General features: G+C 66.0%; 112 protein-coding genes and 3 pseudogenes. 69 read left to right on the top strand and 46 right to left on the bottom strand.

Going from position 1 to position 110,711, the window contains the following annotated elements; genetic code table 11:
* Positions 1 to 36: 36 nt before the first annotated feature.
* From BLQ10_RS07105 to BLQ10_RS07095, 3 genes are all read right to left on the bottom strand, one after another.
* Entirely contained in the window at positions 37 to 660 is a 624-nt protein-coding gene (locus tag BLQ10_RS07105) for a hypothetical protein (protein WP_139164191.1), read from the bottom strand.
* Positions 661 to 1,081: 421 nt separating this feature from the next.
* The gene (locus BLQ10_RS07100; protein ID WP_302847300.1) at positions 1,082 to 1,357 is read right to left on the bottom strand and encodes a cysteine hydrolase family protein; all 276 of its coding nucleotides are present in this window, start codon (positions 1,355 to 1,357) and stop codon (positions 1,082 to 1,084) included.
* Between the two features lie 406 nt (positions 1,358 to 1,763).
* Entirely contained in the window at positions 1,764 to 2,378 is a 615-nt protein-coding gene (locus BLQ10_RS07095) for a TetR family transcriptional regulator (protein WP_217635794.1), read from the bottom strand.
* 155 nt (positions 2,379 to 2,533) lie between these two features.
* On the opposite strand from BLQ10_RS07095, the gene BLQ10_RS07090 reads away from it, so the two are divergent.
* Positions 2,534 to 2,899, top strand: coding sequence for an antibiotic biosynthesis monooxygenase family protein (locus BLQ10_RS07090; RefSeq protein ID WP_091560039.1), 366 nt, complete (start codon positions 2,534 to 2,536; stop codon positions 2,897 to 2,899).
* Positions 2,900 to 2,913: 14 nt separating this feature from the next.
* On the top strand, positions 2,914 to 3,876 hold the full coding sequence (locus BLQ10_RS07085) for an aldo/keto reductase (RefSeq protein ID WP_091560036.1): 963 nt from the start codon (positions 2,914 to 2,916) through the stop codon (positions 3,874 to 3,876).
* 194 nt (positions 3,877 to 4,070) lie between these two features.
* On the opposite strand, the gene BLQ10_RS07080 is transcribed toward BLQ10_RS07085, so the two are convergent.
* On the bottom strand, positions 4,071 to 4,646 hold the full coding sequence (locus tag BLQ10_RS07080) for a TetR/AcrR family transcriptional regulator (RefSeq protein ID WP_217635793.1): 576 nt from the start codon (positions 4,644 to 4,646) through the stop codon (positions 4,071 to 4,073).
* A 90-nt stretch (positions 4,647 to 4,736) separates the two neighbouring features.
* Between BLQ10_RS07080 and BLQ10_RS07075 the strand changes: the two genes are divergently transcribed.
* The 6 genes and pseudogenes from BLQ10_RS07075 (at position 4,737) to BLQ10_RS21975 (ending at position 7,575) form a co-directional block, all read left to right on the top strand.
* Complete coding sequence (locus BLQ10_RS07075) at positions 4,737 to 5,123, top strand: MmcQ/YjbR family DNA-binding protein (protein WP_091560033.1); 387 nt, start codon at positions 4,737 to 4,739, stop codon at positions 5,121 to 5,123.
* Complete coding sequence (locus BLQ10_RS07070) at positions 5,120 to 5,479, top strand: MmcQ/YjbR family DNA-binding protein (RefSeq protein WP_091560031.1); 360 nt, start codon at positions 5,120 to 5,122, stop codon at positions 5,477 to 5,479. Before BLQ10_RS07075 ends, BLQ10_RS07070 begins: the two co-directional genes overlap by 4 nt.
* A 128-nt stretch (positions 5,480 to 5,607) precedes the next feature.
* A pseudogene (locus BLQ10_RS23040) lies at positions 5,608 to 5,721 on the top strand (AAA family ATPase); the annotation flags it as partial.
* A gap of 80 nt (positions 5,722 to 5,801) precedes the next feature.
* Positions 5,802 to 6,830: a replication-associated recombination protein A gene (locus BLQ10_RS07065; protein WP_254785443.1), complete on the top strand. Its 1,029-nt coding sequence runs from the start codon at positions 5,802 to 5,804 to the stop codon at positions 6,828 to 6,830.
* Positions 6,827 to 7,102 carry a carboxylesterase family protein gene (locus BLQ10_RS07060; RefSeq protein WP_139164190.1) on the top strand — a complete coding sequence of 92 codons (276 nt, stop codon included), beginning with the start codon at positions 6,827 to 6,829 and terminating at the stop codon, positions 7,100 to 7,102. Before BLQ10_RS07065 ends, BLQ10_RS07060 begins: the two co-directional genes overlap by 4 nt.
* Before the next feature lie 320 nt (positions 7,103 to 7,422).
* Positions 7,423 to 7,575, top strand: a complete 153-nt coding sequence (locus tag BLQ10_RS21975) for an LPXTG cell wall anchor domain-containing protein (RefSeq protein ID WP_028276278.1) — start codon at positions 7,423 to 7,425, stop codon at positions 7,573 to 7,575.
* A 598-nt stretch (positions 7,576 to 8,173) separates the two neighbouring features.
* Here the strand turns inward: BLQ10_RS21975 and BLQ10_RS07055 are convergent.
* The 8 genes and pseudogenes from BLQ10_RS07055 to BLQ10_RS07025 all read right to left on the bottom strand — a co-directional run bounded on the left by BLQ10_RS07055 (position 8,174) and on the right by BLQ10_RS07025 (position 14,903).
* Complete coding sequence (locus BLQ10_RS07055) at positions 8,174 to 8,644, bottom strand: group II truncated hemoglobin (protein ID WP_091560030.1); 471 nt, start codon at positions 8,642 to 8,644, stop codon at positions 8,174 to 8,176.
* A 43-nt stretch (positions 8,645 to 8,687) separates the two neighbouring features.
* Positions 8,688 to 9,269, bottom strand: a complete 582-nt coding sequence (locus tag BLQ10_RS07050) for a dihydrofolate reductase family protein (RefSeq protein WP_091560028.1) — start codon at positions 9,267 to 9,269, stop codon at positions 8,688 to 8,690.
* A 162-nt stretch (positions 9,270 to 9,431) separates the two neighbouring features.
* Complete coding sequence (locus BLQ10_RS07045; protein ID WP_091560026.1) at positions 9,432 to 10,043, bottom strand: VOC family protein; 612 nt, start codon at positions 10,041 to 10,043, stop codon at positions 9,432 to 9,434.
* 104 nt (positions 10,044 to 10,147) lie between these two features.
* Positions 10,148 to 10,783 (bottom strand): LysE family translocator, encoded by a 636-nt coding sequence (locus BLQ10_RS07040; RefSeq protein ID WP_091560024.1) that lies wholly within the window; start codon positions 10,781 to 10,783, stop codon positions 10,148 to 10,150.
* Positions 10,784 to 10,876: 93 nt separating this feature from the next.
* The gene (locus tag BLQ10_RS22670) at positions 10,877 to 11,386 is read right to left on the bottom strand and encodes a PEP-utilizing enzyme (RefSeq protein ID WP_254785464.1); all 510 of its coding nucleotides are present in this window, start codon (positions 11,384 to 11,386) and stop codon (positions 10,877 to 10,879) included.
* Between the two features lie 1,152 nt (positions 11,387 to 12,538).
* Positions 12,539 to 13,425, bottom strand: a pseudogene (locus BLQ10_RS22525) (PEP/pyruvate-binding domain-containing protein); the annotation flags it as partial.
* A 9-nt stretch (positions 13,426 to 13,434) separates the two neighbouring features.
* A complete protein-coding gene (gene ppk2, locus BLQ10_RS07030; RefSeq protein WP_091560022.1) occupies positions 13,435 to 14,370 on the bottom strand; it encodes a polyphosphate kinase 2 in 936 nt (311 codons plus the stop codon).
* Positions 14,371 to 14,540: 170 nt separating this feature from the next.
* Complete coding sequence (locus tag BLQ10_RS07025; protein WP_091560020.1) at positions 14,541 to 14,903, bottom strand: ArsR/SmtB family transcription factor; 363 nt, start codon at positions 14,901 to 14,903, stop codon at positions 14,541 to 14,543.
* A gap of 344 nt (positions 14,904 to 15,247) precedes the next feature.
* Here BLQ10_RS07025 and BLQ10_RS22665 point away from each other — a divergent pair, with 344 nt between their 5' ends.
* The 6 genes from BLQ10_RS22665 to BLQ10_RS06995 all read left to right on the top strand — a co-directional run bounded on the left by BLQ10_RS22665 (position 15,248) and on the right by BLQ10_RS06995 (position 19,247).
* Positions 15,248 to 15,712 carry a YegP family protein gene (locus BLQ10_RS22665; protein ID WP_254785442.1) on the top strand — a complete coding sequence of 155 codons (465 nt, stop codon included), beginning with the start codon at positions 15,248 to 15,250 and terminating at the stop codon, positions 15,710 to 15,712.
* A gap of 82 nt (positions 15,713 to 15,794) precedes the next feature.
* Positions 15,795 to 16,472 (top strand): PAS and ANTAR domain-containing protein, encoded by a 678-nt coding sequence (locus BLQ10_RS07015; protein ID WP_091560444.1) that lies wholly within the window; start codon positions 15,795 to 15,797, stop codon positions 16,470 to 16,472.
* A 209-nt stretch (positions 16,473 to 16,681) separates the two neighbouring features.
* Entirely contained in the window at positions 16,682 to 17,251 is a 570-nt protein-coding gene (locus BLQ10_RS07010; RefSeq protein ID WP_091560440.1) for a TetR/AcrR family transcriptional regulator, read from the top strand.
* Positions 17,252 to 17,475: 224 nt separating this feature from the next.
* The gene (locus tag BLQ10_RS07005; protein ID WP_254785441.1) at positions 17,476 to 17,883 is read left to right on the top strand and encodes an ArsR/SmtB family transcription factor; all 408 of its coding nucleotides are present in this window, start codon (positions 17,476 to 17,478) and stop codon (positions 17,881 to 17,883) included.
* The gene (locus tag BLQ10_RS07000) at positions 17,880 to 18,860 is read left to right on the top strand and encodes a TIGR03086 family metal-binding protein (protein ID WP_091560018.1); all 981 of its coding nucleotides are present in this window, start codon (positions 17,880 to 17,882) and stop codon (positions 18,858 to 18,860) included. Before BLQ10_RS07005 ends, BLQ10_RS07000 begins: the two co-directional genes overlap by 4 nt.
* Before the next feature lie 48 nt (positions 18,861 to 18,908).
* On the top strand, positions 18,909 to 19,247 hold the full coding sequence (locus BLQ10_RS06995; protein ID WP_091560016.1) for a YciI family protein: 339 nt from the start codon (positions 18,909 to 18,911) through the stop codon (positions 19,245 to 19,247).
* Between the two features lie 93 nt (positions 19,248 to 19,340).
* Here the strand turns inward: BLQ10_RS06995 and BLQ10_RS06990 are convergent, their stop codons facing one another.
* Complete coding sequence (locus BLQ10_RS06990; RefSeq protein ID WP_091560015.1) at positions 19,341 to 19,526, bottom strand: hypothetical protein; 186 nt, start codon at positions 19,524 to 19,526, stop codon at positions 19,341 to 19,343.
* A gap of 607 nt (positions 19,527 to 20,133) precedes the next feature.
* Between BLQ10_RS06990 and BLQ10_RS06985 the strand changes: the two genes are divergently transcribed.
* The 8 genes from BLQ10_RS06985 to BLQ10_RS06950 all read left to right on the top strand — a co-directional run bounded on the left by BLQ10_RS06985 (position 20,134) and on the right by BLQ10_RS06950 (position 27,432).
* Complete coding sequence (locus BLQ10_RS06985; protein WP_091560012.1) at positions 20,134 to 21,189, top strand: ABC transporter substrate-binding protein; 1,056 nt, start codon at positions 20,134 to 20,136, stop codon at positions 21,187 to 21,189.
* A complete protein-coding gene (locus BLQ10_RS06980) occupies positions 21,186 to 22,094 on the top strand; it encodes an ABC transporter ATP-binding protein (RefSeq protein ID WP_091560011.1) in 909 nt (302 codons plus the stop codon). Before BLQ10_RS06985 ends, BLQ10_RS06980 begins: the two co-directional genes overlap by 4 nt.
* Positions 22,094 to 22,996, top strand: coding sequence for an ABC transporter permease (locus BLQ10_RS06975; RefSeq protein ID WP_254785440.1), 903 nt, complete (start codon positions 22,094 to 22,096; stop codon positions 22,994 to 22,996). Before BLQ10_RS06980 ends, BLQ10_RS06975 begins: the two co-directional genes overlap by 1 nt.
* Positions 22,997 to 23,042: 46 nt before the next feature.
* Positions 23,043 to 23,990 carry a TauD/TfdA dioxygenase family protein gene (locus BLQ10_RS06970; protein WP_091560008.1) on the top strand — a complete coding sequence of 316 codons (948 nt, stop codon included), beginning with the start codon at positions 23,043 to 23,045 and terminating at the stop codon, positions 23,988 to 23,990.
* Entirely contained in the window at positions 23,987 to 25,408 is a 1,422-nt protein-coding gene (locus BLQ10_RS06965; RefSeq protein WP_302847296.1) for an LLM class flavin-dependent oxidoreductase, read from the top strand. Before BLQ10_RS06970 ends, BLQ10_RS06965 begins: the two co-directional genes overlap by 4 nt.
* A gap of 234 nt (positions 25,409 to 25,642) precedes the next feature.
* The gene (locus BLQ10_RS06960; protein ID WP_091560005.1) at positions 25,643 to 25,945 is read left to right on the top strand and encodes a DUF4193 domain-containing protein; all 303 of its coding nucleotides are present in this window, start codon (positions 25,643 to 25,645) and stop codon (positions 25,943 to 25,945) included.
* A gap of 94 nt (positions 25,946 to 26,039) precedes the next feature.
* Positions 26,040 to 26,792, top strand: a complete 753-nt coding sequence (locus BLQ10_RS06955; RefSeq protein ID WP_091560004.1) for a lytic transglycosylase domain-containing protein — start codon at positions 26,040 to 26,042, stop codon at positions 26,790 to 26,792.
* 61 nt (positions 26,793 to 26,853) lie between these two features.
* Positions 26,854 to 27,432 carry a histidine phosphatase family protein gene (locus tag BLQ10_RS06950; RefSeq protein ID WP_091560001.1) on the top strand — a complete coding sequence of 193 codons (579 nt, stop codon included), beginning with the start codon at positions 26,854 to 26,856 and terminating at the stop codon, positions 27,430 to 27,432.
* A 137-nt stretch (positions 27,433 to 27,569) separates the two neighbouring features.
* On the opposite strand, the gene BLQ10_RS06945 is transcribed toward BLQ10_RS06950, so the two are convergent.
* Both BLQ10_RS06945 and BLQ10_RS06940 read right to left on the bottom strand, forming a co-directional pair.
* Positions 27,570 to 27,977, bottom strand: coding sequence for a hypothetical protein (locus BLQ10_RS06945; RefSeq protein WP_091559998.1), 408 nt, complete (start codon positions 27,975 to 27,977; stop codon positions 27,570 to 27,572).
* 382 nt (positions 27,978 to 28,359) lie between these two features.
* The gene (locus tag BLQ10_RS06940; protein ID WP_091559997.1) at positions 28,360 to 29,268 is read right to left on the bottom strand and encodes an SRPBCC family protein; all 909 of its coding nucleotides are present in this window, start codon (positions 29,266 to 29,268) and stop codon (positions 28,360 to 28,362) included.
* Between the two features lie 391 nt (positions 29,269 to 29,659).
* On the opposite strand from BLQ10_RS06940, the gene BLQ10_RS06935 reads away from it, so the two are divergent.
* Entirely contained in the window at positions 29,660 to 30,451 is a 792-nt protein-coding gene (locus BLQ10_RS06935; RefSeq protein WP_091559994.1) for a sigma-70 family RNA polymerase sigma factor, read from the top strand.
* On the opposite strand, the gene BLQ10_RS06930 is transcribed toward BLQ10_RS06935, so the two are convergent.
* Complete coding sequence (locus BLQ10_RS06930) at positions 30,409 to 31,374, bottom strand: glycosyltransferase family 9 protein (protein ID WP_091559993.1); 966 nt, start codon at positions 31,372 to 31,374, stop codon at positions 30,409 to 30,411. The genes BLQ10_RS06935 and BLQ10_RS06930 overlap by 43 nt on opposite strands.
* Positions 31,375 to 31,471: 97 nt before the next feature.
* Here BLQ10_RS06930 and BLQ10_RS06925 point away from each other — a divergent pair, with 97 nt between their 5' ends.
* The 7 genes from BLQ10_RS06925 to BLQ10_RS06895 all read left to right on the top strand — a co-directional run bounded on the left by BLQ10_RS06925 (position 31,472) and on the right by BLQ10_RS06895 (position 38,199).
* A complete protein-coding gene (locus BLQ10_RS06925; RefSeq protein ID WP_091559990.1) occupies positions 31,472 to 32,026 on the top strand; it encodes a D-glycero-alpha-D-manno-heptose-1,7-bisphosphate 7-phosphatase in 555 nt (184 codons plus the stop codon).
* Positions 32,023 to 33,096, top strand: coding sequence for a glycosyltransferase family 9 protein (locus tag BLQ10_RS06920; protein ID WP_091559988.1), 1,074 nt, complete (start codon positions 32,023 to 32,025; stop codon positions 33,094 to 33,096). Before BLQ10_RS06925 ends, BLQ10_RS06920 begins: the two co-directional genes overlap by 4 nt.
* On the top strand, positions 33,093 to 34,109 hold the full coding sequence (locus tag BLQ10_RS06915) for a glycosyltransferase (protein ID WP_091559985.1): 1,017 nt from the start codon (positions 33,093 to 33,095) through the stop codon (positions 34,107 to 34,109). Before BLQ10_RS06920 ends, BLQ10_RS06915 begins: the two co-directional genes overlap by 4 nt.
* Positions 34,106 to 35,362: a glycosyltransferase gene (locus BLQ10_RS06910; protein WP_091559982.1), complete on the top strand. Its 1,257-nt coding sequence runs from the start codon at positions 34,106 to 34,108 to the stop codon at positions 35,360 to 35,362. The genes BLQ10_RS06915 and BLQ10_RS06910 overlap by 4 nt, the downstream gene beginning before the upstream one ends.
* Entirely contained in the window at positions 35,359 to 36,060 is a 702-nt protein-coding gene (locus BLQ10_RS06905) for a D-sedoheptulose-7-phosphate isomerase (RefSeq protein WP_091559980.1), read from the top strand. Before BLQ10_RS06910 ends, BLQ10_RS06905 begins: the two co-directional genes overlap by 4 nt.
* Entirely contained in the window at positions 36,057 to 37,436 is a 1,380-nt protein-coding gene (locus tag BLQ10_RS06900; protein WP_091559978.1) for a PfkB family carbohydrate kinase, read from the top strand. The genes BLQ10_RS06905 and BLQ10_RS06900 overlap by 4 nt, the downstream gene beginning before the upstream one ends.
* 64 nt (positions 37,437 to 37,500) lie before the next feature.
* A complete protein-coding gene (locus BLQ10_RS06895) occupies positions 37,501 to 38,199 on the top strand; it encodes an SDR family oxidoreductase (protein WP_091559975.1) in 699 nt (232 codons plus the stop codon).
* Here BLQ10_RS06895 and BLQ10_RS06890 read toward each other — a convergent pair.
* Positions 38,165 to 39,310: a glycosyltransferase family 9 protein gene (locus tag BLQ10_RS06890; protein WP_091559973.1), complete on the bottom strand. Its 1,146-nt coding sequence runs from the start codon at positions 39,308 to 39,310 to the stop codon at positions 38,165 to 38,167. The two genes, BLQ10_RS06895 and BLQ10_RS06890, sit on opposite strands and share 35 nt — an antisense overlap.
* A gap of 431 nt (positions 39,311 to 39,741) precedes the next feature.
* Between BLQ10_RS06890 and rfaE2 the strand changes: the two genes are divergently transcribed.
* A complete protein-coding gene (gene rfaE2 / locus BLQ10_RS06885) occupies positions 39,742 to 41,289 on the top strand; it encodes a D-glycero-beta-D-manno-heptose 1-phosphate adenylyltransferase (protein WP_254785439.1) in 1,548 nt (515 codons plus the stop codon).
* A gap of 115 nt (positions 41,290 to 41,404) precedes the next feature.
* Here the strand turns inward: rfaE2 and BLQ10_RS06880 are convergent, their stop codons facing one another.
* Positions 41,405 to 41,716 (bottom strand): hypothetical protein, encoded by a 312-nt coding sequence (locus BLQ10_RS06880; protein WP_175558509.1) that lies wholly within the window; start codon positions 41,714 to 41,716, stop codon positions 41,405 to 41,407.
* Between the two features lie 278 nt (positions 41,717 to 41,994).
* Between BLQ10_RS06880 and BLQ10_RS06875 the strand changes: the two genes are divergently transcribed.
* Complete coding sequence (locus tag BLQ10_RS06875; protein WP_091559967.1) at positions 41,995 to 42,522, top strand: hypothetical protein; 528 nt, start codon at positions 41,995 to 41,997, stop codon at positions 42,520 to 42,522.
* Between the two features lie 135 nt (positions 42,523 to 42,657).
* On the opposite strand, the gene BLQ10_RS06870 is transcribed toward BLQ10_RS06875, so the two are convergent.
* The gene (locus BLQ10_RS06870; protein WP_091559965.1) at positions 42,658 to 43,119 is read right to left on the bottom strand and encodes a hypothetical protein; all 462 of its coding nucleotides are present in this window, start codon (positions 43,117 to 43,119) and stop codon (positions 42,658 to 42,660) included.
* Positions 43,116 to 45,620: a molybdopterin oxidoreductase family protein gene (locus BLQ10_RS06865; RefSeq protein ID WP_091559962.1), complete on the bottom strand. Its 2,505-nt coding sequence runs from the start codon at positions 45,618 to 45,620 to the stop codon at positions 43,116 to 43,118. Before BLQ10_RS06865 ends, BLQ10_RS06870 begins: the two co-directional genes overlap by 4 nt.
* A 274-nt stretch (positions 45,621 to 45,894) precedes the next feature.
* Between BLQ10_RS06865 and BLQ10_RS06860 the strand changes: the two genes are divergently transcribed.
* Complete coding sequence (locus BLQ10_RS06860; protein WP_091559959.1) at positions 45,895 to 46,146, top strand: DUF6480 family protein; 252 nt, start codon at positions 45,895 to 45,897, stop codon at positions 46,144 to 46,146.
* A gap of 45 nt (positions 46,147 to 46,191) precedes the next feature.
* On the opposite strand, the gene BLQ10_RS06855 is transcribed toward BLQ10_RS06860, so the two are convergent.
* A complete protein-coding gene (locus BLQ10_RS06855; protein ID WP_091559958.1) occupies positions 46,192 to 47,091 on the bottom strand; it encodes a C2 family cysteine protease in 900 nt (299 codons plus the stop codon).
* A 412-nt stretch (positions 47,092 to 47,503) separates the two neighbouring features.
* On the opposite strand from BLQ10_RS06855, the gene BLQ10_RS06850 reads away from it, so the two are divergent.
* The 3 genes from BLQ10_RS06850 (at position 47,504) to BLQ10_RS06840 (ending at position 48,639) form a co-directional block, all read left to right on the top strand.
* On the top strand, positions 47,504 to 47,806 hold the full coding sequence (locus BLQ10_RS06850) for a DUF4193 domain-containing protein (protein ID WP_091560431.1): 303 nt from the start codon (positions 47,504 to 47,506) through the stop codon (positions 47,804 to 47,806).
* A gap of 125 nt (positions 47,807 to 47,931) precedes the next feature.
* Positions 47,932 to 48,216 carry a DUF5956 family protein gene (locus BLQ10_RS06845; RefSeq protein ID WP_091559955.1) on the top strand — a complete coding sequence of 95 codons (285 nt, stop codon included), beginning with the start codon at positions 47,932 to 47,934 and terminating at the stop codon, positions 48,214 to 48,216.
* A gap of 165 nt (positions 48,217 to 48,381) precedes the next feature.
* Positions 48,382 to 48,639, top strand: coding sequence for a dihydrofolate reductase family protein (locus tag BLQ10_RS06840; protein ID WP_254785438.1), 258 nt, complete (start codon positions 48,382 to 48,384; stop codon positions 48,637 to 48,639).
* 138 nt (positions 48,640 to 48,777) lie between these two features.
* On the opposite strand, the gene BLQ10_RS06835 is transcribed toward BLQ10_RS06840, so the two are convergent.
* Positions 48,778 to 49,155: a VOC family protein gene (locus BLQ10_RS06835; RefSeq protein WP_091559952.1), complete on the bottom strand. Its 378-nt coding sequence runs from the start codon at positions 49,153 to 49,155 to the stop codon at positions 48,778 to 48,780.
* 186 nt (positions 49,156 to 49,341) lie between these two features.
* Here BLQ10_RS06835 and BLQ10_RS06830 point away from each other — a divergent pair, with 186 nt between their 5' ends.
* From BLQ10_RS06830 to BLQ10_RS06810, 5 genes are all read left to right on the top strand, one after another.
* Entirely contained in the window at positions 49,342 to 50,448 is a 1,107-nt protein-coding gene (locus BLQ10_RS06830; protein WP_091559949.1) for an FAD-dependent monooxygenase, read from the top strand.
* 208 nt (positions 50,449 to 50,656) lie between these two features.
* A complete protein-coding gene (locus BLQ10_RS06825) occupies positions 50,657 to 52,819 on the top strand; it encodes an acyltransferase family protein (RefSeq protein ID WP_091559946.1) in 2,163 nt (720 codons plus the stop codon).
* 316 nt (positions 52,820 to 53,135) lie between these two features.
* Complete coding sequence (locus tag BLQ10_RS06820) at positions 53,136 to 54,305, top strand: NAD(P)/FAD-dependent oxidoreductase (protein WP_254785437.1); 1,170 nt, start codon at positions 53,136 to 53,138, stop codon at positions 54,303 to 54,305.
* Positions 54,306 to 54,309: 4 nt separating this feature from the next.
* A complete protein-coding gene (locus tag BLQ10_RS06815; protein WP_091559944.1) occupies positions 54,310 to 55,185 on the top strand; it encodes an RNA polymerase sigma-70 factor in 876 nt (291 codons plus the stop codon).
* Positions 55,186 to 55,278: 93 nt separating this feature from the next.
* The gene (locus BLQ10_RS06810) at positions 55,279 to 55,950 is read left to right on the top strand and encodes a DNA alkylation repair protein (RefSeq protein ID WP_254785436.1); all 672 of its coding nucleotides are present in this window, start codon (positions 55,279 to 55,281) and stop codon (positions 55,948 to 55,950) included.
* Positions 55,951 to 56,091: 141 nt separating this feature from the next.
* Here the strand turns inward: BLQ10_RS06810 and BLQ10_RS06805 are convergent, their stop codons facing one another.
* From BLQ10_RS06805 to BLQ10_RS06795, 3 genes are all read right to left on the bottom strand, one after another.
* A complete protein-coding gene (locus tag BLQ10_RS06805; RefSeq protein WP_091559941.1) occupies positions 56,092 to 56,460 on the bottom strand; it encodes a hypothetical protein in 369 nt (122 codons plus the stop codon).
* Positions 56,461 to 56,673: 213 nt separating this feature from the next.
* Positions 56,674 to 58,680, bottom strand: coding sequence for a vWA domain-containing protein (locus BLQ10_RS06800; protein ID WP_091559940.1), 2,007 nt, complete (start codon positions 58,678 to 58,680; stop codon positions 56,674 to 56,676).
* 42 nt (positions 58,681 to 58,722) lie between these two features.
* Complete coding sequence (locus tag BLQ10_RS06795; RefSeq protein WP_091559938.1) at positions 58,723 to 60,111, bottom strand: sigma 54-interacting transcriptional regulator; 1,389 nt, start codon at positions 60,109 to 60,111, stop codon at positions 58,723 to 58,725.
* Positions 60,112 to 60,198: 87 nt separating this feature from the next.
* Between BLQ10_RS06795 and BLQ10_RS06790 the strand changes: the two genes are divergently transcribed.
* Together BLQ10_RS06790 and BLQ10_RS06785 are read left to right on the top strand one after the other, a co-directional pair.
* On the top strand, positions 60,199 to 60,864 hold the full coding sequence (locus BLQ10_RS06790; RefSeq protein WP_091560425.1) for an MSMEG_4193 family putative phosphomutase: 666 nt from the start codon (positions 60,199 to 60,201) through the stop codon (positions 60,862 to 60,864).
* 13 nt (positions 60,865 to 60,877) lie between these two features.
* Positions 60,878 to 61,579: an SCO1664 family protein gene (locus BLQ10_RS06785; RefSeq protein ID WP_091559935.1), complete on the top strand. Its 702-nt coding sequence runs from the start codon at positions 60,878 to 60,880 to the stop codon at positions 61,577 to 61,579.
* A 136-nt stretch (positions 61,580 to 61,715) separates the two neighbouring features.
* On the opposite strand, the gene BLQ10_RS06780 is transcribed toward BLQ10_RS06785, so the two are convergent.
* On the bottom strand, positions 61,716 to 62,972 hold the full coding sequence (locus BLQ10_RS06780) for an FAD-dependent oxidoreductase (protein ID WP_091559933.1): 1,257 nt from the start codon (positions 62,970 to 62,972) through the stop codon (positions 61,716 to 61,718).
* Positions 62,965 to 64,326 carry an MFS transporter gene (locus tag BLQ10_RS06775; protein WP_091560422.1) on the bottom strand — a complete coding sequence of 454 codons (1,362 nt, stop codon included), beginning with the start codon at positions 64,324 to 64,326 and terminating at the stop codon, positions 62,965 to 62,967. The genes BLQ10_RS06780 and BLQ10_RS06775 overlap by 8 nt, the downstream gene beginning before the upstream one ends.
* A 48-nt stretch (positions 64,327 to 64,374) precedes the next feature.
* Between BLQ10_RS06775 and BLQ10_RS06770 the strand changes: the two genes are divergently transcribed.
* The 5 genes from BLQ10_RS06770 (at position 64,375) to BLQ10_RS06750 (ending at position 68,940) form a co-directional block, all read left to right on the top strand.
* Positions 64,375 to 65,196: an IclR family transcriptional regulator gene (locus BLQ10_RS06770; protein ID WP_091559931.1), complete on the top strand. Its 822-nt coding sequence runs from the start codon at positions 64,375 to 64,377 to the stop codon at positions 65,194 to 65,196.
* 119 nt (positions 65,197 to 65,315) lie between these two features.
* On the top strand, positions 65,316 to 66,461 hold the full coding sequence (locus BLQ10_RS06765; protein ID WP_091559928.1) for a cupin domain-containing protein: 1,146 nt from the start codon (positions 65,316 to 65,318) through the stop codon (positions 66,459 to 66,461).
* A complete protein-coding gene (locus tag BLQ10_RS06760) occupies positions 66,458 to 67,282 on the top strand; it encodes a fumarylacetoacetate hydrolase family protein (protein ID WP_091559926.1) in 825 nt (274 codons plus the stop codon). The genes BLQ10_RS06765 and BLQ10_RS06760 overlap by 4 nt, the downstream gene beginning before the upstream one ends.
* Positions 67,282 to 68,040 (top strand): maleylpyruvate isomerase family mycothiol-dependent enzyme, encoded by a 759-nt coding sequence (locus BLQ10_RS06755; protein WP_091559923.1) that lies wholly within the window; start codon positions 67,282 to 67,284, stop codon positions 68,038 to 68,040. The genes BLQ10_RS06760 and BLQ10_RS06755 overlap by 1 nt, the downstream gene beginning before the upstream one ends.
* 96 nt (positions 68,041 to 68,136) lie before the next feature.
* Positions 68,137 to 68,940, top strand: a complete 804-nt coding sequence (locus BLQ10_RS06750) for an alpha/beta fold hydrolase (protein WP_175558507.1) — start codon at positions 68,137 to 68,139, stop codon at positions 68,938 to 68,940.
* Between the two features lie 52 nt (positions 68,941 to 68,992).
* On the opposite strand, the gene BLQ10_RS06745 is transcribed toward BLQ10_RS06750, so the two are convergent.
* Positions 68,993 to 69,469 (bottom strand): VOC family protein, encoded by a 477-nt coding sequence (locus BLQ10_RS06745; RefSeq protein WP_175558506.1) that lies wholly within the window; start codon positions 69,467 to 69,469, stop codon positions 68,993 to 68,995.
* 182 nt (positions 69,470 to 69,651) lie between these two features.
* Here BLQ10_RS06745 and BLQ10_RS06740 point away from each other — a divergent pair, with 182 nt between their 5' ends.
* The 5 genes and pseudogenes from BLQ10_RS06740 (at position 69,652) to BLQ10_RS23035 (ending at position 72,236) form a co-directional block, all read left to right on the top strand.
* Positions 69,652 to 69,957 (top strand): PadR family transcriptional regulator, encoded by a 306-nt coding sequence (locus tag BLQ10_RS06740; protein WP_175558505.1) that lies wholly within the window; start codon positions 69,652 to 69,654, stop codon positions 69,955 to 69,957.
* Positions 69,958 to 70,220: 263 nt separating this feature from the next.
* Positions 70,221 to 70,514, top strand: coding sequence for a hypothetical protein (locus BLQ10_RS06735; RefSeq protein ID WP_139164189.1), 294 nt, complete (start codon positions 70,221 to 70,223; stop codon positions 70,512 to 70,514).
* 270 nt (positions 70,515 to 70,784) lie between these two features.
* Entirely contained in the window at positions 70,785 to 71,258 is a 474-nt protein-coding gene (locus BLQ10_RS06730; protein WP_091559915.1) for a MarR family winged helix-turn-helix transcriptional regulator, read from the top strand.
* An 11-nt stretch (positions 71,259 to 71,269) separates the two neighbouring features.
* Positions 71,270 to 71,893, top strand: a pseudogene (locus BLQ10_RS06725) (alcohol dehydrogenase catalytic domain-containing protein); the annotation flags it as partial.
* A 91-nt stretch (positions 71,894 to 71,984) separates the two neighbouring features.
* Positions 71,985 to 72,236 carry a zinc-binding dehydrogenase gene (locus BLQ10_RS23035; protein ID WP_368086499.1) on the top strand — a complete coding sequence of 84 codons (252 nt, stop codon included), beginning with the start codon at positions 71,985 to 71,987 and terminating at the stop codon, positions 72,234 to 72,236.
* A gap of 39 nt (positions 72,237 to 72,275) precedes the next feature.
* Here BLQ10_RS23035 and BLQ10_RS22655 read toward each other — a convergent pair whose 3' ends face one another.
* Positions 72,276 to 72,467 (bottom strand): hypothetical protein, encoded by a 192-nt coding sequence (locus tag BLQ10_RS22655; protein WP_254785434.1) that lies wholly within the window; start codon positions 72,465 to 72,467, stop codon positions 72,276 to 72,278.
* A gap of 694 nt (positions 72,468 to 73,161) precedes the next feature.
* Between BLQ10_RS22655 and BLQ10_RS06715 the strand changes: the two genes are divergently transcribed.
* On the top strand, positions 73,162 to 73,980 hold the full coding sequence (locus tag BLQ10_RS06715) for a CPBP family intramembrane glutamic endopeptidase (RefSeq protein ID WP_091559912.1): 819 nt from the start codon (positions 73,162 to 73,164) through the stop codon (positions 73,978 to 73,980).
* Positions 73,981 to 74,023: 43 nt separating this feature from the next.
* On the opposite strand, the gene BLQ10_RS06710 is transcribed toward BLQ10_RS06715, so the two are convergent.
* The 7 genes from BLQ10_RS06710 to BLQ10_RS06680 form a co-directional block, all read right to left on the bottom strand.
* Positions 74,024 to 75,460: an MFS transporter gene (locus tag BLQ10_RS06710; RefSeq protein WP_091559910.1), complete on the bottom strand. Its 1,437-nt coding sequence runs from the start codon at positions 75,458 to 75,460 to the stop codon at positions 74,024 to 74,026.
* Positions 75,461 to 75,549: 89 nt separating this feature from the next.
* On the bottom strand, positions 75,550 to 76,023 hold the full coding sequence (locus tag BLQ10_RS06705; RefSeq protein WP_091559908.1) for a MarR family winged helix-turn-helix transcriptional regulator: 474 nt from the start codon (positions 76,021 to 76,023) through the stop codon (positions 75,550 to 75,552).
* Positions 76,024 to 76,061: 38 nt separating this feature from the next.
* Positions 76,062 to 76,676 (bottom strand): TetR/AcrR family transcriptional regulator, encoded by a 615-nt coding sequence (locus BLQ10_RS06700; RefSeq protein WP_091559906.1) that lies wholly within the window; start codon positions 76,674 to 76,676, stop codon positions 76,062 to 76,064.
* 26 nt (positions 76,677 to 76,702) lie between these two features.
* Positions 76,703 to 77,962: an NAD(P)/FAD-dependent oxidoreductase gene (locus BLQ10_RS06695; RefSeq protein WP_091559903.1), complete on the bottom strand. Its 1,260-nt coding sequence runs from the start codon at positions 77,960 to 77,962 to the stop codon at positions 76,703 to 76,705.
* Positions 77,959 to 78,153, bottom strand: coding sequence for a ferredoxin (locus tag BLQ10_RS06690; RefSeq protein ID WP_091559902.1), 195 nt, complete (start codon positions 78,151 to 78,153; stop codon positions 77,959 to 77,961). Before BLQ10_RS06690 ends, BLQ10_RS06695 begins: the two co-directional genes overlap by 4 nt.
* A complete protein-coding gene (locus BLQ10_RS06685) occupies positions 78,150 to 79,322 on the bottom strand; it encodes a cytochrome P450 (RefSeq protein WP_091559899.1) in 1,173 nt (390 codons plus the stop codon). The genes BLQ10_RS06690 and BLQ10_RS06685 overlap by 4 nt, the downstream gene beginning before the upstream one ends.
* A 79-nt stretch (positions 79,323 to 79,401) precedes the next feature.
* The gene (locus BLQ10_RS06680) at positions 79,402 to 81,147 is read right to left on the bottom strand and encodes an MFS transporter (protein ID WP_091559897.1); all 1,746 of its coding nucleotides are present in this window, start codon (positions 81,145 to 81,147) and stop codon (positions 79,402 to 79,404) included.
* A gap of 305 nt (positions 81,148 to 81,452) precedes the next feature.
* Here BLQ10_RS06680 and BLQ10_RS06675 point away from each other — a divergent pair, with 305 nt between their 5' ends.
* The 6 genes from BLQ10_RS06675 (at position 81,453) to BLQ10_RS06650 (ending at position 88,362) form a co-directional block, all read left to right on the top strand.
* Positions 81,453 to 82,463 (top strand): phosphotriesterase family protein, encoded by a 1,011-nt coding sequence (locus BLQ10_RS06675; protein WP_091559895.1) that lies wholly within the window; start codon positions 81,453 to 81,455, stop codon positions 82,461 to 82,463.
* A gap of 51 nt (positions 82,464 to 82,514) precedes the next feature.
* Positions 82,515 to 83,468 carry a phosphotriesterase family protein gene (locus BLQ10_RS06670; RefSeq protein WP_091559893.1) on the top strand — a complete coding sequence of 318 codons (954 nt, stop codon included), beginning with the start codon at positions 82,515 to 82,517 and terminating at the stop codon, positions 83,466 to 83,468.
* 78 nt (positions 83,469 to 83,546) lie between these two features.
* Positions 83,547 to 84,689 carry an FAD-dependent monooxygenase gene (locus BLQ10_RS06665; protein WP_091559891.1) on the top strand — a complete coding sequence of 381 codons (1,143 nt, stop codon included), beginning with the start codon at positions 83,547 to 83,549 and terminating at the stop codon, positions 84,687 to 84,689.
* 4 nt (positions 84,690 to 84,693) lie between these two features.
* A complete protein-coding gene (locus tag BLQ10_RS06660; RefSeq protein WP_091559889.1) occupies positions 84,694 to 85,662 on the top strand; it encodes an alpha/beta hydrolase in 969 nt (322 codons plus the stop codon).
* A complete protein-coding gene (locus BLQ10_RS06655) occupies positions 85,659 to 86,627 on the top strand; it encodes an MBL fold metallo-hydrolase (protein ID WP_091559887.1) in 969 nt (322 codons plus the stop codon). The genes BLQ10_RS06660 and BLQ10_RS06655 overlap by 4 nt, the downstream gene beginning before the upstream one ends.
* Complete coding sequence (locus tag BLQ10_RS06650) at positions 86,620 to 88,362, top strand: CocE/NonD family hydrolase (RefSeq protein WP_091559884.1); 1,743 nt, start codon at positions 86,620 to 86,622, stop codon at positions 88,360 to 88,362. The genes BLQ10_RS06655 and BLQ10_RS06650 overlap by 8 nt, the downstream gene beginning before the upstream one ends.
* Here the strand turns inward: BLQ10_RS06650 and BLQ10_RS06645 are convergent.
* The 3 genes from BLQ10_RS06645 to BLQ10_RS06635 all read right to left on the bottom strand — a co-directional run bounded on the left by BLQ10_RS06645 (position 88,347) and on the right by BLQ10_RS06635 (position 91,745).
* Entirely contained in the window at positions 88,347 to 90,737 is a 2,391-nt protein-coding gene (locus BLQ10_RS06645) for an ATP-binding cassette domain-containing protein (RefSeq protein ID WP_091559882.1), read from the bottom strand. The genes BLQ10_RS06650 and BLQ10_RS06645 overlap by 16 nt on opposite strands.
* Before the next feature lie 142 nt (positions 90,738 to 90,879).
* A complete protein-coding gene (locus BLQ10_RS06640) occupies positions 90,880 to 91,299 on the bottom strand; it encodes a VOC family protein (protein WP_217635790.1) in 420 nt (139 codons plus the stop codon).
* Positions 91,296 to 91,745 (bottom strand): helix-turn-helix transcriptional regulator, encoded by a 450-nt coding sequence (locus tag BLQ10_RS06635; protein WP_091559880.1) that lies wholly within the window; start codon positions 91,743 to 91,745, stop codon positions 91,296 to 91,298. The genes BLQ10_RS06640 and BLQ10_RS06635 overlap by 4 nt, the downstream gene beginning before the upstream one ends.
* A 104-nt stretch (positions 91,746 to 91,849) precedes the next feature.
* Between BLQ10_RS06635 and BLQ10_RS06630 the strand changes: the two genes are divergently transcribed.
* The 3 genes from BLQ10_RS06630 (at position 91,850) to BLQ10_RS06620 (ending at position 95,014) form a co-directional block, all read left to right on the top strand.
* Positions 91,850 to 93,085, top strand: a complete 1,236-nt coding sequence (locus BLQ10_RS06630) for a type III polyketide synthase (RefSeq protein ID WP_091559878.1) — start codon at positions 91,850 to 91,852, stop codon at positions 93,083 to 93,085.
* Between the two features lie 62 nt (positions 93,086 to 93,147).
* Positions 93,148 to 93,858: a class I SAM-dependent methyltransferase gene (locus tag BLQ10_RS06625; protein ID WP_091559877.1), complete on the top strand. Its 711-nt coding sequence runs from the start codon at positions 93,148 to 93,150 to the stop codon at positions 93,856 to 93,858.
* Positions 93,851 to 95,014: an FAD-dependent oxidoreductase gene (locus BLQ10_RS06620; protein ID WP_091559874.1), complete on the top strand. Its 1,164-nt coding sequence runs from the start codon at positions 93,851 to 93,853 to the stop codon at positions 95,012 to 95,014. The genes BLQ10_RS06625 and BLQ10_RS06620 overlap by 8 nt, the downstream gene beginning before the upstream one ends.
* A 47-nt stretch (positions 95,015 to 95,061) precedes the next feature.
* Here BLQ10_RS06620 and BLQ10_RS06615 read toward each other — a convergent pair whose 3' ends face one another.
* Positions 95,062 to 95,838 (bottom strand): ion transporter, encoded by a 777-nt coding sequence (locus tag BLQ10_RS06615; protein WP_091559871.1) that lies wholly within the window; start codon positions 95,836 to 95,838, stop codon positions 95,062 to 95,064.
* Positions 95,839 to 96,098: 260 nt separating this feature from the next.
* On the opposite strand from BLQ10_RS06615, the gene BLQ10_RS06610 reads away from it, so the two are divergent.
* Together BLQ10_RS06610 and BLQ10_RS06605 are read left to right on the top strand one after the other, a co-directional pair.
* Entirely contained in the window at positions 96,099 to 97,121 is a 1,023-nt protein-coding gene (locus BLQ10_RS06610) for a hypothetical protein (RefSeq protein WP_091559869.1), read from the top strand.
* A gap of 9 nt (positions 97,122 to 97,130) precedes the next feature.
* Positions 97,131 to 97,802: a peptide deformylase gene (locus tag BLQ10_RS06605; RefSeq protein ID WP_091559867.1), complete on the top strand. Its 672-nt coding sequence runs from the start codon at positions 97,131 to 97,133 to the stop codon at positions 97,800 to 97,802.
* Here BLQ10_RS06605 and BLQ10_RS06600 read toward each other — a convergent pair.
* Complete coding sequence (locus BLQ10_RS06600) at positions 97,799 to 99,868, bottom strand: S9 family peptidase (protein ID WP_091559865.1); 2,070 nt, start codon at positions 99,866 to 99,868, stop codon at positions 97,799 to 97,801. The two genes, BLQ10_RS06605 and BLQ10_RS06600, sit on opposite strands and share 4 nt — an antisense overlap.
* Positions 99,869 to 100,053: 185 nt before the next feature.
* Between BLQ10_RS06600 and BLQ10_RS06595 the strand changes: the two genes are divergently transcribed.
* The 4 genes from BLQ10_RS06595 to BLQ10_RS06580 all read left to right on the top strand — a co-directional run bounded on the left by BLQ10_RS06595 (position 100,054) and on the right by BLQ10_RS06580 (position 103,491).
* Complete coding sequence (locus BLQ10_RS06595; RefSeq protein ID WP_091559863.1) at positions 100,054 to 101,001, top strand: putative RNA methyltransferase; 948 nt, start codon at positions 100,054 to 100,056, stop codon at positions 100,999 to 101,001.
* A gap of 223 nt (positions 101,002 to 101,224) precedes the next feature.
* Positions 101,225 to 101,686, top strand: coding sequence for an NfeD family protein (locus BLQ10_RS06590; protein WP_091559860.1), 462 nt, complete (start codon positions 101,225 to 101,227; stop codon positions 101,684 to 101,686).
* Positions 101,687 to 101,768: 82 nt separating this feature from the next.
* Entirely contained in the window at positions 101,769 to 102,725 is a 957-nt protein-coding gene (locus BLQ10_RS06585) for an SPFH domain-containing protein (RefSeq protein ID WP_091559858.1), read from the top strand.
* 418 nt (positions 102,726 to 103,143) lie between these two features.
* Positions 103,144 to 103,491: an RNA polymerase-binding protein RbpA gene (locus tag BLQ10_RS06580; protein ID WP_026266329.1), complete on the top strand. Its 348-nt coding sequence runs from the start codon at positions 103,144 to 103,146 to the stop codon at positions 103,489 to 103,491.
* A gap of 109 nt (positions 103,492 to 103,600) precedes the next feature.
* On the opposite strand, the gene BLQ10_RS06575 is transcribed toward BLQ10_RS06580, so the two are convergent.
* The 5 genes from BLQ10_RS06575 to tatA all read right to left on the bottom strand — a co-directional run bounded on the left by BLQ10_RS06575 (position 103,601) and on the right by tatA (position 110,677).
* A complete protein-coding gene (locus BLQ10_RS06575; RefSeq protein ID WP_091559856.1) occupies positions 103,601 to 104,347 on the bottom strand; it encodes a polyprenol monophosphomannose synthase in 747 nt (248 codons plus the stop codon).
* 442 nt (positions 104,348 to 104,789) lie between these two features.
* Positions 104,790 to 106,463 carry an amidohydrolase gene (locus BLQ10_RS06570; protein ID WP_091559854.1) on the bottom strand — a complete coding sequence of 558 codons (1,674 nt, stop codon included), beginning with the start codon at positions 106,461 to 106,463 and terminating at the stop codon, positions 104,790 to 104,792.
* Between the two features lie 116 nt (positions 106,464 to 106,579).
* Entirely contained in the window at positions 106,580 to 109,540 is a 2,961-nt protein-coding gene (locus BLQ10_RS06565) for a DEAD/DEAH box helicase (RefSeq protein WP_091559851.1), read from the bottom strand.
* A 24-nt stretch (positions 109,541 to 109,564) separates the two neighbouring features.
* Positions 109,565 to 110,359 carry a twin-arginine translocase subunit TatC gene (gene tatC, locus BLQ10_RS06560; RefSeq protein WP_175558523.1) on the bottom strand — a complete coding sequence of 265 codons (795 nt, stop codon included), beginning with the start codon at positions 110,357 to 110,359 and terminating at the stop codon, positions 109,565 to 109,567.
* Between the two features lie 48 nt (positions 110,360 to 110,407).
* Positions 110,408 to 110,677, bottom strand: coding sequence for a Sec-independent protein translocase subunit TatA (gene tatA, locus BLQ10_RS06555; protein ID WP_091559847.1), 270 nt, complete (start codon positions 110,675 to 110,677; stop codon positions 110,408 to 110,410).
* Positions 110,678 to 110,711 lie beyond the last annotated feature (34 nt).

The raw sequence follows: 110,711 nt of genomic DNA, 5'->3' as shown, positions 1-110,711 counted from the left end.
TGGAAGTCGCCGTCGACGCGTCTGGATAGTGAGAGGCTACCTGGGCGGAACGAGCCTGAAAGCGTATCGGGTCTCCGCGCCATCGCCGGGCTTCATCGTGAAATCCACTCTGTCAGTGCCCGCTTCCAGCTGCACTGTCCTTTTGAAGACGTTCCCATTGCAATGGACTTGCACCGGGGCGACGACTTCGGCACCGGACCAGCTGGCCACCGACAGTTCGGTCCCGGAGGGTCCTTCACACAAGAACTGCAGTTCGTAGGTGCCGGGTTTGGCGGACATTCCGAAGCTGGTGGGGGAATTCGAAGCAGCGGAGCCGGCCTGCTCTCCCGGCACTGCGGGTTTCAGCCGCGTTGATGACCATTCGGCCATGTCCTCTTGCGCTGAAGCCAAGGGGTCAGTGTTGGGCCCTACGGCAACCCCGGCGGCTGCGGGCCTGCCGGTCGACGGGATCGCGCTGATCGTGATGGGACCGCCCGCGTGCCTTAGGAACCGCTGGAATGTGGTCGCATCGCAGTCAACGTCTGTTGACAGCGGAAGCCCATCGCCCTCGACGATCGTCAGCTTGGCGAAGTAGCCGCCGGCACACGCGGCCCTGACGACATAGTCCCCGGGAGCAAGTACAGTGGCCAGTTTCCCGGCAGGCTCTGCTTCCGTTGGCATGCCAGCGTCCGTTACGGATGCATCAAGCAAGCGGGCCACTTCACCAACGTTTTCCTCAAAGGACCGGGGAGGCGCCGTGGCCCCTTCAGGCAATGAGCTAACTGGTTGCTCAGGCGGATCACTGTACGCACAACCCGCCAGCGCAAGCACGAGTCCGGCCAAAACAAGCAGTGCTCTTCCGCGCTGAGTCTGCATCCCCCAATGAGCTGACATGCTCTGAGCCTACAACCCCCGCATTCGCGTAACTGGGAGGACGGGCCCATCGGAAGCTGCCGCGATCGTACTCGTCGTCGGTGACTAGCGACAGAGAGCGGTCACAGAACGCCGCCGCAAAGCGCGCAAGTCCACATTGAAAGCCGACGTCGGGGCAGTCTCATGAACGGTCGTCTACAAGATTCAGGTTGAGTTCAGGCGACGGTCTCTACCAGGCAACAGTCGAGGTGACAACCGCTTGTCTCGGGAAGACCTCATCCATAAGGACACGGTGAACCTCGGTATCAGGGTCGGCACAGGCATCCTCGAGGACGGTGATGCGATAGTCCATATCGGCGGCCTGGCGGACGGTGGAGACTACGACGCCGCTGGTGGTGATACCGGCAAGAACGATGTGCTCGGCGGCGGCGCTGCGGAGCAATACCTCGAGATCGCTGCCCGTGAAGGCGCTGACGCGTCGCTGAGACCTCCGCCGCGTATACAGCGGCAGCGGGTGCCGGGTTCAAAATGGGCGCCCGCCACGGGTCGGGCGCGTTGCGTGGCGAGGTCCTCGGCACGGGGTAGGTGCTTGGTCCAGGATGCGAAGTCTCGTGTCGCGCTGGTCGCCGCTGTGGGTCAGCGGCGGTGCCATCCGGAGAATGATGCTGCTGTGATGGATTGCACGATGTTCGGGCGCAGACCGATTTCGAACCAAACGCCGATGACTTCGCTGCCGAACTGGTTCGAGGGTTCTTCGTCTCGGGATCAGTGACGAACTCGACTCCCTGTAGAAGTCCTCAGCCGGGGACGTCGTCGATGTTGGGGTGGCGTGTTTGGAGGTCGAGTGGGCCGTGCGGAGGCGGTCGCCGAGGTGGCACTGTCGGACACGTGGGCCCGCTTGGCCAAGGTGGCTATTCGGTCAGGATTGCGGGTTTGAGCATCCGGAAGGCGTCATCGAGCAGCACCCGTGATGGCACGTCGCCGCCGCGGTGTACCCACTCAGCGGAGTAGGCGTCGAGGCAGGTCAGGGCGCACAGGGTGACGGCCCGCGCCTGATAGTGGCGATCTGCTTCGGGGCCAGTCATGGCGCCGGCGACCAGCGGCTCGAGAACAGTCATCCACGCTAAGTGCTTTTCCGTGTTCCGAGCGCGCAGAGAAGGAGTACTAATCATCACCCTGGCCGCACGCAGCGCCCACTCAGGGTCTGATTCAACGGTCTCGATGACCGCCTCGAATCCCCACCTCAGGGCCTCCCATACCGGCATGGATTCCAGGCCCTGGGCAAGACGCTGGCGAACGGGCTCGCCGTAGATCATCGGGTCACCCAGGACGACATCTTCCTTGGAAGCGAAGTACCGGAAGAAGCTTCGGGGGGAGATGTCGACGGCTGATGTGATCTGGTCGACCGTGGTCTCGTCGAAGCCTTGCTCGTCGAACATCACGAGAGCGACGTCAGCGATCTGCGCTCGGACGGCGTCTCGTGTCCGTTGTCTCAGTCCGCGCCCTGCACTCGTTTTCTGGCTCACTCAATGAGCATACAGCGTTCTTTGTGGCAGTGACTGCCAAACTGTGCATATACTGTCTATATCCGCTAAAGGCGTTGAGGACGTGCTGCCAGCCAACATGCTCGGGCACACCCCGACCACCGAAGCGGTCCAATCTATGGACGTAAGGAATAGCAATGCCCACCACTGATCAGATCGACGTCTTCTTCACCTACCGTGTCCTCGATCAGGACCTCTTCGAGCAGTACGTCGCGACGGTGCTTCCCGTCACCGAGAAGGAGGAGCCGTACGTCCTCGAATACACGCTGGCTCGCAGCGCTGACGGGACGACGATCCTGCAACACGAGCGCTACGAGAACGAGGAAGCGATCGCCCGCCACCTCGACAGGACCGCCGACGGCCAGAAGATGTGGGGCGGGTCCACCGAATTGACCGACATTCGTTTCGTGGGGCCCCTCAGCGAGAAGTTCCGCGCTGAGAACAACGCCGCGCTCGGGTCCATCGCTTCCTGGTGGGACCGCTACCAGGCCATCGCCCGCTGATAGAAGGACATCTCATGCAGACACGCACACTGGGCCAGCAGGGCCTCACATCCTCCGCCATCGGCTACGGCTCGATGGGTATCTCGATCGCGTACGGCGCAGCCGACGCTGAGGGCGGCACCGCCGCCATCCAGCGCGCCTACGACCTCGGCGTTACGCACTTCGACACCGCCGAGCTCTACGGGTGGGGCGAGAACGAGAAGATCGTCGGCGCCGCCGTGAAGAGCTTCCGCGCCGACGTCGTGATTGCCACGAAATTCGGTTGGACCCGTGACTACGGGTACGACAGCCGGCCCGACCACATCCGTGAGGTCACCGAGAACAGCCTCCGCTACCTCGGCACCGACCACATCGACGTCCTCTACCAGCACCGCCCTGACCCCAACGTCCCCATCGAGGACGTCGCCGGGACCGTGAAGGAACTCATCGACGCCGGCAAAGTCAAGTACTTCGGCCTCAGCGAAGCCGGCGCCGACACCATCCGCCGCGCGCACGCAGTGCAGCCAGTCTCAGTCCTGCAGACCGAGTACTCCCTCTTCGAGCGTCAGGTCGAAGCCCTCTTCCCGGTCCTGAATGAACTGGGCATCGGATTCGTCCCGTACTCGCCCCTCGGACGCGGATTCCTGACCGGCACCGCGAAACCGGCATCCGAATACGATGAGACCGACATGCGCAGCCGCGATGCCCGCTGGCAGCCCGGCAACTTCGAGAAGAATCTCGAAGCCACCCGTCAGCTGACCGAGCTGGCCGCGTCCAAGGATGCCACGGTGTCGCAGCTTGCTCTCGCCTGGCTTCTCGCGCAGGGCGAGCACATCGTCCCGATCCCCGGCACCCGCAGCGCCAAGCGGGTCGAGGAGAACATCGGCGCCGCCGACCTCACCCTCACCCCAGCGGACCTCGACCGCATCAAGGAGATCCTCCCCACCGGAGGCTTCGGCGCCCGCTACCCCGAGGGCATGCGATCCGAGTGGGAGTAATCACCCGCACATGAACGAAGGGCGAGACGGTCAAGGCCGTCTCGCCCTTCGCTGTTCTGTACAGAGCATCCACCAGAAGAACGAAAACAATTGCGATGCATGGGGTCGCAGCGAAAGGCCTGACCATTTCGGCAGCGTAGCCAGGTGCGACGGGGCCGGTGGGTCGGATCGCGCGGGTGTCAGACACGGTGATGCTACTTCTGCGGTACTAGTTCGGTGGCTGCCATAGTGACGAGGGCCCGGTACGCGTCGTGCACCATGCCCGTGTCGAGCCGATCATGCTCGTTGAGGGCGCGGTAGCTCCACCACCCCCACATGAGCGCGTCGACAGCTCGGGCTGCGCCGTCCGACAGGGAGCGGCGGAGGATCACGAGGGACGCCTCCTGGAAGTCGCGGAGAAGACCAGCGACCTGTGGGCTGCGCGCGCCGTAGCGGTGCATCTCCTCGTACAAGCGGATGTCGTCGAGCGTCGGGGCCGTCGCACCGCACGTGGCGGCCACGAGCGCGTCAACGACGTCGCCATCGGTTCGCGCGTCCCTCAACGGGGCCGCGTATCGCGGTTCCAGTCCGTCTCGCAGGGTCTTGAACGCGCTGACGATCAATGTTTCCAGGTCGGAGAAGTAGTACGTCGTCGACCCGAGGGGCACGCCGGCCTGCGCGGCGATGCGCCGATACGATGCCGCGTGCACGCCTTCCATCGCGATGACCTCCAGCGCCGCACGGAGGATCCGGGTTCTGCGTTCCGGGTCATTCGGCTTGCCCTTCCGCACGCACTCCTCCTTCGATGTCAGCCCAAGTATGTACCATCGTACGCATATTCGGATAGGCTTGTTCCTGCCAGCGACCTCAGGAGGACGAATATGCAGGGTGACACGCTGCAGCAGTACGCCCGGAGCCGCGTCGAGGAGCTTCCGGGTGCTGGGTTGGAGCATCCTTTCGGGCCCGAGTGGGAGGTGTTCAAGGTCCGCGGGAAGGTCTTCATGCTGGTCACCGAGGTCACTGGTGAGCCGATCGTGATCGTCAAGGCGGATCCGGAGGACGGCAAAGCGCTCCGCGAGGAGCACGAGGACATCACGCCGGGGTACCACATGAACAAGCAGCACTGGATCACCCTGCATCCCGGCGGGGACCTGCAGAAGCGGCTTGTCGATGACCTGGTCACCGAGTCTTACCTGCTCGTGGTCGAGAACCTGCCGCACGCGAAGCGTCCGGTCGACCCTGAAACGTTCGGCCGGAGGGACCAGTGATTCTCTCGGGCGAGCAACTGCAGCAGCACGCCCGCGACGTCGCGGCATCGCTCGCAGACGTCACGAATGGGCGCCCGTTCACGCCGCACCTTGATGTGTGGAAAGTGCACGACAAGGTGTTCCTCATCATCACCGACGGTGACCCGGACCTGCAGATCGTCACCGTGAAGGTCGACCCGCACCACGGGGATGCGTTCCGCCGCGACTTCGACACGATCACGATCGGGCACTACCTCAACAAGCAACACTGGATCTCCATCGGGCCCGGCGCCGGGATCACGAAGCAGCTCATCGGAGACCTGGTGCACGATTCCTACGACCTCGCCGGCGACCGCCACCGGCAGCAGCACCCGTGAGCGAGACGCCGTCGCTGTTCGACGTCGATGACGCCTCGCGGCCTCTGGCTGACCGGCTCCGTCCGCGCACCTTGCGGGACGTCATCGGGCAGGACCATCTGCTGGCCGCGGACGCGCCGGTCGGGCGGATGGTCAACACGCAGCGGCTGGTGTCGATGGTGCTGTGGGGGCCGCCAGGGTGCGGGAAGACCACGATCGCACGGCTGCTCGCCGAACAGACCGACCTCGCGTTCGAACCGCTTTCCGCCACCTTCTCCGGCGTCGCCGACCTCCGAAAAGTGTTCCAAGCAGCCAGCGCCGCCGCGAGGTCGGGCAGGGCACGTTGCTGTTCGTCGACGAGATCCACCGCTTCAACCGCGCCCAGCAGGACTCATTCCTGCCTTACGTCGAAGACGGCACCGTCGTCCTCGTCGGCGCGACCACAGAGAACCCCAGCTTCGAACTCAACGGCGCGCTGCTGTCCCGCAGCCAGGTCCTCGTCTTGAAGCGCCTGGACGACGCCGCGCTCAGCACCCTCATCACCCGCGCCGAAGCGCTCCTCGGTCGGCCGCTGCCACTGACTGATGAGGCCCGGCAGGCGCTGATCGCGATGGCGGATGGTGACGGCCGGTACTTGCTAAACATGATTGAGCAGGTGCAAGCCCTGGCCGCACCCGTCGGCCCGGCCGTCCTCGCCGCCGCCGTGCAGAAACGGGCACCGCTGTACGACAAATCGCAGGAAGGCCACTACAACCCCATCTCCGCGCTCCACAAGTCGATGCGCGGCTCCGACCCGGACGCAGCCCTGTACTGGTTGGCGCGGATGCTCGACGGCGGCGAAGACCCGCTTTTCATCGCCCGCCGCATCACCCGATTCGCCACCGAAGACATCGGCATGGCCGACCCGAACGCCGTCCAACAGGCACTCGCCGCCTGGGACGTCTACGAACGCCTGGGCTCCCCCGAAGGAGAACTCGCCATCGCACAAGCGGTCGTCTACCTCGCAACCGCGCCGAAGTCGATCGGCGTGTACCGCGGGTTCAATAAGGCGCGCGCCGCGGCGAAACGCACCGGCTCGCTAATGCCGCCGGCGAACATCCTCAACGCGCCGACCCGCCTCATGAAGGACCTGGGCTACGGCGACGGATACCAGTACGACCCCGACACCGACACCGAGACCGGGTTCTCCGGCGCGAACTACTTCCCGGACGGCATGCCCCGGGAGACCTTCTACGAACCCACCACCGGCGGTTACGAGCGAGCCATTACCGCACGGCTACGTCACTGGGCGCAGCTCCGGAACGGCGACAGCGCGACCCCACCCCCAAATCCGACGCACACTGACCCTTCTCCGAACGGACCCCTCACATGACCGAGACCCCCGCACCGCACGCAGTGCGGTCCTGGCTCGGGATCCCCTACGCCACCGCGGAACGGTTCCGCCGCCCCACCCTGCTGCCGTTCAATCCCGACCTGCCCTACGACCAGAAAGGTCCCGCACCGTTCCAAGCCGGGAACACCAGCTGGTTCGAAGCCGATAACGAATTCAGCGAGGACTGCCTGAACCTCAACGTGTGGGTACGCGAAGATGTTGGCGACGAACCCCTCCCCGTGGGTGTGCTCCCTCGGTGGGGCCGACGGTGAGCAGGTGAGCGTTCCCGCCGGCGGCGGCGTGCGCGAGTGCTCCGCGGACGGAGCTCCTCGTGGGTCCACCGATTCAAAGGTTGAAGTCTCTAAACACGATGGCCCCACCGCGCCCCACATCAGGATGGTCTTGCGTGCAGCGGGGTGACATTTAGCGCTGCGAGAAAGCCGCCATTTACCGCTGCAATTCACAGAACGGGAACCATGCACGAGTAAAGACAGTCCACCGTGTTCGTCCCGAGCTGATCTCTATTCGAACAGGCGCGCCGTCAGATCTCTGACAGTGCCACGCGATCACTGGGGTGGCATAAGCTTCCGGTATGGGACTAATAATCACACTACTTATCATTTGGCTTATTCTTTCGATCCTTGGCTTCGCCGTGAAGGGACTGCTTTGGTTGGCCATCATCGGCCTGGTGCTGCTGGTGGCGACGGCTGTCTGGGGCTGGGTGAAGCGAAAGGCTAAGGCCTGACGCACAATCTGATCCCTATTCGCGGCGGCCGGTCCTAGACAGGACTGGCCGCCGCTTTTTTGCGCCCTGACTCCTCAACCTTGGGAACACTTTTCAGCCGTGACTTCCAAAAGCAGAGAGGCGCGGGTCGCTAAAGGGTTCTATTCGTTCGTGGAGGCGCCCTGGTAACGCCCTCGTTAGGCTCATGGCATGGGTATCCGTTCGCGGGACCAGAAGCGTACTGCTGGGGTCGCCGCCGTGTGGGACGCCACCGTTGTTGTGGTCGCGCTCCTTCGAGACGACGTAATACTCAACCGGCGTCTGGTTCTTTGCAGCGGATGTCCGCAGACGACGTCGGAGACCGACTCGTGGCCAAAGCCTTCGGCGGCGGAAACCAGTTATCCCTGCTGAGGGTCCGCCGTGAGGTGTCGATTGCGTGTCTCAATGAGCGTCTGGAGATAGCGGGCCAGGACCAGCTTCTCGACCGCACGAGTCCTTGTGGGCGTCGATGCTGCGTGCAAGATCAAACAACTCCGGCTTGGGCATGCTTGTCCGCGTTGTGCATTCGACGTTGACGGCCGTGGTCAGAGTATGACAGCCCCCGCGGCGAGCTGAGCGATCAGATGTCTTCTGAACCCATCCCTCCGACGGGCCCGTCCCAGGACCAGTGTTGGATGGGCAGTCCGTCTGGAACGTCATCTGAGGAGCGGTGGTACCGGGACATCGTGGTGGAGGCTGCCCAGGCAAAGTAGTCGTGCAGCACCTTGCGGAGACGGTTGTCGTCGGTGAGTCCGACGTCGGTCAGTGCCTGATCGAAGCAGACGATCGCCCTACGATCCATGTCCTCGTGCGGCCCGTTGCCGCTATGCATCCGGACCACTGATGTCTCGTCGCCGTAGGAGTCTGTATAGGTCGTCGGCCCACCTAAGGCCTCCGCCCAGTAGGCGGCGAGCCGCCGCCTATGCTCGGGATGGAAGCCATGGCTGAACGCGTGCCCGACCACCTCGTCCGCCATTGCCCTGGTATGCCATGCGTCCGCCAGCGTCAGGAAAAAGTCGGCACCGCCGGCAGCTTCGTACACTGTCTGCATTCTGTAACGATGGCATGCCGAACCCCTGTGCGGAAGGGACCGCTCAGCGACGGACGCGGTAGCGGATGTGGGTGGCTTCCGGAGTGTCGATCACCCGAACGATTTCCAACTCGACCTGCGCCGGCAAGACGTCGAACAACCGGCGGCCGCGACCGAACAGCACCGGGACCTGATGGATCTGCAGCTCGTCCAGCACCCCTGCCTCGAGCGCCCGCTGCGCAGTGTACGCACCGTGCACCATCACGTCCTTGCCTCGGGCCGCGGCCTTCGCCTGCGCCATCGCGCTCTCGATCCCGTCAGCCACATAGGTCACCAGCGGATAGTTCGCCACCGAGGGACCCGGGGGCCGGTGGCTGGGCACCACGATCGGCACTCCGTGATGATCACCTTTCCAATGATCGACCTGCTCCACGGTGCGTCGACCGGCCAGCACGGCGCCGGTCGCGTTCCATTCGTCCCACAATTTCCCGGCTGGCCCGGCCGGCCTGCCGAACTCCCCGTCCGGAGTTGCGATCCACTCGTGCAGCCGGTCGAATCCGTCGCCGCCGGGGTTGGACGGTCCGTCGTTCGGACCTGCGATGTACCCGTCGAGGGACATCGACATGTACAGCACCGATGAGGACATGTGACTTCTCCTTGTTTTCAGCGGCGCGGCTCCTCAGCCGCGCCTCCTGGTCTGTTGCGACGCAGAGACGGAGAATCCCGACAACATCTCCTGCTCTTCCCATACCGCCGCAATCCGACCACCTACTGGACACGACCGGCTAAACGACCGCCGCCGCCCGGCTCACACTGAGGCGGCCTCCCACGCGAACCCGTCCGGATCGGTGAACGGGCCGGCGTCGCTGCCGACCGTGAGTCGGTGCGAGCCGGTGCCGTCGGGAGAGACGCCGGCGTCCTTGGCGAGGGCGCGGCGCCCGTAGAGCCCCAGCCTGATGGGACTCGCCGGCATGGCGAACTCGACGTACTTACCGAAGCTCTTCCCTACGGAGAGGCCGTGGTCGACGTAGAACCGTTTGCTCGCAGCAACGTCGGTTGCCGCCACCAGGAGCACGATCTGGTCGATCTGCCGGGTGGCCGGGCCCGTGTCTTTCCTCGCCGACGTCGCTACCTTCCAGATCGCACCATCCGGGGCTTGTACGACGCCGCCGTAGCCCCACAGTGACTTTTGGACCGGCTTCAGCGTCGTGGCGCCAGCAGCCAGAGCGCTGTCGATCAGGCTGCTGACGGTGGACGGCTGCGACACTATGAGCGACACCGTGAACCCACGGAACCCGGCCGTCGGGGCATCCGCGGCTCGCACGCGCACCTGCGTGCCCAATCCGAAGGCGCCGGTGTAGAAGGCGGTGGCGGCTGTGGGATCAGGTACTTCGAGGGTGATTGATTCGATGGAGGTCATGGCAGATCCTTCGGTGAGGTGGGCAGGTCGTGTTGTTGACTTTATGCTGTGGCCTCCCTGATCGCTTCTCCGATCCTGATCGATACGTTCCGCGCCGGTACGGGCTAAGAACTGGTGCTGGATGCCAGCACGCCCAGGCCGAGTGCAGCGATGATGCCGCTGCTGCCGCGTTCGAGCCAGCTGCTCACACGGGGGCGCTGCAGCCAGGCCATTGCCTTCGCTGCCGCGATGGATACGGCCGCGAGATAAATGAATCCGATGCCGCTTTCGATGGCGCCAAGCACCATGGCGGTGTCCAGCGTGTTGCCGCCGTGCGGAATGAATTGCGGCACGACGGCGAGGTAGAACAGGCCGACTTTGGGGTTGAGCAGTGTGGAGAGCGCGCCGGCACCGAACCCGGTCCTTCGGCGGTAGCTTCGCCGGGGAGCGTGTCCGGCTGTTGCTGACGGTGCAGCGCGGCGGGCCCGGATCAGCGAAGAGATTCCTAAGTACAGCAGGTACAACCCGCCTGCAATCTTTAGCCAGCGGAACACTTCCGCGGAGTCCTCCAGCACTGCGGCGAGCCCCACTCCCACCAGCGCGGCCCAGATCAGGGATGCCAGTGCCGAGCCGAGGGCCGCTGCAAGGCCGGCCCCGGCGCTCTGCAGCGAGATGCGCAGCACCAGGAACGTATCCGGGCCGGGGGTGACGGAAAGCAGCAGGCACAGCCCGGCAAAAGCCAGCAGGGTTACAGCGGTCATGCGCACCATTGTCCGGGTGCTGGCTGCCCGGTTGCAATTGTGGCGATACCCGGCCCGGTTCGCCGTGTAGGTCTCCCAGTTGCAGCGGTGGGGTCATTGATCGAGGGGATGCAGATGACCGGTTATGTCAGGGCTCGTCACGGCGGGAATGACCAGCCCGCTGCCTCCGTCCACGGTGACGCGTTGTCCGTCCCTGAGGGTGCTGGTGCCGTTGCAGGTTCCCATTACGGCGGGTATGCCATACTCGCGGGCGACGATGGCCGCGTGCGAGCCTATCCCTCCGGTGTCGACGACGACTGCGGCGGCCCTCTGGAACAGAGGTGTCCAGGACGGGTTGGTGTAGGGGCAGACGAGGATTTCGCCGCTGCGCAGGGCCCCGAATTCGGCGGGCTGGCGGATGATGCGCACCGCACCGGTGGCGGTACCCCTGCTGGCGCCCGATCCGTTCACGAGCGTTTCCGCACTCCGGGCGGTTTCCCCGAACAGGGCGGTGAGGTCCAGGAGCGGGACGGCTGCCAGTTCTTGGCGTTTGGCGGCTCGCGCGGTCACGAGGCTGCGCCAGCGGTCCCGTTCACCGGCTGTGAACCGGGCGGGGTCGACCATCGTGCCGAGTTCTTCAAACCTCAGGTGGAAGACCTCGTCGGGGCGGTCGATGATGTCTGCTGCCTGCAGCCGTTGGCCGAGGTTCAGCAGGGACCTGCGCAGCGGGGGGAGCAGCGCCGTCGCGTGGAAGTGGGTGTCCTCCCGGAAGGCCATTCCTGCCTTGGCCTGCTCCACGGCGTTCAGGACGAGGCGCCGGAGCCGGGGGATGTTCATGGCCGGGTGGGCGAGGAGTTCCCGAAGCGCGTTACCGGTCTGGTCTGTTTTCGGGGGCGGGGCACCGACCAGGACTTTGACCAGTCCCAGGACAACTTCGGGCGCCTCGGACCATGTCGGTGAACTGCTCAGCACGACGCTGGAAGTCTCCCGGTGGCCGTAGCTAGCGAGGAACGCAGCGAACCTGCGTGCGAAGTCCGCATACCGCGGGTTGGCCAGGAGAGGTGTCAGGTCCGAAGGTTCAAGGTGCTCGAACGAGGCCCGCAGGCTGGGTTCTGCGCGCACCAGTCCGGCAAGGTTTTCCAGTTCCTCGTTCGCGGCGCTGGTTTGCGTGGGTGCGCCGGCGTTCAGGGCCGGCGCCAGGCGCGGTCTGCCGAGCAAAAGCAGCAGCGATCGCAGCTTCAATTGGGAAAGCAGCAGGCCGGGCAGGTACGAGACGCGCAGATCGGTGATCGGTGTCAGCCCGGCAAAAATCCGACGCACGTGTTCCAGGACCTGTGGCCAGCCCAGTAGCCCGGGGTCCTGTTGGTCCAGCTTGTCCACCTCCGCCAGGAAGGCCGCGAGCCGCTGGTCACCGGTCCACTGCGACAGCCGGTAGCGGTGCCCTCTGGCCACGATGGATGCGGGCGCGCCCAGTATTTTGATCGTCGGCCGGGGGACAGGCGGCACCAGCCGCACCACGACGCCGTCCTCTTGGGGAAGGATCTGGGCTACGGACGGGAAGACAACACCGATGCTGCCGGCCATCTGCCCCAGCATGTCGAACAGCCCGAGCCGAAGCCACCCGGAAACATCAAGTGGGAAGGGCCGCTCGTGGAACATTTCGACGTACGTGGGGCCGATTCTTTTCTGGAAGAAGTTCAGATTCGCAGGCTCAGGCGGCAAAGCCGTAATCGGACGGGCCTGAAGCAGGTACACCCTCCCACCCGCTACTGCCCATTCCATGTCCTGCGGTGCCCCGAAGAGATTGACCGCGCGGGCCGAGAGTTCGGCAAGCCGGGCGAGGTGGTCCTTCGTTAGCGCAGGTTTGGCGCTCTCTTCCATTGCGGGACCACGGCCAGCAGCGGATCCGGCACGGATAAGCACTGCAGAGCCCCCGGGATGCCAGCTCATCGGTTGGCCGCGGTGGTCCAAGACATAGTGTTCGGGGGTCACGAGCCCAGAGACGACATCCTCGCCCGGCCCCCTGCCGGCGTCCAGGACGATCCGGTCCCTTCGCCCCGTGACCGGATCCGCGCTGAACATCACTCCGGCGACATCTGCGTCAACCATGCTCTGGACGACGACGGCGATCGCCAGGCCTTCAGTGTTATGCCCTGCCGCCTCCGGTAGGAAATCGCCCGGTCGGCCCATAGGGACGTCCAGCAGCCAGCAACCGCTGTGACAAGCGCGTCCTCTCCCACGACGTTCAGGAAGGTGTCCTGCTGACCGGCGAAGGCGGCTCCGGGGAGATCCTCGGCGGTGGCGCTGGAACGGACGGCCACCGCGCCGGATCCCATTTGCCGGTACGCATCGGTGATTGAGTCGCGCACGCCCGGCGGCATGGGCACGCAGCTGAAGGCTGCCCGGATCTTTTCCCCGTCCGCATCCTCCTGCAGCAAGGCGCTGAGGGTCTGGGCCAAACCTGTTTCTTCGAGCATCAATCGATAGGCAGCGGTGGTGATGACGAACCCCGGAGGCACCGGGAAACCGGCCCGTATCAGTTCGCCCAGGTTCGCCCCTTTCCCCCCGGCGATGGCTCTGTCGCGGGCCCCGAAGTCCGCCAGGCCGGCGACGGTGCGATCCGGCGGCTGCGCCGGGCCGGCTGCGCGGCGTCCGCCGGTCATGACGGACCGCTAGTCGCCGGCGGCGTCGCGGCCGCGACGCACGATCAGCGGGTCGGGGCCGTGGACCACTGACGTGTCCTTGTCCTCGTAGTCGAACTGGTTGAGGAAGAAGCGCATGGCGTTGATCCGTCCCCGCTTCTTGTCGTTAAACTTGATGGTGATCCACGGCGCATGGTCCGTGTCGGTCCGCAGGAACGTCTCCTCCTTGGCTGCCGTGTACTCCTCCCACCGGTCCAGGGAGGCCAGGTCTATGGGTGAGAGTTTCCAGCGCCGCACCGGGTCAATCTGCCGGATCGCAAAGCGGGTGCGCTGCTCGTGGCGGGTCACCGAGAACCAGAACTTGGTCAGGTGGATCCCGGAGTCCACCAGCATCCTCTCGAAGAGCGGCGCCTGAACCATAAAGGTGTCGAACTCCTGCTCCGTGCAGAAGCCCATGACCCGCTCCACATTTGCCCGGTTGTACCAGGAGCGGTCGAACATCACGATCTCCCCGGCCGTGGGCAGATGCTGGATGTAGCGCTGGAAATACCACTGGCCCAGTTCACGGTCGGAGGGTTTGCTCAATGCCACGGCCCGGGCCGAGCGCGGATTCAGGTGCTCGGTGAAGCGCTTGATCGTACCGCCCTTGCCGGCCGCATCCCGGCCCTCGAAAACGACCACGTGCCTGAGGTCCTGGTCCTGGCCCCAGTACTGGAACTTCAGCAGTTCAACCTGCAGCTGGTATTTCTCCAGCTCGTACTCCTCGCGCGACATCCGCTCGTCGTAGGGGTAGTCTTCCCGCCACGTCTGCACGGCCGAACCGCCGGGGTGGATCAGTTCCGGATCCTCGCCTTGGCCCCCGCGCACCGTGTATCCCATCTCCACCAGATGGTCGATGGCCTCCCTGAGGTTTTCCCGGAGCCAACTTCGATCCTCGGGTGTCCACGTCCTGTCCGCCTGCGTCATCCCCAGCCTCCTTCCTGCCCCGCTGAACCGTCGCCGGCCTTCTAGGATGCCGGCAGCGTTCGATGCTCAACTGAGTTCATAGAATGCGACCAGCCTAAGCCGACAAGTGGAGCGGACGATAGGGAGGGGCAGAGGACCCGTTCTTGCAGCGGTCCACCACGCGCCGGCAGCTAGCGGATTGCGTCTTCCCGCTCTTCACCCATGGGACTCAGGGTCAAGCGGGTGCTGTGGAGGAGGGTGCCGATCAGAGATCGGGCGGCCGCGAGCAGGACGTTCACCTCAGGGCTGGCCAATTCATAGAACAGCCGCCCCTCGCGTCGTGAGGGGACAATCAGGCGCTGGCGGCGGAGCAGGCTCAAATGCTGGGAGAGGTTCGACGGCTCCAGACCGGTGTTGTCGCGCAGTCTGCTCACGGCAACTGGCCCGTCCGCGAGCATCTCCAGCAGCTGGATTCGCGCAGGGTGGCCCATGGACTTGAAAAGTTCGGCCTTCACATCGGTCAGGACCAGGGCTGCGGGAAGATCATCCGGCATCGGGACCTCCCTCCTTCACTTTCAAATATTCTGAGCAGCGCGTCTGGGCAGAACCCGCCGACAGGAAAAACTAACACGTGCGAGACAGAAAAGTCTGTCTCCCAACCCCCACGATTGGTCCGCCCGCACATACATCGTAGCGCCGGACCGCTGCCGTGTCGCCGCCGCCGGCAGACAAGGTGGTACCTCTTGCGCAGACAAGAACCGTAGTTCAGACTTTCATGAATTCATCAATTCGATTCGGCTCACCACGAGTGGCTGGCATCGTTCGGGTGGATTCAGGCTGTTCCCGGTGACAACGGCGTCACCGGGAACAACCGGGTCCCGGCTACCAGGAGGGTTCTATGACAGGCATGTTCGAACTGTTCACCGATTCCGATACTTCCTACCGATTTCGACTGACCGCCCCGGACGGGACCGTCATGGCCCTCTCCAGGCCCTTTCCTGACCTGCCATCGGCGGTGGCCGGAATCGCCGCAGTACGGGAGTACGCCGGCATGGGGCTGGTGACCGAAATTATGGCACCGCAAAATGACGGGCTGCGCCAGTCCATGGCAGACAGCATTCCGGTGGAGCCCAACATGCAGAACCGTGCTGCCCATGACACGCACACCAACGAGCCGCGGTCACGGGCGAGATCGGCCCCTGTCGGAGCGCCCAGATCCCCGGGACGGCCGCCGCGCGTCGGCATCCCGTCCGCCGCGCGCTTCCTGGGCGGCCGCGCCGTCATCCGGAACCAGCAGCTGATCGTACGGTGGCGGCAGGCGCTGCAAGCGCGGACCGCCCAGGCCGGGCTCAGCTCGTGCTGACTGTCGCGGTGTCCCGTGTTAGCCGCCCGGGGCGCTCTCGGGGCGGGGCGCCTGGCGGCAGGCCGGGCAGGCAGGCATGGCCATGACCCAGTTGAAGGCGTTGCAGGCATACTCCAGCGCGCTGGCCGCCGAGGACTGCCTGGCCGGGACCTTTCGCTACGATGTCGTCTCGGGGGAGCTGCAGTGGTCCGAGCAGATCTACCAAATCCATGGCTATCACCGGGGCGAGGTGGTGCCGACGGTGGGCGTCCTGATGTCGCACCTGCACCCTGACGACCGGAAGCGGTGCAGGGAAATTTTCGAGGACGTGTGCCGTGGCGGAGGTTTTTTTGCCAGCTACCACCGTCTATTCGACGCGCGCACGCGGGAACGCCGCGTCCTGACAGCTGGGGAGGGCGCGCCGGACTGTGACGGGAAACTGCTGTTCATCGACGGATTCATGCTCGATCTCACCCGGACAGTTCAGCTGGAAACGGACCGGTCCGCCCGCGAGGCGGTTGCTGGAGCCATCGGCACGCGAGGCCTCATTGAACAGGCCAAGGGCATCCTGATGGGAATCCTCCACATCGGTGCCGACGCCGCCTTCGATCGACTTTCCGCCTACAGCCAGCACCACAACATCAAGCTAGCCCACACGGCCTCGGCCATCGTCCGGCTGGCCAGCAACACGCACGAATCCGCCACCCTCCGCAGCTTCGTCCACGCACTGGACGGCCGTTTCTCGGCACGCCGCGATGGGGACCATGTTCTTCATCCCTAGGGAACTCAAGGCGCCGGGCGGGTCCCTGGACGGCCCGCCCAGCGCCGTGCCGGGCGAATGCTCCGGGCGAATGCGCCGGGCGAATCCAGCGGACACTAATAGCACACTCCGAGGCAGACCGGTCTGTACGCCCCAGCCCGGTGTAAAATTTTTTTATCATGACTGTCTACGACGACACTGCAGGCCCTACGCTGTTGCCTGCCACGGCCATGGCCGGACGCGAAGAGCCGGTGGACCGTATTCTCGCCACCGCCTACGAGTTGTTCTCCCGCCGCGGCATCCGCGGAGTTGGGGTCAACGAGCTGATCAGCGATTCCGGGGTCTCCAAAGCAACGTTCTACCGGCACTTTCCGTCCAAGGACGCCCTGGTGCTGGCCTTTCTGGAACTCCGCGACCAAGTGTGGACGGTGGAGCTCATCGTGGCCGAGGCCAGCCGGCGGGGCAACACCGCCGAGGAGCGGTTGCTCGCCGTATTTGACGTGTTCGGCGACTGGTTCCAGCGTGAGGATTTCGAGGCGTGCTCGTTCATCAACGTCCTGCTGGAGATGGGGCCCGGGCACCCGCTGGGGAAGGCGAGCATCGACTACCTCAGCCGCATCCGGGGCCACATCCAGGCCTTGGCCGAGGAAGCCGGGTTGGACCGGCCCGAGGAATTTTCGCGGTCCTGGCACATCCTGATGAAGGGCTCCATCATCTCGGCCACCGAAGGGGACACGCAGGCCTCCAAGCGCGCCCAGCAGATGGCGCGATGGCTCATCGAACACCACCGGGGCTTATAGCCGCCGCGCCGGGGGAGTGCCCCGCACTTGATGCTGGCTCCTCCCTGCCCCTGCCCCTGCGCAACGCCGCAGCTTCCTAATCGCAAAAGACACCTCTAACGGCGCGGGCGCGCCGTCGTCGACACACCGCCATGCCCCGACGCCGTGCAGACGTCGAAGCCGGCTCTGATCCCGCTCACAGAAGTGCCGCACTCCCCTCACCTGACACTCCGACTAGTTTGCTCTTGCAGAATGCGTTAGCGGATACTAACGTATTCTTTGTGTTGGATGCCTTGGAGATTGCTGCGGAGCCAAATCGGCGACGCCTGCTGCATCTTCTCGCCAGCCACGAACAGGCGGTCGGGGAACTGGCCGCCCATTTCACGGTGAGCCGCTCCGCGGTGTCCCAGCACCTTCTGTTACTGGAGCAGGCCGGCCTGGTGTCTGCCCGCAAAGAGGGACGGAACAGGTTTTACAGGCTCGACCCAGTGGGAATGGGCCGGCTCCGTGAACTTGTCGAACAGTTCTGGACCTACGAACTGGATCTGCTGGCATCAGATGCGGCCGCCCTTGCGACGCAGCGTCATGGGCCACTGCAACATCACACGACCAATTCAGACACTTCTCCTCAAGAAAAAGGACCACTCTCATGACGTTCGATAAGACCATTCACCTGCCCGTCGGCGCCGACGAGGCCTTTGCACTCATCACCGAGCCGGAACGTCTGCGCCGCTGGCAGACGGTGGCGGCCCGGGTTGACCTTCGGATTGGCGGCGAATACCGCTGGACTGTCACTCCCGGCCACCACGCCGCCGGCACTTTCCAGGAGATCGAGCCGGGCAAGCGCATCGTTTTCACCTGGGGCTGGGAGTCCGGCATGGATCTGGCTCCGGGCGCTTCGACCGTGACGATCACGCTGGAGCCCGACGCCGACGGCACCACGCTCCGCCTGGTCCACGACGGCCTCAACGCCGAACAGGCCGCAGCACATGCAGAGGGCTGGAACCACTACCTGGATCGCCTGATCGCCGAGACCTCCTCCGCGGACGGTGCCGGTCCGGACGAATGGTCGGCTGCCCCGGACCCGGTCGATCACCTCAGCTCGGCCGAGGCTTCGCTCGCCGTGCTCCTGGGCGTGCTGCGCAAGCTCACCCCGGAGGACCGTGAGAAAGCCACTCCCTGCGAAAATTTCACGGCCCACGAATTGCTGGAGCACCTGGCCGGTTCGCTGAAGCATGTCGGCGGCGCGCTGGGCGCGGACGTAAGCGACGACGCCGGGGCAGGCCCGGAAGTTCGGATCGCAGGACTCGCGCAGGCCACCCTGGAGGCGCTCAGCCGCCGCGGCTTCGAAGGCACCATCGACATGGGCTTCGCCGAGCTGCCCGCGACCGTCGTCGCCGGGATCGTCAACCTGGAGCTGCTCGTCCACGCGTGGGACTTCGCGAAGGCCATCGGCCAGGAACTAGTAGTCTCCGACGTCGTCACGGATCACGTTGAGGCCCTGGCCTTGGTGACCATCTCGGACCAGGTCCGCGCCAGCGGCAGCTTCGCCGCTGTCCAGCCGGTCGCGGAGACTGCGAGCAGCCTGGAGCGCCTGATCGCGTTCACCGGCCGGACCGTCACCGTCTGAAGTTTTCCAACCCAAGCCCGTCAAGACCTCCAGGAAAGCAGGATCAATATGTCCAAGTTCGTCTTCATCTACCACGCCCCGATGACCCCCGCCGAGGCCGCGCCGCCCGCGCCGGAGGACATGGCAGCCGCCATGGAACAGTGGAACAACTGGGCCGCCAAGGTCGGCAACGGCCTGATCGACTTCGGAACGCCCTTGGCCAACGGTGTCCGCGTCTCCGCCGGCGGAGCCACGGCGCCAAGCCAGCGTGAAGTCGCCGGATACAGCATCATCGAGGCCGACAGCCTTGAGGCGGCCGTGGAACTGGCCAAGGTGCACCCGCACCTGAACATGCCCGGCGGCTGCGAAATCGAGGTTCACGAGGCGCAGCAGATCCCCGGAATGTAAGCAGCGTTTCGACCCAATCCCCAAGGGTGTTCGCCGCTGCGCCAAGGCAGCGGCGAACACCCTTGAGCGGCCCGGGCCAGTTCCCAAGTGTTCCTACTCGGGACCCGGATCAGGGTCCTGGCCTCGATTCCACTGCCGGTATCGAAGCACCAAGAGGACCGTGAGCACGGCGGGCACGACCGGCACGAGAAGTTCCTGCCTGAAGGTCATGAGTGCTGCCGCTCCGGCCCAAAGCAGTGCCGTCAGCATGGTCAGCAGGAATAAGGACTTCCTGGTCACCGGCGGGGTCTCGCGTTGATAGCCGTGTGCTTTTAGTTCTTCGCGCTCCTGGCGCTCGGCGCGGATTAGTGGCAGGAAAGCGACGGCTGAGGCTATCCGATGATGCTCCTAACAGAGGTTCGATGAGTGGCCCCAAGTCGCAGTACGGTGCCGCGATGTCTTGATCTTCTTGGTCAGCCTAACCGCCGGACCCGCGGGCAGCTCGGGCCGTGTCCAATAGCCGGCCCTGACCATCTGCGCCGCGCCGGGAGCGCAACATTCGGCCGCATTCCCAGGAATTCTTTCGTGCCATGCACGACGGCGGCGCGACGCCGGCCCCGTCACGCGCGGTCGCCGGGCGTCACCATGACTTCACAGTGCCGGTCCGGTGGGGCGCGGATGTGTCCCGGAATGGCCGCAGATGACCGCGTGAGTCTGCCCTGTTACGGACTGCGTACCCATGTGTCCGCTTGGGTAGCGGTTGCCGTCCGTGGCTGTTTTCGTCGCCGGATTACGCGCGGTTTCTTCGGGTGTCGCGGCGCCTGCCGGCATGGATTGAACTCTGTTCTGATGGTGGACACGGTCCGGTAGCCCCGGTCCGCACCGTCGAATCCAGAAAGTATCCGCTATGAAAAACCGACTCTTACCCGCAGGACTTTTCTCCACCTTGGGCGTTGCTGCCGCCGTGGCGGTCTCGCTGGTGGTCTCCGGTTGCGGCGGCCCTGCGAGCGCCCAGTCCCCGGCCGGAAATACTCCCGGGACGCCCGAAGTTACCGAACTCCGCTACGAGGGGTGGGCCAACAGCGTCACGTTGCCGGAGCTGGCCGAGGACCTCGGCTACCTGGGCGACGTGAAGCTGAACTGGGTGGGTAACACCATCAGCGGGCCTGCGAGCATCCAATCAGCCGCGACGGGAGCCACCGACTTTGGCGGCGCCTTCTCGGGCGCGGTGGTGAAGCTCATCGAAGCCGGCGCACCGGTCGCGGCAGTGATCAACTACTACGGCGAGGACGAAAAGACGTTCAACGGCTTCTATGTCACCCAGGACAGCCCGATCCGGTCGCCACGGGATCTGATCGGCAAGAAGATCGCGGTCAACACCTTGGGCGCCCATTCGGACGCCGTGATCAACAGCTACCTGAAGAAGAACGGTCTGTCGCAGGAGGAGATCAAGCAGGTACAGCTCGTCGTCGTTCCGCCCAATGACACCGAGGAGGCCATCCGCCGCGGACAGGTCGACGTCGGGGCGCTAGGCGGAGTGCTGCAGGATAACGCTGTCGCCAAGGGCGGCCTGCGGTCCCTGTTCAACGACTTCGAACTCTTTGGAACCTTCGCCGGAGGCCAATACGTGCTGCGCAAGGACTTCATCGAGAAAAACCCGGAAACCACGAGGATCTTTACCACCGGGGTGGCCAAGGCCATCGAATGGGAACGTAGTACGCCCCGCGACGAGGTGATCGCACGGTTTACGAGCATCATCAACAAGCGCCAGCGCTCCGAAAGCACCGCGGCCCTGAAGTACTGGAAGAGTGTCGGTGTCCCGTCCAAGGGCGCCATCAGCGACCAGGACTTCACCCGCTGGTCAGCCTGGCTGAAAGACACCGGCATCGTCACCGGCGACATCACCCCCTCCAAGTACTACACCAACGACTTCAACGACCTGCTGAAGGGGGCGGCCTCATGACCCGCGGCACCGGTCCGACGCCAAAAATCAGCCTCCGGAACGTCGGGAAACAGTTCACCGTCCGGCCCAGCAAGGACCAGCCGGAGGGCACCACCCTGACGGCGCTGGAGGGCATCACCCTGGATGTCGCCGCGGGCGAGTTCATCACCCTGGTCGGTCCGAGCGGATCCGGCAAGACCACCCTCCTGGACCTCCTTGCCGGGCTCACCGGGCCGGACACCGGCCAGGTGCTGGTGGACGGCAAGGAGGTGACCGGACCCGGCCGCGACCGCGCCGTCGTCTTTCAGCAGTACGCGCTCTTCCCGTGGCGCACCGCGGCCGCCAACGTCGCCTTCGGCCTCGAAGGACCGGGCAGCGACGGACGCCGCCTGGGCCGCAAGGAACGTGCGGACAAGGCCCGCCACTATCTGGAACTCGTTGGCCTGTCCGGCTTCGAGGACCGGTATCCCCATGAGCTCTCCGGCGGCATGAAGCAGCGTGTTGCCATCGCGCGGAGCCTCGCGTACGAACCCGACGTCCTGCTCATGGATGAACCGTTCGCGGCGCTGGATGCCCAGACCCGGGAACAGCTCCAGGAGGAACTCCTCCGTATCTGGCGGTCCACGGGCAAGACCATCATCTTCATCACCCACGGCATCGACGAAGCCGTGTACCTGGGCCAGCGGGTGGCCGTGCTCAGCTCCCGCCCCGGCCGGCTCAAGCAGATTGTTGACATTGACCTGGGGGAGCGGAGCGGTGACGGGGACATCCGCTCCGACGCCGTCTTCGTCGAACACCGCCACAAAGTCTGGTCGCTGCTGCACGACGAGGTCCGGAAGGCCCAGGAAGCCGGGCACGCCAAAATCCGGCCCGACGGGTCCGCACCTGACGAGGCGCCGCAGCTCAGCCAGGGAAGGGCAGCCTGATGACCGCACCAACACTGACCAAAGACGCCGCCGCGTCTGCCGCACCCGTGGCCGACGCCGACGTCGGGCGGACCGCGCAGCCCGCGGCCACCAGACACCTTTCCTCCCTGGTCCGGCCCGGAGTGCGCAGGGTCGGGCGCGTGATCTGGGCTTCGGGCGCCATCGTGCTGTTCCTCCTGCTCTGGGAACTGGGGCCCACCTACCTCGCCTCGGCCTCGACCAGGGTGTTCCTCCCGCCGCTGCACGAGGTCCTTCGGGCACTGGGATCCCTCATCGCCAAGGGCCAACTGCAGAACCATCTGGCGGCCAGCGTGACCCGCTCCGCCAGCGGTTTCGGCATCGCCGTCGTGGCCGCCGTCGCCCTTGGCCTGCTGGTCGCCTGGTACCGGTCCCTTGACCGGTTCCTCAACCCGCTGCTGGAGGTCTTTAGAAACACGGCCGCGCTGGCCCTGCTCCCGGTCTTCACCCTCCTGCTGGGGATCGGGGAGACGTCCAAGATCAGCATCGTGGCGTACGCGGCGTTCTTCCCCGTGTTGCTGAACACCATCGCCGGCGTCAGGACCGTTGATCCGCTGCTCATCCGTGCCGCCCGCTCCCTGGGGCTCTCGAACTTCCGGCTGTTCCAGAAGGTCATCCTTCCCTCGGCCGTGCCCACCATTTTCACGGGTATCCGGATGGCGGGAACGTCCTCGATCCTGGTGCTCATCGCCGCGGAAATGGTCGGGGCCAAAGCGGGACTCGGGTACCTGATCGTCAACGCACAGTCCAGTTTCCTGATCCCGGACATGTACGCCGGGATCCTGACCGTCTCGCTGCTTGGCCTGCTGGTCAACTACCTGCTGGTCGCCGTCGAACGGCGCTTCTCCCGGTGGCGGACCGCCGTCGGATCCCAATCAAACTAAGCCAGCCAAGCTAACTTCACCCCGACAGATCAAGGACACACATACCATGTCGACAACTACCGAAACCCGTCTCGAATTCCGGAAACTCAGCGCGCGCGTCGGCGCCGAGATCCGCGGCCTGGACCTCAGCAGCGACCTCAGCGACGCCACCATCGCCCAGATCCGGGAAGCCCTGAACACCCACAAGGCCCTGGTCTTCCGGGAAGCCAACGTCCACGACGACGAAACCCAGGTGCGCTTCGCCAGCCGTTTCGGCCCGCTTACCCAGGCACACCCCACCGTGGCCTCCGTCGAAGGCAAGCCGGCGGTCCTGCCGGTAGACAGCGAAAACGGCAGCGCGAACAACTGGCACACCGACGTCACGTTTGTCGTGAACCCGCCGCAGGCCTCCACCCTGCGCAGCGTCACCCTACCGGCCTACGGCGGGGAGACCCTGATCGCTTCCTCGGCAGGTGCCTACCAGGACCTGCCGGAGGAACTGCGGGACTTCGCCGACACGTTGTGGGCCGTCCACACCAATGACTACGACTACTCCGTGCCGAAAAACCTCGAGCACGCCAACGCCGATGAGCGACGGAAGGAATTCACCCGGATCCACTTCGAGACCGCCCACCCCGTGGTCCGGGTCCATCCACTGACCGGCGAGCGCGGCCTCTTCATCGGCGGCTTCGCCCAACGGCTGCGCATCGTGGGACTGTCCAACACCGAATCGAAGGACATTCTGCGGCTGCTGCAGGCCTACGTCACCCGCCCGGAGAACGTGGTCCGCGTCAACTGGGAACCGGACCAGCTGGTGCTCTTCGACAACCGCATCACCCAGCATTACGCCCCGGACAACTACGACGGCCAGCCCCGCCAGCTGAACCGGGTCACGGTCGCCGGCGATGTTCCCCTAGGCATCGACGGCCGCAGCAGCACGTCCATCCAGGGCGACTCCTCCGTCTATTCCGAGACGGTCGAACTTCGCGCAGATGTCTCCGGAGCGCCGCTGTGAGCGGCGCACGGCAGCTGCACCTGAACGCATTCCTCATGAGCACCGGGCACCACGAAGCCTCGTGGCGGCTGCCGGAAAGCGACAGCTTCGCCGGGACAGACGTTGCCCATTTCCAGCGGCTGGCCCAGACCGCCGAACGCGGAACGTTCGACTCCATCTTCTTCGCGGATTCACCGGTGCTGCACGGCGACGTCGGCCAGCGACCCTACGGCACGCTCGAGCCGACCGTCCTGCTCGCCGCCATCGCCGCCGTCACCGAACGGATCGGGCTGATAGCGACGGCGTCCACCACCTACAACGACCCCTATAACCTGGCCCGGCGGTTTGCCTCCGTGGACCACATCAGCTGCGGCCGGACCGGCTGGAACGTCGTCACCACCGCGGGGGACGCCGCCGCGAGAAACTTCTCGCTGCGGGACCAGCCAGCCCACGCGCTGCGGTACGGGCGGGCCGCGGAATTCCTCGACGTCGCGCGCAAACTCTGGGACAGCTGGGAAGAGGACGCCGCCCTCGGGGACAAAGACGCCGGGACCTGGGGAGACAACACCCGCGTCCACGCGATCAACCACACCGGCAAGTATTTCAGCGTCCAGGGGCCCCTGGATGTGCCCCGCTCCGTCCAGGGCCACCCGGTGATTGTCCAGGCCGGTTCCTCGGAAGACGGCAAAGACTTCGCCGCCCGCTACGCCGAAGCGGTCTTCACCGCCCAGCAGACGCTGCCCGACGCACAGCGCTTCTATACGGACCTGAAACAGCGAACCGCCGCCGCCGGCCGGAACCCGGAAACGATCAAGGTCCTTCCGGGCATTGTTCCGGTCATCGGGAACACCGAGGCCGAGGCCCGGCGGCTGGAGAAGGAACTCGACGGGCTCATCCAAGCCGAATACGCCAAACGGCAGCTCGCCGGGGTGCTCAGAGTGTCCCCGGAATCGCTGGCCCTGGACGCCGAGCTACCGGAAGACCTGCCTTCCGAGGACGAGATCGAGGGCGCCAAGAGCAGGTACACGTTGATCGTGGACCTCGCCCGGCGCGAACGCCTGACGGTGCGCCAGCTCATCGGAAGGCTCGGGGGCGGCCGCGGACACCGCACCTTCTCCGGCACTCCGGAGCAGGTGGCCGACGCCATCCAGGAATGGTTCGTGGCCGGGGCAGCGGACGGCTTCAACATCATGCCACCCGTGCTCCCGTCCGGCCTTGACGCCTTTGTGGACCACGTCATTCCGATCCTGCGGGACCGCGGACTCTTCCGGCGTGAATACACCGGACGGACCCTCCGTGAACACTACGGGCTGCCCCGGCCGGCCAACACCTTCGCCACGGCTGCCCTTTCCAGCCCGGAGGGCTCCACTCCGGCGGCCGCCATTCTGGCGGACGACCTCGCTGCGCAAAGAGGGGAGCTCCTGGTCTCCGACCGGTGATGCCGGCGAGGCTCCGGACAGACCAGGGCGACGGCAGGTGCTGTCTGGAGTCAAACGTCAGGTTCGTCCCTCGGGGCCTGTGCGGCGTGCTTCGCGCCGCGCAGGTCTCCGAGCCAGCGCCTGTTGAAAGCGGCGCCTGCCGAGCCCGTCCTTAGTTCAGATGACGCAGGGAAGCGTGTAATGGTGTACGTTGGCTTCCCGTCAGAACTAAACATAGGAATGAGAATCACCCCCGTGGCAACCGATTACGACGAAGTCCGATCCGACGTCAAGGAGTCGCAGGATAGTTCCCTGCAGGCGCTGCAATCCGCCAACGCCCCGGATGCCCGCAGCGTTGTCCGCGAGATGGATGAGACTGACGCATTTGACGATGCGATCAGCCCCGGCGGGGAATTCGTCGCCGAGGAGCTCGTCGTACAGGTCATCCCGCAGGCGCAGGACGAATTCACCTGCCACTCCTGTTTCCTGGTCCGGCACCGGTCCCAGGTGGCACGCGAAAAGAACAGCCACACTTACTGCGTCGACTGTGAAGGCTAGGACAATGGCCCCGCGTGGGTGCGGGACCGGGGCGATTTTCCGCACCGCTCCGGACCAGCGGATCGGCATCGTCCACGGCGGGTCCAGCTAGTCCATGCTCCAGCTGAAACGCTTGGCAGTGCTCGGCCTGTTCGCGTTTTGCGTCATCACCGGGTTCTTGTTTTGGGCACTCCGGTTCTCCGGCGCGGAGACCCGCACGGCCATGCCACCACCGCCCCGGGCGGCGGCGAAACTCGAAACGCTGTCCACCGGCATCACCTCCGCAGTGAACATAACCCGGAGCGCGGACGCCCAGTGGCTCAGCCATGCCGCCGCGGAGACAGGCATCCCCGCCCGCGCGCTCCAGGCCTACGTGGCCGCGGCCGGCGCGGCCAACGAATCCGCTCCGGCATGCGGGATCGGCTGGAATACGGTGGCGGCCGTCGGCTTCGTCGAGTCCGGTCACGGAACCTACGGCGGCGGAAGGCTGACCACCGCCGGACAGGCGAGCGGGCCAATTGTCGGTCCGAGCCTTAACGGCGACGGTTTTGCGGCGATCCCTGATACGGACGCCGGCGCACTGGACGGCGACGCCCAGTGGGACCACGCCGTCGGACCCATGCAGTTCATTCCCTCCACCTGGCAGCTCGCGGGGCGGGACGGGAACGGTGACGGTAAAGCCGACCCATTCAACATCGACGACGCCGCGCTAAGTGCCGCCTCGTACCTATGCGCCCACGGCGGTGACCTCACGACCGCCGCGGGCTGGACGGACGCCATCTACTCCTACAACCAGTCGGATTCCTACGTGGCCCACGTCCGCGACCGGGCCACTGCCTACGCCGCACAGTCGGGCCCTACCGGATAAGTTCAACGGTAGTGACTCGCTGATGCCGGAGCCTGTCCGCCCTCAAGACAGAATGGAAGGCATGAACTTTACGACGTTTGCCCTTGTCCGCCACGGCCAGACGGATTGGAATGCGGAGCGCCGGCTGCAGGGATCCAGCGATATTCCGCTAAACGACGTCGGCCGCGGCCAGGCGCGCGACGCCGTCGCCGTCCTGTCCGGCTACGAGTGGGACACAATCGTGTCCTCGCCGCTGAGCCGTGCGGCCGAAACTGCAGACCTCATTGCCGCCGGGTTGGGCCTCAGGGTGGCCCGGCGCGTGCCGGAGCTCGCCGAGCGTAGCTTCGGACCCGCCGAGGGTCTGCAGGACGGCCCGGAACTAGATGCATTGCGCATCCCCGGTGGTTTCCGCGGGGCAGAAAGCGAGGACGAGGCAGCCAGCCGCGGGTTGGCGGCCCTGGAAGCGCTGGCCGAGGAGTTCCGCGGCCGACGCGTCCTCGCCGTCGCCCACGGCACGCTCCTCCGCGTGAGTCTCAGCCGCGCGATCGGCCGCACCCTGGAAAGTATCGACAACGCCGTGCTCAACCTGGCCCACCACCACGACGTCGACGGCTGGCAGCTCGAATACTTCAACGGCGAGCGCGTAGTGGCTGCCGTTTAGGCTGACCGCAAGCACCCGGACAGGGCCGTGGACAGCGACGCGGGACCAGTCGGCATCGGGGGCGGCTGGGTGCGCGCGCCGCGGCTTGGTCCTCGCTGATGCGGGCGTCGAGGAGGCCGATGGGGTCGCTCACGCCCTTATCCTGCCAGAGCCTCCGGGGGCAGAGGGGAGCCCGCTTGAGGCTGGTGCTCGGATGCGCGGCTTGTGATCGCGGTTGCGGTTGCATCGCCTTCGAGCTCACTCACCGCGGGGCCCAACGCGGCACGGATGCTCCTGGCAGCTTCCCGGTACCCGTCACCCAGACCCGCAGCCCTGATCGTGTGGATCGTGCCGGTGCCTCCAAACTGCTCTTCGATCCGATGGCCCCGCTCCGCAAAGTCGGATGCCACGGCGGCCACTTTCTCGAGCCGCGCTAATTGTTTCTGCACCAGGGAGAGGAGGTAGCGCCGGTCCCGGACGTTCTGGTCGAGGACCCCATCCGCGTATTCGTCCTCGTCCGCGGCGAGCCGCGCGTGGATGGCGGCCAGTTCATCCGAGGCGCTCATTTGGTCCTCCTCTGTGAAGATCTTGCCAACAGAATAGTCCCAATGCAGACGAATGGAACCGGCGCTGAACGTCTTCCTGTCGGGCCACCGCGCCGGCCGCCGCGCAGGACAAGTATGTCCAGGCCCGCGGGTATTTTGGACGCCCAAGAGCCGCCGGCAGTACGGTCGGCTGCGGTCAGAAGCGTCGCGACGGCACCGTCCAAGGCCCAGCGTCAGCCGGGCCTCGGACAGCGCCGTCTAGGGCCGGTGCTTTGTTGCAGGCGCGCCTGCGCGGCCACTCCATCCGCGTGAACTGGTCCCGGATGGCAAGCGCCGCTTGATTAGGCCCCGTGACTGGCCCTCGGCAGCGTGACGGCCGGGACACCACCCTCCGCGGCCGTGGTCAGTGCTGTCCCAGGCTTCCTCCTGTCGGCGGGACAAGGCCTGGCCCGCGTTTCGGGTCCGTCTCGCGGTCGGCCGCGCTGGAGGTGTCGGCCACGGCTGTCCCGTCCGAATCGCCTTCGAAGTCAACAAGGCCATTGGTCTGGTCGAAAGGCTTCGCTTCGGACCGGCCAACAGTTCCGTCCCCGGGACGAGTCGCGTCCCGGGGCAACTCCTCACCGGGGAAAACACTGCCCGATGTCCCGGTAGGCGGAACGGCTTTAACCTCCGGGTATGGCGTGGACTGAGCCAGCGCGTCTCCGCCGGACTCCTTGTTGCTTGCCGCGGCCGCGACGCCCGCAGCGGCAGCCGCGGCGAGCCCAGCGCCGGCAATGACCTTGCCCGATACACCGGCTTTGCCGCTGTCCCCCCGCGACCCTGCCGCCTCATCAATGCCGGGCGTGCCGGCGGACGCGCCTTCGCTGACGGATCCGCGCCAGGCGCCGGTCGCGTAGCCCTCGTCTTCAATGAAGGCCTTGAACCGGTTGAGGTCACTCTCGGCTTGCCTCTCTACGATGTTCAGCTTGTCGCCGACCTTTTCCACGATCCCTTCGGGTTCATATTCCAAGGACAGCTGTACGGATGTCTGCCCGCCGCCGAGGTCTTCGAACGCCACGGACCCCGCGTTCGTTGCGCCCTCTGTGGCGGCCCATGCGACTTTTCGGTCGGGTACCTGCTCGAGGATTCTGGCCTGCCACTGCCTGCGCACCCCGCCGATTTCCGCAACCCACTCGAGCCGGTTGTCACTGAGCTGTTTGACGCTCTTCACCCCGCCCATGAAGTGCGGAAATTCTTCGAACTGGGTCCATTGGTTGTAGGCCACGCTCACGGGAACGTTGACCAGAACTCGCTTTTCAACCCTGGTGCTCACGGTGTCTCCTTTGACGGGATTGGGGGGAACTGACGAGAGCGGAATCAATCATCAGCATGCTTACTATAACTTCTCCGGTGCATCCCGGCCAGAGTGCATTTGCGCCACTCCACCGGCGGGCGTGGAGATAGGCTCCCACCGAGCCGTCCGGGGTCTTCGGTTCAAACGTGACCTCGCCGGTGTGTTCACAAGAGAATCCAGCAGGGGCCCGGGCCGGCAATTCATTCTCTATTGCCTCTTTCAGGCCCGGGGACGGGGCCCCATCCCCTCACCCATTGTTTAATAAGCAGGCTTATGGTTTTCTACTGCTTAGGTCTTGCCGCAGGCTTTGAACGACTCCGGTTCAGAGGAATGAACAACTATGGCAGAACCCCAGCGCCCGCCATCTTGGATGCCGTACGTCCCGGCCGAGTCCGGGCAGCCCGCGGCGACGGGGCGGGCTTCAACAGGTCAGATCCGGGAGGCATTTGAAACCCGGCTGGTCCTTGACCATCTGGAACTGGCGGAAGCCTTGGCCTTTCGCTTCACAGGGCGTGGTCGGGAACACGATGATCTGAACCAGGTTGCGTATCTGGGACTGGTCAAAGCCGCGCGGCGTTTTGACGCGGCCAGGGGAGAAAGCTTCGCGGCCTACGCTGCCCCTACGGTGACGGGCGAGCTCAAGCGTTATCTGCGCGACCGTTGCTGGGTGGTCAGGCCGCCGCGGAGGATCCAGGACCTGCGAACGGAAATTCTGCGGTCCGAACCGGAGCTGACCCAGGCCCTGGGACATCGGCCGAGTGCAGGTGAACTGGCGGAGCAACTCGGGGTCCCCGTCTCAGCCGTACAGGAGGCGTTGGCAGCGGCGTCGAGCATGCGTCCGGATTCACTCGACGTCGTGGACGATCACGATGGCGGTCACAGGGCGGAGGCACTGGCCTCGCGGGAACTGCCGCTGGAACGGCTGGAGGAACTCCTGTGCCTTAACCAGGCCATCGGCGAGTTGTCCGGGCAGGAACGCGAACTGCTGTACCACCGCTATTTCTGTGAGGAAAGCCAGGCCGAACTTGGAAGGCGCTTCGGCGTCTCACAAATGCAGGTCTCGCGACGGCTGTCCAAGGTGCTGATGCGACTGCAGCAACTGCTCGCCGAAGCCGACTCTCAGAGCAATCCCAGAACTCGGACGGCGTCCAAGACCTCTTGAACCCGGACACCAAGTAGGGCCGGATCCGGGTCCCCGGCAAACGCGTCGCCTCGGCGCAATTCCGCCTTGGTCAGGACTGCATGCGGCCCCGGCGGAGGGTCCCAATGCTCGGGGCGGGCCGGCCCGAAGAGCACCACGGAAGGGCGGCGGTAGGCTGTGGCCAGGTGCGCGGCCCCGGTATCGGCCGAGACCACCAGCCGGGCCTCCGCCACGAGGGCAATAAATGCGCCAAGGGAGAGCCCTCCGGCTAAAACAGCTTCCTCCGGGAGGCCGGCCTGTGCGGCCACGGACAGGGAGCGTGCCCGTTCAGCCGCGCTGCCGGTCACGACGACGCGATGCCCGGATTGCGCCAGGCGGTCCGCCACCTCGGCGAACCGGTTCTCCGGCCAAAGCCTGCTGGGAAACGCTGCGCCGACATGGACGACGGTGGCGTCCGGCCACTGTGTGCGGACGGGAGGTGATGTCAGCTGGACGTCATCGGGATCCGCGGCGATTCCGTGCCATTGGAGGAGACGTGTCCAGCGCCGACGCTCGTGAATGTCCTCGACCCACCCCGGACCTTCCCAATGGTTCGAGGCATGCGAGATCACCTGCCGGGCACCGACTGCCTCAATCAGCAACTGGCTCTCCGGACCGCGGCCGTGCAGGTTCACCGCAACATCCACACTGCCTTGTTCCACTGGCAAGGGCTCTGACAGGCCCGCGGCCGGCAGGAGGCCATACCCGCCCACGAGGGCAACGGCGTCCCGCAGCCAGGCCGGGCCCGCGTACAGAAGGTGATGATCCGGATAGGCGCGCCGCAACGCGTGCAACGCGGGCACAGCGACGAGCAGATCGCCGAGCTGGAGCGCACGCAACACCAGCAGCAACGGCCGGCCGTCACGCCCGGACACCGACGGCGCCTCGTCCTGGTTTCCGAACATCGATTGATCTCCTTTTCCAGGAGTCTAGCCTCGGGCAGGGCCGGGCCGGGAAGGGGACGGGCGTTTAGCCCGGGTCCGAATGGGGAACAGGGTGGGTATGGGAACTTCTGGCACAGCGCCGCCGCGGGCCGTCTTCTTTGACCGGGACGGAACGCTGATCCATGACGTCCCGTACAACGCGGATCCCGCCCGGGTCCGGCCGATGCCCCACGCTCGTGAGCAACTGCAGCGGCTGCGCAGCCGCGGAATCCCGATAGGGGTCCTCAGCAACCAGTCGGGGATAGGCCGGGGAATCCTCACAGCTGCTGAGGTGGGCGCCGTCAACGGCCGGATCGATCAGCTGTTGGGCCCCCTCGACCTCTGGATCATCTGCCCGCACGTTCCCGCTGACCGCTGCCCGTGCCGGAAACCTGCACCGGGGATGGTCCTGAAAGCCTGCAGCACTTTGGGGGTTTCTCCGTCGGAGGCCGCACTCATCGGCGACATCGGAAGTGACATGGAAGCGGCGCGACTCTCGGGCGCCCGGGGCATTCTGGTACCCACTCCGGTGACCCGGGCGGCAGAAGTGGAAGCGGCCCTCGAAGTGGCGGCGGACCTGGGAGCTGCTGTGGATCTGCTTTTGAAGGCGGCAGCCGGGAGGACGGAGCCATGACGCGGGTCCTGGTGGCCCGGCTGGACAGCGTCGGCGACGTTCTGCTGGCGGGTCCGGCCATCCGTGCCGTTGCCCATGGCGGCCGGTCTGACGGGGGTGATCCCAATGACGTCGTCGTGCTGTGCGGCCCGCAGGGTGAGCCGGCTGCGTCGCTCCTCCCGGGGGTTTCCGAGGCCTATAGCTGGAGCTGTCCCTGGATCGCGAACCCGGCCCCGCGGGTGGAGAAGGGTCACGTGGACGCGTTAAAAGCGTTCGTCGCCGACTCGCGGATCACGGAAGCGGTCATCCTGACGTCGTTCCACCAGTCACCGCTGCCCCTTGCTCTCCTGCTGCGGCTGGCCGGCGTCGGCCGCATTGCCGGCGCGTCCACAGACTATGCGGGCAGCCTCCTGGACATCCGACTGCGACCTGGCGAGGACTTTCCTGAAGACCAGCCAGAATCCGAACGGGCCCTCGGTATCGCACGGGCGGCCGGCTTCACCCTTCCTGCCGGGGATGACGGCAGGCTCCGCGTTGAAGGGTATCCGGACGTGCGGGACCTGGTGGGGGAGGAACCCTACATCGTGGTCCATCCCGGGGCCTCCGCGCCCGCCCGCGCGTGGCCCGCGCTGCATCATGCGGCGGCGGTGGAACTACTCGAGGGTGCCGGGTACCGGGTTGTGGTGACCGGTGGCCCCGCTGAAACGAAGCTCACGGCCACGGTCGCGGGGCCTTCCGCCGTGGATTTGGGCGGGCAGACCGATCTGAAAACCCTGGCAGGTGTCCTTGCCCGGGCCAGCGTGCTGGTCACGGGCAACACGGGCCCGGCGCATCTGGCAGCGGCGCTCGGCACGCCGGTAGCGTGCCTGTTCTCTCCGGTGGTTCCTGCCATCCGCTGGGCCCCCTACGGCGTCCCGCTGGAGATCCTGGGCGACCAGGACGCGCCGTGCAAGTTGAGCCGCGCCACCGAGTGCCCGGTCCCGGGTCATCCCTGTCTGGCCTCGGTTGCACCTGAGCAGCTCCTGGAGGCCGTGGAACGGCTACTCGGCGGAGTGTCGTCATTGTCTACACGGAGGGTGCGGCACCAATGAGAGTCCTTCTCTGGCATGTGCATGGAGGCTGGACGGACGCTTTCGTCCGGGGGCCGCATGAGTATCTCCTGCCGGTGCTTCCCGAGCGCGGGGCGTGGGGGCTGGGCCGGGGAGGCCGGGATTGGCCCGCATCAGTCCGGGAGGTTGCCCTGGATGCACTCGATCCGGGCAGCGTGGACGCTGTCGTCCTGCAACGGGCGGAGGAGTTGACAGAAGTCGGACGCGCGCTGGGCCGGGTCCCTGGCAAGGACCTGCCCGGGGTGTTTCTGGAGCACAACACGCCCAAGGGCGATGTTCCCCACTCGGTGCATCCGTTCGCAGACCAACACATCATCCCGCTGGTCCACGTCACGCACTTCAATCAGCTGATGTGGGACAACGGCTCGGCCCCGACGGTCGTCATCGAGCACGGTGTCCCGGACCCGGGGCATCTTTACAGCGGTGAAGTCGCTGAGCTCGGCGCCGTGGTGAATGAGCCCGTTCGGCGCGGCCGGGTCACCGGCACTGACCTGCTGGCCCGGTTCGCGGCTGTGGCGCCGCTGCGGGTCTTCGGCATGGGTGGAGCAGGGCTGTCGGAGGCTACCGGGCTGCCTGCGGGGAAATTGACGGTCTGCGGAGACCTGCAAACCGCACGCCTGCACCGCGAACTCGCACGCTGCAGGGTCTATCTCCACCCGGTTCGGTGGACGTCCCTGGGCCTGGCACTTCTGGAGGCGATGCACCTCGGGATGCCGGTCGTGGTGCTGGGAACCACCGAAGCGGCACGCGCCGTTCCACCCGAGGCCGGAGCAATCTCCACGAATGTCGACGACCTCGTGCGCGCCGCCGCCCAGCTGGTCCGGGACCCCGCGGAAGCCCGGCAGCGGGGAAACATGGCCCGGGAAGCGGTGCTGGAACGCTACGGACTCGAGGCCTTCCTCCGCGCCTGGAACGAGCTGCTCGACGACGTGACCTCGCCGCGCTTCCGGACGGGGCGGATTCTGATTCCAACGCAAGAAGGGAAGGGCCAGTGAAAATCTCCATGGTTTCGGAACACGCCAGTCCGCTGGCAGCACTGGGCGGGGTAGATGCCGGTGGCCAAAATGTGCATGTGGCCGCGCTGTCGGAGGCCCTGGCCCGCCGCGGGCACCACGTCACGGTGTATACCCGACGGGACTCGGCCGATCTGCCCGAGCGGGTCCGGATCCTGCCGGATCTGGAGGTCGTCCACGTCGACGCCGGGCCCGCTCAGCGCCTGCCCAAAGACGAACTCCTACCATTCATGGGCAAGCTCGCGGACGGTATTTCCCGCGACTGGGGCAACCGCCCCCCGGACGTGGTCCACGGGCATTTCTGGATGTCCGGTCTGGCCGCGCTCGACGCGGCACGGCGCGGATCCATCCGCATACACGTCCCGGTAGTCCAGACTTTCCACGCGCTGGGCCCCGTCAAACGCCGGCATCAGGGCGCCCAGGACACGAGTCCGCTCGAAAGGCAATGGCTTGAGCCGTCAGTGGCACGGTCCGTGGACCGCATTATTGCCACCTGCTCCGACGAGGTCTTCGAACTCAAGGCCATGGGAATCGACACCACCAGAATCTCCATCGCGCCGTGCGGCGTGGATGTTCATCTGTTCGCAGGCGACGGGGCCGTCGAGCCCCGCAGCAGCGCCCACCGTATCCTCTCCGTAGGACGGCTGGTTCCCCGCAAAGGCGTCGATTTGGCCATCAGGGCCTTGTCCCTGCTTCGGAATGCCGGCTTCGCCGACGTCGAACTCCTCATAGTCGGCGGCGGTGACGCTGCCGCACTTGGGGACGACGCCGAAGCATCCAGGCTCTCCGCCGTCGCCACGGAACTCGGAGTCCGGGACCAGGTCACGTTCCGCGGGCAGGTGCCCCGCGGCGCGATGCCTGGCATCTTCCGCAGCGCGGACGCGGTGGTGTGCACCCCCTGGTACGAACCCTTTGGGATCGTGCCGCTGGAGGCAATGGCGTGCGGAATCCCGGTCGTGGCGGCAGCCGTCGGCGGACTGCGGGACACCGTGGTGGATCACGGCACTGGACTGCACGTGCCTCCGAAGGACCCGGCCGCCCTAGCCGCAGCCCTCGCCAGATTGCTGGGTGACGCCAGGCTGCGCCGAGACCTGGGGCGCGCCGGGCAGGAGCGTGTGCGGGTCCGCTATTCGTGGGACCGCGTCGCCGGTGAAACGGAAAGGGCCTATCTGCATACGCTGGCCGCCTGTGCTGACTCACGGCGGCTGGACCCTGTGGAAGGAGCGGCGCTATGACCGCGGAGTGGTCTCTGAACCGGCCGAATCCCCTTCTACTGCTGCCCGAAGACGGTGACCGCGCGAGCCGCCCTGGTTCTACCTTCGCCCGGCCCGGGTCGGTGGCAGCCGTCCGATCGCACCTGGACAACGTCCTCCCGGCGCTCGAGTCGCTGCGCAGCCAGTCGTTTCGGTTGGCGGCGTGGGGGGAGGATCTGGCGCGCCGGTTGGCGTGCGGAGCGAGGCTGCTCGCGGCGGGCAACGGCGGGTCTGCCGCAGAGGCCCAGCATCTGACGGCGGAGTTGGTGGGACGGTTCGACGGCGAACGGGTGCCGTTCTCGGCAATCTCGCTTCACGCCGAGACCTCAGCCGTGACCGCCATCGCCAATGACTACGGGTTTGAGGAGCTTTTCGCCCGCCAGGTGCGGGCGCACGGCCGCGCCGGGGACGTCCTGCTGTTGCTCTCCACCAGCGGCAGGAGCGTGAACCTGCTCCGGGCGGTGGAAACCGCAAGGGGACTGGGCGTCACGACCTGGGCGCTGACCGGCGTCGGCCCGAATCCGCTGGCCCTGAACTGCGATGAAGCTGTCACGATCGACAGTCCCGCGGCCAGTGCCCAGGAGTGTCATCTAATTGCCCTGCATGCCGTCTGCCGCGCCTTTGACGCCGAGATTCTGCGGCAAGGACCCGTGGAAACCTCGCCCGGGGCCGGGTCATGAACATCGTTGTGGTCGGCGATATCCTGCTTGACGTTGACGTTGACGGGGTGGCCACGCGGCTGTGCCCGGATGCACCCGTGCCAGTGGTTGACGTATCCGGCGCCCGTTACCGTGCAGGCGGGGCCGGCCTGGTCGCCACAATGCTGGCTGAGGACGGGCACCACGTGATTCTGGTGACAGTCCTCGGAGCGGACGAGGCCTCCACCCGGCTCGAAGGGCAACTGGCCGGCCTCACCGTTGTCGCTGGTCCATCAGGGGCCCCGACCCCGGTCAAAACCAGGGTTCGCGCCGACGGCAACATGGTTGTCCGGTTCGATGAAGGCTGTCAACACGCACCTGTCCCCGCCGTGACGCCGGCAATGCTGCGGGCACTGGACGGCGCGGCCGCCATTGTGGTGGCCGATTACGGCAGGGGCCTGACGACCAACCCGTCCCTTCGTGCGGCGCTGACCCGACTGGCAGGTCTCATTCCCATCATCTGGGATCCGCATCGGGGCGGGGCCCCGCCAGTCGCGGGAGTCGCCGTCGTGACGCCGAATTGGGCCGAGGCCCGCGCCGCTGCCGCGGTCCTGTCCCCTGCAGCACCATCCGCGGACGGCCCGGGAGAGCTGGCCAGGACACTGATGAGTCTCTGGCGTAGCAACGCCGTGCTCGTGACCCAGGGCCAGCACGGGGCGACCCTGGCGCGTGCCACCGCGCCGACCGTTCACATCGCGGCGCCGAAAGCCCGAGTCGTCGACCCCTGTGGCGCCGGCGACAGGCTGGCCGCCAGTCTCGCTGCCCAGCTCGCGGCAGGCCACGACCTCACGGAATCGGCACGCGTCGCAGTCCGTGAAGCGGCGTCGTTCCTGGCTGGCGGCGGCGTGGAGGCGCTGAATGGCCCACCCCGGCCGGTATCCGGGCACAGCACCGGCCGGAGGGGCGGTGACGCGGCGGCGCTGGCCCGCCGGGTGCGACGCACCGGCGGAACCGTGGTGGCGACCGGGGGTTGCTTCGATCTGCTCCATGCCGGTCACGCGCGGTCGCTCGCAGCCGCCAGGGCCCTTGGCGATTGCCTGATCGTGTGCCTGAATTCGGATTCGTCCGTCCGGCGGATCAAGGGGGCGTCCCGTCCCATCATCAATCAGCTGGACCGGGTGGAACTGTTGCTGGCCCTTGGGTGCGTCGACGCCGTGCTCGTTTTCGACGAAGACACCCCGGAGAGATGCCTGAACATGCTGCGACCGGACATCTGGGTGAAGGGAGGGGACTATGACGTGCGGGAATTGCCTGAAACCCCGCTCGTGGAGAGCTGGGGCGGCCGCTGCCTCACCGTCCCGTACCATCCGGCGCGCTCCACGACTCACCTCGCCGATGCCTTGGCCCGTGTCGGCTGACCCACCTCCCCACCTCCCGACCCAGGCCGGCGCCCCCGACCGGCCGCAAAGCGAAAGGAATATCATGACCTACGAGATGCAAACCGGTAGGGTGCTGGTCACCGGAGGCGCCTCCGGACTCGGTGCCGCCGTTGTCGATGCCGTGCTGCAGGCCGGCGGGACGCCTATAGTGTTGGACCGCGACATCCGCACCGTGTCCGCGGCGAAGGCTATCGAGGTGGACGTCGCGAACCGGACGGCGGTCAGTGAGGCGGTCAACCAGGCCGCCGAAACCCTGGGTGGCCTGGACGCAGTGGTCACCGCCGCAGGCATTGATCGCTGCAGAAAACTGGCGGACGTCCCGGCCGAAGACTGGGAGCAGGTCATCTTCGTCAATCTCCTGGGCACAGTGTCCGTGGTCCGAGCGGCGCTGCCACACCTGAAAGCATCACGTGGGCGTGTGGTCACGGTAGCGTCGACCCTGGGGAAGAGGGCGCTGCCGGAGGCCTCCGCATACTGCGCTTCAAAGTTCGGCGTGGTGGGCTTCAGCCACGCCCTGGCGGCGGAAACCAGCGGGGAAATCGGTGTGACCACGCTGATTCCAGGCGGGATGAAGACCAGGTTCTTCGACGACCGGCCCGAGCAGTACAGGCCGCAGGATGATTCCAAACTCAATGATCCCGCCAATGTGGCCCAGGCTGTCCTCTTTGTGCTCTCCCAGCCTCCGGGATGCGTGGTCCGCGAGTTGCTTATCTGCCCCGAGGAAGAGGGCTCTTGGCCGTGAACATCCGCACGTCCTGATAGACGGCCCCGACGCTGATGCCGGCCACGAGCGGGCTCTCATGTGGGCAACGCGGAGCCGTCCAGCCAATCTGGGTGATGTCGGCGCCGCACTCGGGGCAATGTGTCAGCCATGACAGGTGTACCCGATGCCGGCTCCGGCCCAGCGGGCCCGCGTTGATGACGTTCCCGGCCCAGTACAGGCCCACTGTCGGGGTGCCCAGCGCTTGTGCCAGGTGTCGCGGACCGCTGTCGTTGCCGACCAGGACCGACGCCGCGGCCAGTAACGCCGCCAGAGCGCCCAGCTCCAGCTCACCGGCCAGCGAAGTGACCCGTGCCGAGGCGGCCGTCTCCACTACAGTTGCGGCCAGGTCTTCTTCGTCCCGGGTGCCCACTACGAGCACCCGGGCACCGTCCGCCGCGCAGGCCGCCGCCACCTCGCCGAAGCTTCGCGCCGGCCAGCGTCGACGCGGGTCCGTCGCGCCCGGGTGGATAACCACGACGGCGGACTCGCCTGCCAAGAAAGGATCCAGCCCCCCGGCATAGCGGTCTAAGGGCCGCAGCCGAGCCTCCAGGCCGGCCGGGGGAGCGCCGGCAAGTCCGGCAACTTCGAGGGCTCGGAGCGGTTCGTGCTGGTAGTAGGCGTAGGGAAGGTTGCGCTCCAGCCGGGCGGCATCAGGGGTCCGGGAGCCCACAGAATGCCGGGCGCCCAAGCGCAGCAGAAACGGATTGGAGAAGCGCCCTCCGCCGTGCAGCTGGACAGCGAGGTCGAGCGTTTCCCGGTTCATCTGGGTGAAAAAGGCCTCCAGGGCAGCAGGGTCTTCCGGGCCCGGCCGGATGCCTTCCGCGAAGGGCAGGATCCGGACGTCGTAGGCCGGTCCTGCGATGCTGGCCGCCAGTTCCTGGTGGACGGGTGTTCCCAGGACAGTGACCGAGGCATCAGGGTAGGCCGCCTGGAGGGCAGCGACGGCAGGCAGTGCAAACAGGAGATCGCCCAGCCCGCCCCCGCGCAGCACTGCAATTCGCCTGACGCGTTCGAACCGCTCCAGGACCGGTCCCACGCCCCATCCGACAACGTCAGGGTTGCCTGGCTCTTCCGGTTCGAACCCCTGCATCTAGTCCTCCCGCGTCTGTACTTGGCCCGGTACTTGGCCCGGCGTCCCTACCGAGGGCCCCGTTTTGGCGGGCCCTCGGCCGACTGTGCCGCAACCCTAGTTCCCCTCGGGGCCGCTGGCTACACCGTCCGCCGTTAACCAACACTTCGGCTGCCGGCGAAGGGTGTAAACCTGCCCCCAATGGGGTAAATGATGGGTCATAGGAGGACCCACGAAAAGCCCGTGAGCACGCCGGCAGCCGCTCAGGACCTCTCCAGGAGCTAGGGAAGGATTCCCGTGTTTGTGACCGTCAACTGTGCGCGCAACAGATCCAGGGAGCGGATCTCCATCCGCGATCCGCAAACGGCGAAACCCGTTGGCAGTCTCCCGGCAGCTCCGCCGACGACGCCCGAAGTCATGGGACGCGCCGCCGTCGCCGGAAACCGGCAACCGTGACAACGCTCTCGGCCGGGGAGAACACTCCCAACGGCGAGGATCTGGCGGGGCAGCGTGGTTTGGAAGAGTGGCTTCCCAGACGGTTGGCCGCGATCGGTCCAGCGGTCACGGTCGTCGGCGACGCAATGCTGGACGGCTGGTGGAGCGGCACGATCGAAAGACTCTGCCGGGAAGCGCCGGCGCCGGTAGTCGACATCGGCCAGCGCAGTTTCGCCCCGGGCGGCGCCGCGAACACCGCCGTGAACCTGGCTGCGCTCGGGGCCAAGGTGCGCCTCGTAGGGGTCGTGGGCTGCGACCGGGCAGGTGCGGAACTGCTGCGACAGCTGGAGGAAGCCGGAGTGGACACCGCGTATGTCTGCCGGGTCCCGGACCTGACCACCACGACGAAGACGCGGATCAGCAGCGGCGGCCAGCTGCTGCTGCGCTTCGATGAGTCTGCCGGCAGGATTCCGACGGCGGCCCTCGCCGCCTCGGCCGTGTCCCTGCCGGAAGTTCTCCAGAACCAGGACGCCGTCGTCATCTGCGACTATGGTGCCGGATTCCTTAGCGGGCCGGTGAAAAGCACCCTCGTCACAGCTCTCGCGGGGCGTCCGGCGTCCCTGCTGGCGGTCGTTGACGCCCACGATCCCCGGTCCTGGGCCGCTCTCAGGCCAGACCTGGCCACGCCGAATGCAAAGGAGGCAGCCGAATTGCTCGGGCTCAAATTGTCGGCGAGCGCCGGGCGTCCCGCCGTCGTCGTCGAGCACCGCCAGGAGCTGCTGCGCGCAACCGGGGCAGCTGCCGTGGTGGTGACACTGGACCGTGAAGGTGCGATCCTGTTACCCGCGTCCGGCGATGTCCACCGAACATGGGCCAAGCCCGTCGCGGAGAAACAGGCTTCCGGGGCCGGGGATACCTTCGTGGCTGCGCTGACCCTGGGCCGGGCCGCCTCGTTGCCGCTGACCACGAGCGTGGACCTCGCCCAGGCGGCAGCCGACATTGTGGTCCGCCGGCCGGGAACGTCGGTGTGCAGCACGGATGATCTCGGCCAGCACCTGGCCAGCTTCGCTGATACCGCCCTCGACGCCGGGGAGCTCGCCCGGCGGATTGGCCGTCACCGGGCCGCCGGGCAGAGGATTGTGCTGACCAACGGCTGCTTCGATGTCCTGCACCGGGGCCACACCCGGTATCTCAACCAAGCCAAGCAGCTGGGCGACATCCTGGTGGTGGCCTTGAACAGCGATGATTCCGTCCGGGCGCTCAAAGGGCGGGATCGGCCGATCAACACCGTCACGGACCGGGCCGCAGTGGTCGGCGCGCTAAGTTGCGTGGACTATGTCACGGTGTTCGACACACCCACCCCGGTGCCACTGATCGAGCAACTCCGGCCGGAGATCTACGCAAAGGGCGGTGACTACTCCCCGGAGATGCTTACGGAAGCCCGAGCTGTGGAACGGTACGGCGGCACGGTGGCAATTCTGGACTACGTGGCCGATGTGTCCACGACAGCCGTCGTGAAGCGCATCCGCCACGGCGGGGGCGCCGTTCCGGTCGAATCAACGTGAGCATCGGATACTCGGAAACCACCGTCCCCGGATGAATCGAGGGGCCCGGGCTCTGGGCAGCCGGGGCCGGCACGGGGCCGTCTCCTTCCGCCGGTTCCCGGCCGATCGGGGCGGTTCAGTCGTCGCCGGCAACATTCTTTTGGATCTCTTGGGGGAGCGGCGCGAGGGGGAGCTCCCGGTGGACGATGTAGTCGCAGGCAGCGGGGCCCGTCATCGCCAGCCCTGTGCATCGGCCACCACGGTGTTCGGGCTGGATGTTCGCCGCGCGCAGCCCTGCTCTGAAAGTTCTGGCTGGGGCGGGCATGGATCCCCGGAGGGAGCACCAACTGACGTACAGACCGTACAACTCTTCCTGGGTGAGCCCGTCAGCGTCCTGATTCCGGGCGATGCAGTCATTGACGAACTCGTGTAGCGGTGACTTCAACATCATAGCCTCCTGCGTCCGGCGGCGTAGCCGCTCAACTGGCACAGCTATCAAGGGGTGAAGCGAGACCGTCCCGGGCTTCGCCGGGCACATAAAAAATTTAAAATGTCGGGCTGCACCTGTCAACCGGGACACGCCTTGATTCACTGCCCACCATGGACCAGCCCCGGGCCCTTACGCTCACGGCACTCAATTGTTAGCGTGAGGGGGAAGTTGTCCGCCGAAGGAGCTGGAGAACCGTCTGGCCCCGCGCAAGGGGACAGCACAGCTAGGAAAGGTGCATGAGCATGAACGCCGGACAGCACGGCAAGGACACGACCGGGGAGAGCTCCTTGGCCGCGTACCTGCACAGTCACCTGATAGCCGCGGCGGCGGGCGAGCGTCTCTTTGGGCAGGCGGCCAAGACGTGGAAGGACTCGCCACGCGGCGAAACGATCGGACGGCTCGCGATGGAAGTCAGTGCCGACAAGGCAGCCCTTGAGGGCATCACCGAGGGGATCGACCTGGGTATGCCGGCCTACAAAAAGCCCTTTGCCTGGATCGGGGCGCACCTGGCGTCCCTTGGCCCGCTCAATCCGCTGCACTCCAGGACTGGCGCCGCCGAACAGTTGGAAATCGAAGCCCTGATCAGTGCCGTCACGGGCAAGTCGCTGCTCTGGAAGACGCTGAATGTCCTGTCCCGCACCGACCCGCGCATCGGGCAGGAGCGGGTGGCGAATCTGCTGGACAGGGCCACGGCACAGCTCCGCGAACTCGAGGGTCTCCTCCTGGAAACCGCGGCGGAACGGTTCACCGCCACCGGTCAGTGAGGTTCCGCGCTTCGCCGACGGATCCTTCGAACGCAGGACCAGGGTGCTGCGAGGTCATCCGTGTGCCTGCCCGCGGGGTGTGAGCCTGTTCAGGACACGTTGCCGGGCGCTGCTGTGTGATCTCTTTCGAGGGTCTCAGCGTGCCGCGACGAGGGCCTGGGGTGCGGCCTGTTTCATCCGGGTTTGCAGCCAGCGCAGCTGGGTGGCCGTTTCCGCGTCGCATTGATCAACGACGGCGAGCAGGTCCTTATCGCGCAGCGCGGACCCGGCCTGTTTGACCATCGTCCAGGTGACGTCGACGAGGCTGGCGAGCAGGTAAAGGTCCTGCAGGTCGCGCAGGAGACCGACGGGACCGTTCCGGGTCGTGGCCAGGCCCTGGGCGTGAAGCCGTTCGGGCTCGTTGTCGGAGCTGTTGTCGCCGTAGCGCTGCACGACGGGGTGGAGGAGTTCCCCGTGCCGGTCACACTGGGCTGCAAGGGTGCGGCAGAGGAAGTGGACGTCCGGCTCGGCCCCGTGGCCCTCCGCCACTTGGCGGAAGGATTCGGCGAGAGTGTTTTCGGCCTGGCGGAGCATGCCCAGATAGATGTTCAGGTTCATGGCCGGCCACCGTCCAGGGCGTTTTTGCTCGCGTCGGGGAACCGGGGTGCAGGTTCGGTGTCCGTTGTTTCCGTGGCCTGGGCCCCGTCGCCGCCGGCCGTGGCCGGGACCGGCGTGGTGCCAGGGGCCGCCGTGGGCCGGGACGCTGTCGTGGTCGGCGCCGGCGCCGGTCCGGTGGCATCGCCGATCTTCTCCACGGTCACCGCCGCGTTCTTGAACAGCGGCTGTTTGGATACTGGGTCCCATTCGGTCAGGGTCAGTTCATTCGCGGCCGTCGGGTGGACCCCCGGGCGGCCGCCTGTGTCCCAGTAGCCGTAGTGGAACGGAGCGAACACCGTGCCGGGCGCGATGCCGCTGACCCGTGCGGGGACCTCTATCCGGCCCCGGCGGGAGGTGACCCGGACCAGATCGCCTTCGGAAATGCCCAGCCGGTCCGCGTCCTCCCTGGCCACTTCCACCCAGGCCCGCGGTGCCGCGTCAGTCAGGGGCCGGGAGCGGCCCGTTTTGGTGCGGGTGTGGAAGTGGTACGCCGTGCGCCCGGTCGTATACCGGAGCGGGTAGTCCTCGTCGGGTTCCTCGTGCGGCGGGTGGAACGGGGCGGTCTTGAACAGTGCCCGCCCGCCCGCGTCCTGGGCGCGGAAGGCCTGGGCTCCCACCGTTGCGCCGGTGAGCAGGTCATGGCCGTAACTCTCGCAGTAATCCGGGTCGGTGGGGAAAACGCCGTCCCCGTACAGGCGGTCCGTTCCGTTCGGGTTGTCCTCGTTGCACGGCCAGGGGATGCCGCTGCCGCCGCGCAGCCTGTCGTAGGTAATTCCGGTGTAGTCGCACGGGCGTCCGCGGGAGCAGCTTTTCCAGGCCTCGAACGCGTCCTCGGGTCCGGTCCAGTCCAGCAGCGGCCCGCCATTGAGCGTCGTGAATTCCATTCTGCGCGCGTAGTCGAGGAAAATGTCCAGGTCGCTGCGGGCCTCACCTGGAGGGTCAACCGCTTTGTCGGAGAGGTGCACGATGCGGTTGACGTTGGTGAACGTTCCGGTCTTTTCGCCCCATCCGGCTGCCGGAAGCACCACGTCCGCGTACTGTGCTGTTTCTGTGAGGTAGAGGTCCTGGACGACAAGGAAGAGATCGGGTTTGGCGAGGATGTCCCGGATCCGGGGAAGTTCGGGCATGGACACCGCCGGGTTCGTCGCCGAGATCCACAGAAAGTCGATCGAGCCCTGTTCGGCGTAACGGAAGATCTGCATGGCATGGGTCGGCGGTGCCCAGTGCGGGATGGTCATCGGATCCACGTTCCAGAGCCCGGCCAGTTCCTGGATGTGGTCCGGGTTTTCCCAGTTGCGGAATCCGGGCAGGTCCCCGTCCGCGCCGCATTCCCTGTTGTTCTGCGCCGTGGGCTGACCGTTCATTTGGAGGACACCGCGCCCTGGGGCGCCGAGCATCCCGCGCAGCAGGTGCAGGTTGTTGACCTGGCACGACGCCGCCGTCGCCTGCGAGGACTGGTAGAAACCCTGCAGCACGGTGGACACGATCCGGTCGGAGGTGCCGAAGATCCGGGCCGCGTCCCTGATGTCCGCCGCCGGGACACCGCATACGGCGGCGGCCGCCTCGGCCGTCCACGGCTCGACCGCCTTCCGGAGACCGTCCAGGCCGACGGTGTGGTCGCGGACATAGCCGGCATCTTCCCAGCCCTGGGCCAGCACCTCTCTGACCAGGGCGTGCATGAGGGCAAGGTTCGTGCCGGGCCGGATGGCCAGGTGGACGTCGGCGTGCCGTGCGACCTCCGTGTTGCGCGGATCTACGCAGACGATCCGGGGCCGGTCGGGGCCAGCGATCCGGTCCAGGACACGGGACCAGAGCACCGTTTGTGTCTCGGCCATGTTGTGGCCAAAGAGGAAGAGCGCGTCGCAGCTGTCGATGTCGGTGTAGGACCCGGGCTGGCCGTCGGCGCCGAACGATTCCTTCATGGCCGCCGCTGCCGTGGCGGTGCACAGCCGGGTGTTTCCGTCCATGTGCGGGGTGCCGATGCCGGCCTTCCCGATCACGGCCAGGGCGTAGTACTCCTCCAGGAACAGCTGCCCGCTGGTGTAGAAGCCGTGGCTGAGCGGGCCGCGTTCCGCCAGCAGGTCCCGGCTCCGGTCCACGATCCGGCGCATCGCCGTGTCCCAGTCGCATTCGACCAGTTGCCCGTTCTCGCGGACCAGCGGACTCCTCAGGCGGTCCTTGTGGGACACGCCCTGTCGGCTCGCGAAGAGCCCCTTCGGTCCCAGCCTGCCATGATTGACCAGATCCTGCGCCCGGCCGCGGATCCCGACCATCGCGCCGTCCTTGACGGCGATGTCGCAGGCACATCCGTTACTGCAGAGGACACAGGCGGACTGCACCCACCGGTCAACATCGCCCTCCGCGATGCCGTCGTCCAGGACCTGGTCCACCCGGACCGGCCACAGACCGTCCCGCGAGTACGGGGTCCGGGTTCCCCAAATGTTGGCTATCCGGTCGACCATGTCACTCCTTCTCTAAATTCAGGCCGACACTTTCAGGCCGACGCGGCCGCTTTGCTGCTTGGTGTCCGGGTGCCGGAGGCGCGAGCCGTCCTCCGTGCCCGTGGCGGGGGCGGGATGGTGACCGTTCAGCTCCGGCGGGGTTCCTCGTCGGTGTCGTCCATCGCTTTGCTCCCTCACGTCGTGTCACCGTCTCGGATTCCCGGTCTTGACGGTTACAGAATTATCAGCATGCTTACAAATAGTCCAGAGTCGCCACACGAGGGAAGGCACAACCATGAGCACCTCTCATCCCGAAAATGACCCGGCCAACCCGGATCCTCCTCAGGAGGCGGAGAGCGCGGAGAGCGTGGAGCGCCCGGTGCATCCGGACACCCGCGGTGACGGGGCCACCGACCACGCCTCCTCGGCCAACCCGGATCCGCTCAGCGGCAAGATCACAGGACTGGAGCCAGGCGGGGGAGTGCCTCCGGGAGAGACGCCTCCGGCCGAGGACCAGATGAGCGGGGACCAGGGCCACGACGAATAGCTGGCCAGCCAGCTATGGGCGCGGCAGCTGTTCAAAAGTCCGTTTCTAGGGATATGCCGGTATCGCGATGTATTGGTTAATATTCGTGGACTGGAAGGTCTCAAACGACAGCGTCTCTTGGCCGCCCTCCGGATTTCCCACCACGACGGTTTGGTCGGAAGAACTCACGCCCAGCAATGCGTAGGAATGGTCGGACACCAGCTTCCCGCGGGAGTTAGAGGTTCCAAGTGTTATCAGGCCGCTCGTGAAATCCTGCTCGAGCTGCGCAAAGCTCACCTCTGTCATGGGGCCACCGGGGTTGCGGTCGACGCCCGCCTCGCCGGTGATGGCATACAGGCCATTATGCACATCGTGGTCCTGGGCGTTACTGAGGTCGGTGCCATCGATGCCCTTATAACTGTTGCCGTTTGCCGCCGCCCAACCTTTCTCGATAATCGCCGCCCATGAAACGTTTTTGCCGTCGATAGTTTCGATGCCATTTTCGAAGGGTTTGTCGCGGCGATACGGAAGATCGCCGTTGACGGTCACCGTCACCGGATTGGGTACGCCGTCATACCTGCTGTGGAACGAAATAGTGTAGGTCCCGTTGCCGTCATCGTGAACCATGTGCAGAACGGTCTCAGGCGATCGCGCGGCCACTGTCATTAGAGCTGCCAGGAAATAGCAATCGCCCGCGTCACCTTGCTCGATATTCGTCAGGTCTCCGGAGATATTCGGGTTACCGGCGCTATCAAGTGCAAACAGGACCTGATTCGGGACTCTCTGGTAAGTAGCGCGCCCAGACACTGAAGGATTACCCCCGGCAGGCCCGGATGCTCCAATAAACGGCGCAACTGTCGACCGGGAAGTGAAAATGAACGTAATTCCAAGACTTACCACTGCGGCAATCAACGAGTAAATGACGATGGCGCGAAGTTTGGCCGGCCCGGATACTGCACGTTGCATATTGCGTGCCCTCCCGTTCTGCGGGTTCGTGCCCGGGCGGCGGCATCGCCGCGGCGGGGTCGGACAGCATCCTCGCCGTCGGTTTCCTTGTACTTGATCAATTCACCAAGTGAGCAACAGCTTGCCGAAGGCAACCATATCCGCGCAAGGACCCGCGGATGATTCACAGGCAAAACCAAGGAAGTCACAGTTTTGACGCGGTTTTCCATGGCGCTACAAGGGATGGGTGCGCCGGGACACGGCCAAGGAAGTTTCCGCTGGTCCAGCGGCCACGGCTTGGGACCAATTTCCGGCTGCTAGAAGCCGCCTGCCACTCCCTGTCGAGCGGGGAATACGGGCGCCCTGGTTTGTGTTGGACTGGAGTCAGACAAGATCGTCAGACATGATCGTCACGGAAGAGAGAAGCACCAAAGTGGCAACCGATTACGACGAAGTCCGTTCCGACGTCAAGGAATCACAGGACAGGTCTCTGGAGGCCTTGCAATCCGCGAACGCCCCGGATGCCCGCAGCGTCGTCCGCGAGCTCGACGAATCCGACGCGCTGGATGATGCCATCACCCCCGGCGGAGAGTTCGTCGCCGAGGAACTTATCGTCCAAGTGGTTCCGCAGGCCGAGGACGAGTTCACCTGCAATTCCTGCTTTCTGGTCCGGCACCGGTCCCAGCTCGCGCGCGAAAGCAATGGCCGCTCATACTGCATCGAGTGCGAAGGCTAAGGCGCTGCTCCTTCAGGGCGCCGGAACCATAAGCTTGACGTAGTCTTGGCCGGCGCTCTGCATCCAACAGGAACTCAAGCGCGAGTCTCTCCTTGCACGCGCACCAGAACCAATATGGAGCAACCATGTGGAGTGAGGTACAGGAAGCCGGGCCCTCAGCATCCTGGGTGGAGCTGCCCGAGAATGGCTGGGGTGCGCTCATTGGGTGGGCAGCCGGCCGGGAAAACCTGCGCCGCCACCCGTCCTCTGACGCGGACAGGGTGGTCACTGGCTACATCGAGCATGATGGTGTTCGGCACCACTTCGAGGGTCCATTCACCGCCGCGGACCGGCAAGGAGTCGATGACGACATCGATTCCTACCTCCGGGACGCCGACGTCCCGCCGCGGCCCGGGGGTACGTCTGGATGATCCGCGTTCCGGATGGGCATGTGTCCCCTGATGTCTTTCTGGCTGACGTTGACACAGCAATCCTTCGAGATGCAGGCTCCGTGACACGTCCAAAGCAGCTGCGGCCGATATTCGCTGCCGTTCTCCGCGACTTCTACGCCCAAGGTCGCTGAGCGACAGGGAGCCATGGCGCTTTGTCCGCCGTCCTGCAGCAGCGGCGCCCTCGTCCGATGGCTGCTCGCCAACGAGTTGGTCGACCAGCTCGACCTGCTCACTTATCCCGTCGTCGTCGGCCAAGGCACACGGCTCTTCCCCGATTCCGGTCCGGACATCGCGCTCGATCTGGTCAACTCGCGGACCACATCTCGTGGCATAACCATCCAGACTTATCGGCCTCGTGGGCGCCCGGAGTACGCAACGTCCACGGCCGACCCGAATACATGACCTAGCGGCGCCCCGACCTAAGATCTCGTCGCGCAGGACACCCAAATCCGTCCGAGCCTCTTCGCGGAGCAGCCCCCGATGCCCGTCCGTGAGAGCGATCCGGTGCGACTCGCTGGGGCCTACTGGCACATCTTCGGATCAGGGCTCCAGCCGCTTGCGCAGGAGGCAGAACTCGTTGCCCTCAGGGTCGGCCAGGACGTGCCATTGCTCGTCGCCAGTCTGCCCGACGTCGGCGGGACGGGCGCCGAGGGCGAGCAACCGTTCCAGCTCGGCGTCCTGGTCCCGGTCGACGGGGTTGACGTCGATGTGCAGGGGGAGCTTTCCGGTCCGTGGGTCGCTGGTGGGGCTCAGGATGATGGTGGGCTGCAGGCCGCCGAACCCGGCGTCGGGCGGGCCGATCTCGATCGCACCATCCTCCCGGTCGAGCTCGACGTAGCCGAGGACCTCGCTCCAGAACCGTGCGAGCCGTTCGGGGTCGGCGCAGTTGAGGACCAGTTCGCTGATACGGGATGTCATGAAACACAGTGTACGGAGACGCTCGATGCGAATGCAGTCGATATCCGGACCCGCGTGAGACGGCGCCGTGGGGAGGTAAGACGGTGGCCTTCCATTTCCAATGTATCCCCTGTGCCGGGGCTTGCGGCAAGGCCGGGGCGGCGCCGCATAATCGCGAAGGCCAAACTTGGAGAACGGAGCAGCAGAATGCGTGACCATGCGGTGGTGATCGTCGGGGGAGGGCCAGCGGGGCTGATGTTGGCGGGCGAGTTGGCGTTGGCGGGAATTGACGTCGCCATTGTCGAGCGGCGTCCCAGCCAGGACCTCCCTGGTGCGCGCGCAGGTGGATTGCACGCTCGAACCATCGAGGTCTTCGATCAGCGAGGCATTGCCGACCGGTTCATTTCGCAGGGACAAATCGCACAAGTGGCGAAGTTCGGCTCCACCGGCCTGGACATCAGCGACTTTCCCACCCGGCACCCGTACGGGCTTGGGCTGTGGCAGAACACCATGAAACGCACACTGGCCGGCTGGGTAGCGGAGCTGGCCGTGACGATGTACCGCGGACGTGAAGTCATTGGTTTCGCACAGCACAGCGCCGGCGTCGACGTCAGGCTTTCCGGCCGCCGGAAGCTGGGTGCCGAATTTGTTGTTGGGTGCGACGGAGGCCGCAGCCTGATCCGCAAGGCAGCCGGCATCGGGTTCCCCGGGTGGGATCCGACTACCAGCAGCCTGATCGCCGAGGTGGAAATGGCCGAGGAGCCAGAGTGGGGCGTCCACCAGGACGCTTTTGGCGTTCATGCCTTCGGCCGGTTGGAGTACGAGATCGTGGACGGCGAGATTGTCTATGCGGATACGGGGCCGGTAGGGGTCATGGTGACCGAAGAGCATGTAGGGTCCGGGAGCGAACCCACCCTTCGCGAGCTCAGCGCAGCGCTCACCGCCGTGTGCGGGACCGACTTCAGGGCACACAGCCCCACGTGGATCTCCAGGTTTACAGATATGGCACGGCAAGCTTCGGCCTACCGCGCCGGGCGGGTCCTCCTTGCTGGCGACGCCGCCCACGTGCACGCCCCGGACGGCGGGCAGGGCCTCAACTTGGGGGTGCAGGATGCTGTGAATTTGGGATGGAAACTGGCACTGGTGGTCAAGGAAGCTGCCCCGGAAAGCCTCCTGGACACCTACCACGCCGAGCGCCACCCGGTGGCTGCCCGCGTGCTTCGCAACACGTGGGAGACCGACATCAGCGCGGACTCGGCCAGGCAATCACAACCTGGTTCGGGTCCTCATGATGCCGGTACATACCGAACGTAGAACGTTGACTGCGTCGGTCCATCCGAGGCGATCCGCAACGAATTCCTGGAAACGGTGCATATTCGGCGTCGAACGATTCTGACCGTTCCCGTGGCCATGGTCCACGCGAACCGTCAGATGGCCGGACGCTAACGCGCCTGGAGCGCCGTTCACCCGGAGGCTCTACCGGTCGCCGTGCCGTCGCGCCGGATGCACTATCGTTTTCCCCATGCCCAAAGCACTACTGTCCGAGCCCCCACCTGCGGATTCTCCACCAGCACTGTCCGAGTCCCCACCTGCGGATTCTCCACCAGTACGGACGGGGCGGGCAGCTTTTCGCACCGACATCCAGGCGCTCCGGGCGGTGGCCGTCAGCCTGGTGGTGCTGAACCATTTGTGGCCCGCCAGGCTGACCGGCGGTTACGTGGGCGTGGACGTGTTCTTTGTCATCTCCGGTTACCTGATCACTTCGCACCTGGACAAGGAGCTGTCGGCAACGGGCCGTCTGCGCCTCACTTCGTTCTACGCCCGGCGGGTGAGGCGCCTGCTGCCGGCCGCATCCCTGGTGCTGGCAGCAGCCAGCGCCGCGGTCATGATCTGGCTTCCGTTCTCCCGCTGGCTGACAACTGCCCAGGAAATCGTGGCCAGCGCCATCTACGGCGAAAACTGGGTACTGGCCGCCAAGTCTGTCGATTACTCGGCGTCGACGCAGTCCGCTACGGTAGCCCAGCACTACTGGTCCCTGTCAGTAGAAGAGCAGTTCTATCTGCTGTGGCCGCTGCTTCTGGTCGGACTTTTCCTGCTCGCGCGTCGGTTGAAGCGGAGCCGGGAGTTGGTGCTTGGCCTCGGTATCGGTGCGCTCTGCGTTCTAAGCCTGATCGTGTCTGTGCTGATGACTGAGTTCGCCCACAACCAGGCCTACTTTGCGACCCCTGTCCGTGCATGGGAGTTCGGTGCCGGTGCGTTGATCGCGGTCGCTGGACCCAGGCTCTCCTTCGGGCGGGCAGCGGCCAATGCGGCATCCATATCCGGGCTGGCCCTGATACTGCTCTCCGGTCTGTTCTTTACCGAGCAAACCGACTTCCCCGGCGTCGCCGCGCTCCTGCCGGTGCTGGGGACTGCACTGGTCATCGCCAGCGGGGGAGGCGGGCCCTTGGTGCATGACAAGGTGACTGCCCGAGGCCCTGTCCAGTATCTTGGCAATATTTCGTATTCGGTCTATCTGTGGCACTGGCCGCTTATTGTTGTTGCCCCGTTCGTGCTGGACAGGCAACTGAGTTCGGTCGACAAGCTGGCCATCGTACTGGTTTCGGCCGCCCTAGCCGCCGTCACCAAGGTCCTTGTCGAAGACCGCGGGCAGAAAGCCCGGATCCTGGCCCTCAGTAACCGCCGGAGCTTCCTAGCGTTGGCGGCAGGCACAGCGGTCATCGGCTGTATTGCGGCAGGCCAAACCTGGGCCTGGGGGGTCCAGAGCGCTGCCGCGGAGGAAGCTATCGCCGCAGCAGACCGTTCGCCCTGTCGTGGACCCAGGGCCATGGAACCAGGGGCAAACTGCCCTAGCCCCTTCGGGCCGGCCACCGTTCCCGTCATGACAAAGGCAAACCAGTACTGGAACTTGGCGCCGGAATGCGGGGCGCCACTCACGGCCCTGATGGCGGGCGGAACTAAGACGCACGTTTCGTGTGATTTCTCCTCCGGCAGGCCGAACCCCAAGGTTGTCTGGCTGGTGGGGGATTCCCACGCCCAGCAGTGGCAGGGTGCCATCTTTGCCCTGGCCCGGCAGCGGCATTGGCTCGTCAAGACGGCCATGCTCGGCGGCTGCCCCGTGGCTGACGTTCGTTTCATTGGTTATGAGGGCAAGACCGACCGGGCCGAAGCGAAGCGGTGCATGGACTGGTCTGCGGCCGTTGCCGATGCCGTGGCCAAGGACCGGCCGGCCGCTGTCTTTTCGTCCGCATTCGCCCGGGATGAAAAAGTCGACGACGGCTCTGGGGTCCCGGAACCGCAACAGTTTGGCGATGGGTTCCAGCGGACCTGGAAGAAGTGGACGGATGCCGGCGCCAAAGTTTACGTGCTGGCGGACCCTCCGTTGAATGCCGGGGTGAGAGCCGCGGACTGCGTGTCCTTGAAGGAGGCCGATCCGGCCCAGTGCGCTGTTCCGCTGGCAGCGGCGCAGCCGCAGGATCCGCTCACTATGGCCGCCCGGTCTGCTCGAAATCCCGACGTTTCCCTGATCGACCTGACGGACCACTTCTGCGACCGTCGAGACTGCTACGCGGTGATCGGGGGAGTGGTTGTCTACTTCGACACGAACCATCTGAATGATGAATTCAGCGAATTGCTGGGACCAATTCTCGGAAAGTCCGTGCCGTCAACAGGTTCCCTCGGATAGCAACCGTTCACCTTGTAGAGTTTGGCAGCGCCCTGACTATCTGCCAGCGTCACCGCGGGGATGGATGCAAATGGTTCCATAGCGATGGGAGAGCGCCTGGGGTCAGCGAACTTGCATCAGATGCAATGATCATTGATTTACTTTACATAATGTTGATTATCGGCGTTTGAATAATCAGTCGAGAGGGGCTGATTGGGTAACGCCGGCTCGTCGCGTCACTCGTCACAGATATGCACCGGTTCTCCTCGTCGTGTCACATTTCGGGGCTCTGCGGTGTCCTATGTTCAAGCGCACGATTCTAGCGATGGGAGTTCAAGTGTCAGCACGTAGTCGGGTGGTCATTGTCGGAGCTGGGTATGCCGGCGTCATGGCGGCGAACAGACTTGCCGGTTGTAAGCAATTTTCTGAGTCCCTGAGTGTTACCGTCATCAATCCAGTCGCTGACTTCATAGAACGAATCCGGCTCCACGAAGTTGCCGCCGGGAGCAGGACATCAGCGGCGGTGCCAATGTGGTCGGTCCTGAACCAGTGTGCGGACGTCGTTGAAGACGAGGCTTCGAGAATCGACGCTGAAAACCGCAAGGTGTACTTCGCGAGCGGCCGCGCACCGATCGACTACGACATATTGCTGTATTCCGTGGGCAGTACCCAGGCATCTGACAGGATACCGGTCGGAGCGTTTGCACTGAGGGATGCCGCGTCCGCAAGCCGAATACAAGCCAGGCTTTCACAACTGGATAAGGGCGCTGCCGTTAGCATCATTGGAGGCGGTTTGACCGGCATCGAACTTTCTGCGGAAGTCGCCGAAAGATATCCCCAGTTACAGGTCCGCCTCGTTTCCCGTGGAGTCATTGCGGACAGTCTCTCCGGTTCAGGCCGACACGCGGTGCGGAAACGGCTTTCGGCAATGGGCGTCGAAATGGTGGAGAATACCGACGTGCAACGGTGCGATATCTGGTCGGTTACAACTTCAGGTGGGGACACCCTGCCGTCTGACTGCACGATCTGGGCCGCAGGCTTCGGTACACCTGCCCTGGCGCGTGAGAGCGGGCTGCCAACCGACGCCGAGGGCAGGCTCATGGTCGACGAATCGTTGTCCTGTTCGCAGTACCCCGAAATCTTCGGGGCAGGCGATGCCGTTCGAGTGCCGGACTCGGTGGCCGGTCATCTGCGCATGAGCTGTGCTGCGGCATTGCCGCTGGGCGCACACGCAGCGGACAGCATCATCGCCCGCTTGGCGAAACAGACACCGGATGCGCTGTCGGCGGGATACGCGCTCAGATGCATCAGCCTGGGACGCAGGTCCGGGTTCATCCAGGCGGTTACTGCCGACGACCGGCCGCGACCTTTGGTCGTTCGGGGTCGCCTTGCCGGGCTGGCAAAGGAACAGATATGCCGGATGACGCTTTCCTGGCTCAAAGGCGAGCTGCGCCGAAGCGGTTCGTACAAGTGGCCCAAGGGTCCGCTGCCGACGGAAGCCAGGTAAGACGATGGGAGCCGTCAACGTCTTTGAAGAACACCGTTCGCTGCTTTTCACTATCGCCTACGAAATCACAGGAACAGTGACAGACGCCGAGGACGCTGTCCAGGACAGCTATCTGAGATGGTCCGGAGTAGACGCCGACGCCGTCGGAAATCAGCGGGCCTACTTGGCCAAAACCGTAACCCGCCAAGCACTGAATTCCCTTCGCACAATGCAACGGCGCCGAGAGGACTACATCGGCCCCTGGCTGCCGGAGCCCGTGGTGACACTCCCTGATGTTGCCGAGGACGCAGTGCTGAGCGATTCGTTGTCATTTGCCATGCTCGTGGTCCTCGAAACCCTGTCCCCTGATGAACGAGCCGTCTTCGTCCTGCGCGAGGTTTTCGATTTTCCGTATGCGGATATTGCCGAAGCGACCGGCAAGTCGCCGGCGGCCGTCCGCCAGCTAGCAAGCAGAGCCAAGGCACACGTGCGTGCGCGGCAGCCACGCTTCGAAGTGGACGCGCAACGGCAAAAGGCGGTCACCGACCGGTTTGTCTCTGCGACACTTGGGGGCGACGTACAAGCGCTCATGGACGTCCTCTCCCCCGGGGCCGTCCTCCTCTCAGACGGTGGCGGAAAAGTTACAGCAGCCCGCAAACCGGTTATCGGGGCAGAGAACATCACCCGCTTCCTCATCGGTATCTCGAAAACCCCAGTCCCCGACATGCGCGTTGAACTGACATCACTGAACGGGATGCCGGCCATCATGATTTACAGGGGTGCCGTTGTGGAACTCGCAGTCATTGTGGAATCCAACAACGAACATGTGACCGGCCTCTACCTGGTCAGAAACCCGGACAAACTCGGTACAGCCACCCGGACCCGACAAGTCAGCCGCTAACGGCCATGTTTGTGCCAGCCACCTTGCTGATCACCTGGATGAGTGCGGTTCCCCAGTAAGCTGAACCTCACAAGTGACAGACAGGAGGCTGAGGTGGCCGAGACGACTCTCGCCGAGGTGATGGCCGAGCTGGCCGCACTCGAGGACCCGAAGGCACGCGATGTAAACGAGAAACACGGTGACGATCACGGCGTGAATCTCAGCAAACTGCGCGCGCTCGCGAAGCGGCTGAAGACGCAGCAGCAACTCGCGCACCAGCTCTGGGAGACGGATAACACCGCGGCGAGACTGCTGGCGATCCTGATCTGCCGTCCGAAGGCGTTCGAGCGTGACGAGTTGGACGTCATGTTGCGCGAGGCGCGTACCCCCAAGGTGCACGGCTGGCTCGTGAACTACGTGGTGAAGAAGAACCCGCACTGCGAAGAACTGCGCCTGGCGTGGTCCGCCGATCCGGATCCAGTGGTCGCGAGTGCCGGCTGGGCGCTGACCACCGAACGCGTGGCGAAGAATCCCGAGGGCCTGGACCTCGCAGGACTGCTCGACGTCATCGAGGCGGGGATGAAGGACGCCCCGGACCGCCTGCAGTGGGCGATGAACCACTGCCTGGCGCAGATCGGGATCGAGCACGCCGAGCACCGCGCCCGTGCAATCGACGTCGGTGAGCGCCTGGAGGTGCTCAAGGACTACCCGACTCCCCCGAATTGCACGTCTCCGTTCGCGCCTACCTGGATCACCGAGATGGTTCGCCGACGGGACGATAAGTAAAAGGTTCGTGCTCGTGCCGTGCCGCTACTCCCCAGAACCTTGCATTGACACTGACCGGTTGTGCCGCTCCGCTTCGCTGGTTGGCGGCCAGCGGCGAATTCGGCGGCGGGCGGTGGTGCCGCCCTAGCCCGGTGGCCTGTTTCAGCGTTCGTCCACTCCGAGGGCCATCCGCGATTCTTTGAGCAGAGCAGCAAGCTTGCCGTCCAAAGCCTTTTCCGTGCCGAAAAACATCCGGTCGCTCATGTACCACCCAAGCCTGTCGGAAGCCCTAGCCTTCACGATTGTGCCGCCGCCGAGTTCTTCGAGCTGAACTGTTAGTTCAACCGGGAGGCTCCTGGGTGCGAGGAAGCCCAGGAGCCGGAATACGAAGTCCGATCCCGCCCTGACCTCCAGTCCATCCGGGAGGTCTTTGACGCTGAACCGCAGCGCTCTGAAGTGGTTGGCCAGGACCTTCCTGGCCCGGGCTGTGCTCAGCGGAGCCGGAAACTCATCATTCCTGCTGTACTTCACTGGTAACCTTTCCCGTCGTCTTGCTCCGTTTGAGGGCCAAAACCTCAGACGATTCCGAATGTCGAGGTGAGTGATGGCGCTCACTTTACGGCCGCCATTTGTCCTGCGACTAGGGGAAACGACGTGACAGTTTCGATGTTGGCCTATGACGGTTCAGTCACGTTTGGAGTACTCGAAGCGGGGGCGCTCGAAGGGCTTGCTGCCGCCGACCGACTATGAAACCCAGTCGGCGTCGTCGTATGGGCGGCCGCGGAAATGCGCGCGGAGGTACTCCCCCACAACCGCAGCCCCCAGATCCCCAGCCTCGGGCGCGACCACCCGGCCGTCGATTCGGCGGACCATGCGCTGGACGAACCGCTCGAGCCCCGGGTCATCGCCGAGCCGGAAGAACGTCGCTTGTGTGCCGGCACGTCCGAGGCGGTCCAACTCGGCCACCGTAACGCGGATGGTCTCCGGGTCCGGCGGCCAGGAGAACCACGACTCGCCGTCGGCCAGCAAGTGCGCGGTGGGCTCGCCGTCGGTCACCACGAGTAGGACAGGCTGCATCGACGGATGCTGGCGGAAGAAACGACCCGCGAGCAGCAGGCCGTGGTGCAGATTGGTTCCCTGTTCCCGCAGAGCCGGCAGGGCCGTGAGCTCGCCGATGTCCATGGCCTGCGCGTAGCGGCCGAACGTGATCAGCTGTAGCCGGTCCCCGCGGAACCGGGTTGAGACGAGGTGGTGCAGGGCGAGTGCGGTGCGTTTCATTGGCACCCACCGGCCCTCGGCGGCCATCGAGAACGACACATCGACGAGCAGTGCGACGGCGGCCTGGGTGCGCGCCTCCGTCTCCGTCACCTCGATGTCGCCCACGCCGAGGCGGACTCCGCCGCTCGGATCACCGCCGTCGGCCATTGTCCGGCGGATCGCGTTTGTCATCGTGCGGGTGACGTCCCACGGCTCGGCGTCGCCGAACTCCCACTGGCGGCTGGAGCCGGTCTGCTCCCCGGCCGCCCCAGCGACGTGCGTGTCGCGGCGCCCTTGCCGGCCGGACAGTTGCTTGGCGGTGTCCCGCAACAGTGACCTGCCTAGCCGTCGCATGGCCTGCGGGGACAACTTGAGCTCGTTGTCGGCACCGCGCCGCAGGTAGCCGCCGTCCTGCATGGCCCGCTCGATCTCCCCGAGGGCGCGGGCCGTCACGGCGGCACTCTGCCCGAGTTGGCGGGCGAGGGCATCCAGATCCAGGTCGTCGAGGCGTGACCCGCTATAGGACTGGGAGAGCTGTTCAGCCAGCTCGTCGAGTTCGGCCAGGTCCTGGAGCATGCCGGTGCCGTCGCCTAGCCCGAGTCCTTCCTGACCCTCGAAGCGTTCGGAGCCCGTCCAGTCCTCGCCGGGGCGCAAGGCGCGCAGGCTGGAGTCGAGCTGATCGAGCTGGGCCATGAGCTCGGGCGAACCGAACGCTTGGGCGGATAGACGGATCAGCTCATCGCGCTGCTCCGGGGACATGGATTGCAGGAGCCGCTGGGCCGCGGCCGCGCGCTGGGCGAGAGCGTCGATCAGCTCCTCGACGGATTGAGGATTCTCTGGGAAGAATTGGCCGTGCCGGGCCATGAACTCCTGGAAGTCCGCCTCGGTGTCCTCGCCGCGCCGGTGTTTGCCGAGGAGCTCGTTAAGGTCGCGCAGCATCTCGCTCACTGCCGCGCGGTCCTCCTCGGTGGCGTTCTCGAGCGCCTGCTTCATTCCGGCGAACCTCTGGTCGAGGACCTCACGGCCCAGCAGATCCTTGATCCGCTCGTACGCAACACGAGCGCTGCTTGACTGCCAGTCATAGGAGGCGAGTTCGTTGACCGCCGCAGCTGTGGACGACGGCAGGTTCTGCAGCTGCATCTCCCGGAATGCGCGGTCGGTGTTGTCCATCATGGCGTCGCGGGCGAGCTGTTTGCGCTCCTCCAGCACGGCAGTCTCGAGCAGCTTCTGGACCTCGCTGAGGGTGCCGTCCAGCCGGTGGCGGCTCAGGAGTTCATTCCGGCGCTGTTGAACGCGGCCAGCGAGGGCGTCGAGCCCTTCATGGTTGCGGCCGCCGCGCCGCAGGAACTCCTGCAGGGCGTGCCGCGGCGAGTAGCCAGCCATGACGTCCTCGGCGATCGCGTCGAGCGCCTCCGCCAGGTCTACCGGCGGGGCGAGCGGATCGGGTCCTCCCCGATACCGGCCGTACCTGGAGGAGCGGTTGTGAACGCCCATGATGCCGCCTATCCCTGTCCTATTTTCCAGCCGAGGTCATTCCTAGCCGTAGACCGTCTCCTCGTCGTCGGACTCCTTAGAGATCCGCCGGGCGAGGTAGAGACCCTCCAATGCAAGTTCGATTGCGGCGGCGCGCTGCCCGTCGTTTTTGGCGGCCAGGCGCCCGCTGATCTCGTCGTAAAGGCCGGATCCGTCAAGGGACGGGAGGTTTTCAAGGAACTCCCGCGCGGTGACGTGCTCTCCTGTGGTCACGGTCCTGTGGCCGTCGAGCGCCGCCACAAGCGGACCGAGGTCCAGACCATGGAAATGCGCCCGCACCGCTTCGGCGGTAGCCATGCGCAGGAGGTGATCGAGGACGGATTGTTCACGCCCTTCCTCACCCGATTCGAACTCAATCTTGCCCGTGAGGACTTCGACCGCAGTCTCTAGGTCAACGATGCGCGCAACTGCCTCTTCCTCCCCGCGCATGCTGGCGCGGCGCAGGGCCGAAGCTGCGACGGTTTCGGCGCCTGCGATGGCGAAACGCGCCGAAACTCCGGAGGTTTGGTTGATAGCCGGGGATTGCCGCAGCGCGCGGGCATAGCGGGCCAGGATCTCGAGGATGACGGGCGGGACGTCGGCGACCAGCCGCCCCTCCTGATGGATGACTGCGACCTCGTCATCCAGCTCTATTGGATAGTGCGTGCGGATCTCGGCGCCGAAGCGGTCCTTCAGGGGCGTGATGATCCGACCGCGGTTGGTGTAGTCCTCCGGGTTAGCGGACGCGACGACGAGCACGTCCAGCGGCAGCCGCAGCACGTAGCCGCGGATCTGGATATCGCGCTCCTCCATCACGTTAAGCATCGCGACCTGGATCCGCTCGGCGAGGTCGGGCAGTTCGTTGATGGCGATGATCCCGCGGTTTGAGCGCGGGACCAGGCCGTAGTGGATGGTTTCCGGGTCCCCGAGCCGGCGGCCCTCGGCCACGCGCATGGGGTCGACGTCGCCGATGAGGTCGGCAACGGAGGTGTCCGGCGTGGCGAGCTTTTCGACGTAACGTTCCGATCGATGGCGCCACGACACACGCAGCCGGTCACCTTCGGTGAGCACACGGGCGCGGGAGTGCTCCGTGATCGGTTCGTATGGGTGTTCGTTCAGTTCCGATCCCTCGATGACCGGCGACCACTCGTCGAGGAGTCCCGCCAGGGTACGCAGAAGCCGTGTCTTGCCCTGTCCCCGCTCGCCGAGCAGGACAACGTCGTGGCCGGCGATCAAAGCACGCTCGAGCTGGGGAAGGACGGTCCGGCCGAAACCAAACATCCCCGGCCAGGGATCGCGGCGGGCGGCGAGGGCGGCGAGCAGGTTGCCGCGTACCTCGTGGCGCAAGTCCTTGTAGACATGGCCGGCTGAACGCAGTTCGCCAACAGTGAAGATATCGGGACGATCACTCACCCCTCCACGGTAGTCCTCGAGAGTGCGGCGAATCGAGGGAAATTCTCAATATTCCTGCACATGAGCACGTGGAACGGCATACGCTGGATGCTGATGACTGCAGCAGCGCCGTCGGCACCATCGGCATCCCAAGCCACCCTCCTCCTTCTCGTGCGCCACGGGCAGACGCCCACTACGGGCACGGTGCTCCCGGGGCGGGCCCCGGGACTGCATCTTTCCGACCGAGGCCGGGTCCAGGCTAAACGGGTCGCGGAACGGCTCGCGGATCTTCCCGTCGATGTCATCTACTCCTCTCCGCTGGAGCGCACCCGCGAGACTGCAGAGTCGACGGCAGCCTGCACCGGGCTCGAGATCAACGAGAACGCCGGCCTCATCGAGTGTGACTTCGGCGAGTGGACCGGAGCCGCGCTCGCCGAACTGGCGGGCCTGCCGCAGTGGCAGACCGTACAGCACCGCCCGTCCGCCTTCCGCTTCCCGAACGGGGAGAGCTTCGCGCAGATGCAAGCCCGGATCGTCGGAACGCTCGAGGCACTGTGCGCTGCTCACGCCGGGGGCGTCGTCGTGTGCTTCTCCCACGCCGACCCGATCAAGGCCGCCGTCGCCCACGCCCTGGGCACCCATCTGGACCACTTCCAGCGGATCGTCATCAGCCCGGGCTCGGTCTCGGCCATCTCGTATGTGGAGGGTCAGGCGCCCGCCGTGCTTATGGTGAACGCGACCCTGGAACCGTTGAGTGGGCTGAGGGAGCCGTGAACGGGGACGGACAGTGTCCGAACGGGAGTTGACACTGCTCGTCGAGGGCCGCGTTGAACTGCGCGGACTCATCCCGCGCGGTAGCAACGCGGCGTTCCTCGTCCGCGTTTCTCGCGGGGACGATTCGGTTTACGCGGTCTACAAGCCGGAGGCCGGGGAACGGCCGCTGTTCGACTTCGAGCCCGGGCTCCACCGCCGGGAGCGGGCGGCGTATCTGCTCAGCGAACACCTGGGATGGGGAATCGTGCCGCCGACGGTGATTCGCGAGGACCCGCCTTTGGGGGTCGGCTCGCTCCAGTGGTTTGTTGAGTGCGACTTCCGTGAGCACTATTTCACCCTGTATGCGGATTCGCCCGAGACCCATCGCAGGCTGTTGCAGATCGCCCTGTTCGACTGCGTCGCCAACAACACCGACCGCAAGAGCGGGCACGTGCTCCGCGGCCACGACGGAAGGGTGTGGGGCATCGATCATGGACTGTGCTTCTCTGCAGGTTTCAAACTGCGCACAGTGATCTGGGACTTCGCCGGTGAAGCCATCCCAGGGACCCTTCTCGAGGGCATTGCCGGGCTCGCAGAGACCGTGCCGCAAGACGTGGCGGAGCTTCTCGACGATGCGGAGGTCACTGCCCTGCAGCGCCGGGTGCGGCGCCTGCTGCACGACGGGGTGCTGCCGGTCGATCCCACCGGCATGCGTTACCCATGGCCGCTGGTATAGGCGAGCGGCCATCAGCGGAACGGGGTACTCCCCCGCACCTGCGACACTTGATCGCGGCCTGCGGGCCGGCTCCGTAGGGAGCCGGCCCGCAGCGGGTGTTGGTCGGCCGACGAGACGGCCGGGACGCGTCACTAGGTCAGGCGGAAACCCGTTCCGCCCTGCTGGAGCGGGCCGCGCGAGCTGCCGGCACGCCGTCGCCGGTCTGGCCGTACAGCCAGTCGTTGTACTGGAAGTCGTTGTCCTTCCGGCTCTTGAAGAGCAGGTTGCGCAGGGTCCGGGCCAGTCCGGAGACGTGCCAGGATTCGCCCCAGATGCGGGCGGTGCGCTGGACCCGGGCGGTGCGGCCGGCGCGGACGTTGTTGAATTCCTTGATGGCGTCGTCCCAGGCTTCCGGGTTGACGCCGTCCGCGGTGAACACCGTGGCGTTGCTGACGTCCTGCAGCACGGCTGCGTCTTCGAGCGCCTGGCAGGCGCCCTGGGCGAGGTACTGCAGCATCGGGTGCGCGGCGTCGCCCATCAGCACCATCCGGCCGGCGACCCAGTTTTCGATCGGATCGCGGTCGTACATGGGCCAGCGCATGCTGGTGCCCAGGTTCTTCAGCGCATCCTGGACGGCTGGGACGCAATCCTTGTACGCAGCCTCGAGTTCGTCCACTCCCCCGTACTGCTCCTCGCCGCGTTCGAACGAGGCGGACTTGAAAACGGCCACGGTGTTCAGCAGCTCGCCCTTGCGCAGCGGGTACTGCACCAGGTGGCAGTCCGGTCCGAGGTAGACGATGACGTCTTCGAGGTCCGCCTTGGGCGTGTGTTCGGTGATCGGCACGGTGCCCCGGTAGGCGACGTAGGCCGAGGGCACCGGCTCGTCGTTGGCGACCAGCGGGCGCAGGGTGGACTTGAGCCCGTCGGCGCCGATCACGACGTCGGCCTCGTAGTCCACGCCGGCAGCAGTGTGGGCCACACCCCGGCCGTTTACGGTTTCAACACGTTCAACCATGACGTCGTTGACGAGCTTCACACCCGCCGCTTCACAGCCTTCGAGCAGGACCCGGTGCAGGTCGCTGCGGTGGATCACGACGTACGGTGCACCGTAGCGTTCTTCGAATTCCCCGCCGAGTGTCTGGCGCGTCAGCTCCTCGCCGGTGACGGCGTCGCGGAAGACAAGGTGCTTGGGCTGGACGCCGATCTCCAGGGCCTTTTCCAGCAGGCCCCAGCGCCGGAGGACGCGGGAGGCGTTGGGGGCCATCTGCAGCCCCGCGCCAACCTCGCCGAACTCGGGGGCCCGCTCCACGAGGGTGACGTTGGCGCCGTTTTCCCGCAGCGCGAGGGCTCCGGCCAATCCGGCCATTCCCCCTCCGATGACGAGGACATCGGTGGACGTGGCGTGCTCAGACATTGCTTGCTCCTGTTGTTGCGTATGGGGTTGGGGATTTTGACTTGAGTTTGAGGCCGACGGCGGCCAGCAGGACCGCGGCGATGGCGGCTGCACCGGCGAAGGCGAGGAAATTGGAATTGACGCCGAGCCCGGCGGCCAGCAGGATGCCACCTATCTGGGGTGCGGCGACGGCGCCAACACGGCCCGTCCCGAGCGCCCAGCCCAGCGCGGTCCCGCGCAGATGCCCGGGATAGTGGCTGGCGACGGCGGCGATGATGAGGCACTGCGTGCCGTGGGTGCCGACGCCGGCGAGGACCAGCATGAGGTACACGACGGTGACCGGTGGTCCCGTAACCAGGACCACGAGCGCGCCGGCGGCGACGGCCGCCGCGGCGATCGCCGTCGGGATCGGACCGAAACGGGTCCCGGCCCAGGCCGTGACGACCGAGCCGGCCACCGCACCCAGATTGAGGGCCAGGGCGAAGGTCAGGGCGGAGCCCAGGTTGTAGCCGGCCAACTGCATGAGGTTAGGCAGCCAGGTACCCAGCCCATACCAGGCGAACAGGGTGGCAATCGTCGCCAGGGCGAACAGCAGGCTGACTCCCAGATACGGGGCGCGGAGCAGGGACTTGAAGCCGATCGGCTCCTCGCCGCTGCCGGCTGCCTTGCCGGTTGCCTTGCCGGTTGCCTTGCCTGTTGTCCTCCCCGCGGCGGTCGCCGGGGCGAGCGTTTCCGGAAGGTATTTCAGTCCGAGCGGCACCACGATCATCAGTGCGAGCACGGCCACGAGGAACATGGACTCCCAGCCGAAGGCGGGGATCAGCTGGATGCCGACGAGGGCGGCGATGGATCCGCCGATCGGGACGCCGGACATCATCAGCGTGGCGATGGTGGACCGCCATTGGGTGGGGACCAGCTCGGCAACGAGTGCGTTGGCCGAGGGCACCAGGCCGCCAAGCCCGACGCCCGCGAGGAGCCGCAGTCCCCCGAAGACCGCTGCGTTGGGGGCGAAGGCGCAAAGGATGGTGAAAATCGAGAAGACAATGGCACAGCCGAGGATGGTGCGGCGGCGTCCCCAGGAGTCGGCCATCCGGCCGGCGAAGATCGCCCCGATCATCATGCCGACGAAGGCCGTGGAACCGATGGTTCCGGCGGTGGCCTTGCTCAGGCCCCAGCCGGTCTCGGAGATCAGGGAGGACTGCACGGTGCCGTAGACGATCAGGTCGTAGCCATCGAAGACCACCAATAACCAGCAGACAAGAACCGCCGCCGCCGAGCCCTTGGAGAACCGTGATGCGGGCCCGTCAGCGGAAGTGGGGGCGGGAGCCCCCGGCGAGAACCGTTGCGGCGCTGCAACAGATGGTGTGTGATTCATGCCACCACTGTCGTGGCCGCCGCAGGTGAACCACAATACAATTCTGATGTGCAGAACAACCCATCCGCCAGGGCAGCCCGCAAGCCCGTGCAGAAGCGGCCCACCTATTCCATCGAGGCAGTCGACAACGCGTTGCAGCTCCTCCAGCTGCTCCGGGACGGCGGAGCACTCCGGCTCAAGGACGCCGCCGAGGAGCTGGGTGTGGCGCCGTCCACCGCGCACCGCCTTCTGGCGATGTTGGTCTACCGGGGATTCGCCGTGCAGGATGAAACCCGCCGCTACGTCCCCGGTCCGGCGATGGGGGTCGGGCCGGCGGGGCTGAGCTGGACCCGGTTGCTCCGCTCGCTCGCCCAGCCGCACATGGAGCTGCTCTCGGCGCAACTCAACGAGACGGTGAACCTCATGGTCCGGGTGGGCACGAAAGTGCGCTTCCTGGCGACGGTGGAAGGGGACAACGTGCTGCGGGTTGGTGACCGGCAGGGAACGGTGATGCCCGCCAACAAGACGTCCGGAGGCAAGGCCATGCTCGCCGAATTGGAACCGGCGATGATCGACCAGCTCTTCCGGAGCAACAATGCCGAGATCGGCGGGGACACCATCCCGGCCGACGAATATCCGGCGTTCCTGCGCGAGCTTGAATCCATCCGCAGCAACGGTTTCGCGGCCAATTTCGAAGGCACCGAGGAAGGCGTGAGCGCGCTCGGAATGGCCTTGCACAACCGGCACGGGCAGGTGGTCGGCGCGCTCAGCGCCGCCACTCCCGCGACCCGCTTCCGGCGGGTGTTCGACGCCGGACTCGTTCCCACACTGCGGGAAACCTGCCGGCAGTTGGAAATCGATATCGCGGCAAACCCGGCCGACCCGGACTAAGCACACGGCAGGACCGCCCCAACATATTCTGACCAGCAGAATATGTTGGGGGTCACAAACCGGCATCCGTAGAGTCGAACTACTTCAAGAAACTGTTCTGACCTACCGAGGAGGCCCACGTGTCCATCAGCGCCGAGAACACGACTCACGAATCAGTGGCCGCGGGGCACACTGCTCCGGAGCCGACACCTGTTGAGGCTGCCCAGCTCAAAGAGCTATACCGGGATTTTGATCGCGAGAACCTGATCCCGTTGTGGACTGAGATCGCGGACCTCATGCCGATGGTCCCGGCCCCCAAGGCGGTCCCCCACGTCTGGCGGTGGAGCGACCTGTACCCGCTGGCAGCCCGTGCCGGCGATCTGGTCCCGGTGGGCCGCGGCGGGGAACGCCGGGCCATTGCCCTGGCCAACCCGGGCCTGGGCGGCACCCCCTATGCCACGCCAACGTTGTGGGCGGCCATCCAGTACCTCGGTGCCCGCGAAACCGCCCCGGAGCACCGGCACTCCCAGAACGCGTTCCGTTTCGTCGTCGAGGGCGAAGGCGTCTGGACTGTGGTGAACGGGGACCCGGTCCGGATGTCCCGCGGCGACTTCCTGCTGACCCCGGGCTGGAACTTCCACGGCCACCACAACGACACCGATCAGCCCATGGCCTGGATCGACGGGCTGGACATCCCCTTCGTGCACTACGCCGACGCCGGGTTCTTCGAGTTCGGCACCGAGCGCGTCACCGACGAGGCCACCCCGGACATCTCCCGCTCCGAGCGGCTCTGGGCCCACCCGGGCCTGCGCCCGGTCTCCGGCCTGGACGACACCACGAGCTCCCCCATCGCGGCCTACCGCTGGGAACACACGGACCGCGCACTGGCCGAGCAGCTGCTGCTGGAAGACGAGGGCCACCCGGCCACCGTGTCCCAGGGCCACGCCGCCGTCCGCTACACCAACCCCACCACGGGCGGGGACGTGATGCCGACCATCCGCGCCGAATTCCACCGCCTCCGCGCCGGCGCCTCCACCGAGAGCCTCCGCGAGGTCGGCTCCAGCGTCTGGCAGGTCTTCGAAGGCACCGGCACCGTGGTCCTGAACGGCGAATCCAGGAGCCTGGAGAAGGGCGACCTCTTCGTGGTCCCGTCCTGGCAGGAATGGTCGCTCCAGGCGGGAGCTGGCTCTCAAACTTCGTTTGACCTCTTCCGCTTCAGTGACGCCCCCATTTTCGAACGACTGAACTTCAACCGCACCTACATCGAAGGACGCAAGAACGCATGAGACTCCTCACCCTCCGCACTGAAAACGGAACCAAGGCTGTCCGCCAGGACGGCGACACCCTGACCGAGATCGACGGATTTGCCGACGTCGGAGAGCTGCTCCGCTCAAACGACTGGGAGGCCACCGCGAAGGCCGCGAACGGCGCCACGCACCCGGCCGAAGGCGCGGACCTCGACGCCGTCGTCCCCTCCCCTGGCAAGATCATCTGCGTGGGCCACAACTACCGTAACCACATCAAGGAAATGGGCCGGGACGTCCCCGAGTTCCCTACCCTGTTCGCGAAGTATCAGGAGTCCCTGATCGGCCCGAACGATGACCTGGCCCTGCCGCAGGAATCCGACGCCGTGGACTGGGAAGCCGAACTCGCCGTCGTGATCGGCAAAAAGGGCCGCCGGATCAGCGCGGCCGACGCCGGCGGCCACATCGCCGGCTACGCCGTGCTGAACGACGTGTCCATGCGCGACTACCAGTTCCGCACCATCCAGTGGCTGCAGGGCAAGACCTGGGAAAAGTCCACCCCGTTCGGGCCTGCCCTGGTCACCAAAGACGAATTCACGGCCGGGCCCCTGATGACCTCGGCGGTCGACGGCGACATCCAGCAGCAGACCCCCACCGGCGACCTCGTCTTCACCCCCGAGTACCTGGTCTCCTACATCTCCACCATCATCACGCTGAACCCGGGCGACGTGATCGCCACCGGCACCCCCGGCGGAGTGGGCCACGCCCAGGACCCCAAGCGCTACCTGCAGGAGGGGCAGATCCTGGTCACCACCATCGAGGGACTGGGCCAGCTGAAGAACCGCGTGGTCAAGGAAGCCTGATGGTTGCCCGCCAGGACCAGACGACGGAACCGGAACTACTCGCGGCACTGCTGCAGGCACGGCGCGGCACGGCGTTCTTCGCCCGCAAGCTCAACGAACTTTCCGACGCGGAGCTCGACGGCGATTCGCTCCTGCCGGGCTGGACCCGCCGCCACATCACCGCGCACATCGGCTACAACGCCCGGGCCATCGCCCGGCTGGTCGAGTGGGCGGCCACCGGGGTGGAAACCCCGATGTATGCCTCCACGCAGGTCCGGGACCACGAGATCGACTTCGGCGCCACGCTGAGCCCGATCGCGCTGCGGCATCTCTTCGACCACTCCGCCGTGCATTTGAGCGTCGAATGGCGGGACCTGCCGGAGGACGCCTGGCGCCACTTGGTCCGCACCATCCAGGGCCGGGAAGTGCCCGCCACCGAAACGGTCTGGATGCGCAGCCGGGAAGTCTGGATGCACGCCGTGGACCTGGACAACGGCGCCAGCTTCGCCGACATCCCCGTCCCCGTTCTCGAGCGGCTCCTGACGGACATCACCGGCGCCTGGCACGCCCGCGGCACCCACGAGGGCCTGGTGGTCAAGGTAACGGACCGCGGCCTCACGTTCGGTGACACGACGTCGGACTCCGCCACGGTGCTCTCCGGACCGCTGGCCGCCGTCGTGGAATGGGCCGCTGGCCGGGGCAGCAGCGGCGTTACCGCCGCCGGGCCCGGCACTGCAGCCACAATCGGCACGGTTCCGGCTGCGCCGAAGTGGATCTGAGCCCTCGCAGCCCTGATTCCGCCGGTGCACAGCCCTCGAAGGAAACTGCACAAACAACCCCCGCCAGGAAGCCGCGGTGCGATCTACACTGTCTGGATGGAGGCGACGGTCAGCGGGGTGCCTGTGCACTACGCCGAGCACGGCAGCGGCACGCCGGTCCTCGCTCTGCACGGCGCCGGCGTGGATCATCGCGAGATCGCCGGCGCCCTTGAACCGATATTCCGCAGTGTTCCCGGCTTCCGGCGGTTGTATCCGGACCTGCCAGGGATGGGCCGAACGCCGGCGCCCGGGACGATCAACAGCAACGATGACGTCCTGGACCTTCTGCTGGGCCTGATCGACAGCATCATTGGTGATGAACCGTTGCTGGTCATGGGCCAGTCCTACGGCGGGTACTTGGCCCGCGCTTTGGCCAATCGGAGACCTGAGCAGGTGGTCGGGCTGGCGTTAATCTGCCCGGTTGGCGCGCGTACCCGCAACGTGCCCGCGCATGAGGTTCTCGTTTCGTCGGCCGACCTTACCGGCAAACTGAGCCCGGAACTCGAGGCTTCCTACCGCAGCTACTTCGTGGTGCAGACGGATGAAACCCTGAGCCGGTTCCAGGAGTTGTTGGCACCCGCGGCGTCCCTTGTTGACGAGCCGGGCCTGATGCGGATCTTTTCGAACTGGGAGGTTCGGCATCGCGCGGAGGCTACGACTACCTATTCTCATCCTGTGTTAATTCTTGCAGGGCGACAGGATGCCACGGCCGGGCACACAGACCCGTGGGAGCTGATGGAGCACTACCCTCGCGCTACCTTTGGCGTACTCGATCGCGCCGGCCACGCCCTGGCGCACGAGCAACCCACCCTCATGCAAGCACTGGTTGTCGAATGGCTCGCGCGCGCGCGTGAGCAGTAGGTCCAAGGCGGGATTAGGGCTGTGACTTCCAGTGTCTCGATCATTGCCAGGGCTACGGTTCCTGGTTGCGTGGTGGGGCTGTCCGCCGGGGATTTTCAACAACATACACCTGTCCTTCGGGCGCTTTCTTGTGAGACTCCGTGGTGTAGAAGCGGATCTCGTGTCCGTCCGGGTCTGAGAGACCGGGCAGGATCCACCCGAGAGAGGCGACCTGGACGCCGCCGTGGGCGTCGCCCAACTGCGTCAGCCGCGTGGAGAGCGCGTCCATTGCAGCCTTGGTCGGAACGCCGATGGAGAAGTAGTCGAATCCGGAGGAGGACGCCGCTTTGCCCGGGTCCAGCCGCAGGGCCAGCCTCGGCCCGCCATCCGGGTGGTTAAGGGCAAGACCCATGACTTTGCCATTTTCGCGGAACTCCATGGCAACGGCATAGCCCAGCCGGCTCTGGTACCACTCGCGGCTGCGATCGAGATCACTGACCGGGAGTTTGAGGTGGTGCACGCCATCGAACTGGGGAACTTGAGTGTCCAAGGCAAATCCTTTGATCGCAGGCTCGTGCTCCCACGATAGTCCGCATCATCACCGGCTCGCCGCAGTCACCCCCCCGGGGACCAGCGCAAAACCTGGCTCTTGACTATAAGAAGCTATCTTCCTATTCTCCAGTTATGGGCCGCAGGAAGCCAGGAACGCTACTCCCAATCGAGGTGCGCATCTTGGAAATCGTCAAGGAATCGGAATCACGAGGCAGCCAGGAGTACGGGTTCTCCCTTGCCAGTGCGCTATCGGCAGATGGAAGGATGCTGACGGCTCACGGAACCCTGTACAAGGCGCTCACTCGAATGACTGAGGCGGGTCTACTGGATGCGCGGTGGGAAGATGCAGACATCGCCGAAAACCAGGGCCGTCCTCGTCGCCGGCTGTACAGCATCACCTTTTCCGGTAAGGCGGCCTTGATATCGGCTGAGGGGATCCAGATGTCGAAGCCGGCGTCGAGTGTTTTAAGGCGGGCCCGCACGTGAGCGAGGCCCAGGGATACTTTCAGTCCTGGGGTGCAAGGGCAGCCCTGCGGTGGGTAAACCTCTACACGCGTTCAGTGCCGTCACAGGTCGCTGCTGCCCGGCGAGAGGAACTGATGTCGGACCTCTACGAACAATACGTCGCGAGCGAGCAAAGAGGTGTTCCTTCGAGCGCAGTCAGCCGTTCAGTTGCGTGGCGGGCCGCCCGAGGTATTGCTGAAGATATCCGTGGGGGCAGGGCTAATCACTATCGGAAGGCGGTCGCCATGGGTGCGACGACAGGGGACCATCGAAGAGGCAGAGGCGTCCGGACACTCTGGAACATCCTCTGGGCAGTCCTGGCCGTGGCATTCGTCGTCGGAATCGGCGTCGTGGTCGCGGAGTATGGAACAGTCCCGGGCTCCCTACTGGGGCGCACGGAATTCGGCGCGGGCGACGTCGCCACATCGGTCCTCCTCGTCCTGGGCAGCATGGCCCTCTTCGTCGTCGCGAGAATCGCACAACTGATCGGCGGCTGGGCGGTAAGCCGGCGGCGGTCGCAGGATCAGGGAACTCAGTAAGGCCCCAGCCCTGAGTTCCCTCCAACGGGCCTGAACGCCAGGAAATCCTGGATGAAGAACTCACCTGAAGCTTGGTCTGGATGCGGCGTACAAAACCCTCGGTGGCCCCATGCCGATATGTGGGGATTGGGTTCAGCTTGCCGTCGTGCCGGCTGAAACTCTGCTCGGAACGAAGTCAGCTGGGCTGGCCGCCTCGATAGGCCGTTCACGCCGGTAGGACTAGAATCCGAGGAAGTATCTTCCATGGAAGCTAACTGCTAGTCTTGATCCATGGACACCAGTGACGACCATGCTGACTTCTATCCCCTCTTCAGTACGCTGACCCGGCTCGAAACGGAGCTGTGGGACGCGGTTGACGCCCGCCTGCGCCAGGAATGCGGCCTCCCCCTCGGCAGGTACGAGGCGATGGTGGTAGTCACTTCCCTCGGCACGTGCAGGGTGTTCGACATTGCGTCGGCGCTGTCCATTACGGTGGGCGGCGCCAGCAAGCTCGTTGACCGTATTGAAGCGGCGGGGTACTGCTCGCGGAAGCTGAACCCGGGCGACAGGCGTTCCTCCCTCCTTGAACCCACGGCGGCGGGGGCCGCCGTGGTGGAACAGGGCCGCCAGGTGGTCGAGGCCGAACTTGCCCGCTGGTTTACGCCGGCCTTGACCAAGCAGGAGGCGGGCACGCTGCACGAACTCCTGGCACGGCTGCGCAGCGCACGGCAGCCTTCGCTGGACTCCAAGGCGGCCGGTCAGTGAGCGGCGGCACCATGCGGGCAGTAGTGCTGGACGGCCCGGGGCCGGCCGAGGCGCTGGTGATCCGGGAACGGGCCATCCCTGTGCCGCGGCCCGGTCAGGTACTCATCCGGGTCCGGGCCTTCGGGCTCAACCGCTCCGAACTGCATACCCGCCTGGGCCTGGCCGAGGGTGTCACGTTTCCGCGCGTGCCCGGGATCGAAGCAGTCGGAGAAGTGGCGGACTCCCCCGGCGGCGAGTTCCGCGCCGGGCAGAAGGTCGTCACCCTGATGGGCGGCATGGGGCGCGTCTTCGACGGCGGCTACGCCGAGTACACGTGCGTGCCGGCCCGACAGGTCATTCCGTTTGAATCAGAGCTGCCGTGGTCCGTCATTGGCGCCATCCCGGAGATGCTGCAGACCGCACACGGTTCCCTCACCATCGGCCTCGACATCCAGCCCGGCCAGAGCCTGCTCATCCGCGGCGGAACCTCGTCCGTCGGTATGGCCGCCGCAATACTTGCCAAGCGCCGCGGGCTCACCGTCCTGGCATCAACCCGGGACGAGGCCAAGCGGGAAGCGCTGGCCTCGATCGGCGTCGACCATGTCCTGATCGACGACGGCGACCTCGCAGTCGTCGCGCGCCGCATTGTTCCCGGCGGTGTGGACGCCGCCCTCGAGCTCGTCGGTACCCCGACGTTGCGTGACACGCTGCGCCACCCGAGTCCACGGCGTCGTTTGCTTCACCGGCATGCTCTCAAACCAGTGGACGGTTACCGATTTTTATCCCATCGACTACATTCCGCGGGGTGTCCGGCTCACCTCCTACACGGGCGGAGCCGCCGACCTTCCTGGCAGCGTGCTCCAGGAATTCCTGCAGGGAGTCAGCGACGGCACCGCAATTGTTCCCATCGGCAAGGTCTATACCCTCGATGACATCGTCCAGGCCCACACCGACATGGAGGAAAGCCGCGTCAGCGGCAAACTCGTCGTCACCACCTGAAAGCCTCTCTGCCAGCTGGCAAGGACGGCGCGACAACGACTAATGCCGGTTCGGGTGCGAGGTGAGGTATTCGCGGAGGCCCGGGATGGCGTAGCTCACGCGTCCGTGCCCTGATGCTTCGATGAGTCCGGCGTCGATGAGGCGTGTCCGGTAGTTGCCGACGGCGTTCGGTCGCAGGCCGGTGCGGTTGCCGATATCCAGGGTTGCCGAAGGGCCGGCGTCTTCCGCCATGGCCTGGAGGAAGTCGCGGTCCTGGCGGAGGTGGTGGACAGCGCAGCTTCGATGACCATGCGCTCGTTGCGCCGCCGGGCAGCGGTCACTGCGCGGTCAACCGCGGCGGCGTCGAGACTGTAGCCCGCTTTTTCAGCTTCTTGCCAAAGGTGATAGCCGACGAGCTGGATGAGGAAGGGGTAGCCTCCGGGCACGCCAGTCGACCTGTTCTTCAGGACCGAGCTGGGTGGTGACGGAGAACCCTGCCAACGACACTGCCGTGATCCGCCGCCCGGTGGGCCCGTCTCCAAGATCGTCCGTCACCCGGCGCATGGATTCCCCGATTCGCCCGACAAAGCCAGTGGTGGCTGTTTCGGAGATGACCGCCCAGCCGCTGCGGAGCGCCAGATCTTCAGCGGCACCGAGCATCACAGTCTTGCCAATGCCCCGGGCTCCGGTGAAGATGGTCAGCAGGCCGGGCGCTCCTGACCCGATGCGCAGTCCATAGGCGAATTCATCCAGGACTCCCCCGCGGCCGATGAGGTCAGGTGGTGTTGCTCCCGCTGTGGGTCGAAAAGGGTTCTCCGCACCAGCTCCTGTGAATCCTTGTGTATTTTGTGAATCTTGTGAATCTCCACCTTAACTCTGCCCGTGCCCCAAAGGTGGCTGCCTCTAAACCGTTTCGCGCCGGGGAGGGCACTGGCATGCTTGTGGGGTGACATCGGTCTCGACGGAAAGCCAACGTACCGCGCTCAGCTGGAAGCTGCTGCCGGCGGTGCTGGTCTCGCTGTCCGGAGTGGCGCTATTCGGCGTCGGGAATGACCCGCTTGGTTACGGCGGCCTTGCACTGGGCCTGGCCACTGCGGCTTTCATCGACCGCGAGTTGACGAGGCACCTGGCGCTGATCGCGGCGGGAATGCTCATCATCAGCATGGTGGCGCTGAACGCTGACTTGAGCATCCAACACATGGTCCTCATGGGCAGTGCACTCGCCTTGGCCGTGCTGGTTCCATGGGTGGTATCGCGGTTCGTCTACGGCGAAAAGATCATCAAGTTTCCGGTGAACACCGGCCGAAAATGGCCGTTGATCGCGAGGTTGTACCTGATCGGCGTGGTCCTGCTCGGATACTTCATCTTGCCCTTCTACCTGATCAGCACCGGGGTGTACCAAAACTGGCCGGACCCATCTGACCCAACGACCTTCTGGCGGCTCTTTCTCGGAGTGAACGCCGTTGGAATCTGGGACGAGCTGTTCTTCATCTGCACCACGTTCGCACTGCTGCGGCGGCATTTTCCAGACTGGCTGGCCAACATCCTGCAAGCCGTGATCTTCTCATCCTTTCTCTGGGAGATCGGCTACCAGGCGTGGGGGCCGCTTCTGACGTTTCCGTTCGCGTTGCTGCAGGGCTACACGTTCAAGCTGACGAAGTCCCTTACCTACGTCGTGACCGTGCACCTAACCTTCGACTTCGTGCTGTTCCTCGCGCTGGTCCACGCCCACAACCGCTACTGGCTGCCGATCTTCCTGTACTGAGTCCGCGGTGGCCGGGAAGGTCGGCTGATCGCCCTCAACGGACTCAGGCGTCCTCGGTGCCAGTGAATTTCCTGCGGTCGATGGTGATGAGAAGCAGGGCTACCGGGACGATCAGGATCGCCACGCCCGCAGCCCAAAGGAAGACCGCCGCGTAGCCACTCGAGAGGGCCGCCAGCGACACGCCGCCGGCCGTCGCTTCTGCAGCGATGGTGCTGAACAGGGCGATTCCCAGGGAGCCGCCGATCTGCTGGGAGGCGTTGACCAGGGCGCTGGCCACACCGGAATCATCCTTGCCCACGCCGAACAGGGCCAGGTTCTGCATGGGGACGAAGACCATTCCCAGCCCGACGCCCATGAGAAGCAAGGCGGGCAGCAAGTTGACGAGGTAGTGGCCCTCGGCGCTGACCTGCGTGAGCCAGAGCATGGCCGTCGCCATGAAGACCGGGCCCGTGGCCGTCGGGATCTTGGCGCCCAGTTTAGGCAGGTTATTTGCGACGAGACCCGCCGTGATGATCAGCGCCACCGTCATGGGCAGGGAAGCCAGCCCCGCGAGGAAGGGTGCGAAACCAAGCACGATCTGGATGTAGAAGTTGATGAAGAGAATGCCGCCAATCAGGACCGCGCCGGACAGGAATGAGGCCAGGTACGCCGCTCCGCGGTTGCGCTCGGTGGCCACGCGCAGCGGCAGGAGCGGATGCTTGACTGTGGCCTCGACCCGAACAAAGAGTGCCATGAGCACGACGCCGGCGGCGATGAATCCCCAGGCTTCGGGGGCATCCCAGCCGTGCTCGGCATTGGTGAAGCCGTACACAAGAGACCCCAGGCCCAGGGCGGCCAGGATGACGCCGGGCCAGTCGTATTTGGTGGACCCCTGGGCTTTGCTTTCAGTCACCAGGAACCACACACCGGCGAGGGCGATGATGGCGATCGGCACGTTCACGAAGAAGCACCAGCGCCACGTCACGTGTTCTGTCAGGAACCCGCCCAGCAGGACGCCGACGGCGGCACCGACACCGGTGATGGAGCCGAAGATCGCGAACGCCGTGCCGCGATCCTTTCCACCCGGGAAGGCGACGGTCAGCAGCGCCAGGGCGGCGGGGGCCAGCAGCGCAGCGAAGATGCCCTGCAGGGCGCGTGCGCCGATCAGTTCCCACGGCTGTTGTGCGATGCCGCCGATCAGGGACGCGGCGGCGAAGCCTACGGCGGCCACGATGAAGGTCCGTTTGCGGCCCCAGAAGTCCGCGATTCGGCCGCCGAGCAGCAGGAAAGCGCCGAAGGCCAAGGCGTAGCCCGTGACCACCCAGGAACGCGTCGAGTCGTTGATCCCCATCTCGATCTGGAGACGCGGCAGTGCCAGGTTCACGATGGTGCCGTCCAGGACCACCATGAACTGCGCGAGGGCCAGGAACACCAGCGCCCACCTGGCGCTCTTGGGCCTGCCGGCCTGCTTTACGCCCTCAACTGCTAATTGTGTTGCCATGCCCAAGGTCATCCTCCAAAGTAGTAATACTTACAAAAGTATAACTACTAAGGATCAGCACTTACTGTCGCAAATGGGTGTGATGCGCCTTACTCGGGCTCGCCGAGAATTGAGGCGAGGCGCTGCAGTGCCGGCAGGCTGGCGGCGATTTGATCGCGTTCCTCGGGCAGCAGCCGGGAACTCGCCGAGCTAAGCGCTTCCGCCCAGGCGCCCTCGAGCAGCGCCTTGATCCGCTGGGATTCCGCCGTGGGATGAAGGGCGACGTAACGCTTGTCTGCGGCGTCGCGGGTGCGGGTGACGAGGCCCGCGGCCACCAGTTCCCGGAGCTGGACGCTGACGTTGCTTAACTGCCGGCCGAGGCGCGAGGCAACGTCCGCCACGGTGATGCCGGGGTGGTTCTCGATGACCCGGAGGATTTCCAGCACGCCATTAGACAGCGGCCGGACGCCGGTGTCATTGTGCGATTTCCGGCGAATATCGGAGGAAATATCTATCACCGAGACGGCAAGGGACCGGTGGTCCACAGCCTTCGCGGGCCCGTCAGCTGCTTCGATACTTTCCATTGCATAAGCATAGGCTTCCTCGTTACGTGACGGCCGGCTTAGCCTTCAGCGCACAGCAGGTGGTACCAGTTGTCGGCAAGCACCTCGAGGGCGTGTTCGCGGTTTGGTTCAAACTTGCGGCGCGTCCAGAGCGTGGCAACGTAGTCAAGGGAGGTGAAGGCGAGGGTTCCGCGGATGTGGCGCGTCTCCTCCGAGAAACGCCCGGCCAGCTTCAACCCGCGGACCAGGTCGGAAATGACCTCCTCATGCCATCCCTCGACCATGGCGCGCACCTCACGGTCGACGGCGGCGGCCTCGTCTAGCACGTCGAGGTAGGGGCGGAAGACCGGCCAGAGCGCCGCCCGCGACTCCAGCCAGGCCAGAATGCCCGGCAGCTCGCCGGCGCGCACCACGTCAACGAGGTCGGCCGCGGTGGAGCCGCTCCCCGGGGCATCGGCACGGTCCAGCACCGCGTTGACACGCGCCATGAAGTCCCTCATCAAATCAGCGCGTGAGGGGTAGTAGGCGTAGAAGGTCGCCCGGGTGGTGCCGGCCGCCGCGGCGATCTCGTCGATGGTGGTCGGGGCGTAACCCTTCTCCGTAAAGAGCTCAAGCGCGCGCTCGACAATCATGTCGCGGGTGAGTTTCTTCTGGGCTTCTCGCAACGACGACATAGATCAATCCTAGCGGTGGCGTGGCGTCAAACCCGGGCGGGCGCGTTTGGACGCAGCGCGGCCGGACCGCCGTCGGCCAGCCGGCGAAGTTTGGGGATCGGGATCCGGTAGTTGACCGCGGCGGCGGTCCCGTAACCGTCCGGGTTGTCCCAGCGCAGGAGCGCTGACCCGTTCTCCCCACCCGGCTCGCAATAGTCGGGCGCACCCACCACCGGCGTGAAGCCGACCGATTTAAGCGACAGCCCGAAGCCCTCGGTCCAGAAATAGGGCTGGAAGTTGAACTCTGGGGCTGCATCGCCCTTTAGCAGGCCGACAGCCCCGGCCTTGGCCTGGTCGATGGCACTCGTCCACAGGGGAACCCGCTGCACGCCGCGTCGGGTCGGGAAGAACGCCACGTCGCCAGCCGCCACGATGTCCGGCCGGACCCTGCCGCGCGAGTCGACGCGCAGCGACCCCTCGGTGAGAATGTTTGAGCCGGTCAGCCAGTCAATGTTCGGCTCATCGCCGACGGCGGTGACCACAAGATCCGCCTCGAGTTCGGTGCCGTCGCCTAGGACAACTTTGGCCCCGCTACCGTGATCGGTCAGACGGGCCTTCCCGCCGCTGACCACCCGCAGTCCGCGCCGGATGGCGGCGGAAGTGAAGAGGTCGGCCAGATGGTCGCCAAGCTGACGCGACAGTGGCTTGGCGTCGGAGACGAGGGTGACGTCGCAGCCCACGTGCAGGCACCCGGACGCGACCTCCATGCCGAGCGGTCCCCCGCCGACCACGATGACCGAGGGCCGCGACGCAATGCGCTCCTTGAGAAGGATCGCATCCTCGATGGTGCGCAGGGTGAACTCCCGGAGGGAACCGCCCTGTTGCGGTCCTCCTGCTCCCTGCCCGGCTGCTCCTTGCCCGGTCGCGAGGCGCTTCGCCCGGGAACCGGAGGCGATGACGAGGCCGTCATACGGCAGCTCACCGCCCCCGTCCAGACGAACCAACCGGGCATCGACGTCCAGGCCCGTGGCGCTCACGCCGAGCAACTCCGTTGCCCCGTGGGCCGGTTCAGGGAGCTCGTGTGCCTGGAGGGCACCCCCGCCGTTCCCATCGCCGCTGTTCCCGCCAACACTGGTTCCATCGACACTGTGCAGCAGCGCCTTGGAGAGGGCTGGCCGGCTGTAGGGATGGTGCCGCTCGGAACCCACAACTGTGAGCTCACCGTCGAAGCCTGCCGAGCGCAGCGAGTCGCAGGCCGTGAGTCCGGCGATGCCGTTGCCGACCACCACTATCCTGCGCATGCTCATGCCGCCTCCAGCCGCAGCGCGGCGACCGGGCAGACCCGGACCGCCGCTTTGGCGGCGTCGAGCTCGGGGCCGTCCACGTCAGGGACGTCGATAACCAGCTCACCGTCATCGTCGAGGTGCATCAGCCGCGGTGCGGCTTCCTCGCAGAGGCCGTGTCCCTCGCAGCGGGGCCGATCCAGTTCGATTCTCATGCTTCCACCACCTTGACGACCTGGAGCGACTCGAAGCTCCGGGTGATGTTGCCTGGCTCCCGGACCTCGTCGGAGATTGTCAGCGTCTTCACCCTGCGGGCAAGGGCCTCGATGATTGCATGCGCTTCGAGTTTCGCCAGGCCCTGGCCGGCGCAGCCGTGCGGTCCGTAGCCGAAGGACAGGTGGTCCACCGGGTTGCGCATGATGTCAAAGGTGTCGGGGTTCTCGTAGTGGCGCGGGTCCCGGTTGCCGGACCCAAAGAGGATGCCCACTTGGGCACCGGCAGGAATAGTGACTCCGTCGATTTCCACGTCGCGGGTGGCTTTGCGGCCCCAGATGTGGACCGGTGCCCAGTAGCGCAACACCTCGGCGAAAGCCGCGGGGACGAGTTCCGGGTTCTCCCTGACCAGTTCGAACTGCTCCGGGTGGTGCCCGAACAGCGCAACAATGTTCCCAATCGAGGCAATGGTCGTGTCGACGCCGGCACCCAGGTACTGGTGGATGATGTGCCCCGCAGAGCCTTGAGGGATGGCGCCGCGGGTCTCGGCGTCGAAGATGCCGCGGCCGATTGAACCGGGCAGGAGGTCCGCGGCAGTGACCGACGAGCACCAGCCGTAAAGCTCGCCGGCGATCGGAAAGCTCTCCTGGGTGCGCTGGTTCAGCGGGCCGATGACCTGCATCGCGGCCTGGCCCCAGCGCAGCATATTGTCCTTGACGTGTCCGCTGAAGCCAATGAGGTCGGCAACTATTTCGATCGGGAAAGCCCGGGCCAGGGAATCGATGGCCTCGAAGCTGCCGCTGGCGGCGAGCTCGGCAACAAGCTTGTCCGCCTTCTCGTCGATGACAACTTTCAGGCCGCGGAGGGCGCGGGGGGTGAGGTTCTGCGACAGAGTGGCGCGGAGTTGTGTGTGAATGGGCGGGTCTGAGGCAAGCGAGGTGCCCCGCAGCGCCTCGTTCACCATGGGGTTGAAGCCGATGCTGCTGGACGAGAAGGTTTCCGGATCGCCGAGTGCGTCGCGGATGGCGTCGTAGCGCGTCAGGACGTACAGGTCGTTCTTGGGCAGGTGGACCACTGCGGCCTGCTCGCGAAGCGCGGCATACGTGGGGTACGGGTCAACAAGGATGTCGTCATCCCAGATGTCGATGTCGGATTCAATGGGTGCAGTCATGGTGTTCTCCGTGTGAAGGAACGGTCGGGTGAAGGATCAGTCGTGTGAAGGATCAGTGGTGGGGTCGAGGCCGTCAGTCTCAGACGGCGGCCTCGGCGTTGGCTTCAGTTGTCTTCGAGGTTTCCGCGCTGTTATCGGGCGTGGGCGCCGAGGAGCGCGCGGAGATGAAGAGGGTAAGAACAGCGGAGAGCGTCGCCGCGATGCCCGCGGCGAGGTACACAGTCTGGAAGCCCTGGCCGAGGGAGGTCCCCGCTACGCCCTGGATCTGCTGCTTCGCGGAGGTAAGGGCGCTGACCATGCCCTCGACGGCCTGAGCGGGTGCACCGCTGGCGGTTGCCTGGCCGGAGAACTGCGCGATGACGCCGTCCCAGCCTGAGAGGTAGCCCAGTGGCGGCACGTTCGACAGCCCGGCGACGGCCTCGGCAGGCAACCCTGCCCCGCCGAGGATCCCCGCGAGGGGTCCTGCGAAGACGGTGGCTCCGATTCCGAACGCGATGGCCGAGCCGATGACGGGGCCCAGGGCGAAACCGAGGTCGCGCAGGAGGTTTGTCGTGGCCGAGGCCATGCCGATGTGCTGCGGCTGCACGGTGTTGATGGCAACGGCGGTGATGGAGCCGACCGTGAGCGCGAATCCGATGCCCAGCATCAAGAGCGGCGGAATGAACGCCGTCCAGGGAGTTCCGCCGAAGGCCTCCGGCGTGCCCAGGGAGTACGTCGAGAGCCAGTAGGCGGAGAGGGCCATGAACGCGAAGCCCGCCGTGAGCACCCAACGCGGAGCCACGTGGTGGATGAGCCAGCCCACCACCGGGATGAAGGCGAAGGCCGGGCCCTGGATGAAGACGAACAGCACACCGACCTTCCAGGCTTCGGCGAGGGCGAGCCCGCCGACGGCGACACTCGTGCTGAAACAGACCGCAAGGAACGCGAACATGCCGGTAACCGCGACGACCCCGGTGATCGAGTACGCACTGTTCCTGAACAGTGAGAGGTGGATGAGCGGCTGCTTGGTCCGCATCTCGATGACGACGAAGACGACCAGGAGGAGGCCGCCTGCAATATAGCTCGCGATCACCTCAGGGCTGCCGAAGCCGGCGTCGACCGCCTGCACGGTGGCGAAGAGGACGGCGATCAGGCCGAGCGCGAGGGTAATCTGGCCCGGCAGGTCCAGCTTGCGTCCCTCCGCAGCTGCGGAGTCCAACGCCTGCACCGCAACGATGAGGACGGCGACGGCGATCGCGGCGGCAATGTAGTACGCCACGCGCCAACCACTGAAGACGTTGGGCGCGCCCACCGCCGGACCCGCCACGGTGAAGGCCTGGGCCGTCAAGCCTGCCAGCACCGGGGAGATCACCGCACCCAGCGACAAGAACCCGGCCCAGGTGGCGATAACTTTCGCCCGGGCGCGATGGTCCGGGGTGATCGCCGCGATCATGGACAGCGAGATGGGGAAGAGTATGCCCGCCCCAATGCCGCCGACCGCCTGCGCCGCGATCATCATTTCGGTGTTGGACGCAAGCGCCGCCAGCACCGAGCCGGCCACGCTGACCAGAGCGCCCGCGTACAGCAGCTTCTTCCGGCCGAACAGGTCGCCCAGGAGCCCCCAGCTGAGCTCGAACACCACGATGCCCATCATGAACATGCCCGCGATCCAGGTCAGGCCTGCGCCCGAGGTATGGAATTCCACGGCAAAAGTGCCGTTGAGGGCGCCCGGCAGGGCATTGGTGATTTGGGCGAGTGTGACCGCGCTGTAGGCGGCTACGAAGGTGGCCCGTACAGAGCCACGGCTCGACGTTGTGCCCCTCTGCGCAGTGTTGGTTTGACTCATCGATGAAACTCCTTTGTTTCCGGTGGACTCTCCGGTGACATGCCAGAACTGGTGCCCTGCCGGGCAAGAGCCGGCCGACCGGAGATAGCTGTGTCGTTCCCCACAGTTTGGTATCAAGATTTACACGCTGTCAAGAGTATTTACGCAACGTTGGCTTCATGAACACTTCGAAAGAATCACTCTGACTATTTCTTTGACACAATGTAAAGAAATATGTGATGCTGACTACACCGCAACGGAGCGACGGCACGGCCAGGCTCCGCGGCGCCCTGCATTTAGAACCCGAACTTCTAGGGAGAACCCACGTGAGTCACCCCACACCCGCCGAGACCGGCGACGCAGTCCACGCCCCGGCCGGGCAAACCGTCAACACGGTCCTGGGCCCGGTCCCTGCTTCCGACCTAGGGGTTGTCGCTGTCCATGAAGCCTTGTTGTCGGTGCTCCCCGGCGCCCAGTACGCCCCGGACATCTCCATGGACCGGGCGGAGATCTTCGAGGCCCTGGCGGCAAAGCTTGCGGACTTCCGCGAGCATGGCGGGCGGACGATCGTCGACAGCACCGGCATGTTCCACGGGCGCGATCTCAAGCTCTACGAGGCGCTCTCGCGCTCCACCGGCGTCCACATCGTCGCCTCCACGGGTCTGGGCCCGGAGGAAGAACTCGGCGGATACTTCCTGACGCCGCAGACCAACCCGCCCACCCCTTGGCCGGCCGAAAAGTTCGGCGATCTCTTCACCAAGGAAGTCACTGAGGGGATGGTGGTTCCCCGGGTCGAGCGCCGCGCCGCCGCTGGCATCGTTGCCACTATTGCCGACCGCGCCGGCATGACCCCGACCGAGGAAAGCCTGTTCCGCGGCTCCGCCCGCGCCGCCAAGAACACCGGCGTCCCTGTCTCCATCCGCTTCGGCGCCGATGCCCTGCACGATCTGGACATCGTTCTGGATGAGCAGCTCGAGGCCGACCGGGTGCTCGTCGGTGACCTGGACCGCAAGGATGCCGCGGGCTCCGCCGTCGAGGTGGCTAGCCGCGGAGCCTTCGTCGGCATCGATCACGTGGGCCTCAACGACCACGCGGACTACCTCACCGACCACGACCGCGCCGAACTGGTGCTCGAGCTTGTCAGGGCCGGCCATGCCGACAAGATCATCCTTTCGGGCAACTCGATCGGCGTGGCCAAGGGCCTGCCGGAGTACAACCTGCCCTACAGCCACGTCCTGACCACGTTCGTGCCTTTCCTCCAGGCCAACGGCCTGAGCGAGGAAGAGTCCCGGCGCATCCTCGTGGACAACCCGCGCAACCTGCTGACCGTGCGCTAAGCACGCGTCCGCCATCACACAACAAGCTTTCGAACCCCTGAGGTGAACGAAATGACCAAGGTCAACACAGTGCTGGGAACCATTCCGGCCGAAGAACTGGAAATCGTGGCGGTGCACGAACACATCGGCTACGGAATGCCCGGGTCCGAGCTGGACACCAGGTGGTGGAAGTCGCCCGAGCAGGCCTACGAGGAGACCGTGCCGAAGCTTCGGAAATTCCGCGAATACGGCGGCGGCACGTTCGTGGACGCCACGGGCATCTGCAACGGCCGCGACGTCGACTACTACAAGTCCCTGTCCCAGAAGACGGGCGTGCACATCGTGGCCTGCACCGGCTTCGTCGGCGGCGACACCGCCCTTCCCCACTTCTCCCGCGCGAGCGTGGACTACCTCGCGAAGGTATTCATCCACGAGATCACCGTCGGCATCGGCAACACGGGCGCCAAGGCCGGCGTCATCAAGGTCGGCGTGAGCCGCGGCGGCCGCATGACGGACCTGGACAAGCGCATCTACCGGGCCGCGGCCCGCGCCGCCGTCGTCACCGGCGCGCCGATCCTGACCCACCTGGCCATCGACGCCGAACCGGCAGTGAACATCTTCAACGAAGAGGGCCTCCCGCTGGACCGCGTGCTGTTCGGCCACGCCGACGACGGCCTGAACTCCCCGGTCACTCCTCACGATTGGATCTACGAACAGGGCGGCCGCATCGGGTTCGACACCTTCGGCTACGACCTCGAACTGCCGGATCCGCCGTTCTGGGGCCGCAAGCGCACCGAACGCATGGAGCACTTCGTCAACCTCGTGAACAAGGGCTATGCGGACAAGCTTCTCGTCTCGGCCGACGCAAATTGCAGCCCGCTGGGCTGGCCGGGCGTGAAGGGCCACACCATCAACTACATCTTCGAGGACATGATCCCCGACATGCGCGCGGCTGGCATCGACGACGCCACCCTCAAACTCCTGCTCGAGGACAATCCGGCCGAGTTCCTGTCGCTTCACGGCTGACCTGCGGACAGGCCACCACAACTTACCCGTCTCCCAGAATTGGCCCGGGCCAAGAATAGTCAAGAAAGAGATGAAACCATGAAGGCTTCGGAAATCAAGAACCTCAACATCGCCATAGTCGGCGCGGGGTACGGCGGCGCAGCAGCGGCAAAGGCCCTGAGCCTGCTCGGCGCGAACGTCAACGTCTACGAGCAAGCGTCCCAAATGCGGGAAGTCGGCGCCGGCATCGGCCTGCGTCCCGCCACCATGGACCGGTTCAGCCAGTGGGGGATCTTCGACGCGATCGCGAAGGTCAGTTCGCCAAGCGACTACTTCGAAATCCTCACCGCCTCGAGTGAGCCGATCATGAAGGACACGTGGCCGGAGTTCGGCGAGCAGACCCAGACGTACCTCATCCACCGCGGTGACTTCATCGAGGCTCTCCTGGGCGTTCTCCCCGAGGGCATGGTGCATCTCGGCCACAAGCTCGAAACCATCGAGGACAAGGGCGGCCGCTCCGTCCTGACCTTCACCAACGGCAAGACGGTCGAGGCCGACCTGGTGGTCGGTGCCGACGGCATCAAGTCCGTGGTGCGCGAGCAGCTGTTCAGCGACAAGGGCCCGGTGTTCTCAGGCGAACATGCCTACCGTGCAGTGATTTCCGCCGACGACGCCCACGGCCTGGTGGTCGACGACAACCTCCGGATGTACATCGGAAAGGGCACCAAGGTCTACCTGCTGCCGCTGCGCCACCGCAACCAGGTCTCTTTCGACATCACCGCCCTGAACCCGGACGGTACCTGGGCACCCGAGGTAACCAAGCAGGACCTCCTGGCCACCGTGAATGGCTTCGACGAGCGGCTGGTGAGCATCACCCGCGGCCTCGACATGGACACAGTGAACATCCGCGCGGTCTACGACATCGACCCCGTCGACACCTGGCACACGGACTCCGTGGTCCTGATGGGCGACGCGGCTCACTCCATGCTGCACCACCAGGGCCAGGGCGCGAACTCTGCCATTGAGGACGCGGGAGCCCTGGCCGACGCCCTGGCCCAGGCGGGCTCGGTCAAGGAGGCACTGGCCCTATTCCAGGCGGCCCGCAAGCCCGTGACGGACGAACTGCAGCGCATCTCGCGGCAGGGATGGTCCGAGGAAGAGGTCGACGACGTTTTCCCTGGTCAGAAGCCGACGTCCCAGAAGCCCGCCAGCGTCAACGCACCAGCACAGGCGAAAGGCTGAACCCATGACCATCCACCCTGAAATTGCCAAGATCCTCGCAACTTTGCCTGCACCCGATGGTTCTCCACTGAACCCCGAAGCCATGCGTGCAGGCGGGGCCGCCATGGTGGCCCCGCCGGAAGTGCGCCTCCCGCTGCACTCTGTCCAGGATGCCACGGCAGTCACGCCATCGGGCGAGGTGCCCGTGCGCATCTACACGCCGGCCGAGGCCGACGCTTACGGCCTGCTGGTGTATTTCCACGGCGGCGCGTTCTTCCTTGGCAGCCTGGACACGCACGACCACGTCGCGCGATCCCTGGCCAAGGAAACCGGCCATAAGGTCATCTCGGTGGGCTACCGGCTGGCCCCCGAAGCCTCCTTCCCGGCCGGCCTGGACGACTGCTACGGCGTGGTCCGCTGGGCTGCCGAGCATCGCGGCAACCTGGGCTGGGACGGAAAGAACCTTGCTGTCGCGGGAGACAGCTCGGGCGGCAACTTCGTCGCCGCCGTCACCGCGAGGGCCCACGATGACGGGTTCCCGGCGATCACCCACCAGATCCTGTTCTACCCGTCGCTGGACCTGGACTTCGACGTCGACCGCTACGGGTCGCTGCGGGAGAACGCCGAAGGATACGGACTGGAGACGGCGGGTCTCTTGCCGTTCAATTCCTTCTACCTCCAGAGCGGGGCGGACCCGGCGGATCCGCTCGTCTCCCCCATCAAGCGCCAGGACCTCGCCGGCCTGCCGCCGGCCCTGGTCATCACTGCCGAGCACGACCCCCTGCGGGACGAGGGCGAGCTCTACGGCCTGCGCCTCAGGGAGGCCGGCGTCAACGTGGCCGTCAGCCGCTACGAGGGAGCCAACCACGGCTTCGTCCAGAACTTCTCCTGGATTCCGGAGTTCTACAGGCCGTTCGAAGAGACCGCAGCCTTCCTGAGCAAGAGCGCTGGGCTTAGTGGGAACGCAGGGCTTCAAGGGAGTGCAGCGCAATGACGGAGTCAGTCGCCGTCCACCCGCTTGTCTCCCCGTGGGGGAGGTTCGGTCTCTACAGCTTCTTCATCGACGCTCCGGAACCCGCGATCGTCGACACGGGAATCGCGTCCTCGCCCGCCGAAGGCATGGTGCCGGCACTGGCCGCGATCGGCCGCAGGATCGAGGACGTCCGCTGGATCCTGCTAACCCACGGACATATCGACCACATCGGCGGCGCCTACGCCTTGTGGGAGCTCACCGGACGGCGCGCGCAGGTGGTCATCCACGAGGCCGACGCGCCGATGTTGCGCTCGCGCCGGGCGCACGTGGACGAATACCTTGCCGGCCGGGCGCAGTACCTGGATGACCCCGACGGCGAGGCGAAACTGACCGAGGCGACGAATGCCGTCATCTCGGGCGAGATGGAGCCAACGCTGCTGGTGCGGGGCGGCGAGACCATCTCACTCGGCGGCGACGTCAGCGTCACCGTGCACTCGGTTCCGGGCCACACCCGCGGATCCGTGGCGTACGTCATCAACGGGCAAAACGACGTATTCGTCGGCGATGCCGTGCAGGTCCACGGTGCGGCCAACGGATTCCCCGGATTCGTGGACCCGGCCGGCTACCGTGCCAGCCTGCAGTACCTCCGCGACCAGATCCGTCCGCGGCACCTCTACCTGGGCCACCCCTACCGCCGCGCGGACGGCACGCCCTACGGGGTGGAGCTAGACGCCGGGCAGGCCGAGGAAGCGCTTCAGGGGAGCCTGGAGATCGAAGCCCGCGTCAATAGTGCGGCCCACGACTGCTGGTCTGCCGGGCTGCAGGGTTCAGATTCGCCGTACTCGCCCTTCACCCGCGTGGCAGAGGATCTCGGCTACGAGGGGGACCCCGCCTTGGAGCCTTCCCCGTTCTTCACGACGCTCAACGGCTACCGCACCACATTCGACCGCATGACCGAAGATGAGGAGATCAACACTCATGGATGACTTCCAGCTGCTGAATACCGGCGGCGAGAAGATTGCCGTTCGCAAGGACCTCCGGGTCCCCATGCGGGACGGCGTCGAACTCGCCGCGGACGTCTACCACGGCACCGAGGACAAGCCGCGGCCCGCACTGGTGGCCCTGAGCCCCTACGGCAAGGAACTCCAGGCCCTGGCCCTGACCACCCCGCCGCAGCGGCGGCCCAGCCCGATGTGGGACGGCTGCATTGAGGCCGGCGACATCGCCCGCATCGTCAAGGAGGACTACGCCCACGTCATTGGCGACCTCCGCGGCTCCGGACATTCCGGCGGCGAGCACATCGGCAACTACAACGCCGGCGGTGTCTCGCTAGGCCAGGACGCGTACGACTTCATCGAATGGGTAGCGGCGCAGCCGTGGTGCGACGGCAACGTCGGCATGGTGGGTATTTCCTATTTCGGCTCCATGCAGGTGCTGGCCGCGGCCGAGCGCCCGCCGCACCTGAAGGCGATCTTCGTTTCCGGCGGGCACTACGACTTCTACGAGACCACCTACCACGGCGGGATCATGTGGTTCATGCCGCGGGCTGCGCGCGAGGGCCGCGGCGGCGACTCCGGCTGGGCGTTCACCGACGGCGTCAAGTCGCGAATGATCGAGAAGTACTCCCCCGCGGAGCTTAAAGAGCTCGTCGCCCAGCGCCTGCAGGATCCCGACGTCGCCGCGTGGCCGAACCTCGTCCACGTGCTGAACTACCCGAAGAACCACGAAGCCTGGTTCGACATCGTGATGAACGAACTCGACGGGGACTGGTACGAGGAGCGCAACCCCATCACGCTGGCCCCGAACATCGACATCCCGGTCTACCTGCAGATCGACCAGGGCCGCGGCTGGACTATGGACGGCACCATCGGGCTGTTCAACGCCCTGAAGGGCCCCAAGAAGCTGGACATCGGCCCCTACCCGCCGATGCAGTCGCGTCCCTTCATCGAGGAGCACGACAAGATGTTCCGGTGGTACGACTACTGGATCAAGGGCATCGACAACGGCGTCATGGACGAGCCGGCCGTCAGCGTCTTCGTGGAGGGCTCCCGCGAGCTCGTGACCGCCGAGCAGTGGCCGCCCAAGGACGTGGAGTACAAGGCCCTCTATCTGCGCCCGCGGCACAAGCTGTCCACCGAGCCAGAGCTGATGGGTGCGGAATACGCCGCCCCTGACGGCTTCTACCAGGCGCCGCTGACGGTGACCGACAAGGTGCAGATCATCAGCTGGAGCACCGAACCGTTCGAGGAGGACTCGGAGCTGATAGGCACCGGCGCCGCGCACATCTTCGCCGAGATCGACCAGCCGGACACCAACTTCATCCTTCGCCTGTGGGACTACGCCCCCAACGGCAAGCGCCAGCTCATCACGAGCGGGTACCTCAAGGCCTCGCACCGCGAACTCGACGACCGCAGCACAGAGGGCAGTCCGGTACATCCGCACACCCGATCGGTTCCGGTGGAACCCGGCACGATCGAGGAGTACGTGCTGCGCCTCTACCCGTTCGCGAACAACTTCAAACCCGGCCACACGCTCACCGTCGAACTGTCGAACGGCGAGCCCCTGGCCGACGAGCACAACGCTCTGCTGCCCCCGGATGCCTTCCACCTGCCGGTGGGGCGTCCCGTCACGCACAAGATCTACCGCGACGCCGCCCACCGGTCCCGGCTGGTCCTTCCGTTCACCACGCGCCCTCCCCGGACCGGTCAGGCGCCGACGTAGGCCGCGAGGTGCTGGCCGGTGAGCGTGGAGCGGGCCGCGACGAGGCCGGCGGGCGTGCCCTCGAAGACGAGCCGGCCGCCGTCATGGCCGGCGCCGGGGCCGAGGTCGATGATCCAGTCGGCGTGCGCCATGACCGCCTGGTGGTGCTCGATGACGATGACCGACTTGCCGGAGTGGACGAGCCGGTCCAGGAGGCCGAGCAGGTTCTGGACGTCGGCGAGGTGCAGGCCGGTGGTGGGTTCGTCGAGGACGTAGATGTCGCCCTTCTCTGCCATCTGGGTGGCGAGCTTGACGCGCTGCCGCTCTCCGCCGGACAGCGTGGTGAGCGGCTGGCCGAGGCTGAGGTAGCCGAGGCCGACGTCCACGAGCCGGTCGAGGATTTTGTGGGCCGCCGGCGTGCGGGCTTCCCCTTCGCCAAAGAACACCTCGGCCTCGGTCATCGACATTGCCAGCACTTCGGCGATGTTGCGGCCGCCCAGCTTGTATTCCAGCACCGAGGCCTGGAACCGCTTTCCCTCGCAGTCCTCGCAGGTGGACTCGACGGTGGCCATGACACCGAGTTCGGTGAAGATGACGCCCGCGCCGTTGCAAGTGGGGCAGGCGCCTTCCGAGTTGGAGCTGAACAGCGCCGGCTTCACTCCGTTGGCTTTCGCGAACGCCTTGCGGATCGGCTCGAGAAGGCCCGTGTACGTCGCGGGGTTGCTGCGGCGGGACCCCTTGATGGCACCCTGGTCGATGACCACCACACCCTCGCGGCCGTCCACCGAGCCGTGGATCAGTGAGCTCTTCCCTGAGCCGGCGACGCCAGTGACCACGCAGAGCACGCCGAGCGGGATGTCGACATCCACGCCCTGGAGATTGTTCGTGGACGCGCCACGGACCTCCAGTGCGCCCGAGGACTGGCGTACCAATTCCTTGACCGCGGCCCTGTCGTCGAGGTGGCGGCCGGTGATGGTGTCGCTCCCACGCAGCCCCTCCACGCTTCCCTCGAAGCAGACACCGCCGCCCTCGGTGCCTGCGCCGGGACCGAGGTCAACGACGTGGTCGGCAATCGCGATGGTCTCCGGCTTGTGCTCGACGACGAGCACGGTGTTGCCCTTGTCGCGCAGCTGCAGCAGCAGCTGGTTCATCCGCTCGATGTCATGCGGGTGCAGGCCGATCGTCGGCTCGTCAAAGACGTAGGTGATGTCCGTGAGGGACGAGCCCAGATGCCGGATCATCTTGGTCCGCTGGGCCTCTCCCCCGGACAGCGTGCCGGCCGGCCGGTCCAGGGAGAGGTAACCCAGCCCGATTTCGGCGAACGAGTCGAGCAGGTGCTGCAAGCCTTTCAGGAGCGGCGCGACCGAAGGCTCGTTGAGCTCGCGGATCCACGCGGCCAGGTCGCTGATCTGCATGACGCAGAGGTCGGCGATGTTCTTGCCCCGGATCTTCGAGGACCTGGCCTCCCGGCTGAGCCGTGTGCCGTCGCACTCCGGGCAGGCCTGAAACGTGATGGCGCGCTCCACGAAGGCCCGGACGTGGGGCTGCATCGCCTCGACGTCCTTGGAGAGCATCGACTTCTGGATCTTCGGGATCAGCCCCTCATACGTCAGGTTGATGCCCTCGACCTTGATCTTGGTCGGTTCCTTGTAGAGCAGGTCGTGCATTTCCCTTTTGGTGAACTTCGCGATCGGCTTGTCCATGTCGAAGCCGGCGCCGCTGAAGATGCGGCCGTACCAGCCGTCCATGCTGTAGCCGGGGATCGTCAGGGCACCGCCGCCGAGCGACTTGGAGTCGTCGTAGAGCGCAGTGAGGTCGAAGTCGGAGACCGAGCCCATGCCCTCGCAACGCGGACACATGCCGCCCAGGTAGACCGCATCGTGCACCACATTCTTCTCGACCCGGCCGCCCTTCTCGGTGCTCATCACCCCGCTTGCCTTCCGAGTGGGGACGTTGAAGGAGAACGCCGTGGGGGGCCCAACGTGCGGCGATCCCAGCCGGCTGAAGAGGATGCGCAGCATGGCGTTGGCATCGGTGACGGTGCCGACGGTGGACCGGGGGTTGGCGCCCATCCGCTCCTGGTCGACGATGATCGCCGTCGTCAACCCCTCGAGATGGTCCACTTCCGGCCGCGACAGCGTCGGCATGAAGCCCTGCACGAAGGCGCTGTAGGTCTCGTTGATCATCCGCTGCGACTCCGCGGCGATCGTGGCGAACACGAGAGAGCTCTTGCCTGAGCCGGAGACGCCGGTGAACACCGTCAGCCGGCGCTTCGGGATCTCGATGCTGACGTCCTTGAGGTTGTTCTCGCGTGCGCCCTGCACCCGGATCAAATCGTGGGTGTCTGCAACATGCTGCGCCGGCGACTGCGTGTCCGCCCTCGTGGCCATGCTCATGGTGTCTCCATCTGTTTGCGGGGCCGCCTGCGCGGTTTCCCTCAGCGTCGCTTTGCTCTATCTAACCAGCTTCGGGCCCTGTGCCTTCCTGTCCTACGTCCGCCCTGCCCTTCGTCCGCCCTGCCCTTCGTCCGCGGACGGCTCAGAGCGGCTGCTGGATCCGGATCAGGTTGCCCGCGGGATCGCGGAAGGCGCAGTCGCGGACCCCGTAGGGCTGCTCCGTCGGCTCCTGGACCACCTCGGCGCCGCGGGCCTGCAGCCGCTCGAAGGTAGCGTCGACGTCCTTGCTGGCCAGGAGGATGCGGGCGTAGGTGCCCTTGGCCATCATCTCGTCGATGGTGCGGTGCTCGTCGTCGGTGACGCCCGGGTCGGCGGCCGGCGGCTCCAGGACGATGGACGTGCCCGGCTGGTCGGCCGGGCCGACGGTGATCCAGCGCATCCCGCCGTATCCGACGTCGTTGCGGACCTCGAAGCCGAGCGTGTCGCGATAGAACGCCAGGGCGGCATCGGGATCGTTGTGTGGGAGGAAACTCGCGTGAATGTTGATGTCCATGAAATTCATGCTAGCTGCGGTTCGGGGGCCGGCACTTCTCGATTCCTGACCGGTCTGGTCACCTGTTTGGCCACGCAGGACGGCATCCCCGCGGTCGCCCGGGCGCCCTCGCGCCGGTAGACGCTGGGCGGTACGCCGACCAGTTCGGTGAAGCGAGTGCTGAAGGTGCCCAGGGACGAGCAGCCGACCGTGAAGCAGACCTCGGTGACGCTGAGGTCGCCGCGGCGCAGCAGCGCCATCGCGCGCTCGATGCGCCGCGTCATCAGGTAGCTGTACGGGGACTCGCCGTAGGCGAGGCGGAACTCGCGGCTGAGGTGCCCGGCGGACATGTGCACGCCGCGGGCGAGGGCCTCGACGTCGAGCGGTTGCGCGTACTCCCGGTCCATCCGGTCACGGACGCGGCGCAGCAGCGCGAGGTCGCGCAGGTGCTGCGCCGTGTCGGGTTTGCTGGTCACATGTGAGATCGTGCTACGTCGCACCGGAGTTGTCCAGCCCGGCGGTGGTACCGAATCTCCGGCTGTTCCATTGTCTTTGGCGGCGGGCTCGCTGAGAATGAACCATGACGGTCTACCTGAGGTCCTTAGAAACTGCAGTCCCGCCAACCATCCTGGTGCAGCCCGAAGCCAGGGCCGTGTTCGCCGCCCAGCCGGGCCTCACGCGGCTCGGATCCCGGCTGGTGAACACGTGCTTTGACTCCGCAGCCATCGACACCCGGCATACGGCAGTCGAGGAACTCACCAAGGACAGCCGGGCGGAAGATCCCCAGTTCTTCGACCCGGCCACCGGCTTGGTGCTCAGCCCCAGCACCAAGATCCGCAACGGCATTTTCGCCACGGAAGCGACCAAGCTCTTCATTGAGGCCGCCCAAAAAGCCCTGGATGCCTGTCCGGGAGTCGATGCGCCGGACATCACCCACCTGATCACCGTCTCTTGTACGGGATTCTTCAATCCGGGCCCGGACTACAAGATTGTCCGGGCCCTCGGCCTGAATCCGGCCGTCCAGCGCTACCACCTCGGGTTCATGGGATGCTACGCCGCCTTCCCGGCGCTGCGGGCCGCAAAGTCCTTTTGTGAGGCGGATCCGCAGGCGACGGTGCTGGTGGTCTGCGCCGAACTCTGTTCCCTCCACGTGCGGACCTCCAATGATCCGGACACCATCATGGGATCGGCCCTGTTCGCCGACGGCGCCGCGGCGGCCATCATCACTGCCCGGGACATCCCCGGTGAAGCGCCCCTATTGCGGCTGGACCACTTCGAAACCGTCCTGACGCCCGTCGGGGAGGACTCGATGGCCTGGAATATCGGCGACGAGGGCTTCGAGATGGTGCTGGGAAACTATGTCCCGCACATCATCGATGACCACATCGTCGGCGCCCTCGAACCACTCCTGTCCCGCGACAGTTCGCTGCAGGGACTCCCCTACCGGGACATCCAGCACTGGGGCATCCACCCGGGGGGCCGGAGCATCCTGGACAAGGTCCAGTCCAGGCTGGATCTCAGCGACGAACAGCTGGTCCCCGCCCGCGAAACCCTCCGAAACTTCGGCAACATGAGCAGCGCCACCGTCCTGTTCGTCCTCAAGCACATCCTGGACCTGCCGGCGGAGGTCGACGCCGGGGCCTGGCCGGGCGGCCCGGGCAGCCCCGGCGCGGAACGGATCTGCTCCATGGCCTTCGGCCCGGGCCTGACGGTGGAAACGGCGCTCTTCACCAGGTTGGCCGCCCCGCGACCAGCTGCGGCTCCGCGGCAGGAGTCCGCGGCGGAACCTGCGGAGCCGGTGGCGGTGCGGGTCTGAGAGCGGCCACACTGAACCCGTTCAGCGCCAAGCAGATCCCGGAACGCCTCCGGGCTGCCCTTCTGCGTGACCGCGCGTCAGACGCCGTCGAGGAAATGGACCTGCCCGGCTGCGATCCCGGCCGCCTGGAGCGCACCTATGCCCAGTTTGCGCCCGTGAACCGTGTGGTCGCCGGTTGGCGCGGCATCTATCGGACCCGGATCCGGCCGCGCCTGACCCGAGGCTCCCCCACGTCCCTGCTGGACATCGGGTGCGGCGGGGGCGACCTATCGGTGCTGCTTGCCCGATGGGCCGCCCGGGACGGACTGCGCCTCGAGGTCACCGCCATCGACCCGGACCCGCGGGCAATCCTGTTCGCCCGCGACCGCCACGCGACGGCCGACGTGACGTTTCGCCAGGCGAGCTCTGCCGAGCTGCTCGAAGGGGGCCACCGGTACGACGTCGTGGTGTCCAACCATGTGCTGCACCACCTTGACGGGCTGGGAGCGTTCCTTGCCGAGTCGGCCATGTTGTCCCGTGGCACCGTCATCCACAACGACATCCGCCGCAGCCCCGCCGCCTACGCGCTCTTCTTTGCCGGCTCCTGGGTGCTCACCGGCTCCTACATCCGGCAGGACGGGCTGACCTCGATCCGGCGAAGCTACACCGCCGCGGAGCTGGCCGCCGCTGCTCCCCCGGGCTGGACAGTTGCCCGCCACGCCCCATTCCGGAACCTGCTGCTGCTGGACACTCCCGACGGCGGATATCCGGAAAGGCCCGCTGCCCGTGGCTGACGTGCTGATCATCGGTGCCGGCCCGGTGGGGCTGTTCATGGCCGCGCTGCTGCTGCAGGAAGGCGTGGATGTGCAGGTCCTGGAACAGCGGAGCGCACCGGAACCGCATTCGCGTGCCATCGGCATCCATCCGCCGGCGCTGGCCGCGCTCGCGGGAACGGGAGTTGCCGGGGCCCTGGTTGCCGAAGGCGTCCCGATCCGCCGCGGAGTCGCCCTGGCCGGCGGGAAATGCCTCGCCCAAATGTCCTTTGCCCGCGTTTCGGACCGTTTTCCGTTCATCCTGTCCCTGCCCCAAGGCCGAACAGAGGCGCTGCTGGAACGGCGGGTCAATGAGCTCGCCGGCGGCGCCCTGCACCGCGGCGTCCGCCTCACCCGGCTGTCCGACGACGGCGCCCGGGTCACCGTGGAAGCCGTATCCGGGCGGGGCACCCTGCGCTATACGGCGCCGCTGGTCATCGCCGCCGACGGCGTGCGCTCCACAGCGCGGGCGCTGCAGGGCGTCGCCGTGCGAGCGAAAGCGTACCCGGACAGCTACCTCATGGGTGACTTCGCGGACGACACGGGGTTCGGCCCGGACGCCGCGCTCTTCCTGGCCGGGGCCGGCATCGTGGAGTCGTTCCCCTTGCCAGGCCAGCTCCGCCGCTGGGTGGTCCGGCTGGGCCCGGGCGACCCCACTGCCGGCGGCCCCACTGCGGACGGTCAGGGCGGCGACTCCCGGTGGCTCATGCGCTGCGTGCGCGAGAGGACGGGACTCGAGATCGACGCGGGGACCAACAGCATGCTCAGCAGCTTCGGCGTCCGCACGCGCCTGGCCCGCCGGATGGTCACCGGACGGGTGGTGATGATCGGGGATGCGGCCCATGAGGTCAGTCCCATCGGCGGGCAGGGCATGAATCTGGGCTGGCTGGATGCGGCGGCGCTGGCCCCGATCGTGTCGGCCGCCGTGCGCGGCCGGGAGGTAACGGGCGTCTTGAAGACCTTTGAACGCACCCGGCTGCGGGCGGCGGCCAGGGCATCGCGCCAGGCGGAAATCAACATGGCCCTTGGCCGGCCCCTCACGGACGGCCTCCTGGCGGTGCGGAACCGGGCCATCGGAGGCGTCGCCGCAGTTCCGGCAGTGAATTCCTTGATTGCCCGCCGCTTCACAATGCATTGAGGGTCGATGCATTGAGGGGTCCGAGAGCGATTCCGTGCAGACGTTCACTAGCTTGGCTCGACGAGCAGCCTTCTGATCTCGGTGAGTTTGGCTTCGGACTCTTCGAGGCGCAGGCGGAGTCCTTCGACCGTCGCGGTACTCGTGTCTGCCGCACCGACGGGCGGTTCGGGTTCCTTCTGCTTGGGAGAGAGGAAGAAGTTGGCCAGGTAACCGGTGAATGTGCCGAAGATACCGACACCGACGACGATGACGCCGGAACCGACGATACGCCCCGCATCCGTGACCGGATATTGGTCACCGTATCCAACCGTCGAGATCGTGACGATGGTGTACCAGAGGGCGTCCGAGGCGGTCGTGATGTTGGCCGCTGGGGCGTCCTGCTCGACGCGGAGCATCGTGAGGCTTCCGAATTCCAGCACGAGAATGCCCATGAGCAGCAATATGTACAGGGAACTGCCCGCCCGATCTTTGATCAGCGCGCGGCTGATCGCACCGAGGCCGACCTCGCGGAGCAGGCGGTACACCCGGATCAGCCGGAAAATTCGCAGGATCTTGAATTGCGTGAAAGGCAGGCTGGCCAACAGGTCGGCCCAGCCGAAGTGCTTGAAGAAATAGGCGCCCGCCGATGGCGCGGTGACTATCCGGTAGAGGAAGTCGGCGAGGAAGACCACACTGAAAATGCCGTTCATCACGCTGAGCACGGTGTCGAGCGACTGCTGCTGCACGATATACAAGAGCCCGAGATTGACGATCGACAGGATCGAAAGGATACCGATAAAGATCTCGTATCCGATGCTCTTCAATTCACTGCGTTCCTTGGTCATATGAGGATTCTGGCACGCAGGCAGCTGCGCAGCCCACACTTTTTGGCCCGCGCCTGACGGGACTTCGGTCCCCCTTCCACGGCGGCCCTGCCCTCATGCGCTGGTCCCACGAGGAGGGCTCGGGCACCGCCGTCGAAATCAACAAACGGATCCCCATTCCCAAGTTGCGGCGTCTGAGCGACACGGCTCCCGCTGTTGCATCGCCCGCCGCCTGACCAGCAGCGGGTCAAGAGGGATAAGCCTCGGATTAGACTGTGCGCATGGACGGCCTTCCTGTGACGCGCCGGCGCCGCATCCTTTTGCGGGTTGCGGCTGCCGCGGCCGTGCTGGGCGTAGCGGCGTCCTGCAGCCCCGGTACGGTCGGCGGGTCCGGCGGCTCGGCGTCCTCGGAGACGGCGACCGCGACGCCGACTTTGGTCCCCACCGGCCCTGTGACCGCGGAAATCAGCCAGTTCCGTGACAACTACAGCAAACAAATCATCGAAATCCAGCTCACCAACACCACCGACGCTCCCCTGACCGTCCTCGGCGCGGAACTGACCAGCCCGCTGTTCGCGGCGTCGATCCCGTGGCCGGCGCGCACGGGCGGGATAGAGCTTCCGCCCGGACAGACGAAGAGCCTGCCGGCGCCGCTGCCCGCACCAGAATGTAGCTCCCCGTCCCCGGCCCCCAGTGGGCAAGGAACTGCATCCGGCGCTGACGCGGGCAACGCGTTTGTCTCCCTCCGGCTGGCGGCGCCGCAGGGCGCCGTCCAACAGGGAACTGCGCAACAGGAAACCAGGCCGCCTCAAGCCGCCGCCACGGCACCGGCCGCAGACCCGTTCGGCGTCCTGGCGCGGAACAATTCCGAGATGTGCCTGACTCGGGAAGCCGCCGCCGTGGCCGCGATCGCGCTGGCTTCGGACCTTGAGGTCACCGCGGACGGGCGGACCGCCGTCCTGCGTCTGCTGATGCAACCGCGCGCTGCCAGCGGTTCAGGAGCTGCAGGCGCCAGTGAGCTGGTGATTGACCGGATCGAGGAAACCACCCTCCTGGCGGAGGCCCCACAAGCCCCTTGGCCCCGTTCGCTGACGCTCCGCGCCGGTGGGCCCCTGGCGGAAGTTCGCCTCGGCATCCGGCCCTCCCGCTGCGATCCCCACGCCGTGGCCGAAGACAAGGTGGGCACGCTCCTGCCGCTGCGAGTCAGGGTGGCGGGCCGGGAGGGTGTCTTGAAGATCGACGCCGGCAGCCAACTTCGTGGCCGGATTTATGACTTTGTGACGAAGGCGTGCGGCCGCCAGTAGTCTGGGGGCATGTCCTTTGACGCCAGGCCCACCGATTTCAGCGCCGCCCGGATTAGCGAGGCCGTCCAGGAGATCCTGAGCGCGGGTATCCTTCCGCCGATTGTCCAGGCGGGGCATCCGGTGCTCCGGCATGTGGCGGCACCGTTCGACGGCCAGTTGAGTGACGCCGAACTCGGCCACCTCATCGACCTCATGCGCAGCGTGATGCACAAGGCCCCGGGCGTCGGCCTGGCGGCACCGCAGCTGGGCATTCCGTTGCAGCTCGCAGTCCTGGAGGACCAGTTCACCGTCGATCCGGACCTAGCTGCCGTCCGCGGGCGGGAACCGCTGCCGTTCTTTGCCATGCTGAACCCGGGCTATCGGCCCCTTGGCGAGAAGTCCGTGGCGTTCTACGAAGGCTGCCTCTCCATCGGCGGCCTGCAGGCGGCCGTGTTGCGGCCGGAATCGGTCCAGCTCGACTTCACGGCGCCGGACGGCACGCAACTCCAGCAGACTTTCACCGGCTGGCAGGCCCGGATTGTCCAGCATGAGACCGACCATCTGCACGGGGTCCTGTTCCTTGACCGGGCCGAGCTGCGCTCCATCAGCAACAATGCCGAATACTCCGCCCGCTGGGCCCAGCCGGATATCAGCCGCGCCCGGCAGGAACTCGGGTTCCTGCCGGGCCCGGCGGAGGACTAAGGCTGCGGTGCCGGATTCCCGGCGGATGGCAGATAGCGGGCCCACCACTTCAAGATTTCGTCGAACCGCTGCTTCCGGTGGTGCGGAGTGCCGGAGCGGGACAGTTCGTGGTTCTCGCCCGGGAAGACCAGGAATCCGGTCTCGACACCCTGCTGCTTGAGGGCGGTGAAGTACCGCTGGCCCTGCTCCACGGGGCACCGGAGGTCCTCCTCGCTGTGGATCACCAGCGACGGCGTCCGGACGTTCTCCACGCGGGCCATGGGACTCTGGGCCGCCATTTGCTCCGCCGAAGGGCCGGTGTATTCGCCGCCGAAGAACCAGCCGATGTCAGAAGAACCCGTAAAGCTCACAGGATCCAGGAAACCGCGCTCGACGATGGCCGCCCGGAAGCGGTGGTCGTGGCTGATGGTCCACGCCGTCAGGTAGCCGCCGTAGGAGCCGCCCATGATGCCGACATTGTCGGCATCCAGGTCCTCAAACTTCTCCACGGCCCCGTCCAGGAAGGCGAGGACGTCCTGCATATCCAGGGTTCCCATCCGCTCCTTGATGGAGCGTCCGTGCTCCTGGCCGTAGCCGGCCGAGCCCCGCGGATTGCACATGAGCACCGCGTATCCGGCCCCGGCATAGACCTGGGCTTCGTCGAACAACGCCACGCCGAACTGGGCAAAAGGGCCGCCGTGGATGTTTAGCAGTACCGGGTGCGGGCCGGGGCCCGTCGGCTTCACCAGCCAGCCATGGACCGGGTACCCGTCGGCCGAGGGCAGAGTCAGCTCCTGCGGCTCGCTGATGCCCGCCACGCTCCGCAGCGGCGCGGAGAAATCCGTCAGGCGGCGCACGTGCCCGCTGTCGAGCACGGCCAGATCACCGGCGGTCGTTGAATCGCTGAAACTCACCACGAGCCGTCCCCCGCCATCCGCGGCTCCGGCCACCACCCGGTTCCCTTCCAAGAGGACGCAATGGCCTCCCGTCGCGACGAATTCGTGCAGCTCCACGGTTCCCCGCGCATTGTTCAGCACCAGGGCTCCCGCGGCGCCGCGCAGCTCGATCCGGCTGCCGCCGGACAGGTCCAGAGTCTCGGGGTCGCTGAGTGCGGTCGCGTCCCCGCCGGCGGCCGGCATGGCATACAGGGCTGTGTTCCTGGCCACGAAGTCCCGGCCTGATGCGCCCAGGTCCTGGGCGAGGAAGAACAGCCACTTCCCATCCGCGGACTGGCGCACGGCACTGACGGTCTGCCGTCCGATATTGGCCGGTGTGAGGGCCTGCGGCTGCCCTCCGGCGGCGGGAATCGCGTAGATTCCGCTGACGAGGTCGGTGTCCCGCCCGTCGTGCAGGGCCGCGGTGAAGTAGATGGTGCCGCCGTCGGCGCTGAAGCTGGCGTCGTTGTGGTCGGCCGCCCCGGTGGTGAGCTGCTTGGCGGCCGGCAGCAGGCTGGCCCCGGTCTCCGCGGGATCGGCCGCGGCGCCGAGGGCCTTTAGGGCGCGCCCGGCCGGGGCCACCTTCGGTTCGGCGTCAAGCTGCTGCACCTCGACGAGGAACAGCTGCAGGGGCTTGTCGGCCGTGTAGCCAAGACCGTTCATTCGGTACTGGAAATCGGTGATCAGCCGCGCGTCCTCGCTGCCTGCACCCACGCCGTCGGTACTGCCGTACCGGCCCTCGTCGGGAGTCCTGGCACTGAAGACAATGGTGCGGGAATCGGGTGACCAGGCAAAGGAGCTGACCCCCAGTGGCGCTGCCGTTAACAGCTGGGGTTCGCCGCCGGCGGCTTCCACCACGTGGAGCTGCGGCTTTCCACCGGCTGTGGCCCGCAGGAACGCAAGCGCCCGGCCGTCCGGTGAAAAGTCCGGTGCGGTGTCACGGAAGCCGCGGGTCATGCGGCGCGGCCGCTGGTCGGGGTTGTTGATGTTTGAGTTTTTCAGGTCCGGATCCAAGGGGACCGTCCACAACTGGCCCACGTAGGCATCGGCATCGAAATCCGGGCGGATCACGGACACCACGGCCCGGGAGCCGTCAGGGTGCACGGCGGGGGCGGAGACGGAATTGAGCAGCGGTAGATGTTCAGATTTCACGAATGCGAGCCTAGCCCGTGGTGCGCTGGCTGTGAAATACCTCACGTCCTGCCGGTGCGCCGCGGCAGTCCCATTCCCCGGCGAGCAGCCCATGGCGAGGAACGCGGAGCGCGCCTGTCCCCGGCGTTCTGTCCGCGGCGCCCTTGCCCCGGCGCGGAGCGGGGATCCGCGCTTAGGATGAAGCTATGCCTCCCGCCACCGATTTTCCCCTCTTGTGCCCGGTGTGCCGGAACGCTCTCCGCTTCAGTGACGGCCGTGCCCGTACCCTGGTGTGCGGCGCCGGCCACAGCTTTGATGCGGCCAAGCAGGGCTACTTCAACTTCCTGGTCGGCAAGGGGACCGTTTTTGAAGCAGACAGCGCAGACATGGTGGCGGCCCGCTTCGATTTCCTCTCGGCAGGGCACTACCAGCGGCTGGCCGATGCCGTTGCCGAGCTTGCCGCGCCGGCGCTCATGGAGGCCTCCGCCCGCCGGCCGGTGGTGCTGGACGCCGGAACGGGAACCGGCCACTACCTCAGGGCCGTGCTGGATCGTATGGCCCTGAGTCGCGCAGCACCGGCTCTTGCAGTACCGCGTGATCCGTCGGCGGACAGTGGACCGGCGGACACTGCGTCGGCGGACGGCGTTTCGGCCGCGGCAATCGGCCTAGACATTTCCAAGTTCGCACTGCGTCGCGCCGCCAGGATGAACCCGGGGGCCTTGAACGTGGTCGGGGACGTCTGGCAGCCGTTGCCGGTCGCGGAAAACGCCGTCGACGTCGTCACCGTGGTCTTTGCCCCGCGCAACGCGCCTGAGTTCGCCAGGGTGCTCCGGCCCGGCGGCCGCCTGGTTGTTGTCACGCCTCGGCCCGGCCACCTGGAGGAGGTTGCGGGCCTCACCGGGATGCTGGGGATCGAACCGGCCAAGGACGAACGGCTCGCGGCATCCCTAGGTACGCACTTCGGGCCCGTCGAAGCAAGGGATCTGGACCTGGCATTGACCCTGAGTCCGCGCGACGTCGCCAACCTCGCCTACATGGGTCCGGCCGGCCACCACCTGGACCGTGCCGCACTCGATGCCCTTGAAGCCGCGCTTCCGGCGTGGACCTCTGTCTCGGCCCGTTTCCGGATCAGCGTTTTTGAACCCATCCCCTGACCATTCCGGCCGCGACGTGGCTTGCCTTCAGAACGCCCTGGACCACTGGCAGAGGGGAATTGGCACGGGGAAACGGGGGCAGGCGCTACCCGCGAAATAACGACTTGGCCACTTTGTCCATCAATTCCCAACTCCCTGTCCCAGCTATTGCCCTTCCGCTTAGGATGGAAAGACAGTTACTGGGGAACTGTGCCTGCAGCTCCCGGAACTCAAGGGGGAATTGATGTCTGAATGGTTGATCGATAATTGGTGGGCGCTGTGGCTCACGCTCTTTCTCCTGTTTGCCGTGGTCGAGATGATCACTCTGGACCTGTTCTTCATCATGCTCGGCGGCGGCGCCCTCGCCGGGCTCGTGGCGGACTTCGCGGGTGCAGATCCGTGGCTGCAGATCATCGCCTTCTGCGTGGTATCCCTGCTCATGATCGGCTTCGTCCGGCCGGTGGCCCTCAAACATCTGCACCGGGGCCCGGCGGATCGGCGCACCAATATCGAACGACTTATCGGCGAATCCGCCGTCGTCATGGAGGCAGTGAACGAAAGCGGCGGGCTCGTCAAGATTGGCGGGGACGTCTGGAGTGCGCGGTCCGAATCGGGAGTACTGGTGCCCGGACAGCAGGCTGTGGTCAGCGCCATCGACGGTGCCACCGCTATCGTGGCCCCGGAACCGGAATCGGCAATCCAATAGCAGTTCTGCCGGCAGTGCTGTCCAGTAGCCCTCGGAACTGCCGGAGCGAGACCAAAACAAACAACTGGGGAATAGGTGATGTATGGATATCGCAGTCGCAATTGTGCTGCTAGTACTAATTGTGTTCGTAATTATTGTGCTGGTCCGGTCGGTTCGGATCATTCCACAGGCCCGGGCCGGCGTCGTTGAACGGCTGGGCAAATACCAACGCACGCTGAATCCCGGACTTACGCTGCTGATCCCGTTTGTGGACCGCTTGCTGCCGTTGCTCGACCTGCGTGAGCAGGTGGTTTCCTTCCCGCCGCAGCCCGTCATCACCGAGGACAACCTGGTCGTTTCGATCGACACCGTGGTCTACTTCCAAGTCACCGACGCACGGGCGGCCACCTACGAGATCGCCAACTACATCCAGGCCGTGGAGCAGCTCACCACCACCACCCTGCGCAACGTGGTTGGCGGCCTCAACCTTGAGGAAGCACTGACGTCCCGCGACCAGATCAACGGCCAGCTCCGCGGAGTCCTGGACGAGGCGACCGGACGATGGGGCATCCGGGTGTCCCGGGTGGAGCTCAAGGCGATCGATCCGCCCCACTCGATCCAGGATTCGATGGAAAAGCAGATGCGGGCCGAACGTGACCGCCGCGCCGCCATTCTGACCGCGGAAGGCACCAAGCAGTCCGCAATCCTCACCGCCGAGGGCCAGCGCCAATCCTCCATCCTGAAGGCCGAAGGCGACGCCAAGGCCGCGATCCTGCGGGCTGACGGCGAGGCGCAGGCCATCCAGAAGGTCTTCGACGCGATCCACAAGGGAAACCCGGATCAGAAACTGCTCGCCTACCAGTACCTCCAGACCCTCCCGAAGATTGCCGAGGGGAGCTCGAACAAGCTGTGGATCATTCCCAGCGAGGTTGGCGAGGCACTCAAGGGGATTGGCAACGTGCTGGGTGCAAACGCCGTGCAAGAGCAGGTATCCCCGACGCCCGACGTCGCTCCGCAGGCAGCGCCCGTAGGGGCCGACGGCCAAGGGCACCTGGCCTGAGCCTGCGCCCGTCCTGGATGATTTGGACGCCGCATGCGTAACTGCGCGGCCGCGTAGTCCCCTGCTGGCCCCCGCAGCCCGGCCCTTTCGGCCCGGCTGCGGGGGCCAGCGAACTTAAGCCGGGCCAGTCGGGTACAGCCTACGCAGCTCAGCCCGCGGAACCACTCGCTTTACCTCGCATGCACCACTCCCGTATACTTGAATATTTGTCCGGTCGGTTCAGTCGTCCGGAACAAAAACGCTCCGCACAGCGTTGATTCCAATGATGTTCCAAAAAGTTTTTGTCCACTGGTGACTGTCTCTTGGCCGGGCCATACGGGCCAGGTACGGTACAGCGCGGTGGAACCAGAAGTCCGGCGCCTGACGGCCCCCGGACAACGCAGGGCTGGACCCTGCGAACCGAATAGAGGGAGAAAAGATGAGCGATCGCAGCCTGCGGGGTATGCGCCTTGGCGCACAGAGCATGGAGACGGAATCCGGCGTCGAACCGGCTCCGCGCCAGCGGGTTGAATACCGTTGCGAGGACGGCGAACAGGTGTTCGTGACGTTCTCTTCGGAAGCCGAAATCCCCCCGGTCTGGGTTTCGAAGACGGGCAAGGAGGCCTTGCTGGTGGACGGCGAACGCCCCGTCAACAGCAACGAAAAGGCAGTGCGTACGCACTGGGACATGCTGCTGGAGCGCCGCTCGCTTCCCGAGCTTGAGCAGATCCTCGAAGACCGCCTCACGATCCTGCGCGAACGCCGCGGCGAACGACGCTCGGCCTAACCCCCAGCGCACCGGCTACGGCAAGGGCCGGGCCCGCATCATTGTTTTGATGCGGGCCCGGCCCTTTTTGGTCCGGATTGGCATCCGGGGACGGGAGCCGTCCGCGCTGCTAGGCGTCCTGCCTGGCGCCCTGCTTGCCCCGGAGCTTGTTCCAGCGGGCAGTGAGACCCCATTTGGTGACGTTGATCATGGCTTCGACGACGATGTTGCCGCTCATCTTCGAAGCGCCGAGCTCACGCTCAACGAAGGTGATGGGGCGTTCCACGATCGTCAGGCCAAGCTTGGCCACACGCCAGGCCAGATCCACCTGGAAGCCGTAGCCGACCGAGTCCACCGCATCCAGGTTCAGTTTCTCGAGCGTGGTACGGCGGAAGGCACGGAAGCCGCCGGTGACGTCCTTGATCTTCACGCCCAGCATGATCCGGGCGTAGGTGCTGCCAATCCGGCTGATGGCCTGGCGGTAGATCGGCCAGTTGACCACACGGCCGCCGGGAACCCAGCGTGAGCCCATGGCGAGGTCCGCGCCCTGTTCCACGGCCTCGATCAGCTGGGGCAGCTGCTCGGGCTGGTGGGAGCCGTCGGCGTCCATCTCCACGAGGATGTCGTAACCGGCGTCCAGGCCCCACTTGAAACCGGCGATGTAGGCGGCTCCCAGCCCCGCCTTTCCGGCGCGGTGCAGGACGTGGACCTGGCCGTCTTCGGCGGCCATGCGGTCCGCGAGCTGCCCCGTACCGTCGGGGCTGTTGTCGTCGACAACCAGCACGTCGGAAGCGGGCACGGCTGTGCGCAGGCGACCGAGGGTCTTGGGCAACGATTCCAGCTCGTTATAGGTCGGGATGATGGTGAGGACACGCACAGCGAGGCCTTTCCTTGAAGGGAGCGGTCGGTGCGCCGAAGGTCAATCGTTCTGGATATTCAGGCGCAACTTCCCATTATAGGGAGTTGCGCGCCCCTGACGGGGCCGCATGACCCCCGGGCAGGTCCACCCGCTTCGGGCCAGTTCCGGCAGGCCTGAAAATTACGGCGCCGGAACCGTTTTCTGCTGCGAAGTGGACCCGCCCCCTTGGGGGTGCCCGTGGTCATGACCAGTAAGCTCCCGCGGGTGCGGCAGCAACCTGGGATGGACCGGGGACTGCCGGAGCGTGCGCCGTGCGCAACCCTCCGTTGCCCCTCAATGCTACGGGGGCGGTCCGATCTGTCAACCGAGCGGTGACCTGCCCTTACGTGCATCGTTGCAGTTCAGGGCAGGGCCATCCACGTGAATGTTTCGGCTCCGCCGGCCGGATGACGGCCCAGGATCAGGCGCCGAGGGCGCCACTGGCATAGAGTTCCTGGCCGTCCCGTACCGTCAGCAGGCAGGCAGGATCGCTGCCGGTGTCCAGCGCCGGCAGGAGTGGTGTGCGGGCGCGCGGGTCGGTGCTCCAGGACTGCACCCGGCCGTCGGCAACCTGGACCATGAGTTCCTCGACCTCCCACACCGCGAAGCTGGCCGGTGCCCCAGGCACCAGCTGCCCGGCCATGGGGTTGGGGTAGCGGGCGGCCCGCCAGCCGGCCCTCGTGTGGCCAAGGAACGCGGCGCGGGCGGAGATCTGCTCCGCAGGATTGGTGTGCTGCAGGCACGCACGCACGCTGGACCACGGCCGCAGCGGCGTCACCGGGCTGTCGCTGCCGAAGCAGATCGGCACACCGGCCGCGTAGAAGCTTCCAAAGGCGTTCATTTCGAGCCGACGGGAACCGAGCCGCTGCTGATACAGGCTGTCCCCGCCACCCCACAGGGCGTCGAAGACCGGCTGCGCGCTGACGGTGACCGAATAGCGTGCCAGCCTGCTGATGGCCGCGGGATCCGCGAGCTCGACGTGCTCGAATCGGTGCCCCGCGGCGCGGACGCGCTGCTCCCCCACCTCGGCCGCGGCGAGGTCGAGGGCGTCGAGGGCGGCGTCCAGGCCGGCGTCGCCGATCACGTGAAAGCCTGCCTGGATCCCCAGGAGCGAGCACGCCGCAAGGTGGGCGGCTGCGTCGGCCACGGAGAGGTACAGGTTGCCCCGCTCCCCGGGTGCGTCGGAGTAATCGTCGCGGAGGGAGGCGGTCCGTGAACCGATCGAGCCGTCAATGTTCAGGTCCCCGGCCAGGCCGAGGACGGACACGCCCAGGCCGTCAAGGATGGACTGGGCATGTTCCTGCGATGTGGCCAGTTCGCCCCAGTACGGCAGGATCTCGGGGACAGCGACGCCGTTCACGCCGCTGGCAGCGCTATTCCAGGCCGCCGCGAGCTGCAGGTCCTCGATATTCCCGATGTGCGGTGCGGCCATCTCGGCGAGGGCTACATAACCGTTGGCGGCCGCCTCGGTGAGGGCACGACGCTGGTAGGTGCGCAGGGCTTCGGCCGGCAGCTGGCGGGCGGCCAGGCGGGCCGCGGTGTGCGCCCCGCGTTTGACCTGGCTGCCGGCGGCGGCGCCGTCGAGCCCGTCTAGTCCGGCCGACGCGGCCAGGGAGCTTGAAACCAGGGCCGAGTGGACATCCACGCGGGACAGATAGACCTGGCGGCCACCGGCCGCGCGTTCGATTTCGTCTCGGGTGGGCAGGGTGGGATCGGACCATGTGCTCTCGTCCCAGCCGTGGCCCAGGACGGTGCCTCCCGCGCTGGAAGCGGAGACGCAGAAGGCGGCTACGGCGTCGAGCAGTTCAGCGGCCGAGCGCACGCCGGCCAGCTGGAGCCCATCCAGCGCGATGCCGGTTTCCGTCACGTGGACGTGGGAGTCGACGAAGCCGGGGGCCAGGAGCGCGCCCTGCAGATCGATCACGTCCATGGAGGAGTCCGCGATGGAAGTGGCGGCCTGCTCGGAACCGACCCAGGCGACAGTGTCGCCGTCGACCAGCATCGCGGTCGCAAAGGGATCGGCCGCGGTGTAGACGGAGCCGTTGCGGTACAGCGTGACTTTGTGGGGGGCGGGGGCGGCCGGCGAATCGGTCATGGGGCGGGAACTCCTTGTAACTGGTGGCCGGCCCAGCGCCGGCGGGTTCAAAAGTCGTGGCGGGCCGCGTTAGCGGGCCAGCGAGTGGGCCAGGTGCGGGCTGCACGGCCGCAGCCCTACGCCACGGAGGAATAGGCGACGACGCCGCGTTTGATGAGTTTGATGGCCTGCGCGCACAGCCGCGCAAGCCGGGGGTCGAGGTTCGGGATGTCGGCGAGCTGGTCCAGGAGGTCAATCACCTGTTTGACCCAGCGGACAAAGTCGCCTGCAGCCAGGTCGGTGCCGCTCAGCACTTCCTGGAGATGCCGGCCCTTGGCCCATTTGAAGATCGGCCAGACGAGGCCGAGCTCAGGCTCGCCGGTGAGAGGGAGCTTGTTGGCCTCCTCCACGTCCTCCAGTGCGGACCATTCGCGGACCACGGTGTCTACCGCGGATTCCAGGGACACACTCGGCATCTTGGGCCGCAGGCCGCGGTCCTCGCGCTTGGCCTGGTAGACCAGCACACTGGCCAGGGCGGCGATCTCGGCGGCGTCGAGGTCGTTGAACGCGCCCATCCGCAGGGACTGCGAAATCAGCAGGTCCTTTTCGCCGTAGATCCGCCGCAGGCGTTGCCCGTCGGGGCTGATGGAGAGCACACCGGTGTCCGAGGTCTCCAGGTAGCCGTAGCCACTCAGGACGCCGCATACGCGGTCGAAGGTCTTGGCGATGGTGTTGGTCCGGCCCTGGATCTGGCGGATAAGCCCGTCCGTTTCCTGGCGGAGCTTCCACCAGCGTTCGGACCAGCGGGCATGGTCCTCGCGTTCGCTGCAGCCGTGGCACGGATGGGCGCGGAGCTCCCGGCGCAAGTCGGCGATCCGCTTCTCCTGGTTGGGCGCTGCGGAGGCCCGGCCGAAGTCGTCGTCGCGGCGCGGGGGCGCGGGCGGCCGGTGCTCGCGGATGGCGTTGCGCACCGAGGACGCCAAATCGCGGCGGGACTTGGGGACCTTGGCGTTGAAGGACTTGGGAATCCTGATCCGCGTGATCGGAGACAACGGACCTTCGACGTCGTGCAGGCCGATCCGGCGGAGCTGGTTGTCCAGCGTCATGACGGCCGGGCGGGGCTCCCGGGATTCGTGGTCGGAGCTGAGCACCACCGCCAGTCCCGGCGACTTGCCGGCGGGGACATCCACCACGTCGCCCGGAAGGAGCCGGCTCAGGGAGTCCTCGGTGAGGGACTTCCTGGCCCGGGAGCTGCTCCTGGAGGCGGTGGTCTCGGCATCACCCAGGGCCCGCCGCAACCGTGCGTATTCGGTGAAATCCCCCAGATGGCAGGTCATGGCCTTGCTGAACCCGGCGATGGATTCCTCCCGGCTCCGGACTTGCCGGGCCAGCCCAACCACGGAGCGGTCCGCCTGGAACTGGGCAAAGGACGATTCGAGGATCTCCCGGGCGCGGGGCCGGCCGAACTGCGCCAGGAGGTTGATCGACATGTTGTACGTGGGCCGGAAACTGGAGTTCAGCGGATAGGTCCGCCGTGAGGCGAGGCCTGCGACAGCCGCGGGATCCGTGCCGGGTTGCCACAGGACCACGGCGTGGCCCTCGACGTCGATGCCGCGGCGTCCGGCGCGGCCCGTCAGCTGGGTGTACTCCCCCGCCGTGATGTTGACATGTGCCTCGCCGTTGAACTTGTCCAGCTTTTCCAGCACGACGCAGCGGGCCGGCATATTGACGCCGAGGGCGAGCGTTTCGGTGGCGAAGACGGCCTTGACCAGCCCGTCGACGAACAGCTTCTCCACGACCTCCTTGAAGGTCGGCAGCATGCCGGCGTGATGCGCGGCGAGTCCGCGCAGCAGGCCGTCCCGCCAGCTCCAGAAGCCGAGCACATCGAGGTCATCGGAGGGGATGTCCTGGGCGGCCTCGTCGACGCGCTGGGCGATGATCTGTTGTTCGCGCTCGGTGGTCAGCCAGAGTCCGGCCGCGACGCACTGGGCCACGGCGGCATCGCAGCCCGCCCGCGAGAAGATGAACGTGATGGCCGGCAGGAGATCCTGCCGGTCCAGGCTGGCGATAACCTGCGGCCGGCTGGCCTTCCGCACCGGGCTGCGCTGGGCGCTTTGCGGCTCGTCCCGCTGACTGCGTTGGTTTCGGCGCTGGTTCCGGCCGCCATGGCCGAAGCGGCCACGGAAATTCATCTGGCTCTCGGCCCGTGCCATGGACAGCAGTTCCGGGTTGACCTCGAACTCGGGCCGCCCGGGCCGCCCGGGCAGTTCCGCGGTGACGGCCACGGGGGCACCGGCGGCAACTTCTTTGCCGGCAGCGGCCCGGCCGGCAGGGGCCTCGCCGGCAGCTGCCTCAGTTGCAGCTGCCTCACCAGACAGCGCGATCTCGTCAAAGCTGGTGTCGCCGGCAAACAGGTCCACGATCTTCCGGCCCACCATGACGTGCTGCCACAGGGGCACCGGGCGGTGTTCGGAGACGATCACATCTGTCTGCCCGCGGACGGTGTCGAGCCACGCACCGAACTCCTCAGCGTTAGACACCGTGGCGCTCAGCGATGCCACCTGGACCTCGCTGGGCAGGTGGATGATGACTTCCTCCCACACCGCGCCGCGGAAGCGGTCAGCGAGGTAGTGGACCTCGTCCATGACCACGAAGCCGAGGTCATCCAGGGTGTCCGAGTCCGCGTAGAGCATGTTGCGGAGAACTTCGGTGGTCATCACCACCACGGGGGCGTCCCCGTTGATGCTGGTGTCCCCGGTCAGCAGGCCCACCTGGGCGGCGCCGTACTTGGCGGCCAGCTCGGCGTACTTCTGGTTGCTCAGGGCCTTGATGGGGGTGGTGTAGAACGCTTTGAGTCCGCGCTGGAGGGCCAGATAGATGGCGAACTCGCCCACGATGGTTTTCCCGGCTCCGGTGGGGGCGGCCACCAGCACGCCCCGGCCGGCCTGCAGGGACAGGCATGCTTCGCGCTGGAAGTCATCGAGTTCGAATTCGAGCGAGCGGATGAAGCCGCCCAGATGGGTCTTGGCTTCGGCGGCCCGCTCGACGCTGGCGCGGTAACGTTCGGACGGCGATTCCGGCCCGGGGTGTGACGACATGCTTCCAGCCTAATGCGCGAAAGCCTAGAGGTTCTCCAGCTCGGAGCTGGGGGTGGCCTGGTCGGCCGTGGCTTCGGTCTCGGCCGCGCGCTTGACGGCGCGCCGCTCGCGCCGGCGGTCGTTGAGCAGGCAGAGCCCGATCGCGGCGAAGAACAGCGCCAGCATGGGACCGGCCAGGTAGAACATGCTCATGGCGTCGGCGCCAGGGGCGGCCATCGCGGCGAACAGGCAGACCAGGAACACCGTGATCCGCCAGCTCTTGAGGAGCTGCTGGCCCTTGATGAGACCGGCCAGGTTCAGCCCGAACAGGACCACCGGCAGGAGGAAGGCGATGCCGAAGGCGAGCAGCAGCCGCAGCACAAAGGACAGGTACACCTGGGCGCTGATGAAGTTGGAGCCGCCCGACGGCGTGAAATCGGTCAGGACCCGCACCGCGTTGGGCAGCACGAGCCAGGCCAGCAGGACGCCGCCGACGAACAGCGGCACGGCCGCTGCGACGAAGGACAGGGCCAGACGGCGTTCCTTCTTGTGCAGCCCGGGCACAATGAAGGCCCACAGCTGGTAGAGCCAGACGGGGCTGGCGATGATCAGGCCCAGGAACACGGACACCTGGATCATGAGGTCGAACGAGCTCGCGACGCCGTCAAAGTTCAGGGTCGCCTGTCGGCCTGTGTGCTCGTTCAGGTCGCGGATCGGCTTGATCAGGGCCGACAGCATCGGCTGGTAGACAAGGAAACCCACTACCGTCCCAAGGACGACGGCGATTGCCGCCTTGAAGAGCCGGTTGCGAAGTTCTTTCAGGTGGTCGAGGAGCGCCATCCTCCCCTCGGGGTTCGATCGACGGCTCATGGTTAGTGCCATGCGGTCTTAGGCGCGGGTCGACGGCGGAACGTCGGTTCCATCGCCCGTGCGGCTTTCCGGTGCACCGGCCTGCGGGTGGTTGATGACCCGGCCTTCGACCGGCTCGGAGCCATCCTTGGCGTCGGTGCTGCCGTCCTTCTTCATTTCCCGGACTTCCGACTTGAAAATGCGCATCGACTGGCCCAGGCTGCGGGCCATGCCCGGCAGCTTCGGCGCAGCGAAAAGCACCAATGCCAGAATGATGATGATGATGAGATGCCAGCCTTCAAGCCTCATGAGGGGGAGGTCCTTTCGTTTGAATACATCCTAT

It is taken from the genome of Arthrobacter sp. ok362 (genome assembly GCF_900102785.1).
In the GTDB taxonomy this organism is placed as follows: Bacteria; Actinomycetota; Actinomycetes; order Actinomycetales; family Micrococcaceae; genus Arthrobacter.
The sequence above is the reverse complement of the archived record's forward strand: the minus strand, read 5'-3'. Positions and strand labels throughout refer to the sequence as shown.

What these genes read in the sequence shown, in the direction of transcription:
- BLQ10_RS06760 (WP_091559926.1), top strand. Translation starts at nt 66,458, where the DNA reads ATGAGACTCCTCACCCTCCGCACTGAAAACGGAACCAAGGCTGTCCGC.
- BLQ10_RS06800 (WP_091559940.1), bottom strand. Translation starts at nt 58,680, where the DNA reads ATGGGCGTTCACAACCGCTCCTCCAGGTACGGCCGGTATCGGGGAGGA.
- BLQ10_RS06670 (WP_091559893.1), top strand. Translation starts at nt 82,515, where the DNA reads ATGACCAAGGTCAACACAGTGCTGGGAACCATTCCGGCCGAAGAACTG.
- BLQ10_RS06630 (WP_091559878.1), top strand. Translation starts at nt 91,850, where the DNA reads ATGACGGTCTACCTGAGGTCCTTAGAAACTGCAGTCCCGCCAACCATC.
- BLQ10_RS06595 (WP_091559863.1), top strand. Translation starts at nt 100,054, where the DNA reads ATGCCTCCCGCCACCGATTTTCCCCTCTTGTGCCCGGTGTGCCGGAAC.
- BLQ10_RS06650 (WP_091559884.1), top strand. Translation starts at nt 86,620, where the DNA reads ATGGATGACTTCCAGCTGCTGAATACCGGCGGCGAGAAGATTGCCGTT.
- BLQ10_RS06875 (WP_091559967.1), top strand. Translation starts at nt 41,995, where the DNA reads ATGAGCATGAACGCCGGACAGCACGGCAAGGACACGACCGGGGAGAGC.
- BLQ10_RS06975 (WP_254785440.1), top strand. Translation starts at nt 22,094, where the DNA reads ATGACCGCACCAACACTGACCAAAGACGCCGCCGCGTCTGCCGCACCC.
- BLQ10_RS06900 (WP_091559978.1), top strand. Translation starts at nt 36,057, where the DNA reads ATGAACATCGTTGTGGTCGGCGATATCCTGCTTGACGTTGACGTTGAC.
- BLQ10_RS06845 (WP_091559955.1), top strand. Translation starts at nt 47,932, where the DNA reads ATGTGGAGTGAGGTACAGGAAGCCGGGCCCTCAGCATCCTGGGTGGAG.
- BLQ10_RS06610 (WP_091559869.1), top strand. Translation starts at nt 96,099, where the DNA reads ATGGACGGCCTTCCTGTGACGCGCCGGCGCCGCATCCTTTTGCGGGTT.
- BLQ10_RS22670 (WP_254785464.1), bottom strand. Translation starts at nt 11,386, where the DNA reads ATGGTCGACCCCGCCCGGTTCACAGCCGGTGAACGGGACCGCTGGCGC.
- BLQ10_RS06755 (WP_091559923.1), top strand. Translation starts at nt 67,282, where the DNA reads ATGGTTGCCCGCCAGGACCAGACGACGGAACCGGAACTACTCGCGGCA.
- BLQ10_RS07055 (WP_091560030.1), bottom strand. Translation starts at nt 8,644, where the DNA reads ATGCAGACAGTGTACGAAGCTGCCGGCGGTGCCGACTTTTTCCTGACG.
- BLQ10_RS06570 (WP_091559854.1), bottom strand. Translation starts at nt 106,463, where the DNA reads ATGACCGATTCGCCGGCCGCCCCCGCCCCCCACAAAGTCACGCTGTAC.
- BLQ10_RS06870 (WP_091559965.1), bottom strand. Translation starts at nt 43,119, where the DNA reads ATGAACCTGAACATCTATCTGGGCATGCTCCGCCAGGCCGAAAACACT.
- BLQ10_RS06660 (WP_091559889.1), top strand. Translation starts at nt 84,694, where the DNA reads ATGACCATCCACCCTGAAATTGCCAAGATCCTCGCAACTTTGCCTGCA.
- BLQ10_RS06895 (WP_091559975.1), top strand. Translation starts at nt 37,501, where the DNA reads ATGACCTACGAGATGCAAACCGGTAGGGTGCTGGTCACCGGAGGCGCC.
- BLQ10_RS06700 (WP_091559906.1), bottom strand. Translation starts at nt 76,676, where the DNA reads ATGTCGTCGTTGCGAGAAGCCCAGAAGAAACTCACCCGCGACATGATT.
- BLQ10_RS06920 (WP_091559988.1), top strand. Translation starts at nt 32,023, where the DNA reads ATGACGCGGGTCCTGGTGGCCCGGCTGGACAGCGTCGGCGACGTTCTG.
- BLQ10_RS06665 (WP_091559891.1), top strand. Translation starts at nt 83,547, where the DNA reads ATGAAGGCTTCGGAAATCAAGAACCTCAACATCGCCATAGTCGGCGCG.
- BLQ10_RS07060 (WP_139164190.1), top strand. Translation starts at nt 6,827, where the DNA reads ATGACCGAGACCCCCGCACCGCACGCAGTGCGGTCCTGGCTCGGGATC.
- BLQ10_RS06835 (WP_091559952.1), bottom strand. Translation starts at nt 49,155, where the DNA reads ATGACATCCCGTATCAGCGAACTGGTCCTCAACTGCGCCGACCCCGAA.
- BLQ10_RS06565 (WP_091559851.1), bottom strand. Translation starts at nt 109,540, where the DNA reads ATGTCGTCACACCCCGGGCCGGAATCGCCGTCCGAACGTTACCGCGCC.
- BLQ10_RS06970 (WP_091560008.1), top strand. Translation starts at nt 23,043, where the DNA reads ATGTCGACAACTACCGAAACCCGTCTCGAATTCCGGAAACTCAGCGCG.
- BLQ10_RS07040 (WP_091560024.1), bottom strand. Translation starts at nt 10,783, where the DNA reads ATGACCGCTGTAACCCTGCTGGCTTTTGCCGGGCTGTGCCTGCTGCTT.
- BLQ10_RS06905 (WP_091559980.1), top strand. Translation starts at nt 35,359, where the DNA reads ATGACCGCGGAGTGGTCTCTGAACCGGCCGAATCCCCTTCTACTGCTG.
- BLQ10_RS06750 (WP_175558507.1), top strand. Translation starts at nt 68,137, where the DNA reads ATGGAGGCGACGGTCAGCGGGGTGCCTGTGCACTACGCCGAGCACGGC.
- BLQ10_RS07025 (WP_091560020.1), bottom strand. Translation starts at nt 14,903, where the DNA reads ATGCCGGATGATCTTCCCGCAGCCCTGGTCCTGACCGATGTGAAGGCC.
- BLQ10_RS07085 (WP_091560036.1), top strand. Translation starts at nt 2,914, where the DNA reads ATGCAGACACGCACACTGGGCCAGCAGGGCCTCACATCCTCCGCCATC.
- BLQ10_RS06685 (WP_091559899.1), bottom strand. Translation starts at nt 79,322, where the DNA reads ATGACTGCACCCATTGAATCCGACATCGACATCTGGGATGACGACATC.
- BLQ10_RS06825 (WP_091559946.1), top strand. Translation starts at nt 50,657, where the DNA reads ATGCCCAAAGCACTACTGTCCGAGCCCCCACCTGCGGATTCTCCACCA.
- BLQ10_RS06680 (WP_091559897.1), bottom strand. Translation starts at nt 81,147, where the DNA reads ATGAGTCAAACCAACACTGCGCAGAGGGGCACAACGTCGAGCCGTGGC.
- BLQ10_RS06775 (WP_091560422.1), bottom strand. Translation starts at nt 64,326, where the DNA reads ATGAATCACACACCATCTGTTGCAGCGCCGCAACGGTTCTCGCCGGGG.
- BLQ10_RS06980 (WP_091560011.1), top strand. Translation starts at nt 21,186, where the DNA reads ATGACCCGCGGCACCGGTCCGACGCCAAAAATCAGCCTCCGGAACGTC.
- BLQ10_RS06580 (WP_026266329.1), top strand. Translation starts at nt 103,144, where the DNA reads ATGAGCGATCGCAGCCTGCGGGGTATGCGCCTTGGCGCACAGAGCATG.
- BLQ10_RS06855 (WP_091559958.1), bottom strand. Translation starts at nt 47,091, where the DNA reads ATGCAACGTGCAGTATCCGGGCCGGCCAAACTTCGCGCCATCGTCATT.
- BLQ10_RS22665 (WP_254785442.1), top strand. Translation starts at nt 15,248, where the DNA reads ATGACAGGCATGTTCGAACTGTTCACCGATTCCGATACTTCCTACCGA.
- BLQ10_RS06935 (WP_091559994.1), top strand. Translation starts at nt 29,660, where the DNA reads ATGCCGTACGTCCCGGCCGAGTCCGGGCAGCCCGCGGCGACGGGGCGG.
- BLQ10_RS06815 (WP_091559944.1), top strand. Translation starts at nt 54,310, where the DNA reads ATGGGAGCCGTCAACGTCTTTGAAGAACACCGTTCGCTGCTTTTCACT.
- BLQ10_RS06930 (WP_091559993.1), bottom strand. Translation starts at nt 31,374, where the DNA reads ATGTTCGGAAACCAGGACGAGGCGCCGTCGGTGTCCGGGCGTGACGGC.
- BLQ10_RS07045 (WP_091560026.1), bottom strand. Translation starts at nt 10,043, where the DNA reads ATGACCTCCATCGAATCAATCACCCTCGAAGTACCTGATCCCACAGCC.
- BLQ10_RS23035 (WP_368086499.1), top strand. Translation starts at nt 71,985, where the DNA reads ATGCTCTCAAACCAGTGGACGGTTACCGATTTTTATCCCATCGACTAC.
- BLQ10_RS06830 (WP_091559949.1), top strand. Translation starts at nt 49,342, where the DNA reads ATGCGTGACCATGCGGTGGTGATCGTCGGGGGAGGGCCAGCGGGGCTG.
- BLQ10_RS06945 (WP_091559998.1), bottom strand. Translation starts at nt 27,977, where the DNA reads ATGAGCGCCTCGGATGAACTGGCCGCCATCCACGCGCGGCTCGCCGCG.
- BLQ10_RS06780 (WP_091559933.1), bottom strand. Translation starts at nt 62,972, where the DNA reads ATGTCTGAGCACGCCACGTCCACCGATGTCCTCGTCATCGGAGGGGGA.
- BLQ10_RS06915 (WP_091559985.1), top strand. Translation starts at nt 33,093, where the DNA reads ATGAGAGTCCTTCTCTGGCATGTGCATGGAGGCTGGACGGACGCTTTC.
- BLQ10_RS06645 (WP_091559882.1), bottom strand. Translation starts at nt 90,737, where the DNA reads ATGAGCATGGCCACGAGGGCGGACACGCAGTCGCCGGCGCAGCATGTT.
- BLQ10_RS07000 (WP_091560018.1), top strand. Translation starts at nt 17,880, where the DNA reads ATGACGTTCGATAAGACCATTCACCTGCCCGTCGGCGCCGACGAGGCC.
- BLQ10_RS07075 (WP_091560033.1), top strand. Translation starts at nt 4,737, where the DNA reads ATGCAGGGTGACACGCTGCAGCAGTACGCCCGGAGCCGCGTCGAGGAG.
- BLQ10_RS06605 (WP_091559867.1), top strand. Translation starts at nt 97,131, where the DNA reads ATGTCCTTTGACGCCAGGCCCACCGATTTCAGCGCCGCCCGGATTAGC.
- BLQ10_RS06790 (WP_091560425.1), top strand. Translation starts at nt 60,199, where the DNA reads ATGCTGATGACTGCAGCAGCGCCGTCGGCACCATCGGCATCCCAAGCC.
- BLQ10_RS21975 (WP_028276278.1), top strand. Translation starts at nt 7,423, where the DNA reads ATGGGACTAATAATCACACTACTTATCATTTGGCTTATTCTTTCGATC.
- BLQ10_RS07105 (WP_139164191.1), bottom strand. Translation starts at nt 660, where the DNA reads ATGCCAACGGAAGCAGAGCCTGCCGGGAAACTGGCCACTGTACTTGCT.
- BLQ10_RS07050 (WP_091560028.1), bottom strand. Translation starts at nt 9,269, where the DNA reads ATGTCCTCATCGGTGCTGTACATGTCGATGTCCCTCGACGGGTACATC.
- BLQ10_RS06655 (WP_091559887.1), top strand. Translation starts at nt 85,659, where the DNA reads ATGACGGAGTCAGTCGCCGTCCACCCGCTTGTCTCCCCGTGGGGGAGG.
- BLQ10_RS07015 (WP_091560444.1), top strand. Translation starts at nt 15,795, where the DNA reads ATGACCCAGTTGAAGGCGTTGCAGGCATACTCCAGCGCGCTGGCCGCC.
- BLQ10_RS06860 (WP_091559959.1), top strand. Translation starts at nt 45,895, where the DNA reads ATGAGCACCTCTCATCCCGAAAATGACCCGGCCAACCCGGATCCTCCT.
- tatC (WP_175558523.1), bottom strand. Translation starts at nt 110,359, where the DNA reads ATGGCGCTCCTCGACCACCTGAAAGAACTTCGCAACCGGCTCTTCAAG.
- BLQ10_RS06880 (WP_175558509.1), bottom strand. Translation starts at nt 41,716, where the DNA reads ATGTTGAAGTCACCGCTACACGAGTTCGTCAATGACTGCATCGCCCGG.
- BLQ10_RS06840 (WP_254785438.1), top strand. Translation starts at nt 48,382, where the DNA reads ATGGCGCTTTGTCCGCCGTCCTGCAGCAGCGGCGCCCTCGTCCGATGG.
- BLQ10_RS06925 (WP_091559990.1), top strand. Translation starts at nt 31,472, where the DNA reads ATGGGAACTTCTGGCACAGCGCCGCCGCGGGCCGTCTTCTTTGACCGG.
- BLQ10_RS06705 (WP_091559908.1), bottom strand. Translation starts at nt 76,023, where the DNA reads ATGGAAAGTATCGAAGCAGCTGACGGGCCCGCGAAGGCTGTGGACCAC.
- BLQ10_RS06735 (WP_139164189.1), top strand. Translation starts at nt 70,221, where the DNA reads ATGGGTGCGACGACAGGGGACCATCGAAGAGGCAGAGGCGTCCGGACA.
- BLQ10_RS06710 (WP_091559910.1), bottom strand. Translation starts at nt 75,460, where the DNA reads ATGGCAACACAATTAGCAGTTGAGGGCGTAAAGCAGGCCGGCAGGCCC.
- BLQ10_RS06890 (WP_091559973.1), bottom strand. Translation starts at nt 39,310, where the DNA reads ATGCAGGGGTTCGAACCGGAAGAGCCAGGCAACCCTGACGTTGTCGGA.
- BLQ10_RS07090 (WP_091560039.1), top strand. Translation starts at nt 2,534, where the DNA reads ATGCCCACCACTGATCAGATCGACGTCTTCTTCACCTACCGTGTCCTC.
- BLQ10_RS06615 (WP_091559871.1), bottom strand. Translation starts at nt 95,838, where the DNA reads ATGACCAAGGAACGCAGTGAATTGAAGAGCATCGGATACGAGATCTTT.
- BLQ10_RS06590 (WP_091559860.1), top strand. Translation starts at nt 101,225, where the DNA reads ATGTCTGAATGGTTGATCGATAATTGGTGGGCGCTGTGGCTCACGCTC.
- BLQ10_RS22655 (WP_254785434.1), bottom strand. Translation starts at nt 72,467, where the DNA reads ATGGCGGAAGACGCCGGCCCTTCGGCAACCCTGGATATCGGCAACCGC.
- ppk2 (WP_091560022.1), bottom strand. Translation starts at nt 14,370, where the DNA reads ATGACGCAGGCGGACAGGACGTGGACACCCGAGGATCGAAGTTGGCTC.
- tatA (WP_091559847.1), bottom strand. Translation starts at nt 110,677, where the DNA reads ATGAGGCTTGAAGGCTGGCATCTCATCATCATCATCATTCTGGCATTG.
- BLQ10_RS07010 (WP_091560440.1), top strand. Translation starts at nt 16,682, where the DNA reads ATGGCCGGACGCGAAGAGCCGGTGGACCGTATTCTCGCCACCGCCTAC.
- BLQ10_RS06995 (WP_091560016.1), top strand. Translation starts at nt 18,909, where the DNA reads ATGTCCAAGTTCGTCTTCATCTACCACGCCCCGATGACCCCCGCCGAG.
- BLQ10_RS06865 (WP_091559962.1), bottom strand. Translation starts at nt 45,620, where the DNA reads ATGGTCGACCGGATAGCCAACATTTGGGGAACCCGGACCCCGTACTCG.
- BLQ10_RS06730 (WP_091559915.1), top strand. Translation starts at nt 70,785, where the DNA reads ATGGACACCAGTGACGACCATGCTGACTTCTATCCCCTCTTCAGTACG.
- BLQ10_RS06640 (WP_217635790.1), bottom strand. Translation starts at nt 91,299, where the DNA reads ATGAATTTCATGGACATCAACATTCACGCGAGTTTCCTCCCACACAAC.
- BLQ10_RS06585 (WP_091559858.1), top strand. Translation starts at nt 101,769, where the DNA reads ATGGATATCGCAGTCGCAATTGTGCTGCTAGTACTAATTGTGTTCGTA.
- BLQ10_RS06985 (WP_091560012.1), top strand. Translation starts at nt 20,134, where the DNA reads ATGAAAAACCGACTCTTACCCGCAGGACTTTTCTCCACCTTGGGCGTT.
- BLQ10_RS06695 (WP_091559903.1), bottom strand. Translation starts at nt 77,962, where the DNA reads ATGAGCATGCGCAGGATAGTGGTGGTCGGCAACGGCATCGCCGGACTC.
- BLQ10_RS06950 (WP_091560001.1), top strand. Translation starts at nt 26,854, where the DNA reads ATGAACTTTACGACGTTTGCCCTTGTCCGCCACGGCCAGACGGATTGG.
- BLQ10_RS06955 (WP_091560004.1), top strand. Translation starts at nt 26,040, where the DNA reads ATGCTCCAGCTGAAACGCTTGGCAGTGCTCGGCCTGTTCGCGTTTTGC.
- BLQ10_RS06690 (WP_091559902.1), bottom strand. Translation starts at nt 78,153, where the DNA reads ATGAGAATCGAACTGGATCGGCCCCGCTGCGAGGGACACGGCCTCTGC.